This window comes from Streptomyces sp. NPDC092045, from assembly GCF_044756005.1.
In the GTDB taxonomy this organism is placed as follows: Bacteria; Actinomycetota; Actinomycetes; order Streptomycetales; family Streptomycetaceae; genus Streptomyces.
In genome coordinates, this window is sequence record NZ_JBIVSC010000001.1 from 855758 (window position 1) to 971100 (window position 115343).

78 protein-coding genes and 2 pseudogenes (2 of these 80 running past the window's edge) are annotated in these 115343 nt (G+C 74.2%); 47 read left to right on the forward strand and 33 right to left on the reverse strand.

What is annotated here, in order from left to right; translation table 11 throughout:
• The 3 genes from ACIQKA_RS03880 to ACIQKA_RS03890 all read left to right on the forward strand — a co-directional run.
• Window positions 1-1274, forward strand: partial view of an MFS transporter gene (locus tag ACIQKA_RS03880; RefSeq protein WP_402539870.1) — the 3' portion only. It extends 82 nt beyond the left edge of the window; only the last 1274 of its 1356 coding nucleotides appear in the window; its start codon lies off the left edge, out of view; the stop codon is at window positions 1272-1274.
• Window positions 1275-1281: 7 nt separating this feature from the next.
• The gene (locus ACIQKA_RS03885; RefSeq protein ID WP_402539872.1) at window positions 1282-2046 is read left to right on the forward strand and encodes a 4'-phosphopantetheinyl transferase family protein; all 765 of its coding nucleotides are present in this window, start codon (window positions 1282-1284) and stop codon (window positions 2044-2046) included.
• Between the two features lie 285 nt (window positions 2047-2331).
• A complete protein-coding gene (locus ACIQKA_RS03890; RefSeq protein ID WP_391093750.1) occupies window positions 2332-3951 on the forward strand; it encodes an alpha/beta fold hydrolase in 1620 nt (539 codons plus the stop codon).
• Between the two features lie 123 nt (window positions 3952-4074).
• On the opposite strand, the gene ACIQKA_RS03895 is transcribed toward ACIQKA_RS03890, so the two are convergent.
• On the reverse strand, window positions 4075-5727 hold the full coding sequence (locus tag ACIQKA_RS03895) for an FAD-dependent oxidoreductase (RefSeq protein WP_402539874.1): 1653 nt from the start codon (window positions 5725-5727) through the stop codon (window positions 4075-4077).
• 281 nt (window positions 5728-6008) lie between these two features.
• Here ACIQKA_RS03895 and ACIQKA_RS03900 point away from each other — a divergent pair, with 281 nt between their 5' ends.
• The 7 genes from ACIQKA_RS03900 to ACIQKA_RS03930 are packed head-to-tail and all read left to right on the forward strand — an operon-like array spanning window position 6009 to window position 11289.
• Complete coding sequence (locus ACIQKA_RS03900) at window positions 6009-7130, forward strand: SchA/CurD-like domain-containing protein (RefSeq protein ID WP_383153979.1); 1122 nt, start codon at window positions 6009-6011, stop codon at window positions 7128-7130.
• 53 nt (window positions 7131-7183) lie between these two features.
• Entirely contained in the window at window positions 7184-7654 is a 471-nt protein-coding gene (locus ACIQKA_RS03905) for a cupin domain-containing protein (RefSeq protein WP_391093747.1), read from the forward strand.
• Window positions 7651-8919 (forward strand): beta-ketoacyl-[acyl-carrier-protein] synthase family protein, encoded by a 1269-nt coding sequence (locus tag ACIQKA_RS03910; protein ID WP_383153975.1) that lies wholly within the window; start codon window positions 7651-7653, stop codon window positions 8917-8919. The genes ACIQKA_RS03905 and ACIQKA_RS03910 overlap by 4 nt, the downstream gene beginning before the upstream one ends.
• The gene (locus ACIQKA_RS03915) at window positions 8916-10163 is read left to right on the forward strand and encodes a ketosynthase chain-length factor (protein WP_383447076.1); all 1248 of its coding nucleotides are present in this window, start codon (window positions 8916-8918) and stop codon (window positions 10161-10163) included. The genes ACIQKA_RS03910 and ACIQKA_RS03915 overlap by 4 nt, the downstream gene beginning before the upstream one ends.
• Before the next feature lie 26 nt (window positions 10164-10189).
• Window positions 10190-10450, forward strand: coding sequence for an acyl carrier protein (locus ACIQKA_RS03920; protein ID WP_383153972.1), 261 nt, complete (start codon window positions 10190-10192; stop codon window positions 10448-10450).
• 1 nt (window position 10451) lies between these two features.
• Window positions 10452-10931 (forward strand): SRPBCC family protein, encoded by a 480-nt coding sequence (locus tag ACIQKA_RS03925; RefSeq protein WP_383153970.1) that lies wholly within the window; start codon window positions 10452-10454, stop codon window positions 10929-10931.
• Between the two features lie 22 nt (window positions 10932-10953).
• A complete protein-coding gene (locus ACIQKA_RS03930; protein WP_062757670.1) occupies window positions 10954-11289 on the forward strand; it encodes a TcmI family type II polyketide cyclase in 336 nt (111 codons plus the stop codon).
• Window positions 11290-11386: 97 nt separating this feature from the next.
• Here the strand turns inward: ACIQKA_RS03930 and ACIQKA_RS03935 are convergent, their stop codons facing one another.
• Window positions 11387-12433 (reverse strand): methyltransferase, encoded by a 1047-nt coding sequence (locus ACIQKA_RS03935; RefSeq protein ID WP_383153968.1) that lies wholly within the window; start codon window positions 12431-12433, stop codon window positions 11387-11389.
• A 47-nt stretch (window positions 12434-12480) separates the two neighbouring features.
• Window positions 12481-13557, reverse strand: coding sequence for a nitrous oxide reductase family maturation protein NosD (locus tag ACIQKA_RS03940; RefSeq protein WP_402539876.1), 1077 nt, complete (start codon window positions 13555-13557; stop codon window positions 12481-12483).
• Window positions 13558-14081: 524 nt separating this feature from the next.
• Between ACIQKA_RS03940 and ACIQKA_RS03945 the strand changes: the two genes are divergently transcribed.
• Both ACIQKA_RS03945 and ACIQKA_RS03950 read left to right on the forward strand, forming a co-directional pair.
• Entirely contained in the window at window positions 14082-14588 is a 507-nt protein-coding gene (locus tag ACIQKA_RS03945; protein ID WP_383447067.1) for a sortase, read from the forward strand.
• Between the two features lie 68 nt (window positions 14589-14656).
• Complete coding sequence (locus ACIQKA_RS03950; protein WP_402540244.1) at window positions 14657-15235, forward strand: class F sortase; 579 nt, start codon at window positions 14657-14659, stop codon at window positions 15233-15235.
• A gap of 36 nt (window positions 15236-15271) precedes the next feature.
• Here ACIQKA_RS03950 and ACIQKA_RS03955 read toward each other — a convergent pair whose 3' ends face one another.
• From ACIQKA_RS03955 to ACIQKA_RS03965, 3 genes are all read right to left on the reverse strand, one after another.
• Window positions 15272-15694 carry a UBP-type zinc finger domain-containing protein gene (locus tag ACIQKA_RS03955; protein ID WP_390106783.1) on the reverse strand — a complete coding sequence of 141 codons (423 nt, stop codon included), beginning with the start codon at window positions 15692-15694 and terminating at the stop codon, window positions 15272-15274.
• Entirely contained in the window at window positions 15691-16407 is a 717-nt protein-coding gene (locus ACIQKA_RS03960) for an SDR family NAD(P)-dependent oxidoreductase (RefSeq protein WP_391093741.1), read from the reverse strand. Before ACIQKA_RS03960 ends, ACIQKA_RS03955 begins: the two co-directional genes overlap by 4 nt.
• Window positions 16408-16527: 120 nt before the next feature.
• A complete protein-coding gene (locus ACIQKA_RS03965; protein WP_402539877.1) occupies window positions 16528-17598 on the reverse strand; it encodes a glycoside hydrolase family 43 protein in 1071 nt (356 codons plus the stop codon).
• Window positions 17599-17965: 367 nt separating this feature from the next.
• Between ACIQKA_RS03965 and ACIQKA_RS03970 the strand changes: the two are divergent.
• Window positions 17966-20299 (forward strand): annotated as a pseudogene (locus ACIQKA_RS03970) (AbfB domain-containing protein); the annotation flags it as partial.
• Between the two features lie 60 nt (window positions 20300-20359).
• Window positions 20360-20794 (forward strand): annotated as a pseudogene (locus tag ACIQKA_RS03975) (AbfB domain-containing protein); the annotation flags it as partial.
• 81 nt (window positions 20795-20875) lie between these two features.
• On the opposite strand, the gene ACIQKA_RS03980 reads toward ACIQKA_RS03975, so the two are convergent.
• Window positions 20876-24184 carry a LamG-like jellyroll fold domain-containing protein gene (locus tag ACIQKA_RS03980; RefSeq protein ID WP_391093740.1) on the reverse strand — a complete coding sequence of 1103 codons (3309 nt, stop codon included), beginning with the start codon at window positions 24182-24184 and terminating at the stop codon, window positions 20876-20878.
• 590 nt (window positions 24185-24774) lie between these two features.
• Here ACIQKA_RS03980 and ACIQKA_RS03985 point away from each other — a divergent pair.
• The 6 genes from ACIQKA_RS03985 to ACIQKA_RS04010 all read left to right on the forward strand — a co-directional run bounded on the left by ACIQKA_RS03985 (window position 24775) and on the right by ACIQKA_RS04010 (window position 32238).
• Window positions 24775-25878: an ABC transporter substrate-binding protein gene (locus tag ACIQKA_RS03985; protein ID WP_402539878.1), complete on the forward strand. Its 1104-nt coding sequence runs from the start codon at window positions 24775-24777 to the stop codon at window positions 25876-25878.
• A 349-nt stretch (window positions 25879-26227) separates the two neighbouring features.
• Window positions 26228-27958 (forward strand): sugar ABC transporter ATP-binding protein, encoded by a 1731-nt coding sequence (locus tag ACIQKA_RS03990; RefSeq protein ID WP_402539879.1) that lies wholly within the window; start codon window positions 26228-26230, stop codon window positions 27956-27958.
• Window positions 27955-28929, forward strand: coding sequence for an ABC transporter permease (locus ACIQKA_RS03995; protein ID WP_402539880.1), 975 nt, complete (start codon window positions 27955-27957; stop codon window positions 28927-28929). Before ACIQKA_RS03990 ends, ACIQKA_RS03995 begins: the two co-directional genes overlap by 4 nt.
• Window positions 28926-29957: an ABC transporter permease gene (locus ACIQKA_RS04000; protein ID WP_402539881.1), complete on the forward strand. Its 1032-nt coding sequence runs from the start codon at window positions 28926-28928 to the stop codon at window positions 29955-29957. Before ACIQKA_RS03995 ends, ACIQKA_RS04000 begins: the two co-directional genes overlap by 4 nt.
• Before the next feature lie 73 nt (window positions 29958-30030).
• Entirely contained in the window at window positions 30031-31080 is a 1050-nt protein-coding gene (locus ACIQKA_RS04005) for a substrate-binding domain-containing protein (RefSeq protein ID WP_391093737.1), read from the forward strand.
• A 72-nt stretch (window positions 31081-31152) separates the two neighbouring features.
• The gene (locus ACIQKA_RS04010) at window positions 31153-32238 is read left to right on the forward strand and encodes an aldose epimerase family protein (RefSeq protein ID WP_402539882.1); all 1086 of its coding nucleotides are present in this window, start codon (window positions 31153-31155) and stop codon (window positions 32236-32238) included.
• Between the two features lie 21 nt (window positions 32239-32259).
• Here the strand turns inward: ACIQKA_RS04010 and ACIQKA_RS04015 are convergent, their stop codons facing one another.
• Window positions 32260-33846: an MFS transporter gene (locus tag ACIQKA_RS04015; RefSeq protein ID WP_402539883.1), complete on the reverse strand. Its 1587-nt coding sequence runs from the start codon at window positions 33844-33846 to the stop codon at window positions 32260-32262.
• A gap of 65 nt (window positions 33847-33911) precedes the next feature.
• The gene (locus ACIQKA_RS04020) at window positions 33912-34058 is read right to left on the reverse strand and encodes a hypothetical protein (RefSeq protein ID WP_390106767.1); all 147 of its coding nucleotides are present in this window, start codon (window positions 34056-34058) and stop codon (window positions 33912-33914) included.
• Window positions 34059-34109: 51 nt separating this feature from the next.
• On the opposite strand from ACIQKA_RS04020, the gene ACIQKA_RS04025 reads away from it, so the two are divergent.
• Window positions 34110-34673 (forward strand): PadR family transcriptional regulator, encoded by a 564-nt coding sequence (locus ACIQKA_RS04025; RefSeq protein ID WP_386369749.1) that lies wholly within the window; start codon window positions 34110-34112, stop codon window positions 34671-34673.
• A gap of 75 nt (window positions 34674-34748) precedes the next feature.
• On the forward strand, window positions 34749-36473 hold the full coding sequence (locus ACIQKA_RS04030) for an acyl-CoA dehydrogenase family protein (RefSeq protein WP_391093731.1): 1725 nt from the start codon (window positions 34749-34751) through the stop codon (window positions 36471-36473).
• A gap of 81 nt (window positions 36474-36554) precedes the next feature.
• Here the strand turns inward: ACIQKA_RS04030 and ACIQKA_RS04035 are convergent, their stop codons facing one another.
• Window positions 36555-37766, reverse strand: coding sequence for a glycoside hydrolase family 64 protein (locus tag ACIQKA_RS04035; RefSeq protein ID WP_383153933.1), 1212 nt, complete (start codon window positions 37764-37766; stop codon window positions 36555-36557).
• Window positions 37767-38305: 539 nt separating this feature from the next.
• Here ACIQKA_RS04035 and ACIQKA_RS04040 point away from each other — a divergent pair.
• The 5 genes from ACIQKA_RS04040 to ACIQKA_RS04060 are packed head-to-tail and all read left to right on the forward strand — an operon-like array spanning window position 38306 to window position 42679.
• Window positions 38306-39862: an ATP-binding protein gene (locus tag ACIQKA_RS04040; RefSeq protein ID WP_383153931.1), complete on the forward strand. Its 1557-nt coding sequence runs from the start codon at window positions 38306-38308 to the stop codon at window positions 39860-39862.
• A gap of 1 nt (window position 39863) precedes the next feature.
• Window positions 39864-40271 (forward strand): roadblock/LC7 domain-containing protein, encoded by a 408-nt coding sequence (locus ACIQKA_RS04045; RefSeq protein WP_234352165.1) that lies wholly within the window; start codon window positions 39864-39866, stop codon window positions 40269-40271.
• Entirely contained in the window at window positions 40268-40624 is a 357-nt protein-coding gene (locus ACIQKA_RS04050) for a DUF742 domain-containing protein (RefSeq protein WP_383153928.1), read from the forward strand. The genes ACIQKA_RS04045 and ACIQKA_RS04050 overlap by 4 nt, the downstream gene beginning before the upstream one ends.
• Window positions 40605-41228, forward strand: a complete 624-nt coding sequence (locus ACIQKA_RS04055; RefSeq protein WP_383153926.1) for an ATP/GTP-binding protein — start codon at window positions 40605-40607, stop codon at window positions 41226-41228. The genes ACIQKA_RS04050 and ACIQKA_RS04055 overlap by 20 nt, the downstream gene beginning before the upstream one ends.
• Complete coding sequence (locus ACIQKA_RS04060) at window positions 41225-42679, forward strand: cytochrome P450 (RefSeq protein ID WP_402539887.1); 1455 nt, start codon at window positions 41225-41227, stop codon at window positions 42677-42679. The genes ACIQKA_RS04055 and ACIQKA_RS04060 overlap by 4 nt, the downstream gene beginning before the upstream one ends.
• A 53-nt stretch (window positions 42680-42732) precedes the next feature.
• On the opposite strand, the gene ACIQKA_RS04065 is transcribed toward ACIQKA_RS04060, so the two are convergent.
• The 3 genes from ACIQKA_RS04065 to ACIQKA_RS04075 form a co-directional block, all read right to left on the reverse strand.
• Entirely contained in the window at window positions 42733-43767 is a 1035-nt protein-coding gene (locus ACIQKA_RS04065; protein WP_383438239.1) for a hypothetical protein, read from the reverse strand.
• Between the two features lie 414 nt (window positions 43768-44181).
• Window positions 44182-44946, reverse strand: coding sequence for a UTRA domain-containing protein (locus ACIQKA_RS04070; protein ID WP_391093726.1), 765 nt, complete (start codon window positions 44944-44946; stop codon window positions 44182-44184).
• A 33-nt stretch (window positions 44947-44979) separates the two neighbouring features.
• Window positions 44980-45747 (reverse strand): GntR family transcriptional regulator, encoded by a 768-nt coding sequence (locus ACIQKA_RS04075; RefSeq protein ID WP_383153917.1) that lies wholly within the window; start codon window positions 45745-45747, stop codon window positions 44980-44982.
• Window positions 45748-46024: 277 nt separating this feature from the next.
• On the opposite strand from ACIQKA_RS04075, the gene ACIQKA_RS04080 reads away from it, so the two are divergent.
• The 7 genes from ACIQKA_RS04080 (at window position 46025) to ACIQKA_RS04110 (ending at window position 55889) form a co-directional block, all read left to right on the forward strand.
• Window positions 46025-47281 (forward strand): extracellular solute-binding protein, encoded by a 1257-nt coding sequence (locus ACIQKA_RS04080; RefSeq protein ID WP_402539889.1) that lies wholly within the window; start codon window positions 46025-46027, stop codon window positions 47279-47281.
• Window positions 47278-48177 (forward strand): carbohydrate ABC transporter permease, encoded by a 900-nt coding sequence (locus ACIQKA_RS04085; RefSeq protein ID WP_383153912.1) that lies wholly within the window; start codon window positions 47278-47280, stop codon window positions 48175-48177. Before ACIQKA_RS04080 ends, ACIQKA_RS04085 begins: the two co-directional genes overlap by 4 nt.
• Window positions 48174-49124, forward strand: coding sequence for a carbohydrate ABC transporter permease (locus tag ACIQKA_RS04090; RefSeq protein ID WP_383447379.1), 951 nt, complete (start codon window positions 48174-48176; stop codon window positions 49122-49124). Before ACIQKA_RS04085 ends, ACIQKA_RS04090 begins: the two co-directional genes overlap by 4 nt.
• Before the next feature lie 9 nt (window positions 49125-49133).
• Entirely contained in the window at window positions 49134-50633 is a 1500-nt protein-coding gene (locus ACIQKA_RS04095) for a beta-N-acetylhexosaminidase (RefSeq protein ID WP_402539891.1), read from the forward strand.
• A 22-nt stretch (window positions 50634-50655) separates the two neighbouring features.
• Window positions 50656-52083 (forward strand): cellulose binding domain-containing protein, encoded by a 1428-nt coding sequence (locus ACIQKA_RS04100; protein WP_402539893.1) that lies wholly within the window; start codon window positions 50656-50658, stop codon window positions 52081-52083.
• 178 nt (window positions 52084-52261) lie between these two features.
• Window positions 52262-53854 (forward strand): oleate hydratase, encoded by a 1593-nt coding sequence (locus ACIQKA_RS04105; protein WP_391093720.1) that lies wholly within the window; start codon window positions 52262-52264, stop codon window positions 53852-53854.
• A gap of 34 nt (window positions 53855-53888) precedes the next feature.
• A complete protein-coding gene (locus ACIQKA_RS04110; protein WP_383447370.1) occupies window positions 53889-55889 on the forward strand; it encodes a SpoIIE family protein phosphatase in 2001 nt (666 codons plus the stop codon).
• A gap of 234 nt (window positions 55890-56123) precedes the next feature.
• Here the strand turns inward: ACIQKA_RS04110 and ACIQKA_RS04115 are convergent, their stop codons facing one another.
• The gene (locus ACIQKA_RS04115) at window positions 56124-57854 is read right to left on the reverse strand and encodes a thiamine pyrophosphate-dependent enzyme (protein ID WP_383428999.1); all 1731 of its coding nucleotides are present in this window, start codon (window positions 57852-57854) and stop codon (window positions 56124-56126) included.
• 377 nt (window positions 57855-58231) lie between these two features.
• Between ACIQKA_RS04115 and ACIQKA_RS04120 the strand changes: the two genes are divergently transcribed.
• From ACIQKA_RS04120 to ACIQKA_RS04135, 4 genes are all read left to right on the forward strand, one after another.
• On the forward strand, window positions 58232-58951 hold the full coding sequence (locus tag ACIQKA_RS04120) for a GvpL/GvpF family gas vesicle protein (RefSeq protein ID WP_383429001.1): 720 nt from the start codon (window positions 58232-58234) through the stop codon (window positions 58949-58951).
• A gap of 4 nt (window positions 58952-58955) precedes the next feature.
• Window positions 58956-59360 carry a GvpL/GvpF family gas vesicle protein gene (locus ACIQKA_RS04125; RefSeq protein WP_391093718.1) on the forward strand — a complete coding sequence of 135 codons (405 nt, stop codon included), beginning with the start codon at window positions 58956-58958 and terminating at the stop codon, window positions 59358-59360.
• Between the two features lie 40 nt (window positions 59361-59400).
• Window positions 59401-59799, forward strand: coding sequence for a hypothetical protein (locus ACIQKA_RS04130; protein ID WP_383160225.1), 399 nt, complete (start codon window positions 59401-59403; stop codon window positions 59797-59799).
• A gap of 233 nt (window positions 59800-60032) precedes the next feature.
• Window positions 60033-60194, forward strand: a complete 162-nt coding sequence (locus ACIQKA_RS04135) for a DUF5670 family protein (RefSeq protein WP_053643868.1) — start codon at window positions 60033-60035, stop codon at window positions 60192-60194.
• A gap of 202 nt (window positions 60195-60396) precedes the next feature.
• Here the strand turns inward: ACIQKA_RS04135 and ACIQKA_RS04140 are convergent, their stop codons facing one another.
• Entirely contained in the window at window positions 60397-60624 is a 228-nt protein-coding gene (locus ACIQKA_RS04140; RefSeq protein ID WP_366372808.1) for a DUF5133 domain-containing protein, read from the reverse strand.
• A 330-nt stretch (window positions 60625-60954) separates the two neighbouring features.
• Between ACIQKA_RS04140 and ACIQKA_RS04145 the strand changes: the two genes are divergently transcribed.
• From ACIQKA_RS04145 to ACIQKA_RS04160, 4 genes are all read left to right on the forward strand, one after another.
• On the forward strand, window positions 60955-64974 hold the full coding sequence (locus ACIQKA_RS04145; protein ID WP_383153197.1) for a HAMP domain-containing protein: 4020 nt from the start codon (window positions 60955-60957) through the stop codon (window positions 64972-64974).
• An 89-nt stretch (window positions 64975-65063) separates the two neighbouring features.
• Window positions 65064-67619, forward strand: a complete 2556-nt coding sequence (locus ACIQKA_RS04150) for a SpoIIE family protein phosphatase (RefSeq protein WP_383429006.1) — start codon at window positions 65064-65066, stop codon at window positions 67617-67619.
• Between the two features lie 49 nt (window positions 67620-67668).
• A complete protein-coding gene (locus ACIQKA_RS04155) occupies window positions 67669-68037 on the forward strand; it encodes an STAS domain-containing protein (RefSeq protein WP_383153192.1) in 369 nt (122 codons plus the stop codon).
• 44 nt (window positions 68038-68081) lie between these two features.
• Entirely contained in the window at window positions 68082-69320 is a 1239-nt protein-coding gene (locus ACIQKA_RS04160; RefSeq protein WP_402539895.1) for a PP2C family protein-serine/threonine phosphatase, read from the forward strand.
• A 171-nt stretch (window positions 69321-69491) separates the two neighbouring features.
• On the opposite strand, the gene ACIQKA_RS04165 is transcribed toward ACIQKA_RS04160, so the two are convergent.
• Window positions 69492-70007: a MarR family transcriptional regulator gene (locus tag ACIQKA_RS04165; RefSeq protein WP_383153188.1), complete on the reverse strand. Its 516-nt coding sequence runs from the start codon at window positions 70005-70007 to the stop codon at window positions 69492-69494.
• 377 nt (window positions 70008-70384) lie between these two features.
• Here ACIQKA_RS04165 and ACIQKA_RS04170 point away from each other — a divergent pair, with 377 nt between their 5' ends.
• The 3 genes from ACIQKA_RS04170 to ACIQKA_RS04180 all read left to right on the forward strand — a co-directional run bounded on the left by ACIQKA_RS04170 (window position 70385) and on the right by ACIQKA_RS04180 (window position 72870).
• Entirely contained in the window at window positions 70385-71320 is a 936-nt protein-coding gene (locus ACIQKA_RS04170) for a PP2C family protein-serine/threonine phosphatase (protein ID WP_402539897.1), read from the forward strand.
• Between the two features lie 114 nt (window positions 71321-71434).
• A complete protein-coding gene (locus ACIQKA_RS04175; protein WP_383429010.1) occupies window positions 71435-71878 on the forward strand; it encodes an ATP-binding protein in 444 nt (147 codons plus the stop codon).
• Between the two features lie 149 nt (window positions 71879-72027).
• Entirely contained in the window at window positions 72028-72870 is an 843-nt protein-coding gene (locus tag ACIQKA_RS04180) for an RNA polymerase sigma factor SigF (RefSeq protein WP_366373019.1), read from the forward strand.
• Window positions 72871-72984: 114 nt separating this feature from the next.
• Here ACIQKA_RS04180 and ACIQKA_RS04185 read toward each other — a convergent pair whose 3' ends face one another.
• From ACIQKA_RS04185 to ACIQKA_RS04195, 3 genes are all read right to left on the reverse strand, one after another.
• Window positions 72985-73752 (reverse strand): dienelactone hydrolase family protein, encoded by a 768-nt coding sequence (locus ACIQKA_RS04185; protein WP_391093712.1) that lies wholly within the window; start codon window positions 73750-73752, stop codon window positions 72985-72987.
• Window positions 73753-74389: 637 nt separating this feature from the next.
• Window positions 74390-76006 (reverse strand): ADP-ribosyltransferase domain-containing protein, encoded by a 1617-nt coding sequence (locus tag ACIQKA_RS04190; protein WP_402539898.1) that lies wholly within the window; start codon window positions 76004-76006, stop codon window positions 74390-74392.
• Window positions 76007-76097: 91 nt separating this feature from the next.
• A complete protein-coding gene (locus ACIQKA_RS04195; protein WP_383429015.1) occupies window positions 76098-76766 on the reverse strand; it encodes a macro domain-containing protein in 669 nt (222 codons plus the stop codon).
• A 212-nt stretch (window positions 76767-76978) separates the two neighbouring features.
• On the opposite strand from ACIQKA_RS04195, the gene rph reads away from it, so the two are divergent.
• Entirely contained in the window at window positions 76979-79585 is a 2607-nt protein-coding gene (gene rph, locus ACIQKA_RS04200; protein ID WP_402539900.1) for a rifamycin-inactivating phosphotransferase, read from the forward strand.
• A gap of 13 nt (window positions 79586-79598) precedes the next feature.
• Here rph and ACIQKA_RS04205 read toward each other — a convergent pair whose 3' ends face one another.
• The 12 genes from ACIQKA_RS04205 to ACIQKA_RS04260 all read right to left on the reverse strand — a co-directional run bounded on the left by ACIQKA_RS04205 (window position 79599) and on the right by ACIQKA_RS04260 (window position 113649).
• Entirely contained in the window at window positions 79599-80792 is a 1194-nt protein-coding gene (locus ACIQKA_RS04205) for an MFS transporter (protein WP_402539902.1), read from the reverse strand.
• Between the two features lie 46 nt (window positions 80793-80838).
• Window positions 80839-82842: a sigma-70 family RNA polymerase sigma factor gene (locus tag ACIQKA_RS04210; protein ID WP_402539904.1), complete on the reverse strand. Its 2004-nt coding sequence runs from the start codon at window positions 82840-82842 to the stop codon at window positions 80839-80841.
• A gap of 431 nt (window positions 82843-83273) precedes the next feature.
• On the reverse strand, window positions 83274-83546 hold the full coding sequence (locus ACIQKA_RS04215) for a GlsB/YeaQ/YmgE family stress response membrane protein (RefSeq protein WP_383153170.1): 273 nt from the start codon (window positions 83544-83546) through the stop codon (window positions 83274-83276).
• A 126-nt stretch (window positions 83547-83672) separates the two neighbouring features.
• Complete coding sequence (locus ACIQKA_RS04220) at window positions 83673-85169, reverse strand: MFS transporter (RefSeq protein WP_383153169.1); 1497 nt, start codon at window positions 85167-85169, stop codon at window positions 83673-83675.
• Between the two features lie 547 nt (window positions 85170-85716).
• Window positions 85717-86340: an isochorismatase family protein gene (locus ACIQKA_RS04225; RefSeq protein ID WP_383429027.1), complete on the reverse strand. Its 624-nt coding sequence runs from the start codon at window positions 86338-86340 to the stop codon at window positions 85717-85719.
• A gap of 52 nt (window positions 86341-86392) precedes the next feature.
• Window positions 86393-88066 carry a (2,3-dihydroxybenzoyl)adenylate synthase gene (locus ACIQKA_RS04230; RefSeq protein WP_383429029.1) on the reverse strand — a complete coding sequence of 558 codons (1674 nt, stop codon included), beginning with the start codon at window positions 88064-88066 and terminating at the stop codon, window positions 86393-86395.
• Window positions 88063-89304: an isochorismate synthase DhbC gene (gene dhbC / locus ACIQKA_RS04235; protein ID WP_402539907.1), complete on the reverse strand. Its 1242-nt coding sequence runs from the start codon at window positions 89302-89304 to the stop codon at window positions 88063-88065. The genes ACIQKA_RS04230 and dhbC overlap by 4 nt, the downstream gene beginning before the upstream one ends.
• 74 nt (window positions 89305-89378) lie before the next feature.
• Entirely contained in the window at window positions 89379-90152 is a 774-nt protein-coding gene (locus ACIQKA_RS04240) for a 2,3-dihydro-2,3-dihydroxybenzoate dehydrogenase (RefSeq protein WP_402540245.1), read from the reverse strand.
• A gap of 198 nt (window positions 90153-90350) precedes the next feature.
• The gene (locus tag ACIQKA_RS04245) at window positions 90351-97598 is read right to left on the reverse strand and encodes an amino acid adenylation domain-containing protein (protein WP_402540246.1); all 7248 of its coding nucleotides are present in this window, start codon (window positions 97596-97598) and stop codon (window positions 90351-90353) included.
• 20 nt (window positions 97599-97618) lie between these two features.
• Window positions 97619-111871 (reverse strand): amino acid adenylation domain-containing protein, encoded by a 14253-nt coding sequence (locus tag ACIQKA_RS04250; RefSeq protein WP_402539908.1) that lies wholly within the window; start codon window positions 111869-111871, stop codon window positions 97619-97621.
• A gap of 160 nt (window positions 111872-112031) precedes the next feature.
• Window positions 112032-113393, reverse strand: coding sequence for an enterobactin transporter EntS (gene entS, locus ACIQKA_RS04255; protein ID WP_391093702.1), 1362 nt, complete (start codon window positions 113391-113393; stop codon window positions 112032-112034).
• The gene (locus ACIQKA_RS04260; RefSeq protein ID WP_383153158.1) at window positions 113380-113649 is read right to left on the reverse strand and encodes a phosphopantetheine-binding protein; all 270 of its coding nucleotides are present in this window, start codon (window positions 113647-113649) and stop codon (window positions 113380-113382) included. Before ACIQKA_RS04260 ends, entS begins: the two co-directional genes overlap by 14 nt.
• Window positions 113650-113785: 136 nt before the next feature.
• Here ACIQKA_RS04260 and ACIQKA_RS04265 point away from each other — a divergent pair, with 136 nt between their 5' ends.
• Window positions 113786-114292 carry a GNAT family N-acetyltransferase gene (locus ACIQKA_RS04265; RefSeq protein WP_391093700.1) on the forward strand — a complete coding sequence of 169 codons (507 nt, stop codon included), beginning with the start codon at window positions 113786-113788 and terminating at the stop codon, window positions 114290-114292.
• Between the two features lie 52 nt (window positions 114293-114344).
• On the opposite strand, the gene ACIQKA_RS04270 is transcribed toward ACIQKA_RS04265, so the two are convergent.
• Window positions 114345-114554 (reverse strand): MbtH family protein, encoded by a 210-nt coding sequence (locus tag ACIQKA_RS04270; protein ID WP_366372833.1) that lies wholly within the window; start codon window positions 114552-114554, stop codon window positions 114345-114347.
• A 204-nt stretch (window positions 114555-114758) separates the two neighbouring features.
• Window positions 114759-115343, reverse strand: partial view of an AraC family transcriptional regulator gene (locus tag ACIQKA_RS04275; RefSeq protein ID WP_402539910.1) — the 3' portion only. 162 nt of this gene lie beyond the right edge of the window; 585 of the gene's 747 nt are visible here — the last part of the coding sequence; its start codon lies beyond the right edge, outside the window — the gene reads right to left on this strand; its stop codon occupies window positions 114759-114761.

Below are 115343 nucleotides of genomic sequence, written 5' to 3' on the forward strand. Positions count from 1 at the left end.
TCGGCCAGGCCGCCGTCCAGGCGGGCAGCTTCGCCCTCCTGATCGCCATGAGCTGGACCGCCGTCCAGCTCGGCGGACGCGGCGCCGTCACGGCCGTCACCCTCGCCGCCACCCTCCCGCGCGCCCTGCTGCTCCTCTTCGGCGGCGCCCTCACCGACGTGCTCGGCCCGCGGGCCGTCCTGCTCCGCGCGACGAGCGTCCGCGTCGCCGTCCTCACGGCCGGGGCGCTCGTCACCGCCACCACCGAGAGCCTGTGGCCGCTGATCGCCATCGCCCTCGTCGACGGCACCCTGCTCGGGCTCACCGGACCGGCCTCCGGGGTCCTGCTGCCCCGCCTCGCCACCCAGGAGCAGCTCGGCCGCGCCAACTCCCTCTTCTCCATGGTGCTGCGCCTGGCCCCCATCGCCGGATCGCCGCTCGGGGCCTGGCTCGTCATCGCCGGCGGCCTGCCCGGCGCCGTCGCCGCGGCCGCGGTCGGCTGCGCCGTCTGGCTGGGCTGCGCCGCCCACGTCACCCACGGCATGGCCCGCCCCGAACGCATCCCGCAGGGCCCCTCCCTCCTGTCCCGGTCCGGCGACGGCTTCCGCCTCCTCGCCGCCCATCCGCGCCTGCGGTGGATGTTCGTCGCCTGCTTCTGCATGGACCTCGCGTTCCTGTGGCCGGCCGAGGTCGCCCTGCCCCTGCGCGCCGTCGAACGGGGCTGGGGCATCGGCGCCGTGGCCCTGGTCCTGGCCGCCTTCAGCGCCGGCGCGCTCGCGTCCGCCGCCCTCGGCGCGGCCCTCGCCCACCGCATCCCGGCCCACGCCAAGCTCGTGGTGACCGGAGCCGGTCTCGCGGCCGGCATGGCGGCCATGGCGCTCGTGCCCACCGCCCCCGTCCTCGCCGCCACGGCCGGCGCCGTCGGGCTCCTCTCCGGGCTCAACGGGCCCGCCCTCATCACCGCCTACCAGCAGGCCGTCCCCGAAGGGCGGATGGGCGCCGCCATGTCCACCTTCACGCTCTCCGGCATCGGCGCGGCGCCCCTCTCCCTGGCCGTCTTCACCCCCGTCTCGCTGCACCTCGGGGTGACCGGCACCTGGCTGCTCTGCGCGGGTCTCGCCCTCCTCTCCCCGATCGCCGCCGCCCTCGCCCTGCGCGGCGGCGGCAGCGGCGAGGGCGACGGCCACGGCAGCAGCGGCGCCGACAGCGACAGCGGGAAGGACACGGACCCGGTTGCTCCGCGCGCCGACGCCCGTGCCCGTACCGCACCGGAGTCCACCGTCACTTCCGTGTGAGGCAGACATGATCCAGCCGGTCCTTCCGCCCCCCGCCCCCGTCCTCCCCCCACCCGCCCCGCCTCCGGCGAGCGGCCCGCTGGTCCCCGCCGCGCTGCCGCTCCTCACCGCCGCCCTGCCCGTGCTCCCCGGCCTCCGCCCGGCGCGGCCCCAGCTCTGGCTGGTGGCCACCGAGGCGCACCGGGAGACCGTCGGCCAGTACGCCTCCCTCGTCCTGGACGGGACGGAGCTGGCCCGCGCCGAGGAGTTCCGCCGGCCGGGCGACCGGGCCACCTATCTGTGCGCCCACGCGGGGCTGCGCCGTCTGCTCGGCGCCCAGCTGGGGATCGCGCCCCGGGCCGTCTCGGTGGCCCGGGCGCCGTGCCCCTGCTGCGGCGAGCCGCACGGCCGTCCCGTACTGCCGGACGGGCGCCTGCACTTCTCGCTCTCCCACTGCGAGGGGCTGAGCCTGATCGCCCTCGCGTCCACGCCGGTCGGGGTGGACATCGAGCGGGTGCCGCCCCCGCACACGGTCGCGGAGGCGGGGGAGGTGCTCCACCCGGCGGAGTCGGCGGAGCTCGCCGCCCTCGCCCCGGCCCGCAGGCCCGACGCGTTCGCCCGGGTGTGGACCAGGAAGGAGGCCTATCTGAAGGGGCTCGGCGTCGGCCTGGGCGCGGATCCGTCGGCCGACTACGTGGGCTCGGGCCCGGTCCCGGCCGCGCCGGCCGGGTGGATCCTCGCCGACGTCCTCGTCCCGGACGGCCACCACGCCGCGGTGGCCCTGCGCCTGTGAGGTCCCGGGCCCGCGACGCTCCGGAGTCCGTGACGTCGCGGACCCGTGGCGTCCCAAGCCCGCGACGCTCCCGAGTCCATGACGTCCCGGGCCGCCGCTCCCTCCGCGCGGCGGCCCGGCGCGCGAGCGGCACACCGTGTTCTCCACCCCGGGAACCACGCGCCGCGCCGTGTCCTCCTCCTGAGGTCGGAGACAAGGGCGCCCGGACGGAGGATTCGCCCAACTCCCTTGTGAGCAAGGGTGCATGAGACCGATCCACCCACCTCCCCAAGGATCTGACCCACTGTGAGACACAGGCGAACAGCAACCCTCGTGGCCATGGGCGTCGCCGCGGCGCTCCTGCCCGCCCTCACGCCCGCCTCGGCCTCCGCCTCCGGGACCGCCCCGGAGCCCCGGGCGGCCGCCGCCGACCCCCTCGGGCAGTACACGCGGCAGAAGCCGCACTGGAAGCGCTGCGAGCCCGAGGGGCCGGCGCACTACGAGTGCGCCACGATCAAGGTGCCGCTCGACTACAGCCGTCCGAACGGCAGAAAGCTCGACGTCGAGATCTCCCGGACGAGGGCGACCAGCGCCCAGGACCGGCGCGGCGTCCTGCTCATCAACCCGGGCGGCCCCGGCAACATAGGGCTCGACATGCCGATCTACCTGGGACCCCAGCTCCCGGACGCCGTGAAGCAGCGGTACGACCTGATCGGCTTCGACCCCAGGGGCGTCGGACGGAGCTCCCCGGTGGGCTGCGGCCTGAACGACGACGAGCTGAACTGGCAGCGCCCCTACAAGGCCGCGACGTTCGACAAGGACGTCCGGTGGGCGCGGACCGTGGCCGAGAAGTGCCGGGCGGCGAACGGAGCCGTACTGCCGCACCTCAGCACCCGCAACACCGCGCGGGACATGGACGTGATCCGCGCCGTGCTCGGCGAGAAGAAGATCTCGTACCTCGGCTACTCCTACGGCACCTACCTGGGCGCCGTCTACACGCAGCTCTTCCCGCGGCGGACCGACCGGTTCGTCCTCGACAGCGCGGTCGACCCCGAGCGGATCTGGCGGGGCATGATCCAGGTGTGGGCGGAGGGCTCGGAGCCGGCGTTCACGCGGTGGACCGAGTGGACCGCCGCGAGGAACGCCACGTACGGGCTGGGCCGCACCCCGGCCGAGGTCCGCAGGACGTTCTGGGACCTGGTCGCCAGGGCGAACCGCACGCCCGTACCCGTCGACGGGGTGCTCGTGTCCGGTGACGACATCCGCTCCTGGCGGGCCATGTTCTTCTACGTGACGGAAGCCGCCGAGACGGTCGTCATGCTCAAGGAGGCCGCCGCCGGCAGGACCCCGGCGCCGGGCGCGTCGCCGTCGCGGCGCGGCCTGCCGACCGCGCCCGTACCGCCGTCCTTCGCCGGTGACGTCCCGGCCGACAACGGGGACGCGGCCTTCTGGTCCGTGGTGTGCGCCGACACCCGCGCCTGGCCGCGCGACCCGGAGCGGTACCGCCGCGACGCGATCCGCGACAAGGCGAGGTACCCGCTGTACGGCGACTTCGCGTCCCACATCAAGCCGTGCGCGTTCTGGGGGAGGGGCGCGGAGCCCGCGACGAGGATCGACAACACCGTCCGCGCGCTCGTCCTGCAGAACGAGTGGGACCCCCAGACGCCGCTGGTCAGCGGAGAGGGCATGCGCCGCGCCCTGAAGGGCTCCCGCATGGTCACGGTCCTCGACGGCCTCGGCCACGGCGTCTACGGCTCCGGGTCCTGCGCCGACGCGATCGGCACCGCCTACCTGGTGACGGGCGGGCTGCCGGCCGCGGACGTGTCCTGCCGGACCCCGGAGGGCCGGAAGACCGGGGCCCCGCGGCTCGCACCGCCGGCGCCCCGCGGGGTCCCGGGCCTTCCGGGCCGCTCGGACCGCTTCTGACCGGTCCGCGCCGGTCCTGACCGGTTCCGGCGCCGGCGGCACGGGTGGGGGAGCTCCCGTGCCGCCGACGACGAGGCCCCCTTCCCGCCCGGGGACACCGGGCGGGAAGGGGGCCTCCCGGGGTCACGCCAGGTCGAGGAGGGTCGCCAGGACCGTCCGCAGCTCCGCCTCGGGGTCCTCCACGGACCCCTCGGAGCGCCACGCCACGAACCCGTCGGGGCGGACGAGCACCGCCCCGCCCGCCGTGACGCCGTGCGGCTCCGCCCAGTCCGCGCCGGCCTCCGGGACCAGATCGGCGTCCGGCCCGTCACCGATCCGGTACGAGTCGAGCGGCACCGAGAGGCGTTCCGCGACCCGGGCCGCCGCGGAGTGCCACGCGTCCGTGCCGCCCGCCGAACTCAGCAGCACCGGGAACCGCTCGTACAGGTCGAGGGTGGAGATCCGCTCGCCGGCCCGGTCCAGCCACAGGTGCGGCGCCCGGGTCCCCGGCTCGCCCGCCAGGCGCAGCCCGTCGGGCACGACCGGCTGCGCCTCGTCGGCGCCCAGGACCGCGCCCCGCGGGTAGCGGTAGCCCAGGACCACGTTGAGGATGCCGCCCTTCCGGCCCGCCGGGCTGACGCCGGGGTCGGGCGCGTACCCCGGGTGGCTGTGCTCGACCGAGCGGGACGAGGCGCGGGCGCTGGTCGCCTCCGCGACCGGCCGGCGCTCCGCGTCGTAGGACGCGAGCAGGTCCGGTCCGGCCCAGCCGTCCAGGACGGCGGACAGCTTCCAGGCGAGGTTGTGCGCGTCCTGGATGCCGGTGTTGGAGCCGAACGCCCCGGTGGGCGGCATCTCGTGGGCCGAGTCGCCGGCCAGGAACACCCGCCCGTCCGCGTACCGCTCGGCGATCCGCTCGGCGGCGTGCCAGGGGGCCCGGCCGGTGATCTCCACGTCGAGGTCGGGCACGCCCACGGCCCGGCGGATGTGCTCCCGGCACCGCTCGTCGGTGAACTCCTCCAGGGTCTCGCCGCGCTCGGGGTGCCAGGGCGCGTGGAACACCCAGCGCTCCCGGTTGTCGACCGGCAGCAGCGCCCCGTCGGCCCCCGGGTCCGTCAGGTAGCAGACGATGAAGCGCCGGTCGCCGACGACCTCCGCGAGACCGCGGGAGACGAAGGTGACGCTCACGTTGTGGAACAGGTCGCCGGGTCCGCTCTGCCCGATGCCGAGCCGCTCGCGCACGGGGCTGCGCGGGCCGTCCGCCGCGACCAGGTACTCCGCGCGGATCGTGGTGTGCTCGCCGGTCTCCCGGCTCTTGACCCGCGCGGTCACTCCCTCGGCGTCCTGCTCGAAGGACATCAGCTCCGTCGCGTACCGCAGGTCCCCGCCCAGCTCGGCGGCGCCCTCCCGGAGGACGGGCTCCAGCTCGTTCTGGCTGCACAGGCACCACTCGGCCGGGCTGAAGCGGGCGAGGCCGCCGCCCGGGTCGATCTCCTTGAACAGCCAGTCGCCGGCGTCCCCGACCAGGCTCGGCGCCTGGAGGATGCCGTTGTTGCCCGCCAGGACCGACGCGGCGTCCCGGATGCGCGGACGCACTCCGGCGCCCCGGAAGAGCTCCATCGTGCGCACGTTGTTGCCGCGCCCGCGCGGATGCACCGAGGTGCCGGCGTGGCGCTCGACGAGCACGTGCGGCACGCCGAGACGGCCGAGGAACAACGACGCGGACAGTCCGACCAGAGAGCCGCCGACGATGAGGACGGACGTGTCGACGACCTCGCCGGACCCTTCGAATCGGTTCATCGAGTGCCTCCAGCGTCACCTGTGACGCGAGTCGGGGGTGGGATGGAGATCCATGCCCCCCGGAAACCGCTTCGCGCGTCCGGAGCACCCGAATGACGCGCGGTTCACTCATCCGCCCCGTGGGACTCGCGCGACTCACGGAGGCACGCCGACGATCGGCACATGACGACCCCTGCCCCCTCGGCACGGCGGTCCCCGCCCGGCTTCCCCGGAACAGGTCCCCGAGAAGGCCCCGAAGAAGCCACCGAAGGAAACTTTCGAAGAGAGAAGAGGTGCGCCGGATGACCGTTTCGGCACGTGTCTCGCAATCCGCGTTCGACGGCTCCAGGCTGCGCGTGATCCTGCTGCTCGACCTGTACGAAGGGGCCCAGCAGCAGTTCCTCGAAGCGTACGAGCTCATGCGCAAGCAGGTCGCCGCCGTCCCCGGACACATCAGCGACCAGCTCTGCCAGTCCATCGAGAACCCCTCGCAGTGGCTCATCACCAGCGAGTGGGAGAGCGCCCCGCCCTTCCTCGCCTGGGTCAACAGCGAGGACCACGTCGAGGTGGTCAAGCCGATGCACAGCTGCGTCCGGGACACCCGCTCGATGCGCTACAGCGTCCTGCGGGAGACCGGCGGCGGCCGCCCGCTCGCGGAGGACGCGGCGCCGGCGGCGCAGGTCGCGGCCCGCGAGGGCGACGGCGTGGCCCGCCACGCCCTCACCTTCACCGTCAAGCCGGGCTCGGAGTCGAAGGTGGCGGAGATCCTCTCCGGCTACGACTCGCCCCGCGCCCAGGTGGACGAGAACACCCGGCTGCGCCGCACCTCCCTCTTCATGCACGGCAACCGCGTCGTGCGGGCCGTGGAGGTCGAGGGCGACCTCCTGGCGGCCCTGCGCCACGTCGCCCGCCAGCCCGAGGTCCGCGCGGTCGAGGAGGCCCTCAACCCGTACCTGGAGCAGGACCGGGACCTCACCGACCCCGAGTCGGCCCGCGTCTTCTTCACCCGGGCCGCGCTCCCGGCCGTCCACCACGTGGTCGCCGACCGTCCCGCCCCGGCCGGCCTGCGGCGCCACGCGCTGTACTACCCGGCCCGGGAGGGCCGCGGGACGGACCTGGCCCGGCTGCTCGCCCACCAGGACGCCGCCGCGGCCGACGACCCGGCCGGCCCGGTGTACAGCAGCACCGTCTTCTACCGCGACGACATCGTGGTCCGCCTCGTCGACGTCACCGGCGACCTCGACCTCGACCCCCTCGCCTCCCTCGGCCTCAAGGGACCGGGGAAGGCCGAGGAGTTCGAAGCCCTCCTGGACGGCGCCGCGATCGGCGTCGAGGGCTCCCTGACGACGGACCGCAACATCAACCGGCTCCTGTCGCACGCCGACATGCTGCCCGTCACCGACCGCACCTCGGCGGACTCCTGACCGACGGCCGAGGCCCCGCCCGGACGTCACCGCCCCACCCGGAGGTACCCACCATGCCCCACCAGCAGCCCCTCATCGTGAGCCTGGACGAGACAGAGCCCAACCGCAGGCGCGGAGGTGACCTGCGGGCCATGCTCACGCCGGCCGCCGTGGGCTCCACCAGCGGCTTCATGGGCCTGGCCATCGTCCAGCCCGGCGAGCGCATCGGCGAGCACTACCACCCGTACTCCGAGGAGTTCGTGTACGTCGTCTCCGGCTCCCTCGAAGTGGACCTGGACGGCGAGACGTACGCGCTCCGGCCCGACCAGGGGCTCCTGGTCCCCATCGGCGTGCGGCACCGCTTCCGCAACGTCGGCGACCGGGAGGCCCGCATGGTCTTCCACCTGGGCCCGCTCGCCCCCCGGCCCAGCCTCGGCCACGTCGACACCGAGGTGACCGACGAGGCCGAGCTCGCCGCCGCCGGACCGCAGCTGAACGTGGGCGGCCCCGGCCAGGTCTCCGAACGCACCGGGGCCATCGAGTGAACCGGCGAGTGGCCGTCACCGGGATCGGCGTGGTCGCCCCGGGCGGCACCGGAGCGGCGGCGTTCTGGGACCTCCTCGCCGAAGGCCGCACCGCGACCCGCGGCATCACCCTGTTCGACCCGGCCGGCCTGCGCTCCCGCATCGCCGCCGAGTGCGACTTCGACCCGCTGGCGCACGGGCTCGACCCCGAGCTGAGCCTGCACGCGGACCGGTACATCCAGTTCGCGGCGGTCGCCGCCGGGGAGGCCGTCCGCGACTCCGGGCTCGACACCGCCGCGGAGGACCCGTGGCGGATCGGGGTCTCCCTGGGCAGCGCCGTCGGCGGCACCACCCGGCTCGAACACGACTACGTGCTGGTCAGCGCGGGCGGACAGCGGTGGGACGTGGACCACCGCGCCGCCGACCCGAAGCTGCACCTGGCGTTCTCGCCCAGCACGCTCGCCTCGTTCGTCGCCGAACGCTTCGGCGCCCGCGGCCCGGTCCAGACGGTCTCCACCGGCTGCACCTCCGGCCTCGACGCCGTCGGCTACGCCTTCCACACCGTCCAGGAGGGCCGGGCGGACGTCTGCATCGCCGGGGCGTCGGACTCGCCGATCTCGCCGATCACCATGGCCTGCTTCGACGCCATCAAGGCGACCTCGCCCGACAACGACGACCCCGAGCACGCCTCCAAGCCCTTCGACGACCGCCGCAACGGCTTCGTCATGGGCGAGGGCGCGGCGGTCCTCGTCCTGGAGGAGTACGAGCACGCCCGGGCGCGCGGCGCGCACATCTACTGCGAGATCGGCGGCTACGCCACCTACGGCAACGCGTACCACATGACCGGTCTCACCGGAGAGGGCCTGGAGATGTCCCGGGCCATCGACGGCACGCTCGACCAGGCCAGGATCGACCCCACGCTGATCGACTACGTCAACGCGCACGGCTCGGGCACCCGGCAGAACGACCGCCACGAGACCGCCGCCGTCAAGCGCTCCCTGGGCGCCCACGCCTACGACACCCCCATGAGCTCCATCAAGTCCATGGTGGGACATTCGCTCGGGGCGATCGGCGCGATAGAGGTGGCCGCCTGCGTCCTCGCCCTCAAGCACCAGGTGGTGCCCCCGACGGCGAACTACGAGGTCCCCGACCCCGAGTGCGACCTGGACTACGTGCCGCGCACCGCCCGCCCCCGGAAGCTCAGGAACGTGCTCTCGGTCGGCAGCGGCTTCGGCGGCTTCCAGTCCGCCGTGCTCCTCACGGAGCCGGCAGGGAGGACACGATGAGCACGGAGCAGCCCAAGCGCGCCGTCGTCACCGGCATCGGGGTGATCGCCCCCAACGGACTGAGCGCCGACACCTACTGGAAGTCCGTCCAGGAGGGCATCGGCGTCCTGGACCGCATCACCCGCGAGGGGTGCGAGCACCTGCCCCTCAAGGTCGCGGGCGAGGTCCGGTCCTTCGACGCCTCGACCCTCATCGAGGACCGCTTCCTCGTCCAGACCGACCGGTTCAGCCACTACGCCATGGCGGCGGCCTCGCTCGCCCTCGACGACGCCGGCCTCGGCCGGGACGCCGCCGAGGACCCCTTCTCCATCGGGGTGGTCACGGCGGCCGGGTCCGGCGGCGGCGAGTTCGGCCAGCGGGAGCTCCAGAAGCTGTGGGGGCAGGGCTCCAAGTTCGTTGGCCCGTACCAGTCCATCGCCTGGTTCTACGCCGCCAGCACCGGCCAGATCTCCATCCGGAGCGGCTTCAAGGGGCCGTGCGGCGTGGTCGCCAGCGACGAGGCCGGCGGCCTGGACGCCCTCGCCCACGCGGCCAGGGCCGTGCGGCGCGGGACGGGCACGATGGTCGTCGGCGCCGCCGAGGCCCCCCTCGCCCCGTACTCGATGGTGTGCCAGCTCGGCTATCCCGAGCTCAGCACCGTCGAGGAGCCCGACCGGGCCTACCGTCCCTTCACCTCCGGAGCCTCCGGCTTCGTGCCGGCGGAGGGCGGCGCCGTGCTCGTCGTGGAGGACGAGGACCGCGCCCGGAACCGGGGGACGGCCGTCCGGGCCGTCGTCGCCGGCCACGGCGCCACGTTCACCGGCGCCTCCCGCTGGGCCGAGTCCCGGGAGGGGCTCGCCCGCGCTATCCGGGTCGCCCTCGACGAGGCCGGCTGCGCCCCGGAGGAGATCGACGTCGTGTTCGCCGACGCCCTGGGCGTGCCGGAGGCGGACCGCGCCGAGGCGCTGGCGCTCGCCGACGCCCTGGGCGCGCACGCCGCCCGGGTGCCCGTCACGGCTCCCAAGACCGGGATCGGCCGCGCCTACTGCGGGGCCCCCGTCCTGGACGTCGCGGCCGCGGTGCTCGCGATGGAACACGGCCTGGTGCCCCCCACCCCGAACGTGTTCGACGTCTGCCACGACATCGACCTGGTGGTGTCCCGCGCCCGCCCCGCCGACCTGCGGACGGCCCTCGTCCTCAGCAGGGGCCTCATGGGGTCCAACGCCGCGCTGGTAGTGCGCCGCGGCGACGAGACCGCCCGGTAGGACCGGGCGGAAGAAGGAGAACACACATGAGCACCAACGAACTGACCTTCGAGGAGCTGGCCGCGCTGGTCAAGCAGTCGGCGGGCGTCACCGTCGCCCCCGAGGACCTCCGCAACGCCTCGGACGTCCCCTTCAGCGCCCTCGGCGTCGACTCGCTCGGCCTGCTCGGCATCGTCGGCGAGCTGGAGAACCGCCACGGCGTGGCACTGCCGCCCGACGCCGAGCGCAGCAAGACCCCGGCCGACTTCCTCGGCCTCGTCAACAGCACCCTCACCACCGGAGTCTGACGTGTCAGGACACACCGACAACAGCATCACCGTCGACGCCCCCCTCGACCTCGTCTGGGACATGACCAACGACCTCGAGAACTGGCCCGACCTCTTCAGCGAGTACGCCTCCGTCGAGGTGCTCTCCCGCGAGGGCGACACGACGACCTTCCGCCTGACCATGCACCCGGACGAGTCCGGCAAGGTCTGGAGCTGGGTCTCGGAGCGCACCCCCGACCGCGCGCGGCGGACCGTCACCGCCCGCCGCGTCGAGACCGGCCCCTTCGCCCACATGAACATCCGGTGGGAGTACGAGGAGACCCCGGCCGGCGTGCACATGCGCTGGGTGCAGGACTTCGCGATGAAGCCGGACGCCCCGGTCGACGACGACTGGATGACCGACAACATCAACCGCAACTCCCGCACCCAGATGGCCCTCATCCGGGACCGCATCGAGCAGGCCGCTCGCGAGCGCCGGCCCGCCCCGGTCCTCTCCGACTGAGCCGTCCCAGGAAGGACGCCCGATGCACCACGCCCTGATCGTCGCCCGCATGGCGCCCGGTTCGGCGCCGGCGATCGCCGACGTGTTCGCCGCCTCGGACAGCGGTGAACTGCCCCACCTGGTGGGCGTCTCCCGCCGCAGCCTCTTCCAGTTCGGCGACGACGTCTACCTGCACCTCATCGAGTCCGAGCGGGATCCGGCGCCCGCCATCGCGAAGCTGACCGGGCACCCCGAGTTCCGGGACGTCAGCGACCGCCTGGCGACGTACGTCAGCGCCTACCACCCGGAGACCTGGCGCAGCCCCAGGGACGCCATGGCGCAGTGCTTCTACCGCTGGGAGCGCGACCCCGCCTCCTGACCGGTCCCGAGGCACGGGAAACCCGAAGGCCGCCGGCCCCGCGAGAAGCGGAGCCGGCGGCCTCGGACTTTCCCCCGCTACGAGGGGGACGCCCCGGTCAGGCGGGAACGGTGCACTCGAAGGCGTGGAGGTAGGCGTTCACCGGGCGGACCTCGCCGACGGCAAGCCCCGCGTCCGTCAGCCGCTCCAGCATGCTCTCCCGCGTGTGCTTGGCGCCGCCGACGTTGAGGAGCAGCAGCAGGTCCATCGCCGTCGTGAACCGCATCGAGGGCGTGTCGTCCACCAGGTTCTCGATCACGACGACGCGGGCGCCGGGCCGGGCCGCCCGCCGGACGTTGGCCAGCGCCCTGCGGGTGCTGTCGTCGTCCCACTCCAGGATGTTCTTGAGGACGTACACGTCGGCCTCGACCGGGATGTCCTCGCGGCAGTCCCCGGCCACGACCCGGGCCCGGGGGGCGAGCGTCCCGCCCGCCCGCAGGCGCGGGTCGGCGTTCCCCACCACGCCCGGCAGGTCGAGCAGCGTGCCCTCCAGGGCGGGGTGCCGCTCCAGGAGGCTCGCCAGGACGTGCCCCTGGCCGCCGCCGATGTCCGCGACCGACGCCGCGCCCGACAGGTCGAGCAGGTCGGCCACGTCCTGCGCGGACTGCCGGCTCGACGTGGTCATGGCCCGGTTGAACACGTACGCGGACTCGGGCGCGTCCTCGTTGAGGTACGGGAAGAACTCCCTGCCGTACACGTCCTCGAAGACGCTGCCGCCGGTGCGCACCGCCTCGTCGAGCCTCGGCCAGACGTCCCACGTCCACGGCTCGGTGCACCACAGCGCGATGTACCGCAGGCTGTGCGGGTCGTCCTCGCGCAGCAGCCGGGACATCTCCGTGTGCGCGAAGGCGCCGTCGGGCCGCTCCGCGAAGATCCCCTGGCAGGCCAGGGCGCGCAGCAGCCGGCGCAGCGTCCGCGGCTCGGCCCGCACCGCCTCCGCCAGGTCCTCCACGCTCGCGGGCGTGTCCTGGAGGGCGTCCGCCACGCCGAGCCGGGCGGCGGCCCGCACGGCGGCGGCGCACGCCGCTCCGAAAACGAGCTCCCGCAGCCGCATGGGCGGCGGGGGAGCGGGGTCGACGGTCCTCACCGGGTCAACGGTCGTCATCTGTCGCCTTGCCTTCTCTGTCGTGCCGTGGGGGGAGGGGAGCGGGGTCAGCACATGCCCGCGGGCTCGGAGACCTCGCAGGTGTTGCCGCGGAAGGTGTTGCCCTTGCCGGTGTCGCGGTCGGCGAGGTCGGCCGTGCCGTTGCGGAGCACGACGTTGTCGCGGATCTCGTTGCGCTCGTTGAGGGCGCCCACGAAGCTCTTGAAGAGCACGATGCCGCCCGACAGCGGCGAGGTGCCCTTGTTGTCCTCGATCCGGTTGTCGGCCACCAGCGTCTCCTCGGCGCCGGTGAGGACGATCCCCGAGCCCTGGAGGAAGGGCAGGCGGGGGGTCTTGGGGCAGTACTTGTTGTTGGCGTGGATGTGGTTGCGGCGCAGGCTCATCGCTCCGGCGCGCGGGGTGGACTCGTCGCCGACGACGAAGACCGCGGCGCAGTTGCCGGTCGCCTCGTTGCGGTCGACGGTGACGTTCCGCAGCCGCCGCACGGTGAGGCCGATGCGGTTGCCGGACAGGCGGTTGTGGCTGATCAGCGTGCCCTTCGTGTCGACGGCCCCTTCCTCCGTGTCGGTGGTGTTGGACACGAAGAGGCCCGCGTCGCCGTTGTCCCGGGCGGTGTTGCCGGTCAGCACGGAGCGGACGGAGCGCTCCTGCGCGATGCCCCAGTTGCCGTTCTTCTCGGCGGTCACGCCCCGGACCGTCAGCCGGTCGGTGCGGGAGGCCCACAGGCCGTTCCGGGCGAAGTTCCGAAGCGTCAGGGAGCGCACGGTGACGTTCTCGACGGGGTGCCGGGCGGTGCCGGTCACGCAGATGCCGTGGCCGGCCTCGGCGCACGCCCCGGTGGCGGCCTTGCCGGGCACGACGACGGTCGGGAAGACCGTCGAGCCCCGCAGGGTCAGGTTCGACGTGGTGATGGTGACGCTCTCGCGGTAGGTGCCGGGGGCGAGCACGATGCTGTCCCCGGGCCGCGCGGCGTCCACGGCCTTCTGGATCGATTCGCCGGGCTCGACCCGGTGCACGGTCCGGGAGGCGGCGGAGGCCTCGGGGGCGAGGGGCGGAGCGGCGGCCACGCCCGTCGTCACGGCGGCCACGGCACACGCCACGAGGGCGATCTGTCGTCTTGTCATACGGCGAAGCTATGAGCGGGCCCACCGCCCCGCCACCGCTGATCACCCGGCCGGGCCGCCCGTCCCCCGAACGCCGCCCGCCCGGACGGGAACCACGTGATGCGCCGTCAGCACCCGGAACGCGTCCAGCCCGTCGGGCCGGACCTGCGGCGCCCGCCCCGCGGCCCGTCCGGCGGATCGGGGGCGGGCGGGCCCGGGGGAGTCCGACGGAACGGGGAGGAACGTGCCCCGGGGAGTCCGGCGGAACGGGGAGGAACGTGCCCCGGGGGGAGTCCGGCGGATCGTGGTCGGAGGCGCCCTAACCCGTTCGCCCCTCGGACACGGGCGTTTTCGGTACGGCGGTCCCACCGCCGTGACCTGCGGCGACGACGGCGCGGACGGCGGCCGGGCGGCCGACCGGGCGACATCCCCGGGCGCCGCTCGCGTTGCGATGACCAGCGGCGGGCCTTTCCCTCGTGCTCGGAGCACAGCACAGGAGCCGCGCGGAAGAGCCGGGCGGGAACCGCTCCGTCCGAGGAGAAAACATGCGTCTCGCCCGTACCGGTGCCACGGCCGTCCTGATCGTCGGCGCCCTGGTCCTTCCCGCCTCCACCGCCGTGGCCGCCGAGGGCGAGGCCGCCGCTTCGGGGGACGTCCGCGTCGCCCCGGGGACGGCGTCTCCCGGCAGCACCGTCACCGTCAGCACGACCGCCTGCGGCAAGGAGACCTACGGCAAGGGCGAGTCCGTGGCCGGCGGCAGGTTCCACCTGCTCCCGGGCGACCGGAAGGGCGTCCTGACGGGTGAGTTCCGGCTGCCGAAGGACGTCCCCTCCGGTACGGACACCGTGACGCTCAAGTGCCCGCCCCGGAAGAAGATGACCGCCACGTACCGGATCTCCGGCCGCCCGAACGGCGCCGTCGACGCCGGCTTCGGCGGGAGCGCGGGCAAGGAGAGCGAGTTCGGCCTCGGCTGGCTCCTGGTCGGCGCGGCCGTCGCGGGCGGAGCGTTCGGGATGCGCCGGCGCGCCGCGGGCGCGGGGAACCGGGCCTGACGCGGACCGGCGGCCCGCGCCCGCGGCACGTCCCGCTCCCGGTCTGGGCCGCGCTCGCCGGGGCGCTGCTGCTCCTCGACGCGACGGCCGGCCACGACGCCCCGCCGCCCGCCGCGCGGGCCCTCCCGCAGGAGGCGCGGGCCGCCGGGCCGGACGTCCCGGGCCGCTCCGGGGCCGTCGCCGAGCCGCTCCCCGCGTCCGATCCGGTACGGGTCCGGATCCCGCTCATTGGGGTCGACGCCCGGCTGATGCGCCTCGAACTGGACGCGGAGGGAAAGCTGGAGCCGCCCCCGCCGAACCTCCCGGCCTTCGCCGGCTGGTACGCCCGGGGCACCCCGCCCGGCTCGGCGGGGACGGCCGTCCTGACGGGCCATCTGGACACCCCCGCCGGCCCCGCCGTCTTCCACCGGCTCGGCGCCCTGACGCCGGGCGCCGGGATCGCGGTCGAGCGCGCGGACGGCAGCACGGCCCTCTTCACGGTCGACGCGGTGGAGGAGCACGCCAAGGACCGCTTCCCCGACGACAAGGTCTACGGCGGCTCCGGCGGTCCGGAGCTGCGGCTGATCACCTGCGGCGGCGACTGGTCCGGCGACACCGGCTACCGGGCCAACACGGTCGTCTACGCCACGCTGACCGGCGTGGGCTGAGCCCGCGCCGGCGCGTCCTTCCCGGGCGGAGGGCCCTCAGGGCCTTTCCGGCGGATCGTGGCCGGGGGCCGGGTTCCGGCGAGCCGTGTCCGGGGGCGCCGTCACCGGCACCAGGAACAGCTCGTCCGCGAAGCACCAGGCCCAGTCCTCGTCCGGGGCGAGGGACACGGCCACCGGGTGCCCGGTCGCGAGGTGGTGGGCGTGCGCGTGCGCCCCGGGGGAACTGTCGCAGCACCCCACGTGCCCGCAGGTCGCGCACCACCGCAGCCGCCGCCAGGCCCGGCCCCGCGCCGCGCACGCCGCGCACACGGCCCCCGGGGCGGGACCCGGTCCCGCCGGGGCGTCCAGGTGGGCGCAGCGGCGCGGCGCCGTGCGGCCCCCGTCGGGCGCCTCCCGCCAGGCCGGGGACGGGACGCCGGACTCGCCGCGACCGTCCCCGGCGGAGGGGTCCCCGGTCATCGTCCCGCGCCTTCCGCCGCCCCCGCCCGGCCCGCGCGCGGGGGTCCGCCGCTTCCGAGGCGTTCCAGGAGCGGGGCGACGAGGTGCGACTCCACCGCGTCGGCCGCCGCGGCGCCCGCGGGCAGGGGCGGAGGGGTGCCGACCACGGCGCGCTCGGCGAAGCCGTTGTCCAGGTGGGGCATGCGCACGTCCAGGACGGCCACCCCGGCGCGCCGCGACTCGCGGGCCGCGACGCCGAGCCACGCGGCGAGCGCGGACTTGGCCGCCGCGTAGTCGGCGGTGCCGGACGGCGGCCGGTCGACGACGACGCCGGTGACGGCGCAGACGGCGCTTCCCGGCGGCAGCACGCGCAGGGCCCCGCGGACCACCGCCATGGGGGCCAGGGCGTTCACCGCCACGAGGTGCTCGGCGGCGGCCTCGGGCATGTCCCGGGCGGCTCCGAAACCGGCCGTGCCCAGGGCGACCACGACGGCGTCGAGGCCGCCCAGGGCCTCGGCGGCCCAGGGGGCGAGCCCTTCGCAGGCGCTCAGGTCGTAGGCCTCGAAGACGCGGTGCGGGCGCCCGCCCAGGGCCTCCGACACCCCGGCGAGCCGCTTCCGGTCGCGGCCGGCCAGCGCCGCCGACGCGCCCAGGCGCGTCAGCCGCTGCGCGGCGAGTCCGCCGACGGTGCCGGTCGCCCCCACCACCAGGACGCGCTTCCCGTCGATGCGCATGCCGCCTCCTCGCCCCCGGACCGGTTCGTGGACCCCACCCGTGCTTCGGCGCGGGCGGGGACTCCGGATGCGGGGAGGTGCGAGGGGACCGCTCGGGGGAGCCGCGGCCCGGAGGGCCCGTCACTCGAAGAACTTCAGGCTCCAGCCGGTGTCCGTGTTCGCGCCGGGGACGTTCGCCCGCCGGTACGTGGTGCCGCCCCACCAGCAGAAGCCGCCCGTGTACCAGTAGCGGTTCTCCCAGGAGTACGGCGTCCCCTTCGGCACCGCGTGGAACATCAGCGGGAACGTCGGACCGGCCGGCGGGCTCGTGGCGATGTCGCCGTCGAGCAGGACGAAGCTGTGGTGGCCGGGGCCGTCGACGCGCAGCGTCGGGTCCCAGCCGGACATCATGGCGTCGCGGTGGGAGCCGAAGAGGCAGCCGTTCGACTTGTACCAGTCCCACACGTGCGTCGGGTCGCCGCCGGCCCGCAGCCGCAGGTCGGCCAGGCAGTACCGGTCGCTCCAGCTCCCGTTGGCGGAGTAGACGACGTGGAGCTGCCCGTTCGGGTCCTTGATCGCCTCGGGGGACTCGTTGACGTACGGGTTGCCGACGACCCGCTCCCAGGGCTCGCGCGGCTGCGAGATGACGTACCGCGCACCGGTCGGGGTGGTGGGGCCGCTCATCCGGGCGATGTAGAGGTTCTGCTCGACGTCGGTGTCCCCGGCCCATCCCGACCAGACGAACCAGCGCTGCCCGCTGAAGGTGAACAGGGTGCCGTCGATGGCCCACTTGTCGTCGGGCAGGGCGAGCCTCGTCTCCGCCGTGTACCCGCTGTCGGGGCTCGCGGAGCTGATCGCGTACATCCGGTGGGCGGCGCCCCGGCCGGCCGTGAAGTAGACGTGGTAGCGCCCGCCGTCGCGGACGATCTCCGGCGCCCACACCTCGCCGAGGTTCCGGGTGTCGGTCCAGATCCGGCGGGCCGGCGCGGTGGCGAGCCCGGCCGTCGACGGGGCCTGGCGCACGTCGATGCCGTTGCCGGTCGACTGCACCGCGACGTAGGTGCCGCCGACCCGCAGGACGCTCGGGTCGGCGGCCCTGCCCGGGGCCGCTCCCGCCTCGGCGGGAGCGGCCCCGGGCAGGGCCGCGACCAGGGCGAAGAGCAGGGACAGCGCCAGGACGAGTACGCCGGAGGGGCGTCGTGCACGCTTCATGGGGGCTCCCGGTGAGGCCGGCCGACACGGTTTACATCGATGTAATCCAGCGTCCGCAGCATCCCGGCCGAGAGTGAACATGTCAACATGGGGGCGTGTGCGCCTTGAGGTGGGTCGAGGGAAATTGTTTGTTTCCTTTCGATTGCTGGGTGATTCCGTCGAGAACTGTTTCCTGTTAGGTTCCTCCCCACCTCGTCCGCCGCCGAGGACCGGGGCGCTCCGTCCCTCGGGCCCGTCCGCCCCCGTTCCGCCGGACGGCCCTCGTTCGAGCCGCTCGTCAACTCCGCACGGAATCCCGCACGCCGACGGGCCGGACGGCCCCGGCGCGTGCCGGACTCCGGGCGCCGTCCTGCCCAGGAGGAACCCGATGCGACGCGTCGTCGCCTGCCTGGCGGCCCTGTTGACTATGGCCGGAGGCCTGCTCTTCACCGGAACCACCGCAGCCTCCGCCGCCGTCGTCCCCAAGACGCCGCCCCTGACCACCCCGTGGACCTCTCAGGTGTCCACCACCGCCCCCCTGCCCGAGTACCCGCGCCCCCAGATGACACGGCCCGACTGGCAGTCCCTGAACGGCGAGTGGGAGTTCCTCAACCCGCCCGCCGACGGCGCGGGCAACGTCGACCGCAACGCGGCCCCGCCGCTCGGCCAGACCCTGCCCGAGCGCATCCTCGTCCCGTACCCGGTGGAGTCCGCCCTCTCCGGGATCATGCGCAACGACAACCGCGACCTGATGTTCTACAAGCGCTCCTTCACCGTCCCCCAGAACTGGTCGGGCCGCCGGGTCCAGCTCCACTTCGGCGCCGTCGACCACGAGGCCACCGTCTGGGTCAACGGCACCCGCGTCACCAGCCACAAGGGCGGCTACGACCGCTTCGAGGCCGACATCACCCCGCAGCTGCGCGCCGGCTCCAACGAGCTGGTCGTCCGCGTCTACGACCCCACCGACGGGCGCGGCGAGAAGCAGCCGGTCGGCAAGCAGACCAACAACCCCAGCGGCATCTTCTATACGCCCACCTCCGGCATCTGGCAGTCCGTCTGGCTGGAGCCCACCCCCGTCTCGTCGGTCTACTCCGTCGACATCAGGCCCGACCTCGCCACCGGCACCGCGCGGGTCAGGGTCTTCACCCGCGGCGACGTCACCGGCCACACCGTCCGCGCCGAGGCCCTGAACGGCACCCGGGTGGTCGGCACCGCCACCGGCGGCTTCACCGAGTTCTCCGTCCCCGTCCCGAACGCCCGCCGCTGGTCGCCCGACGACCCCTTCCTGTACGACCTCAGGGTCACCCTCCTGGGCGCATCCGGCGCCGCCGTCGACACCGTCACCAGCTACTTCGGCATGCGCGAGATCGGCAAGAAGCTCGTCAACGGGGTCATGCGCCCCACCCTGAACGGCGAGTTCGTCTTCCAGATCGGCACCCTCGACCAGGGCTTCTGGCCCGACGGCCTCTACACCGCGCCCACCGACGCCGCCCTCGCCTCCGACCTCCAGAAGCACAAGGACCTGGGCTTCAACATGGTGCGCAAGCACATCAAGGTCGAGCCCGCCCGCTGGTACTACCACGCCGACCGGCTCGGACTCCTGGTGTGGCAGGACATCCCCTCCACCCAGGCCTTCGACGCCAACCGCACCCCGGCGCAGATCGCCCGGTTCGAGACCGAGGCCCGCGAGATCGTCGACGAGCACCGGTTCTCCCCGGCCGTCGTCGCCTACGTCCCGTTCAACGAGGGCTGGGGCGAGTGGAACCTCGACGACACCCGCCGGATCACCACCGACCTGGAGAACTACGACCCCGGCCGCCTGATGAACGCCCACAGCGGCTACAACTGCTGCGCCTCCAAGGGCGATCCGGGCACCGGCGACATCATCGACTGGCACGTCTACACCGGGCCCGACGCACCCCGGCCCTCGGCCACCCGGATCTCCGTCCTCGGCGAGTTCGGCGGCATCGGACTGCGCACCCCCGGCCACGAGTACAGCCCCGACGGGCAGTTCTTCGCCTACGAGCAGGTGTCGAGCGCCGCCCGGCTCAACGACCGGTACACCGGCATGGTCCGCGACGTGCAGTCGCTCATGACCACCAAGGGCGTCTCCGCCTACGTCTACACCGAGATCACCGACGTCGAGGGCGAGTACAACGGCCTGCTCACCTACGACCGGCGGATCCAGAAGGTCGACACCGCCGCCCTGCGTGCCGCCCACGGCACGCTGATCGCCGCCTCCCGCAACCTCAACGCGACACCGGGCCACACCCTCGGCCACGTGCGCTCCTTCCGGGTCACCACGCCCGGGTACACCGACCGCTACCTGCGGCACGCCGACTCCCTCGCCCGCACCGACGTGCTGACCGGCGCCTCCGCCGACGGGGCCCGCCAGGACGCCTCCTTCCGCACCGTCGCCGGACTCGCCGACCCGCGCTGCCACTCCTTCGAGTCGGTGAACCTGCCCGGGCGCTATCTGCGCCACTCCGCCAACCGCGTACGTCTCGACGGCAACACGGGCGGGTCGTTCGCGGCCGACGCCACCTGGTGCGCCCGCACCGGACTCGCGGCCGGCGGCACCTCGTACGAGTCGCTGAACTTCCCCGGCGCGTACCTGCGGCACTACGCCGACAACGTGTACCTCGCCCGCGGCGGCGGCCCCAACCCCTGGGACACGGCCTCCTCCTTCGCGGCGGACGCCACCTGGAACACGGGCGAGCCCGCCCTGTGGCGCAGCTCCGTCCTGCTGCCCACGGACGTGCGGCGCTCGCTGCGCGTCACCACCTGGGGCCACACCGACCGCTACCTGCGCCACGCCGACAGCCTGGCCCGGACCGAGGTCGTCAACGGGAACAGTGCCGCCCTGCTGAAGCAGGACGCCACGTTCACGGTGCGGCGCGGCCTCGCCGACTCGTCCTGCTACTCGTTCGAGGCGGTCAACTACCCGGGCCGCTTCCTGCGGCACGCCGACAGCCGGGTGGGCACCGCCGCCGACGACGGCACCGCGCTCCTCCGGCAGGACGCCACCTTCTGCGCCCGGCCGGGCGTCGGCGGGACCGGCGTCACCTTCGAGTCGCTGAACGTCCCCGGCGCGTACCTGCGCCACTTCGAGTCCGCGGTGTCCATCGCCTCGGGCGCCGGGAGCGGCGGCTTCGACCGCCCGCAGACGCTCACGGCCGACAGCAGTTGGACGCTCGAAGCCCCCTGGGCGCCCTGACGGGCCCCGACCGAAAGGGAAGCGGGTCCTTCCGGGCGTCACCGCCCGGAAGGACCCGCTCGCTCATGTGCCGATCACGGCTTACGGCTTCCCGGCCGCGTGCAGCGCGGTCACCTCCTCGGAGGAGAGCGCCCGGTCGAAGGCGCGCACCCGGTCGACCGAACCGTTCCAGAAGTCGACGTTCCCGCCGCCCCACCGGGCGCGCCCGACCGCGAGCGGACCGGTGCTCACGTCCGCCGGGCCCGGGACCGCCGTCGCCACGAGCGCGCCGTCCACGTACAGCCGGATCTCGTTCCTCGCCGCGTCCCGCACGCCCACCAGGTGGTACCAGCGGCTGAGCTCGGGCGTCGTCGCGTACCGGGCGCGGTGGCCGCCCGGGGTGCTGAAGGCGAAGGCGCCCTGCCCGTACTGGAGGTAGAAGGGGTTCTCCCGGCGCCGGCCGTCCTGGCTGACCACGGTCGCGTAGTTGCCCGGCAGGGCGTCGAGCGCGGCCCACGCGGACACGGTGTAGCTCGTGGTGGTGTCCACGACCGGGCCGTCGGTCCGGGCGAAGCCGCCCTTCCCGTCGAACCTCAGCGCGCTGCCGTCGACGCCCGGGCCCCACGCGGTGCCCCCGTTCAGGGTGAGCGGCCGGTTCTGCGGCCCGGAGTCCCGCGCGGTCGTGCCCGCGCCCTCGTCCAGGGACCAGGAGCCGCCGCCGGCGAGCGGGGCGCGCTGCCCGGCGGCCGCGCCCGCCGCGATCACCCTGCGGTTGATCTCGCGGACCCGCACCGGATCGACCTTGATCTCCCGGCGGTCGTACGTGTAGAGGCCGTTGAGCTCGTTCTCCAGGTCGGAGATCTGGGTGTAGACGGAGCCGGACAGCTCGGCGCCCGCGGCCTCCAGGTAGAACTTCTCGGTGTTCTCGACGTACGTGCGGGTCAGGGCCTCCTTGTCGGCGACGCCGCTGTAGATCACGGTCGGGGCGCCGGGCCACATGTGGCCGGGGGTGCGCAGGGTGAAGCCGCCGTGCTCGCCGTCCATCGCGATCCGGTGGTCCGGGTAGGGGGCGTCGGTGTTGTCGTAGTCGTGGTGGTCGAGGACGTCGCCCTTGCCGGAGTCGCCCTTGGAGTTGCAGCAGTTGACCCCGCTGTGGGCGTTGACGATCCGGGACGGGTCGGCCGCCTTCACGGCCTCGGCGATCCGGCCGGTCTCCTCCCGGTTCCACTCGCCCCAGCCCTCGTTGAAGACGATCCAGCCGATGACGGAGGGGGAGTCGTGGTGCTGGCGCATCATCTCGCGGCCCTGGTCGACGAAGGCCCGGTGGCCGGTGTCGTCGGTGAGGTTGCCGGAGACGAAGTCCTGCCAGACCAGGAGGCCGAGCCGGTCCGCGTGGTAGAACCAGCGCGGCGACTCCACCTTGATGTGCTTGCGCACGGCGTTGAAGCCGAGCTTCTTGTGGGCCTCCAGGTCGAAGGCGAGCGCCTCGTCGCTGGGCTGGGTGTGGAGGCCGTCCGGCCAGAAGCCCTGGTCGAGGGTGGCGAGGGAGAAGACCGGCTTGCCGTTGAGGACCAGCTTGGGGAAGCCGCCGACCTTCTCGACCGCGATCTTCCGCATGCCGAAGTAGCTGTCGATCCGGTCGGACGACCTGCCGTCCGTCAGCCGCACCTCCAGGTCGTAGAGGTACGGGTCGTCCGGGCTCCACAGCCGCTGGTTCGCCACCGGCAGCCGCAGCTCCGCACCGGCGGGGCCGGTGGTCCGGCCGACGACCCGGCCGCGGGTGTCGCGGGCCACGGCCTCCACGCGCGCGCCGGCCGAGGCGCGGGCCGACTCGACCTTCACGGCCAGGGTGCCGGTGTCGATGTCCGGGGTCGTGACGACGTCGTCGATGGAGACGGGGGCGACGGGCTCCATCCACACCGTCTGCCAGATGCCCGAGGACTGGGTGTAGAAGATGCCGCCCGGGTCGGTGGACTGCTTGCCCGTCGGCTGGTTGGGGCCGCCGGTGTCGGTGACCGCGACGACGATCTCCTGCGGGCCCCTGTCCTTGAGGGCGTCGGTGACGTCGGCGCTGAAGGCGGTGTAGCCGCCGGTGTGCTCGGCGACCCGCGTGCCGTTGACCCAGACGCGGGCCCGGTGGTCGACGGCGCCGAAGTGGAGCACCAGCCGGTCGCCCTTGCCGGCCTTGCCGACCTTCCAGTCCTTCGGCACGTCCACGAGGCGCCGGTAGACCATGTGGTCCTCGTGCCGTTCGATGCCGGAGAGCTGCGACTCGACCGGGAACGGGACGGTGATCCGCTCGTCCAGGTCCTTGCCGAAGACCGGCGTCTCGCCCGCCCCGGCCCCGGCGAACTGCCAGGGCCCGTTGAGGTTCTTCCACTTGCCGCGCACCTGCTGGGGGCGCGGGTACTCCGGCAGCGGGTTCCTCTCGTCCAGCCGGTCGCCCCACTCGGTGGTGAGCCGGTGGGCGGAGGCGTTGGCGGCCCAGCGCAGGATCCGGGGCACGGTCTCGGTGCCGTTCCTCAGCCCGCCGAGGCCGTCGTAGTCGACCCGTACGCGCTGGCCCTTCTGGATCGGCTCCGCGAGGTCGACGAGGACGCTGTTCCGGTCGCCCGGGGCGACGCGGACCCTCCTGACCGGCATCGGGGTGGTGTCGGCCTCGACGGTGAGGTGCTCCGCCACCTTCTCCAGGCCGCCGACCCGGTGGTCGAACCGCAGCCGCAGCCGGCGTCCGTCCGCCGGGACGGTCGGCTCCACCGGATAGACCTCGAAGCCGGCGGGCGGGGTGAACGCGGACTCCGGGACGAGCTGCTTGGGCAGCGTCGGCGTCGACCAGCGCAGGAACATGTTCGCGCCGCCGACGTCCTGGAACATCTCCAGGCGGAAGTCGTGCTTCTCGCCGGCCTTCAGGTGGACGGGCGCGCTGGTCTGCTCCCGGTCCCAGTCGGGCACCCAGTGGTCGATGACCGGCTCGCCGTCGACGAAGAGCCGGAAGCCGTTGTCCCCGATGCCGTGGAAGGTGTAGTCGCCGGTGACCGGGGCCTCGATCCGGCCGGTCCAGCGGGCGGTGGTGTGCTCGGACCGGCCGGTGAGCGACTGGAAGGTGCCGGTCAGGCCGGAGAAGTCGATCTGCGGGTCGAGGGAGACACCGCCGAGTTCGGCGAAGTCCCGGGCGCCGGGCGCCGACATGCCGAAGTACTCGCCCTTCAGACCGTGGACTTCGACGGCGGCGTCACGGGCGGACGGGGAGGGGACGGACGGGGCGGCGGGGGAGGAGGCGGACGCGGGGGCGGCCCCGGCCGGCTGCGCGGCCGAGGCGGTGGAGACCGGGGCGCCGACGGACAGCACCAGGGCCGCCGCGGTGAGCAGCGCCCCCATTCCGGTTCGGGGGCGGGTGTTTCGTCGTGTCATCGAGTCTTTCCTCGCGGAGAGGGGAATCGGAGCCGGGCCCGGGGGAGGCGTGACGCCGGAGGCACTCCGGTGGTGCCGCGCGTCCGTCTCGGGGCACGGGTGGTCCGGCCGGTCGCCGCGCGTTCGCGCCGACGGGCCGGGGACGACGGCGTACGACCGGTCCGCGCCCCGGCACGGGGGGTGCCGGCGAGAGCGGACGGCCGTCATTCCAACGTTGGAAAATCGTGTGCAGCGGAATGACAGCACGCGCCGCGGAGGCTGTCCAGACCTCGTGCGGGGGCCGCGCCGACGGTCCGTCACCCCCGGTGCCGTTACGGCCGCTTCGTTCCGGGGACGCGTTCCGGAAACGTCGTCCCGGCCCCTTGCCGTGCTCGCCGGGACGCGGTTATAACGTTGTAAAGCCGAAGCCGCCGATCTGGCGAACGGCTGCTCCGAGCTTTTGTCCTCCCAGCTCAGAGCCTTGATCCGGGTGGATCGAGGCTGTGCACCAACGGTCCGCCGGCCCATCGCGGCGGACCGGCTCCTCTTCCCGCCCCGCGCGACCGCACGCCACTCGGCGGTGCTGTCCCCCGCCAAGGAGTGTCCTCCCGATGACCCTTTCGCCGACCCTTCCGAAGAGAACCCGCACCCTCTCGGTCGCCTGCGCCGTCGTCGCCTCCGCCGCGCTCGCCCTCTCCGGCTGCGCCAAGTCGGAGACCGTGGACGACGCGGGCGGCGACAGCGGCCAGGGCGCCCAGACGGTCCAGACGCCGACCGCGTCCGCCGCCGCCGGAGGGGGCTGCACCCTCACCTCCTACGGCGCGCCGAAGCTCGACCTCAAGAACGCGATCGTCGGCTTCTCCCAGTCGGAGAAGGAGGCCAACCCCTTCCGCATCGCCGAGACGCGGTCCATCAAGGACGAGGCCGCCAGGATCGGCGTCAAGAAGCTCCTCACCACCAACGCGCAGTCCCAGCTGTCCAAGCAGATCAGCGACATCCAGGACATGCTCGCCCAGGGCGCCCAGTTCCTCATCGTCGCCCCGCTCAACTCCGACGGCCTGGAGCCCGCCCTCCGGGCCGCCGCCGCCAAGAAGGTCCCGGTCCTCACCGTCGACCGCAAGATCAACGCCACCGCCTGCAAGGACTACCTGGCCTTCCTCGGCTCGGACTTCGTCGAGCAGGGCAAGCGGGCCGCCGACGCGATGGTGAAGGCGACCGGCGGCAAGGGCAAGGTCGCGATCCTGCTCGGCTCCTCCGGAAACAGCGTCACCACCGACCGCACCAAGGGCTTCGTCGACCAGGTGAGGGCCACCGCCCCCGGCCTGGAGATCGTCGCCCAGCAGACCGGCGAGTTCGCCCGCGACAAGGGCCAGCAGGTCATGGAGCAGCTCATCCAGTCCAAGCCCGGCATCACGGCGGTCTACGCCGAGAACGACGAGATGGCCCTCGGCGCCGTCACCGCCCTCAGGGCGGCGGGCAAGACCCCCGGCAAGGACGTCAGGATCGTCTCCATCGACGGCACCCGCAACGCCGTCCAGGCCCTGGCCGCCGGCGAGTTGAACGCCGTCATCGAGTCCAACCCGCGCTTCGGCCCGCTGGCCTTCGCCACCGCGCAGAAGTTCTACGCCGGCGAGGGCGTCCCCGAGGACGTCATCATCGCGGACCGCTCCTACGACCCGGCCAACGCCAAGGAGTCCCTCGGCGGAGCGTACTGACCCGAGGCCGGTACGGACCCGAGGCCGGTACGGACGCGCCCCGGTACGGACGCACGGCCGGGTCGCCGTACGGCCGGCAAGGGCGCACGGCCCGGCACCGGCGTACGCCGGCGCGCACGCGCGGACCGGCACGAGCACGTCCTCCGGCACCGCCCCCCGAACCGTACGGGCCGGTGCCGTGGTTCCGGCGGGAACCGCGGCTCGGTCCGTACGCCCACCGGCCCGGGCCTCCCCGCCCGGCCGCGGGGCCCGCCCCGCCCCCCGGCCCCCGGCGGTCTCGCTCACCGCCCGCCCGGCGACGGGGGCGGCCCCACCCCCTCCCACGATCCCTCTCCGGAAGGCCACGTTCATGGCACCCCCCGAAACGCCGGCGCCCGCGCCGAGCGGCACCGCGCCGACGGTGCTGGAGGCCCGCGGCGTCGGGAAGCGCTTCCCCGGCGTGGTCGCCCTCGACGACGTCTCGTTCACCCTCCGCGCCGGCGAGACCCACGCCCTCGTCGGCGAGAACGGCGCCGGCAAGTCCACCCTCGTCAAGGTGCTCACCGGCGTGCACCGCCCGGACGGCGGCGAACTGCTCCTGTCCGGACGGCCGGTGCGGTTCGCCCGCCCCTCCGAGGCGCAGGAGGCCGGCATCTCCACCATCTACCAGGAGGTGAACCTGGTCCCGCTGATGAGCGTGGCCCGGAACGTCTTCCTCGGCCGCGAACCCAAGAACCGCCTCGGCCTCATCGACTTCGCCCGGATGCACGCCGAGGCCGCGGAGCTCCTCGGCGGCTTCGGCGTCGCCGTCGACCCCCGCCGGCCGCTGAACACCCTGGGCATCGGCACCCAGCAGATGGTCGCCCTCGCCCGGGCGGTCTCCGTCGAGGCCCGCGTCGTCGTCATGGACGAACCCACCTCCTCCCTGGAACCGCGCGAGGTCGAGACCCTCTTCCGCGTCATCGACGACCTGCGCCGGCGCGACATCGCCGTGCTGTACGTCAGCCACCGCATGGACGAGCTGTACCGGATCTGCGACCGGGTCACCGTCCTGCGCGACGGCCGGCACATCCACACCAGCCCGCTCGCCGGACTCGACCGCGTACGGCTCGTCTCCATGATGCTGGGCCGCGAGGTCTCCGAGGTGCGCCGGCACGGCGTGACGAGCTTCGGCGCCGAGGGCCACACCATCACCCGCGAACCCGTCCTGACCGCCACCGGACTGACCCGCCGCCACCAGCTGGACGGCGTCTCCCTCGACCTCCACCCCGGCGAGGTGCTCGGCCTCGGCGGCCTGCTCGGCTCCGGACGCAGCGAGACCGCCAGGGCGCTGGCCGGCGCCCTGCCCCTGGACGCGGGCGGGGTGAGCGTCGGCGGCACGCCGCTCGGCCGGCCCTCCTCCGCGAGCGCGATCCGCGCCGGGATCAGCCTGCTCCCCGAGGACCGCAAGGCCGAGGGCATCGTCCCCGGCCTGTCCGTCCGCGAGAACATCGTGCTCGCCGCCCTGCCCCGGCTCTCGCGCGCCGGCATCGTCTCGCGCGAACGGCAGGACCGGGTGGTCGACGTCTTCGTGAAGCGGCTGCGGATCAAGGCCTCCAGCCCCGAGCAGAAGGTCGGCGAACTCTCCGGCGGCAACCAGCAGAAGGTCCTCCTGGCCCGCTGGCTCTGCCTCGAACCGAAGGTCCTGCTGCTCGACGAACCCACCCGGGGCATCGACGTCGGGGCCAAGGCCGAGGTCCAGGCCCTCGTCGACGAACTCGCGCGGGAGGGCCTCGCCGTCCTCCTGATCTCCTCCGACATCGAGGAGCTCGTCGAGGGCGCCGACCGGATCGTCGTCCTCAGGAACGGCGCCGCCGCCGGCGAACTGGTCGGCGAGAACGTGTCGGAGGAGGCCCTGCTCGCGGCCCTCGCCGACCACGCGCCGCCCGCCGGGGGCCCCGGCCCCGTACCACCCGCCGAGGACACCGGCCGCACGCCGTCCGCCGGAACCCCCGGCCACGCGCCGCCCCCCGGAGAAGCCGGGCCCGGCCCCGTACCGCTCGTGAAGAACCCCGAACCCGCCGCACCGGGCGCCCCGGCCGCCGAGGAGGACCCCCGATGACCATCCAAGCCACCGCGGCGCCGGCCCGCGCCGCCGGGACCCGCCCGAACGCCGCCGCGTGGTTCCAGGAGTACGGCGTGTACGCCGCCGTGGCCGCGCTCCTGCTGTTCAACGCCCTCTTCACCGACCACTTCCTCACCGCCGACAACCTCCGCACCCAGCTCGTCCAGGTCGCCCCGATCGTCATCGTGGCCCTCGGCATGGCCCTGGTGATCGGCACCGAGGGCGTCGACCTGTCCGTGGGCTCCGCCATGGCCCTGGCCACGGCGCTGCTGCCGCTCTACCTCGGCTACGGACTCGTCCCCGCCCTGCTCGTCGCCCTCCTCGCGGGCGCCCTCGTCGGCGCGGTCAACGGCACCCTGGTTTCTGTGGTGGGGCTGCAACCCATCGTCGCGACCCTCGCCCTGTTCGTCGGCGGACGCGGCCTCGCGCTCGTGATGGCCGACGGGCAGCTCAAGCAGATCGTCAACCCCGACCTGCTCGCCCTCGGCACCGGCAGCCTCCTCGGCGTCCCCCTGGTCGTGGTCGTCGCCGGAACCCTCGCGCTCGCCGTCGCCCTCCTCGTCCACCGGACCACCTTCGGCCGCCAGGTCGTCGCCATCGGCGGCAACCGCGCCGCCGCCACCCTGGCCGGCCTGCCCGTGAAGCGCGTCCTGACCGGCGTCTACGTCCTGTGCGGGGTGCTCGCCGCCCTCGCCGGCGTCCTCGCCACCGCCCGCCTCACCGCGAGCGACCCGTCCTCGCTCGGCACCCTGATGGAACTCTCCGCCATCACCGCCGTCGTGGTCGGCGGAACCCCGCTCAGCGGCGGCTCCGTCCGCGTCCTCGGCACCGTCGCGGGCGCCCTGCTCATGCAGCTCCTGCGCGCCACCCTCGTCAAGCACGACCTGCCCGACTCCACCGCCCAGATCGCCCAGGCGGCCATCATCGTCGCCGCCGTCTACGTCGCACGGGAGCGCCGACCCCGATGAACCCCACCTCCTCCCTCACCGCGCCGGGGACGGGCGCCCCCGCGAAGACCGGGCACGCGGACGCCGGGACCTCCGGACCGGAGCGGCTCCTCTCCCTGGTCCGGCGCCAGGGCGTGCTCGCCGTCCTCCTCCTCGTCGTGCTGATCGCCTCCTTCGCGTACCCCACCTTCCCCACCCTCGACAACGCCCGCGGCGTCCTCGTCCAGGCCTCGTTCCTCGCGATCGTGGCCCTCGGCATGACCCTGGTGATCATCACCGGCGGCATCGACCTGTCCGTCGGCTCCGTCTTCGCCCTCGGCGGCGTCCTCGCCGCCTGGGCCTCGCAGTGGGGCCTGCTGCCGGCGCTCCTCGTCCCGCTGGTGGTCTGCGGCGCGATCGGCCTGCTCAACGGCCTGCTCATCGCCCGCGCCGGCATGGCGCCCTTCATCGTCACCCTCGCCTCCCTGCTGGGCGCGCGCGGACTGCTGCTCGCCCTCACCGACGAGGGCGCCACCACCCATCTGGTGCCCGGGGACTCGGCGTTCGCCGCACTCGGCCAGGGCGGCGTCCTCGGCTTCGGGTACCCGATCCTCGTCGCGCTCGCCCTGTTCGGCGCCGGCGGAGTCGTCCTCCAGCGCACCTCCTTCGGACAGACCCTCTTCGCCGTCGGCGGCAGCGGTGACGCGGCCACCCTCATGGGGCTGCCCGTCGCCCGCGCCAAGGCGACGGTGTACGTGCTCAGCGGCCTGCTCGCGGGATTCGCGGGGGCCCTCAACGCGGCCCGGCTCTCCTCCGGCGTCACCATCATCGGCACCGGCATGGAGCTCGACGCCATCGCCGCCGTCGTCATCGGCGGCACGCTCCTGGCCGGCGGCGCCGGATCGGTCAGCGGCACCCTGTGGGGCGTCCTGCTGCTCGCCGTCATCCAGAACCTCATCAACCAGATCGGCTCGCTGAACTCCTCGTACCAGTCGGTGGTCGGCGGAGGCTTCCTGATCCTGGTCGTCGTGGCGCAGCGGTACGTTTCACGGAGCAGAAGAACGCTCTGACGCCGGAGCCAACCCCACCCCGGACCATCCGGACCACCGGTCCGCCCGGTCAGAGCCGAACCAGAGGAGTTCCGTGGGCGTCAGCCTCAAGGACGTCGCGCAGCGGGCCGGCGTGTCGATCAAGACCGTGTCCAACGTGGTGAACAACTATCCCCACGTCACCCCGCAGATGCGCGCCAAGGTGCAGCGGGCCATCGACGAGCTCGGCTACCGTCCGAACCTCACCGCCCGGCACCTGCGCAAGGGCCGCACCGGCATCATCGCCTTCGCCGTGCCCGAGCTCGGCAACCCGTACTTCGCCGAGCTGGCGGGCGCCGTCATCGACGCCGCCGCCCAGCACGACTACACCGTGCTCGTCGACCACACCGCCGGGCTGCGCGAGCGGGAGCTCCTGGTCTGCCAGGAGTTCCGCTCCCACGTCATCGACGGCCTGATCCTGAGCCCCATCCACCTGGAGAACGACGACCTGCTCGCCCGGCAGGAGACCTCGCCGCTCGTGCTCCTCGGCGAGCGCGAGTACGAGGCGCCGTACGACCAGATCGCCATCGACAACGTGGCCGCCGCCCGCAGCGCGGTCCGGCACCTCCTCGACCTCGGCCGGCGGCGGATCGCCTTCCTCGGCTCCCGCACCGGCCGCGAGCGCCAGCCCGCCCACCTGCGCCTGCGCGGCTGGCGCGAGGAGCTCACCGCCGCGGGCGTCGAGCCCGACGAGGCCCTGGTCGTCGCCACCGACGGCTACGGGCGCGGCGACGGCGCCGCGGCCATGGCGGAGCTCCTCGGACGGGGCGCCCGTCCGGACGCCGTCTTCGCGTACAACGACCTGATCGCCCTCGGCGCGATGCGCACCCTCGCCGAACGCGGGCTGCGCGTCCCCGAGGACATCGCCGTGGTCGGCTTCGACGACATCGAGGAGAGCCGCTACGGCGCGATCGGCCTCACCACCGTCCGCCCGGACAAGCGGGCCATCGCCCGGCACGCCGTCGACCGGCTCGTCGAACGCCTCGCGGGCGGCACCGTCACCGAACCCCGCCGCATCAGACCCGGCTACCGGCTCGCGGTCCGCGAATCCACCGGCGGCGCCCACACGGTCGCCCCGGCCCCCGGGGGAGGGGACGCGGACTGACCCCGCCGGCCCCGTGCCCTCCCGTCCCCGCACCCCGATGCCCCGCCCGCCCGCCCGCCCCGAGGACTCCCCATGCCCCGACCCACCGTCCGTCACCGGCCGTTCGGCACCACCCCGGAAGGAGAGGACGTCGCGCTCTGGCGCCTCGCATCCCCCTCCGGCGCGCACGCGGAGATCCTCACCTACGGGGGCGTCCTGCACGCCCTCGGCGTCCCCGACACCACCGGCCGCACCGCGAACGTCGTCCTGTCGCTGCCCACGCTCGACCGGTACGCGGAGAAGAGCCCGTACCTCGGGGCGCTGATCGGCCGCTACGCCAACCGCATCGCCCACGGCCGCTTCGTGCTCGGCGGCGCCTTCCACGAGATCCCCGTCAACGACCGGGGCCACGCCCTGCACGGCGGCCCCCGGGGCTTCGACGCCCGGGTGTGGCGGGCGGAGCCCTTCACCGACGGCGACACGGCCGGGCTGCGGCTGAGCCTGCACAGCCCCGACGGCGACATGGGCTTCCCCGGCGCGCTCGACGTCACCGCCGTGTACGCGCTGGACGCCGCCGGGACCCTCGCCCTGGACTGCGCCGCCACCACGGACCGCGCGACGGTCGTCAACCTCAGCCACCACGCCTACTTCAACCTGGCGGCGGACGGCGGGGACGTCCTGGACCACACCCTCGGGGTGGACGGCGCCGGATACCTGCCCGTCGACCCCGACGGCATCCCCCTCGGCCCGGTCGCGGACGTCGCGGGAACCCCCTTCGACCTGACCTCCCCGCGCCGCCTCGGCGACGGCGTCCTGGCCGCCGGGGACGAGCAGGTCCGCCGCGCGGGCGGCTACGACCACTGCTGGGCGCTGTCCGGAGGGGAGGCGGGGGAGTCCGCCGTGCCGCGCCGGGCCGCGCGGCTCGCCGCCCCGGGCGGGACGCGCGCGATGGAGGTGTGGACGACCGCCCCCGGGCTCCAGGTCTACACCGCCAACCAGCTCGACGGCACGCTCACCGACCCCGAGGGCCGCCCGCTGCCCCGCCACGGCGCCGTGTGCCTGGAGCCCCAGCACTTCCCCGACGCGCCCAACCGCCCCGCGTACCCCAGCGCGGTGCTGGAGCCGGGGACCACGGGCCGGCGCCGCACCGAGTTCCGCTTCCCCGGAGCGGCCCGGTAGGGCCGGGAGGAAGGGCGGGCCTCAGTCCTCCGGGGGCTTCCCGGTGACCCGGGTCCCCGGGTGCGCGAGGGCGAAGAGGAAGGCCACGGCCAGCGCGATCGCCATGCCGTAGAAGACCCACTGGTTCGCCTCGGCGAAGTCCGTCCGGATCGCGTCGCCCGCGCCCCGGAGCGCCTCGGCGACCGGCCCGTCCCCGGTGGGCGCCCGGCCGTCCGGATGGCCGGTGACCGCCTCCGCGACCCTCCCGGCCGTCGCCTCCGCCTCGGCCGGCGGCAGACCGCGCTCGGTGAGCGTGTCGGTGATCCGGTCGGCGGAGACGTGCGCGAGGACGGTGCTGAAGACGGCCATGCCGAGGGCCGCCGCGTAGTTGCGGACGGTCTGGGTGATGCCGGTGACCTCGCCGTACGAGGCCCCGATGGAGCGGTTGACGGCGTCGGTGGAGGCGGGGGCGAGCAGGAATCCGATGCCGGCGCCCGCCATGGCCGCGTACGGCCACTGATCGTGCATCGACAGGTCGGTCAGCTTCTGGGCCCACAGGTAGAAGCCGGCCGCGCCGAGCGCGCAGCCGATCTTCATGGCCGGACGGGCGCCCCGTTTGTCGAGGATCTTGCCGCCCCACTGGGAGGCGAGGCCGAAGCCGGCGAAGAAGTACAGCAGGAACAGCGCGGCCTGGTTCGGCGAGGCGCTCAGCGACACCTGGGCGTACACCGAGGCGAAGAAGAACACCGGCACGAAGGCGAGCATCGCGAAGAACAGCACGAGGCTGTCGATGGTGAAGGCCCGGTCCCGGAAGACGTCGAAGTTGATCAGCGGCTGCGCGGTGCGCCGCTCGTAGGCGTAGAACAGCACCAGGACCACGGCGCCGCCGACGACGCAGGCCCAGGTCGCGACGCCGCTCCAACCCCAGGACGACGCCTGCTGGAAGCCCAGCACCCCGAGGCCCATGCCGACGGCGACCAGGACGGCGCCGACGACGTCGAGGCGTTCGCGGCGGCGGCTCTCGGGCACCCGGGCGAGCACGGTCAGCACGATCGCGACGATCGCGACCGGCACGTTCACCCAGAAGACCGCCCGCCAGGTCCAGGCGGTCAGCCAGCCGCCGAGCAGCGGGCCGATGGCGGTCAGGGCGCCGGAGAGCCCGAAGAACAGGGCGAGCGCCCGGCCGCGCCGCTCCACCGGGAAGACCGCGATGACCACGGCGAGCGCCGCCGGGAACATCAGCGCGGCCCCCAGGCCCTGCGTGGCGCGGAATATGATCAGCCAGGTCGGCGCGAAGTCCCCGGACGGCACGCAGCCGCAGAGCACCGACGAGACGACGAAGAGCAGCGTGCCCGTCAGCATGACCCTGCGGTGCCCGAAGATGTCCGAGAGCCGTCCGCCGAGCGCGAAGAACGCGGCGAGGGAGAGCAGATAGGCGTTGACGACCCACTGCATCCCGGAGGCGGAGAGGCCCAGCTCGGCCGTGATGTTCGGGGCGGCGATCGAGACGATCGTCTGGTCGATGAACGTCATCGACACCGCGAAGAGCATGGCCGCCAGCGCCAGCTTCTGGCGGGGCGCGCGCGAGGCGGCGGAACCCGCCCGCGCGGCCGTCGGGTTACCAGCCATACCTCGATGGTCGCCCCGGACCACCGGGCGCGCACGTGGAGTCCGGCGGGAGGACCGGGGCGCCGCTACCGCCCGTCCGTCCCCCAGCGCCACACCAGCGCGCCGCCCTCCGGGACGTCCTGCCGGCGGGCCGCCGCCGCGTCGAGCGGAGCGGTGGTCAGGGCGAGCCGTTCCGGGGAGAGGGACGGACGCGGAGGTGAGCCGCGTCTCACCGGCCCCGGACGGCCTTGCTATGCAACTCGTTGCATAGCAAGATCGGGGACATGGCGCTCGACCACGCGATCCTCGTGTCCCTGCTGGAGAAGCCCGGATCCGGCTACGAGCTGGCCCGGCGCTTCGAGCGGTCCATCGGATACTTCTGGACCGCCACCCACCAGCAGATCTACCGCGTGCTCAAGCGCATGGAGAGCGACGGCTGGATCGACGTCCGGGACGTGCCCCAGCAGGGCCGCCCGGACAAGAAGGAGTACTCCGTCGCCGGCCCCGGCCGCGACGCGCTCTCCGCGTGGCTGGGCGAGCCGATCGAGCCCGAGAGCGTGCGGCACGACCTCGCGGTGAAGATCCGGGGCGCCGCCTTCGACGACCCGGCCGCGCTGACCGGCGAGGTCGAGCGGCACCGGAAGGCGCACACGGACCGCCTCGCCCACTACCTCGCGGGCGAGACCCGCGACTTCGGGGAGCCGGGGCGGCCGGCCGACGGCCCGCCCGACGCCGAGCGGGAGCTCCAGCACGTCGTGCTGCGGGGCGGCATCGCGTACGAACGCATGATGATCGCCTGGCTCGACGACGTCCTCGCCACGCTCGCCCGCTTCGAGGCGGGGCGCTGACCCCGGGGCCGCGCCCCCTCCCGCACCACCCCTCACCACCACCACCCCTCCTCCCGAGCCGGAAAGGCGGACGTCATGGCCGACCCGCTGCTGTTCAACCCGCACACCTACGACCCGGCGCACTTCGACCCGGAGACCCGCCGGCTCCTGCGCGCCACCGTCGACTGGTTCGAGGCGCGCGGCAAGCGCCGGCTCATCGAGGACTACCGGACCCGCGCCTGGCTCGGCGACTTCCTCGCCTTCGCCGCCGAGGAGGGCCTCTTCGCCACCTTCCTCACCCCGTCCTCCGCCGCCGGCGAGGACGGGGGCGACAAGCGCTGGGACACCGCCCGCATCGCCGCCCTCAACGAGATCCTGGGCTTCTACGGCCTCGACTACTGGTACGCCTGGCAGGTCACCATCCTCGGCCTCGGCCCGGTCTGGCAGAGCGACAACGCCGCCGCCCGCGCCCGCGCCGCCGAACTCCTCTCCCGGGGCGAGGTGTTCGCCTTCGGCCTCTCGGAGAAGACCCACGGCGCCGACATCTACTCCACGGACATGCTGCTCACGCCCGACGGCGAGGGCGGCTTCCGCGCCACCGGCTCGAAGTACTACATCGGCAACGGCAACGCCGCCGGGCTCGTCTCCGTCTTCGGCCGCCGCACCGACGTCGAGGGCCCCGACGGCTACGTCTTCTTCGCCGCCGACAGCCGCCACGACGCGTACCACCTCGTCAAGAACGTCGTCGACTCCTCGAAGTACGTCAGCGAGTTCCGCCTTGAGGACTACCCGGTCGCCGCCGAGGACGTCCTGCACACCGGCCGCGCCGCCTTCGACGCCGCCCTCAACACGGTCAACGTCGGCAAGTTCAACCTGTGCACCGCCTCCATCGGCATCTGCGAGCACGCGATGTACGAGGCCGTCACCCACGCGCAGAACCGCATCCTGTACGGCCGTCCCGTCACCGCCTTCCCGCACGTGCGGCGCGAGCTGACCGACGCGTACGTCCGGCTGGTCGGCATGAAGCTGTTCAGCGACCGGGCCGTCGACTACTTCCGCACCGCCGGACCCGAGGACCGCCGCTACCTCCTCTTCAACCCGATGACGAAGATGAAGGTGACCACGGAGGGCGAGAAGGTCATCGACCTGATGTGGGACGTCATCGCCGCCAAGGGCTTCGAGAAGGACAACTACTTCGCCGAGGCGGCCGTGGAGATCCGCGGCCTGCCGAAGCTGGAGGGCACCGTCCACGTCAACCTGGCGCTGATCCTGAAGTTCCTGCGCAACCACCTCCTCGACCCGGTCGCGTACGAGCCCGTCCCGACCCGCCTGGACGCGGCCGACGACACGTTCCTCTTCCGCCAGGGCCCGGCCCGCGGCCTCGGCTCGGTCCGCTTCCACGACTGGCGCGCCGCCTACGACGCGTACGCCCACGTGGCCAACGTCGCCCGCTTCCGCGAACAGGCCGACGCGCTCTGCGAGTTCGTCCTCAAGGCCGCCCCCGACGAGGAGCAGAGCCGCGACCTCGACCTGCTGCTCGCCGTCGGCCAGCTCTTCGCGCTCGTCGTCCACGGACAGCTGGTCCTGGAGCAGGCCGCCCTCACCGGCCTCGACGAGGACGTGATCGACGAGCTGTTCGCCGTCCTCGTCCGCGACTTCTCCGCGCACGCCGTCGAACTGCACGGCAAGGACTCCGCGACCGAGCAGCAGCAGCTCTGGGCGCTCGGCGCCGTCCGCCGCCCCGTCGTCGACGAGGCGCGCTCGGGCCGCGTCTGGCAGCGCGTCGAGGCGCTTTCGGGCGCGTACGAGATGACGCCCTGACCTTCCCGCCCGTCACGCGGAAGCCCGCACGACCGACCTCCCCGGCCGGCGTGCGGGCTTCCGCCGTTCCCGGGGTACGGCCTAGTCGAACGGGTCGAGCGTCACGTACGCCTGCTGCGGGTTGCCGTCGTGCACCAGCGACTCGTGCGCGCCGACGTCGTCGAAGGCGAAGCCGTACGCCTTGCCGTCCGCCATCCGCTCGTGGATCGCGCGGGAGTAGTGGTTGGTCACCGCGTCCTTGTAGAAGCCGGCCGACGAGGAGTCCGGCTGGTTGGGGTTGGTGAGCAGGGTGGAGCGGTTGTACCCCGCGCAGAGCGTGCGGGAGATGGGGCCGCGCACCTGGTCGTTCGGGGCGTCCAGGTGCTTGTAGCAGCCGAAGACGCTGTCCGAGTCGGGCTTCTGGAAGGAGGTGACGACCTGGCCCGCCCCGTTGGTGAAGTTCATGACGTTGCCCGAGACCCGCCCGTAGTACTTCACGGAGGGCTGGTTCGCGAAGGGCGTCACGGTCAGGGTCGACGTGGAGTACTTGCTCCAGACCCGGTTGACGTAGTCGTTCATCGCCCCGGCCGGCAGTCCGCCGGCCTCGATGCCGTGGCCCGGCGCGAGCGCGCGCAGCACCGTGCCGTCGGAGCGGGTCTGCACCAGGCCGCCCCAGCCGCCCGGCTGGGCGCGCAGCGCGTCGAAGAAGCCCCGGTATCCGCCGGGCTTGAGGCGGCCCGTGTTCGCGACGGAGCCGTTGGGCCGCTTCACGCCGACCGCGTACGGCGCCGAGACCATGTCGACCTGGGTGCTGTTGAGCCAGAGGCCCGCGTCGTTGAGCGTGTACTCGGACCAGTTGAAGAGGATGTTCCTGTTGGGGTCGCTCGGGTTCTGGACCGCGGGCTGCACGAGGCCGCCCGTCGCCAGCTTGAAGTTCAGCTTCTGGCCGTAGCTGAAGTAGATCCGGCCCGAGAACTTCGGCAGCCGTATCGTCATCGACCGCCCGTTGGCCGGGCCCGCGATGGATGCGTCGGGAGCGGGGACGGGGACGGAGCCCCCGGCCGGCCAGGGGTGGAAGGTCCCGTTCGCGTCCGCCCAGCCCTGCCGGCCCGTCGAGAGCTCGGTGCCGAGGTTGTAGACGTACACCTGCTCCCCGCGACCGGAGTTGTTCGCGAAGGTGAGCGGGATGGTCGCGGGGACGGCGGCGTCGGCGGGGTCGGAGGAGACGGCGACGGTGACGCCGGTGCCGAGCAGCGCGGCGGCCGCCAGAAGAGGGACGAGTCGGACGCGCGTGCGCCTGTGACGTGCGGACACGTGGGGCTCCTCGGAGGTGGGGGGACTCCGTGTGGGGGGAATCCATGGGGGGATCGAGCTCGTGGAAGCACTCTTGAGAGCGCTCTCAAGGATGGGATCGTGGGATGGACCTGTCAATGCCCGCGGCGGATCCGGCGACTCCCGGCGGTGCGCCCCTCTCCGGGCTCCCGATGAGCGGGCGACAGAATTTGATCGGTTTATTGCATTTCAGGTACGGCCGTCCGTCGCTTTATGCGACCGGAATGACCGGTGGAGGTTGTCCTTTCGGCGAAGTCACACGGGGAACCCGAACTGACTATGCTCACCGGTGTGTTGCGACGTGCTCACAGCGAGTCATGAACGCCGTGAGCGCGTGGACGGAGCAAGGCTGCGAGGAAGAGCGCCCGCCGGCGCGATTCCCGGAGCGAACCCCCGGGTTTCCGCCCGTCGGGTTTTCGTCGGGGCACGCCTCCACGTGCCCGAATGAAGTCCGCCTCCGTTCCTTTCGGCGCACCACACCCCCACGGTCCGCTCATTCCAGACTTCTTAGGGACCCCCTGATGGTTCGTGCAGGTTCGATTTCCAGAGCCCGGCCGACTCCGGTCGTCCGGGAATGGCTCCTCCCCCCGGGAGTTCTGGCGGGAGCCTCCCTGATCGCACTCCTCCTCTCCCCTGCACAGATACGGACACCGGTCGCCTGGTGCGGTCTCGCCGCGGTCCTCCTGACGGTCCTCACCTCGGCCGGGACCGCGCGCCGGCTGCGGGCGGCGGAGGCGGCCCGCCACACGCGGGCGGCCGCCGAGGCGGCGAAGTACTACGAGCAGCGCGAGGCCGCCCTGCTCGGACGGCTCGCCGACCAGCGGGCCACCACCGTCTGGCTCGCCGAAGAGCTCCTGCCCGCGGCCGTCGCCCGCCTGAAGCGGGGCGACCCCGCCTCGGAGATCCTGCGCGCCGTCGACTTCGGCAGGCACCTCGACAAGGAGTTCGGCGAAGCGCTCAAGGGCGCCCTGCGGACCCTCCTGGAGGCCGTGGAGGCCGAGGAGCACACCCGCGACGCCTCCCAGCGGGCGCTCGTGGCGGTCGCCCGCCGCGTCCAGGCGATCGTGCACCAGCTCGCCAAGGACCTGCACGCCATGCAGATCCTCCACGGCAACGACATCGTGGTCTCCCGCGGCCTCCAGGACGTCGACCACCGCAACGCCCTGATCGGCCGCCTCGCGGCCAGCATCGCGGTCCTGGGCGACGCCCGCCCCGGACGCCAGTGGTCGAAGTCGATCCCGCTCTACGACATCCTGCGCGGAGCCATGTCGCGCATCGTGGACTACCCCCGCGTCAAGCTGCAGGCCGTGGCGGAGGTGGCCGTGGTCGGCCCCGGCGCCGAACCGCTGATGCACCTGCTCGCCGAACTCCTCGACAACGCGACGTCGTTCTCGCCGCCGCACGCCCCCGTGGAGGTCACCGCCAACGAGGTGCCCTCCGGCGTCGTCGTCGAGATCGAGGACCGGGGCGTCGGCCTCACCGAGGAGGTCCGGCAGCGCGTCGAGCGCGTCATGGCGCAGTCGCAGCGGACCATCCAGCTCGCCAGCCTGGGCGAGGTCACCCAGCTCGGCCTGCCCGTGGTCAGCCGCCTCGCCCGCGAGCACGGCTGCGAGGTCCACCTGCGCACCTCCGCCTACGGAGGCGTACGGGCCGTCGTGCTCGTCCCCCGGAACCTGATCACCACGATGCCCCGGCCCGCCGTGCGGCCCAACGACTTCGCCAAACGGCGCGCGGCCGGCCCGCACCGCACCCTGGGCGGCCCGACCCGGACCGCGCCGGCGCCCACGCCGACGCCTCCGCCCATGCCGTCGCCCGCCCTCGCCGCGGAGAGCGCGGAGAGCGCGGAAACCACGGAGACCGGCGGGATCAGGAGGGCCCCCAACGGCCTCCCGCAGCGGCGGCGCGAGTCGCCCGTCCCGATCCCGGTCGTGGTGACGGGCCCCACGCCCCCCGCCACGCCGGCCTCCTCCCGGCCCTCCCCCCAGCCGGGCCTGATGTGGGAGGCGTTCAACGGCGAGAAGAGAGCGGCCGCCGAACCCACCCCTTCCCCCAACGAGCCTTCAGATGAGGTCGAGTAACATGCAGCCACTGCCGAACATGGACTGGATGCTCACGGAGCTCGTCAGCAGCGTTCCGTTCGTGCGCCACGTGGTCGTCCTCTCGGCGGACGGCCTGAGCATCGGACAGGCGAACACGGCCCCCGACACCGCCGACGCCATCGCCGCCGCCTGCTCCGGCATCCAGAGCCTGGCCAGGGCCATCGCGCAGATGTTCCCGCACGGCGACGGCTCGACGCGGATGGTCGGCATCGAGGCCGACGGAGGGTACTTCTCCCTGATGGCGGCCGGCCCCGGCGCCTACCTCGCGGTCCTCGCCGACCAGGAGGTGGACGCCGGACTGCTCGGCGACCGCATGCGGACGCTGGTGGCCCGGATCGGCCAGCACATGACCAGCCCGCCCCGGCAGGACGTCAGGCAGGCGATGTGACATCGGAGAATCCGGGCCCCTGGAATGAAGGCAACCCCGTTCCGCTCTACGTCATCACCGGCGGCTCCGGTTCCTCGGCCAAGGGCTTCAACCTCGTCACCCTCATCGCGGCGCGGGCCGCGCCCGACCCCTCGATGCAGCCCGAGCAGGCGTCCATCCTCACCATGTGCGCCTACCCGCTCTCGGTGGCCGAGCTCTCGGCGTACCTCAGCCTTCCGTTCAGCGTCGTCACCGTCCTGCTCTCCAAACTCGTGGAGAACGAGCGCGTCGAGGCCATCGCGCCCGTGCCGGTGGCGGCCTATCCCGAACGCGGCCTACTGGAGGCGGTGATCCATGGACTACGCAAGCTCTGACACGCTCGTTCCCGGCCCGCGCGGCGCCGACATGCCGCTGCCGCACAGCGCCAGGGGCGTCAAGGTCGTCATCGTCGGCGGCTTCGGCGTCGGCAAGACCACCATGGTCGGGGCGGTGAGCGAGATCCCGCCCCTGACCACCGAGGAGACCATGACGCAGGCGGGCGTCGGGATCGACCACAACCCCGGCGCCGAGGGCAAGAACACCACGACCGTCGCGATGGACTTCGGACGGATCAGCATCAACCAGGAGCTGGTCCTCTACCTCTTCGGCACCCCCGGGCAGGAGCGCTTCTGGTTCCTGTGGAACGGCATCTTCGAAGGGGCGCTCGGCGCCGTGGTCCTCGTCGACACGCGCAGGATCGAGGTCTGCTTCGAGGTCATCACCCGCCTGGAGGACCGCCGCGTCCCCTTCGTCGTGGCCGTCAACACCTTCCAGGAGGCCCCGCAGTACCCCGTGGAGGAACTGCGCGCCGCCCTCGCCCTCGGCGACTCCGTGCCGCTCGTCGCCTGCGACGCACGGGACCGGGCGTCCTGCCGCGACGCCCTGCTCTCGCTGATGGACTACCTGCACACCCTCGTCGCCGCCCAGGAGACCGCATGACCTTCCCACCCGCCGAACACGCCACCGCGCAGGCGGGCCGGGTCCCGCCCCCCGGCTGCCCGGCCCACGCCGCCACCGGAGCCGGCGGAGCGACCCGGCTCTACGGCGAGGCGGCGGCCACGGACCCCATGGGCCTGTACGAGGAACTGCGGGCCGCCCACGGCCCGGTGGCGCCCGTCCTGCTCGACGGCGACGTGCGCGCCTGGCTCGTCCTGGGGTACCTGGAGAACCGCGACGTGGCCAGCCGCCCGACCCAGTTCTCCCGCGACCCCCGCGTCTGGCACGGCTGGCGGACCGGCGAGATCGACCCCGCCACCTCGCCGCTCATGCCGATGATCGGCTGGCGCCCCGACTGCGTCTGCGCGGACGGCGAGGAGCACCAGCGGCTGCGCGGCGCGCTCACCGCGGGCCTCAGCCAGTTCGACCACCGGGGGGTCCGCCGCCACATCATCCGCTTCGCCCACCAGGTGATCGACGGGTTCTGCGAGAAGGGCGAGGCGGAGCTCGTCGGGCAGTTCACCGAGCACCTGCCCATGCTCACCCTCATCCACCTCCTGGGCATGTCGGACGAGGAAGCGCCCGAACTCGTGCACGCCGCCCGGGACCTCTTCAAGGCCACCGAGACGTCGCTCGCCAGCAACGCCTTCGTCCTGGAGAGCCTCGAACGGCTCGTCACCGCCAAGCGCGCCCACCCGGGGCACGACATCGCCTCCGCCCTGATGGCCCACCCCGCCGGCCTCACCGACGAGGAGGTCAAGCACCACCTGCGCCTCATCCTGCTCGCCGGGTACGAGACGACCGCCAACCTGATGTCCAACGTCCTGCGGATGGTCCTCACCGACCCCCGGTTCCGCGGTTCGCTGGCCGGCGGCCAGATGACCCTGCCCGAGGCCGTGGAGCAGGTCCTGTGGGACGAGCCGCCGCTGATGGTGTGCCCGGGCCGCTGGGCCAACAGCGACACCACCCTCGGCGGACAGGAGATCAAGACGGGGGACATGCTGCTCCTCGGCCTGGCCGCCGGGAACGTCGACCGGGCGATCCGCCCGGACCCCGCGGCCCCCGTCCACCACAACCGGGCGCACCTGTCCTTCAGCGCCGGCACGCACGAGTGCCCCGGCCAGGACATCGGCCGCATCATCGCCGACGCCGGCATCGACATCCTGCTCACCCGGCTGCCCGACATCGCCCTCTCGGTCCCGGAGGAGAGCCTCACCTGGCGCTCCAGCACCTGGGCCCGGCACCTGACGGCGCTGCCCGTGGACTTCTCGCCGCGCGCTCCCCGGGTCGACGACGGCCCGGCCCCGCTGCCGGCCCCGCCCGTGCAGAGCGACGGGGTGCCGCCGGTGCCGCCGGTGCCGCCGATGCCGGTGGGCGGGCCCGGGGGCGCGCGCCGGCCCGAGGCCCGCGCCTCGTGGTGGACGCGCGTCAAGCGCCTGCTGCGCGGGCGGTAGGAGCGTCCTCCCGTGCGACGGGGGCGACGGCGGCGGGTCGGTCCCCGCCGCCGTCACCCCGGGAACGGGCCGTCCGGGGCGGAGGTGTAGCGGGGCGCGCCGGTGTACCAGGCGTGGATCCCGGAGAGGAACCCGCAGGCTCCCCGGAGCCACGCCTCCGCCTCGGCCCGCTCGTCCCGGTCCAGACCGGCCCGGCGCACGAGGAGCGGCATCTCGGTCCGCCTCAGGTGCTCGAAGTCCCGCAGCCGGGCGTTCACCAGGTTCAGGGCGGCGGGCACGGCGTCGTGCAGGGCGATGCCGAGGGACGTCCCGACGACCACGACCAGGTTGTTGACGTCGTTCTCCTCGTGGACCTCCCGCTCGTAGGAGGCGATGTCGTTCGCGAGCCCCATGAAGTCCATGAAGGCGTCGAGGAGGGCGCGGACGGTCCGGCTGTGCCGTATCTGCTCGGGTACGCGCGCGCCGGTCGCCAGCTCGACGGAGTAGGGGGCGGTGTGGGCGGCGAAGCTCTCCCGCCGGAACGGCGCGTAGTCGATCAGGTGGGGGACGCGGCCGGTGCGGCTGTTGGCCAGTTCCTCCACCCCCGCGTCGACGTACCTCGTCAGGGCCCGGTTGAAGTCGTGCCGCCAGTGCGCCAGCCCCGGCGGGAAGAGGTGCTGCTGCAGATCGGCGATGCCCCGCTCGACGGCGTTCGCCGGCTCCGGCAGCCGGGCGTCGGCCTCCGGCCGCAGGAAGGCGTGCAGCCGGGCGGTGAAGAGCCGCGCGCCGGGCAGGTCACCGGTCTGCTTGAAGGCGGCGGCGAAGTAGTCGTCCCAGGCCAGGGCCCAGATGTTGAACCGGTGGTTGAGCCGGAGGGCGGGCAGCGGGGCGTCGGGGAGGGTCCAGGCGGTCAGCTGGTCGACGGTCATGGCGTGGAACTTGTCCCGCGACCATATGGGCCGCTGGCCGGGCAGCTCCCCGCGCCCCTCCAGCATGCCCATCTCGCGCGCCCAGGTCTCGCTCTCCTCGTGCAGGTTCGGCAGGTACGGGTTCACCCGCAGCGGATGGGGCATCCACAGCTGCGGAGGCTCGACGGTGCGCACGGTCATGAGGACCGACCTCCTTCTCTTACGTGACGACAACCGCCCCCGGCCGCGAGGCCGGGCGGTGCCCGCCCCACAACCCTCCAAACCTGCCCGTCGTGAACGGCCGGCAATCACCCAACAGTTGCTGACCACCCATCAGAACAGGTTCGCCTCCGGAACGGAACGATCCTTCCCGTTCACATTCCGCGAACCGGGGGCGAAGCGGGCGCGTGCCCTCCCGCCTCGCGGGGCGTTCCCCGAGGTGACCGGGGCTCTCCCGCCCGCGCCGGAACACGGCGCCCCCCCGGGCGGCGGCCGGGAGCCGGTCCGGGCCGCGCCTGCGGACCCCGGCCCTCCGGCCGCCCCGCCCCCGCCGCCCTCCTCGTACGAAACGGGCCACCCCCTCGACCGAATCCGCCGCGTGCCGGCCCCCGCCGGTCACCCCACCGTCCCCCACCACGCCCCCGGCCGCCCCGTCCCCGGGACCGGGTGGTCGGGGAGGCGGGTGTCCAGGGCGAGGCGGGAGACGATGCGGTAGCGGTCACCGCGGTAGAGGGAGCGGACGTACTCGACGGGGCGGCCGGTGGTGTCGGAGGTGGTCCGGTCGAAGAGCAGGGCGGGGGAGAGGACCGGGACGTCCAGGAGGGCGGCCTCCTCCTCGCTCAGGACGGTCGGCTCGATGGACTGGACCGCGTGGGCCGTGCGGATGCCGCGCCGCTCGCGCAGATGGGCGTAGAAGCCGCCCTCCATGTCGGCGGCGGTGAGGCCGGGGACCAGGTCGGCGGGGACGTGCAGGTGCTCCAGGGCGATCGGGGCGCCGTCGACGTGCCGGAGGCGGGTCACGTGCACCAGCTCCGCCGCCGGGGACACCGCCAGCTTCCGGCCGATCCGGGCGCCGGCCCGCACCGTGCGCAGGTCGAGCACCGTGCTCGTCCAGTCGCCCCGGCTCCGGGGCGCGCCCGCCGACCGGTCCTCGGCGACCAGCTCCTGCGTGACCTTGTCGGGCGCGACGAACATCCCCCGCCCGTGCTCCCGCACCAGCAGGCCCGTCGCCACCAGCTCGTCGACGGCCGCGCGGAGCGTGGGCCGCGAGACGCCCAGGGCGGCGCAGAGGGTGCGCTCGGAGGGGATGGCGTCGCCGGGGCGGCGCCCGTCGATCACGGTCAGCAGGTGCTCCCGCACCCGTTCCCGCTTGAGCTCCATGCCCGCCCCTCCCGCCGTGCCGTCCGCCGCCGGTCAGTATGCATCCCCCTCGGTGGAGGAGGTCACGACGCCGTCGCGGGTGAAGTCGAGGCGGGAGACGATGCGGTACCGGTCGCCCCGGTAGACCGAGTGGACGTACTCGACGGGCCGCCCCTCCGCGTCCAGGGTGAGGCGCTCGATGAGGAGCGCGGGGGAGAGGACGGGCACGTCCAGGAGCGCGGCCTCGTCCTCGCTGACGACGGTCGGCTCGATCGACTGGGTCGCCTCCTTGACCCTGACCCGGTGGTGCTCCCGCAGGTGGTCGTAGAGGTCGCCCGCCTCCAGCTCCTCCGGGGTGAGCGCCGAGCCGACGAGGTCCGCCGGGATGTGCAGGTGCTCGATGGCCATGGGCGAACCGTCGACGAGGCGGAGCCGGGCGACGTAGAGCAGCTCGGCGGCGGGGGAGAGGCGCAGCCGGCGGCCGATGCGGGCCCCGGCCCGGACCGTGGCGGACTCCAGGACGGTGCTGGACCAGGTGCCCGAAGCGCGGGGCACGGCGAAGGCCGACTCGTCCGGGGCGAGTCGCTGCACGATCTTGGCGGGGGCGACGAACATGCCGCGGCCGTGCTCCCGGACGAGCGCGCCCGTGGCGACGAGCTCGTCGACGGCCGCGCGGAGGGTGGGCCGCGAGACGCCGAGAGCGGCGCAGAGGGTGCGCTCCGAGGGGATGGGATCGCCCGGCCCGCCCGCTTCGATCAGGCCGAGCAGGTGCTCCCGCACCCGTTCCCGCTTCAGCACTCCGCCGGACGAGCCGTCCTTCATCCCGCTCTCCCTGACACGCCGTTCTCCCCGACCGCTCGATGGGCCCGGCTGGTCCACCGGCCCCGCTGATCCATTCGCCCGACTGATCCGCCGACCCGACCGGCCGGCTGATCCTTACTGGTCAACTGGTAAGTCCGATGGTAACCCGGCGAGTTGGTCTGTCGTCGTGTGAACAGCGCATGTTTTCCGAGGGATTGACGGCCGGAACGGACCGTGCCACCTTCTGCTCACACACCTGACCACTTGACCAATTGGTCAACCACGCAGCGAGGTGCCCGTGCAGATCCGTCCCCTCAGCAGAGCCGTCGCCCTCGCGGCGGCCGTCGCGCTCGCCGCCACCGCCTGTGGCGGCTCCGACGACCCGAAGGCCTCCGGAGGGCCGGAGAAGGTGACCGTCTGGATCATGAAGGACAGCGTCACCGACGCCTTCCTCGACCGCTTCCGGGCCGGCTTCGAGGCGGAGCACCAGGGCATCGACCTCGACATCCAGATCCAGGAGTGGGACGGCATCGGCGAGAAGGTCACGGCCGCCCTCGCCAGCAAGGACGCCCCGGACGTCATCGAGGTCGGCAACACCCAGGTCGCCCAGTACGCGGCCAGCGGCGGCGTCCGCGACCTCAGCGACAAGGTCGCCGAACTGAACGGCGCCGACTGGCTCCCCGGCCTCGCCGAGCCCGGGAGGGTCGACGGCAGGCAGTACGGCATCCCCTGGTACGGGGCCAGCCGCGTCGTGATCTACCACAAGGACCTCTTCGCCGCGGCCGGCGTCACCCCGCCGAAGACCCAGGACGAATGGCTCGCCGCCACCGAGAAGCTCAACAGGGGCAAGGTCCAGGGCATCTACCTCCCCGGCCAGAACTGGTACACCCTCTCCGGCTTCGTCTGGGAGGCCGGCGGCGACCTCGCCGTCCGGGACGGCGACACCTGGAAGGGCGCGCTCGACACCCCGCAGGCCCTCGCCGGCATGGACTTCTACCGGAAGCTCCAGGCCCTCGGCAAGGGACCCAAGGACGCCGACGAGTCCAAGCCCCCGCAGGCCGAGGTCTTCGCCAAGGGCGACGTCGCCCAGATCGTCGCCGTCCCCGGCGGCGCGAAGATCGTCGAGGAGATCAACCCCGCCCTCAAGGGCAAGCTCGCCTTCTTCCCCCTCCCCGGCCGCACGGCCGACAGGCCCGGCGCCGTCTTCACCGGCGGCTCCGACTTCATCGTCCCCGAGGCCTCCACCCACCCCGACGCCGCCTACCGGGTGGTCAAGGCGCTGGCGGGCGAGAAGTGGCAGACGGACATGGCCCGGACGATGAGCTACGTCCCCAACCGCACCTCCCTCGCCCGGGTCGTCCAGGACGACGAGGGCACGGCCGTCATGGCCGCCGGCGCCGCACGGGGCCGGGCCACGCCCAACTCCCCCCAGTGGGCCGCCGTCGAGGCCGCCAACCCGGTCAAGCAGTACATGACCGCCGTGCTCACCGGCACCGACCCCGCCACCGCGGCGCGCACCGCGTCCGAGAGCATCACCAGGACCCTCGGCCCGTGAGACGCCCCCTCGGGCCGGCCCCGTGGCCCTACCTCCTCGTCGCCCCGACCGTCCTCGGCGGAGCGCTCCTCCTCGGCTACCCCCTCGTCCGCAACCTGCTGATCTCCTTCCAGGAGTACGGCATGGGGGAACTCATCCGCGGCGGCGCCGGGTTCGCGGGGCTCGACAACTACCGGACCGTCCTGGCCGACCCCGTGTTCTGGGAGGTCGTCCGGCGCACCCTCTGGTGGACCCTGGTCAACGTCGTCCTGATCATGGTGATCGCCACCCTGGTCGCCCTGATGATGCAGCGGCTCGGCCGCCGCATGCGGATCCTGGTCACCAGCGGGCTCGTCCTCGCCTGGGCCAGCCCGGTCATCGCCACCACGACCGTCTTCCAGTGGCTCTTCGCCTCCCGTCTCGGCGTGGTCAACTGGGTGCTCGTCCGGCTCGGGTTCGAGTCCTTCGAGGGCTACTCGTGGCTGGCCGACGGCCCCGCCGCCTTCACCGTCCTGGTCCTCCTCGTGGTCTGGCAGTCGGTCCCCTTCGCCGCCATCACCCTGCACTCGGCGCTCCTGACCGTCCCCGCCGAGCTGTACGAGTCGGCCCGGCTCGACGGGGCCGGCGCCGGGCGGATCTTCCGCTCGGTCACCCTGCCCCTGCTGCGGCCGATCTTCGGCCTGGTCCTCTGCCTCGAAGTCATCTGGGTCTTCCGCTGCTTCGCCCAGATCTGGGCCGTCACCAAGGGCGGCCCCGGCGAGGCGACGACCACCCTGCCCGTCTACGCCTACCGGGTGGCCCAGTCCCTGCACCGCTACGACCTCGGGGCGGCCGTCTCCACCCTCACCGTCCTCGTCCTCGTGGCCGTCCTGATCGCCTACTTCCGCCAACTGCTCCGACAGGAGGCCGACCGGTGACCCCCGCACACCCCGCCCCGGCGGAACACCGGCCGGCGACCCCCGCACGCCCCCGCCCCGGCGGGACGCCGAACGGCCGCCCCGCGCGCCCCGCCCCGGCGCGAAGCCGCCGGGCGGCCCCCCGCGCCCTGCGGCGGCTCCCCCTGAACACCGCCGCCGTGATCGTCTTCCTCCTGGCCGTCTTCCCGGTGTACTGGATGGTCCTCACCGCCTTCCGGCCCACCCGCGACATCCAGTCCGAGACCCCCGGCTTCCTGCCCGTCTCCGTCACCCTGGAGCACTTCGAGCACGCCGTCGCGGCGGACGGCTTCTGGACCTTCTGGGGCAACAGCCTGCTCGTGACCGCCGGTTGCGTCCTGCTCGCCCTCGTCGTGGCCCTCGCCGCCGCCTTCGCCGTCGCCCGGATGCGCTGGCGCGGCCGGCGCGCCTTCCTCCTCATGGTGTTCGTCGCCCAGATGGCGCCCTGGGAGGCGCTGCTCATCCCGATGTACGTCATCGCCCGGGACGCCGGCCTGCTCGACCGGCTGGTGACCCTCAGCCTGGTCTACTTCATGATCACCCTGCCCTTCACCGTCGTCACCCTCCGCTCCTTCCTCGCCTCCGTCCCGGCCGAACTGGAGGAGGCCGCGCAGGTCGACGGCTGCACCCGGGCCGCCGCCTTCCGCCGGGTCACCCTCCCGCTGCTCGCCCCCGGCCTCCTCGCGACCTCGCTCTTCGGATTCATCACCGCCTGGAACGAGTTCGCCTTCGCCAACATGCTCATCATCAAGAACCAGGACGACCGCACCCTGCCCGTCTGGCTCTCCTCCTTCTCCAACGTCTTCGGCACCGACTGGGGCGCCACCATGGCCGCCTCCACGCTCTTCGCCCTGCCCGTCCTCGTCCTCTTCCTGGTCCTGCAGGGCCGGGTCGCCGCCGGAATGACCGGCGGAGCCGTGAAGGGATAACGCACCGCGATGCCCCTGCCCCGCCTCGTCCCCGACCCCACCCACCTCTCGCCGCTGCCCGGCCGGTTCACCTTCGACGCCGCGACCGCCCTCAAGGTCACCCCCGGCGCCGAGGGCGCCGCCCAGCTGCTGCGCACCCTCCTCGGCCCGGCCACCGGCCTGCCGCTGCCCGCCCGCCCCGACGGCTCCGTCGTCCTCGCCCTCGACCCGGCCCTCACCGGCCTCGGCGAGGAGGGCTACGGCCTCACCGTCGGCACCGGGGGCGTCCTGCTCCGGGCCGCCCGCCCCGCGGGCCTCCTCGCCGGGGTCCAGACGCTCCGCCAGCTCCTGCCCGTCGACGCGCTCGCCGACGAGCCCGTCGCCGGCGTCGCCTGGACCGTCCCCTGCGTGCAGATCACCGACACCCCCCGCTTCCCCTGGCGCGGCTCCATGCTCGACGTCGCCCGCCGCTTCCGCCCCGTCTCCTACCTGCGCCGGTACGTCGACCTCCTCGCCCTCCACAAGCTCAACGTCCTCCACCTCCACCTCACCGACGACCAGGGCTGGCGCATGCCGGTCCCCGCCCTGCCCCGCCTCGCCGAGGTCGGCGGAGCGCCCCGCGGCGGCGCCTACACCCGCGCCGAACTCACCGGACTCGTCGCCTACGCGGCGGAGCGCGGGATCACCGTCGTGCCCGAGATCGAGATGCCCGGCCACGTCCGCGCCGCCCTCGCCGCCTATCCCGAGCTGGGCAACACCCCGGGCCGCTCCTACGACGTGTGGGACCGGTGGGGCGTGTGCGACACCATCCTCGGCGTCCACGACACGGCCCTCGACTTCTGCCGCACGGTCCTGGACGAGGTGACGGACGTCTTCCCCTCCCCGTACGTCCACATCGGCGGCGAGGAGTGCCCCACCACCGAGTGGCACACCTCCCCGGACGCGCTCCGGCGGGTCGCCGAGGAGGGCCTCCCCGGGCCCGACGCCCTGCACGGCTGGTTCATGGAGAAGATCGGGGACCACCTCCTGCGGGCCGGCCGCCGGCCGCTGAGCTGGACCGAGAACGGCGCCGACCTCCCGGAGTACTTCACCGTCATGCCCTGGCGCGACTCCGACCACGGCCGCACCGCCGTCCGCCGCGGCCACCGGGTCGTCATGGCCCCCCACCGCACCACCTACCTCGACTACCCCCAGTCCACCAGCCCCGCCGAACCGCCCGGCCAGGCCGGCGAGGTCGTCGACCTGCGGACCGTCCACGGCAACGACCCGGCCCCCGCCGACTGGAGCCCCGAGGAGGCCGCCCGGGTCCTCGGCTCCCAGGTCCAGCTGTGGACCGAGTACGTCCCCACCGCCGCGCACGCCGAGTACCTCACCTTCCCCCGGCTCTGCGCCCTCGCGGAGGTCGTCTGGACCGGCCGCCACGACTGGCCCGGCTTCCAGGAGCGCCTGCGCCACCACAGGACCCGGCTCGACGCCCTCGGGGTGCCGCGCCGTCTCTCCACCACCGCAACCCCCGTCCCCCGTCCCTGACACCTCCGAGGAGAGGAACCCCATGAGCGACCAGACCAGGACGCGCGCCCCGCGCCTCCGCGCCGCGCTCGCCGTCGCCGCGGTGACCGGGCTCGGCGCCACCGCCCTCACCGCCCTCCCGGCCGCCGCCGCCGGCGAGGCCGTCGCCGTCCAGTACCGCCAGAGCGCCACCGGGAGCGACCAGGTCGAGCCCTGGCTCAAGGTGGTCAACACCGGGACGACCGGCGTCCCGCTCAGCCAGGTCAAGGTGCGCTACTACTTCAAGGCCGACGCGGGAGCCTCGTACGCCTACGCCTGCTCCTGGGCCGTGAAGGGCTGCGCCAACATCACCGGCACCTTCGGCACCCTGGCCAACCCGACCGCGACCGCCGACCGCTACCTGGAGGTCGGCTTCACCGCCGGGGCCGGCACCCTCGCCCCCGGCGCGGACACCGGCGACATGCAGCTGCGCTTCCACCGCTCCAACTGGCAGCCGCTGAACCAGGGCGACGACTACTCCTTCGGCCCGGCGCAGACCGCGTACGCCAACTGGACCAAGGTCACCGCCACCGTCGGCGGCGTCCCCGTCTGGGGCACCGCCCCGGCGGGCAACGAACCCACCCCGACGCCCACGCCCACCGGCCCGACCACCCCGCCGCCCACCGGCGCCGCGCTCTTCGACGACTTCGACTACACCGGGCACGCCGACCCGGCGATCGGCAGCCACGGCTGGAGCGTCCGCTCCAACTCCGGCGGCCCCGGCGTGCCCGGCGCCACCTGGGCCCCCGAGAACGTCACCTTCGCCAAGGAGGGCACCAACTCGATCATGAACCTGCGGTCCTCCACCGCGGGGACCGGCGAGTCCACCCGGCACGCCGAGGTCCTGACGAAGGCGACGAAGTTCAAGAACGGCACCTACGCGGCCCGGGTCCGCTTCTCCGACGCCCCGGTCTCGGGCCCCGACGGCGACCGGGTCGTCCAGACCTTCTTCACCATCAACGACCTCAAGGCCCCGATGGCCGACGACTACGCCGAGTACGACTTCGAGTACCTGCCCAACGGCGGCTGGGGCGAGCCCGCCAACATCCTCTACACCACCTCGTGGGAGACCTACCGGCCCGACCCCTGGGAGGCCGTCAACCAGCACTCCGAGGTCCGGGCGAGCTACGCCGGCTGGCACGACCTCGTCCTGACCGTCGACGACGACAGCATCGTCTACCACGTCGACGGCCAGGAGTTCGGCCGGCACGACGCCCGCTACCTGCCCGAGCGCCCGATGTCGATCAACTTCAACCAGTGGCTGATCGACCTGGCCGGCCAGACCTCGACCACCCCGCGCTCCTACGACCAGAAGGTCGACTACGTCCTGCACGTCAAGGACCAGGTCCTGACCCCGGCCCAGGTGGCCGCCAAGGTCGCCGCCTACCGCTCGGCGGGCACCGCCTTCGAGGACACCGTCCCGGCGTCGTAGTCCGGCACGGACCCCGCCCCCGCTCCGCCGCACACGCGTGCGGCGGAGCGGGGACGCCCCTCACCCGTACGGCCCCTTCCGCCTCGCCCGGCCCACCGCCCCGGGCGAGGGTCGACACCAGGGCCGCGCCCGCCCACCGCCCGCGTCGCGTCCGTCCACCGAAACCGGAGGTCCGCCCGTGCCGGCATCGAAGCGCTCCAAGGTCCACCTGGTCGGCGGCGGCATCGCCTCGCTCTCCGCGGCCGTCCTCCTGGTCCGGGACGCGGGCGTGCCCGGCGAGAACGTGCGCGTCCTGGAACAGCTTCCGGTCGCGGGCGGCTCGCTGGACGGCGTCCCCGCCCCGACGCGCGAGCGCGGGCGGGTCACCCGGGGCGGCCCGATGTTCGACGACGAGCACTCCGTGTGCCTGTGGAACCTCCTGGAGACGATCCCCACCCTGGACGACCCGGCGGTCTCCGTACGGCAGGAGATGCGCGCCTTCGACACCGAGCGCCCCGCACACGCCAGGGCCCGCATCGTCAACGGCGACCGCACGATCGCCGACGCCTCGGAACTCGGCCTGGACGCCCGCGACCGCGCCGACATGACCCGGCTGCTCGCCCTGCCCGAGCGGCTGATCGGGGCCCGGCGCGTCGACGACTTCTTCCGGCCGCACTTCTTCACCACCCACTTCTGGTGCATGTGGAGCACGACCTTCGCCTTCCAGACCTGGCACTCCGCCGTCGAGCTCAAGCGCCACCTCCTCGCCTTCGTCCAGGAGTTCGCCCGCCTCCACACCCTGTCCGGCATCCGGCGCGGCAGGTACAACCAGTACGACTCCGTCGTCCGCCCGATCCAGGAGTGGCTCGCCGCCCGGGGCGTGCGCACCGACTTCGGGACCACCGTCACCGACGCCGACTTCTCCGGACCCGCCGCCCGCCGCCTCTCCCGCCTGCACCTCCGCCGGAACGGCGCCGAGGCCGGGACGATCGAGCTGGGCGAGGACGACTACGCCTTCCTGACCCTCGGCTCGGCGACCGCCGACACCACCTACGGCGACGGCACCACCGTTCCCGAACTGGTCCGCGACCGGCGGGACGGCTCCTGGCGCCTGTGGGAGTCGGTCGCCAGGAACGCCCCCGACTTCGGGCGCCCCCACGCCTTCTGCGGCAACATCGACGAGACCAGACGGGAGTCCTTCACCCTCACCACGACCGGCAGCCTCCTCCTGGACCGCATCCAGAAGTACACCGGCAACGTCCCCGGCGAGGGCGCCCTGACGACCTGGAAGGACTCCCGCTGGCTCCTCTCGGTCGCGGTGCCGCCCCAGCCCCACTTCCGCGACCAGGAGGAGGACACGTACACGCTGTGGGGGTACGGGCTGTTCGGCGACGTCCCCGGCGACCACGTGCCGAAGCCGATGGGCGACTGCACCGGCGCCGAGATCCTCGACGAGCTCCTCGGCCACCTCGGCTTCGACGACATCGCCGACGAGGTGCGGAGGACCACCCGGATCACCACCGTCCAGATGCCCTACGCCACCGCGCAGTTCCAGCGCCGGAACCCCTCCGACCGCCCCCTCGTCGTCCCGGACGGGGCCCGGAACTTCGCCTTCCTCGGCCAGTTCGTCGAGATCCCCGAGGACGCCGCCTCCACCGCCGAGTACGCGGTCCGCTCCGCCATGACCGCCGTCCACCACCACTTCGACGTCGACAGGGAGATCCCGCCGATGTACCACGGCCTCTCCGACCCCGACGTCGCCTGGACCGCGCTGCGCACCGCCCTGGCCTGACACGGCCGCCCGGCCCGACGAGGAGGAGGGACGCATGGACGCGGACTCCGGGAGGCACCCCGGCCCCGGCACCCCGAACCAGTGGGACGAGGCGGTCCTGGACGCCGTCTTCACCCAGTCGGACGTCGGCCTCCACGTCCTCGACACGGAGCTGCGCGTCGTCCGCGTCAACCCGGTCGCCGTCGGCGTCCGCGGCATCCCGGCCGAGCGGATCGTCGGCCTGCCCGCCACGGAGGCGTACGCCCCCCTCGGGGTGGACGTCGACGAGGAGATGCTGCGGGAGGTCCTCGCCACCGGCCGGCCGAGGCTCGACCACCTCGTCCGGGGGCACCCCTTCACCGACCCGCGCACCGAGTACGTCTTCTCCGTCGCCGCCCACCGCCTCCTCGACGCCGCGGGACGGGTCCTGGGCGTGGTCCTCACCACCACGGACGTCACCGAACGCGAACGGGCACGGGCCCGCCTCCGGCTGCTGCACGACGCCCACGAGCGGATCGGCTCCAGCCTGGACGTGGAGCGCACGGCCCGGGAACTGGTCGACGTCGCCGTGCCGCGGTTCGCCGACACGGTGGTGGTCGCCCTCACCGACGCCGTGCTGAGGGGCGGGGAGCCCGGCCTCCGCTCCCACGACCCGGCCCCCCTGCTGCGCTGCACCGCGACCGGCGGGACGGAGGCCGGCCCCCGCATCCCGACGGCCGGCGCCCTCCTGCTCCCCGGGATCTTCGGGAAGGTGCTGCCGACGGAACCCCGGCTGCTCCCGCCCGACCCGGGCGAACGGGCCGGCGGCACACGGCTCGTGGCCCCGCTGCTCGTCCGGGGACAGGTCTTCGGGGCCGTCGTCTTCCAGCGCGCGGAAGGGGCCGAACCGTACGGCGAGGACGACCTCGAACTGGCCGAGGGCATCGCCACCCGCACGGCGACCTGCCTGGAGAACGCCCTGCGGTTCACCCGCGAGCACATCGTCATGACGGCCCTCCAGAGCTGGCCGCTGCGGCAGGAGGAGGCCACCCAGAAGTCCGTCGACGTCGCCCGGCGCAACCAGCCCGACGGCAGCGGCGTCGGCTCCTGGTACGACGTCGTCCCCCTGCCGGGGGCCCGGGTGGCGCTCGTCGTCGGCCAGGTCGACCGGGCCGGGCTCAGCGCCGTCGCCACCATGAGCCGGCTGCGGACCGCCGTCTACAGCCTGACCACCCTCGACCTCGACCCGCACGAACTCCTCGCCCGCCTCCACGCCACGACCCTCCGGCTCGCCGGGGAGCAGGAGACCGGACCGGGGGGAGACGGGACGACGGCGAGCTGCACCGTCGCCGTCCACGACCCGGTCGACGGGCGGCTCGACATCGCGCGCGCCGGCACCTCGCTGTTCGCCGTCGTCCGCCCCGACGGATCGGTCGAGACCCGGCCGGTCGACGAGGGCCCGCTGCTCGGCGCAGAGGGACCGCCCTTCGCCTGCGCCTCCCTGGTCCTCCCCGAGGGCAGCACCCTCTGCATGGCACCCGGTGAGGGCGGCACGCGGACGGAGGACCTGGTGAACGCCCTCGCGCACCCGGGGCGCTCCCCGGAGGCGATGGCGGACGACGTCGCCCGGCTCCTCGCCCCCGACCGCGTCCTGCTCGTCGCCCGCACCCGGCACCTGTCGTCGGACGAACTGGCCGAGTGGACCGTCCCCTTCGACTTCTCCGCCGTCGGCATCGCGCGCGGGCACGTCGAGGAACAGCTCCGGAAGTGGAACCACCCCGTCGACCCGTTCACGGCCACGCTCGTCGTCAGCGAACTCGTCACCAACGCCATCCGCTACGGCACCGCCCCGGTCACCCTCCGCCTCCTCACCGACGCGGCCACGCTGATCTGCGAGATCACCGACGCCGGCCGGGCCGCCCCGTACCTGCGCCACGCCAAGGCCGTCGACGAGGGCGGCCGGGGGCTCCTCATCTGCGCCACCCTCGCGGAGAACTGGGGCGTGCGCCACACCACCGGGGGCAAGACGGTGTGGGCCGAGATCGGGGCGGACGGAGAGGACGCGGCGGCCGGCTGAGGAGAGAGGCCGGGCGCCACCGGGACGGACGGGGAACGTCTCGTACCGGCCCGGCCGCGGGACCTCGCGGTCGGCGGCCCAGGGACCTTCTCGGCCCGCCACCCGCCGCACCAGCCGCGGGAACCCCGCCGGAACGACCCGCCCCCGTCCCCGCCCGAGCCCCGCCCGGAGCCGGTGGCGGTCCACGGGGGGCCGGGGCCGGGAGGGCTGTGACCGGGGGGTGCTCCCGGGGCGTCAGTTCCCGCCGCTCGGCAGGTTCTCCTTGATCTTGGCGATGGCGAAGCCCCAGCCCTGGGCGACGGTCGGCTTGCCGGGGACGGCGACCTCCTCCGGGTTGGTCAGGACGTCGAGGAGCACCGGGCCCGGGGTGTCGAGGGCCCGGCGCACGGCGTCGTCCAGGTCCGCCGGGTCGGTGACGCGGATGCCGGTCAGGCCCACCGCCTCGGCGACGGCCGCGAAGTCGGGGTTGTCGAGGACGGTGCCGAACTCGGGGAGGCCCGCCTGCTCCTGTTCGAGCTTGACCATGCCGAGCCGGCGGTTGTCGAAGACGACCAGCTTGACCGGGAGCCGCTCGGACCGGAGCGTCATGAGGTCGCCCAGGAGCATGCTCAGACCGCCGTCGCCGCAGAACGCCACCACCTGGCGGTCGCGGTCCCAGAGCTGGGCGCCGAGGGCCTGCGGCATGGCGTTGGCCATGGAGCCCAGGTTGTAGGAGCCGAGCAGCCGGCGGGTGCCCCGCATGCGCACGAAGCGCGAGAGCCAGACGGTGGCCATGCCGGTGTCGGAGGTGAAGACCGCGTCCTCGGCCGCGTGCCGGTCCACGGCCGCGGCCAGCGCCTCGGGCCGGATCTCGTGGTCCCGGTTGTCGAACATCGCCCGCACCCGCCCCACCAGCCGCTTGTCGTGGTCCGGGTGGGCGAGGCCGGCCTGCTCCTCCTCCCACTTCAGGAACCGCTCGCGGGCGTCGTCGAGGTGCGCGCGGTCCCCGACCGGAGCGAGCAGCGGCAGCAGGCCCCGCAGCGTGGCCCCGACGTCCCCGGCGAGCCCGACGTCCACCGGGACGCGGCGGCCCAGGCGCTCCTCCCGCAGGTCGACCTGCACCACCCGGCAGTCCTCCGGGTACCAGTCGCGGTACGGGAAGTCGGTGCCGAGCATGAGCAGGGTGTCGCAGGAGTCCAGGGCGTGCGCGGCGGCCGGGTTGCCGATCAGGCCCGTCTGCCCGACCTCGTAGGGGTTGTCCGCCTCGAAGCCCTCCTTGGCCTTGAGGGTGAGCACCATCGGGGCCGAGAGGTGGTCGGCGAGGCGCAGCACCTCCTCCCGCGCGCCCTGCGCGCCGCGCCCCACCAGGAGGGTGACCCGGGAGCCCCCGCCGATCAGCTCGGCGGCCTCGGCCAGGGCCGGGTCGTCGGGGCGGGTCACGGCCGGCCGGGGGAGGGCGAACCGCACGGGACGGTCGTCCTCGACCTCCCGGTCCCCGAGGTCCCCCGGCACCGTGAGGACCGCCACGCCGCCGCGGGTCACGGCCGCCCGGACCGCCGACTCCAGGAGCCTCGGCATCTGCTCGGGCGAGGTGACGGTGGCCCGGTAGACGGCCACGTCCCGGAACAGCAGGTCGTTGTCCACCTCCTGGAAGTAGTCGCCGCCGACCTCGGACAGCGGGACCTGGCCGCAGATCGCGAGGACCGGGGCGCCGCTCTTGGCCGCGTCGTACAGCCCGTTGAGGAGGTGGACCGAGCCGGGCCCCACCGTCCCCATGCAGACGCCGAGGCGGCCCGAGAGCTGGGCCCGCGCCCCGGCGGCGAAGGCGGCGGCCTCCTCGTGCCGGCAGCCGACCCACTCGACGCCGTCCGTCGTGCGGATGGCGTCGGTGAGGGGGTTGAGGGCGTCGCCGACCACGCCGAAGACGTGGCCGACGTCGAGGTCGGCGAGGGCGTCGACGATCACCTGGGCGACGGTACGAGTCACGGGATGTCCTTTCACGGATGTGCGGGTGTGCGGGTGTGCCGGTGTTCGGGTGCGCCGGGGCCGCCGGTGTGCCGGGGCTCCGGTGCACGGGGTTCCCGTCCCGTCTGCCCGCGCGGGCGGAGCCGATGCGGGGGAACGTCCGGGAACGGGCCGTTCGCACCGGTCCGCGGCGAACGGGCGTGGAGTCGCGCCCGGCGGGCAGGCGGATTCGGAGCACCCGTCCGGAGCCCGAGGAGGCGCCCGTGGAGATCTCAGGCGCCGCCGCACCGACCCGGGGGGAGGGCCTGGACGTCCCGGCCCGCGAGGAGAAGAACACCGGCGGGAGCAGCGCCGGCGGTCCGCGCCGCCGCTCTTCCGCACCACCGGGAGGAGAAGGAATGAGTACGTACGTCTACGGCATCGCCCCCGCCGACCGGGAACTCCCCGACGCGATCGAGGGCATCGGCGACCCCCCGAGGCCCGTGCGCACCGTGCGCGGCGGCGACCTGGTGGCCCTGTGCAGCGACGCCACGACCGAGGTGAAGGCGGAGCGCCGGGACCTCCTCGCGCACCAGCACGTGGTGATCGAGGCCGCCAAGAACGGCCCGGTCCTGCCGCTGCGGTTCGGCCGGGTCTCCCCCGACGACGCCACGGTCGCCGCCGTCCTGGAGGAGCACCACGACCTCTACGCGGAACGCCTGAAGGCACTCGCCGGCAAGGACGAGTTCAACCTCAAGGTGCACCACGACGCGGAGGCGGTGCTCCACGCGGTGCTCACCGACGACCCCGACCTGATGGCCCGGCACGTCGCCGACCGCGCGTCGGGCGGCGCGGGCCACGAGGAGCGGAGCGTCTTCGACGAGCTGGTCGCACGGGCCGTCGCCGAACGCGAGCGGGCCGACGCCGCCCTCGTCGAGCGGACCCTCTCCGCCCACGCGGCGGCCACGGTGCACGGGCCGGGGGACACCGGCCACCTCGTCAACCTGTCGTTCCTCGTGGAGCGCGGGCGGCGGGACGAGTTCCTGGAGGCCGTGCGCGTCCTCCACCAGGAGCACGAGCACCTGCGGGAGCAGGTGGTGGGGCCCCTTCCCCCGTACAGCTTCGTCGAGGCGGGCTGATCCCGTGGGACCACTCACCGAAGAACCGCTGCTGTACGTGTACGCCGTCGTCCGGTCCGCCGACGTCGACGGGCAGCCCGCCGACCCGCCGCCGGACGTGACGCTCGGCGGCGGGCTCGCGACCGTCGCGCACCGGGGCCTCACCGCCGTCGTCGAGCCGGTCCCGGAGGCCGAGTTCGACGAGGCGCGCCTGGGCGCGCGGATGGAGGACCCGGACTGGCTCGCCGGAGTGGTCAGGGCCCACCACGGCGTCCTCGCGGCGGCGGGCCGGCGGACCGCCACCGTCCCGCTGCGGCTCGGGACCGTCCGCCGGGGCGAGCCGGGCGTGCGCCGCCTCCTCGAAGAAGAGGAGGAGGGGCTTTCGGAGGCCCTCGACCGGTCGGCCGAGAGCCGGCGGGAATTCCCGTGAGGAAGGGTTTGCTCCCGCCGGGTCCGGCTACACGAAGAACATGAGTGCATCGGAGAAGAGCAACGAAGGCCAGTACCGCTGGAACGGTTCGTCCACTGCTTCCGACGGCACCGGAAACGGCGGCGGCACGCTCCGCACCCGGACCGGGGCCGAGGCCCCGGCCGGGACGGCGGAGAAGGGTGCCGGGGAGACCGGGGAAGCGGTGGGCGGCATGCTGACTGCGCTTCCCGCGCCCCTCGCGGAGAAGACCCTCGCGGCCGTCCACGCCGTCCGGGGCACCGGCGGCCGCGCATGGACCGCCGTGCGCTCCCGCAAGGCGCTCAGCAGTGGTACCGCCGCCGTCGGCGCGGTCGCCCTCACCGGTGCGTACGTGCTGGGGCGCCGGACGGGGACGCGCTCGCGCGGCCCGCTCACCCGGCTCACCGGCGGTCGCATCTGACACCCGCCGAGGGGCGGTTTCGGAGCGCCGGAGCCGTCCCTCCCGCGGGGGCGGTGCTCTTCCCCGAAGACGCTCCCTTTCATTCTTTGTCGATATTTTTTATTTGTGCAGTATCCCGGACCCGTTCGACCGGCCACCGGAAAGAAAGAATTCCCTTCCCGCTCGTGCGGCGGGGATTTCCGGAGGATCGAGAAATCGGGCGCGGGGGTACGTGAAAATTCGGAGGTCGAAAAATGGTTCCTCTTCTGCTGGTTCTGCTGCTCGCGCTGATCCTCTTCGGTGCCGGTTTCGCGGTGAAGGCCCTCTGGTGGGTGGCCGTGATCGTCCTCGTCCTCTGGCTCCTCGGCTTCGTGGCCCGTCCGAAGGGCGGCTCGGGCCGCTGGTACCGCTGGTAACCGGCGCCCCGCCGACACCGACCGCGCCCGCCACCGACACCGGTGGCGGGCGCGGTCGTGCGCGCCGCCGGGCCGGAAACGGACCGTCCCCGAAAGGGTCCGCCCCGGAGGCGGGCGACCGCCCGGGAGCCGGGCCGCCCCCGGAAACGACGGAACCCGGCACGCCCCCGGGGAGGGGTCGTGCCGGGTCCGGCGTACGGGATCAGGCCATCAGCACCGAGTCGTCCTCGGGACGCGCGCCGGGCAGCCGGTGGCGGGCGGCGATCAGCGCCGTGTCCACGTCGCGCGTGCCCGTGGAGACGCACAGCGTGTACGCGATGTCGTCCATGCGCTGCCGCACCTCGGGGCTTCCGTTCTCCGCGTGCAGCAACCTCAGCGTCTCGTACTGCTCGATCAGGTTGCTCAACACCGCGGGATGGGCCATCAACACAGTGGGTCTCCCCTCGCCGTCAGGGCGCCGACCGCCCGGTTCGATGCGCCGCTTACCCGGGCCCCCGCGTTGTATGCGGCCGGAGCGGCGGAGTCCGCCGGCGAGGACTCGACACCTCCGGCACGGCCCGGGCCCCTTCGTACCGGCTCGTTCCGGCCGCTTGCCCGCCCACCGCCCTCCTCGTGACGATCACGGGGGAGTAGGGTCGTCGTTTATTGTCGTATGACAACGGTCGAGGTCGGAGTCGTACCGGGAGAACGGCGGTCCGACCTGCGGCCGCGGTCGTGTTCAGGACCGCTGTGGTGCCTGGCGAGCGAACGAGGATGAGGCATGTCTGAGACGACGATCGAGGGCTCCTCGGCCGCACGGCGGCCGGGACCGGCCGCCGTGGGAGAGGCGGAGCTGCGCCAGCTCCTGGCCGGGCTCACCGCCGTGCGCGACGGGGACTTCGGCACCCGGCTGCCCGACGAGGCGGGCGGTCTCATGGGCGAGATCTCCAGCGTCTTCAACGGCATGGTCGACCAGCTCTCCCTCTTCACCTCCGAGGTGACGCGCGTCGCCCGCGAGGTCGGCACGGAAGGCACCCTGGGCGGACAGGCCGAGGTCCCCGGCGTCTCCGGCACCTGGGCCGACCTCACCGACTCGGTCAACGCGATGGCCGGCAACCTCACCACCCAGGTCCGTGACATCGCTCACGTCGCCACCGCCGTCGCCAAGGGCGACCTCTCCCAGAAGATCGACGTCGACGCCCGCGGCGAGATCCTGGAGCTGAAGAACACCATCAACACGATGGTCGACCAACTCTCCTCCTTCGCCGACGAGGTCACCCGCATGGCCCGCGACGTCGGCACCGAGGGCATCCTCGGCGGCCAGGCGGACGTCAAGGGCGTCTCCGGCACCTGGCGCGACCTCACCGACTCCGTCAACTCCATGGCGGGCAACCTCACCGCCCAGGTGCGCTCCATCGCCCACGTCGCCACCGCCGTCGCCAACGGCGACCTCTCGAAGAAGGTGGACGTCGACGCCCAGGGCGAGATCCGGGAGCTGAAGAACACCATCAACACGATGGTCGACCAGCTCTCCGCGTTCGCCGACGAGGTGACCCGCGTCGCCCGCGAGGTGGGCACCGAGGGCAACCTGGGCGGCCAGGCCACCGTGCGGGGCGCCTCGGGCACCTGGAAGGACCTCACGGACAACGTCAACGTGATGGCGTCCAACCTCACCGGCCAGGTGCGCTCCATCGCCCAGGTCGCCACCGCCGTGGCCCGCGGCGACCTCTCCCGCCGGATCACCGTGGAGGCGAAGGGCGAGGTCGCCGCCCTCGCCGACACCATCAACACGATGGTCGACACCCTGTCGGCGTTCGCCGACGAGGTGACCCGCGTCGCCCGCGAGGTGGGCACCGAGGGCCGCCTCGGCGGCCAGGCCCGGGTGCCGAACGTGGCCGGCACCTGGAAGGACCTCACCGACAACGTCAACTCGATGGCGAACAACCTCACCGGTCAGGTCCGCAACATCGCCCAGGTCACCACCGCCGTCGCCAACGGCGACCTCTCCAAGAAGATCGACGTCGACGCCCAGGGCGAGATCCTGGAGCTGAAGACCACCATCAACACCATGGTCGACCAGCTGTCCTCCTTCGCCGCCGAGGTCACCCGCGTCGCCCGCGAGGTCGGCAGCGAGGGCCGCCTCGGCGGCCAGGCCGAGGTCGAGGGCGTCTCCGGCACCTGGAAGCGCCTCACCGAGAACGTCAACGAGCTGGCCGGGAACCTCACCCGCCAGGTGCGCGCCATCGCCGAGGTCGCGAGCGCGGTCGCCGAGGGCGACCTGACCCGCTCCATCACCGTCGACGCCTCCGGCGAGGTGGCCGAGCTCAAGGACAACATCAACGCGATGGTCGGCTCGCTGCGCGAGACCACCCGGGCCAACCAGGAGCAGGACTGGCTCAAGTCCAGCCTCGCCCGCATCTCCGAGCTGATGCAGGGCCACCGCGACCTCGCCGTCGTCGCCGAACTCGTCATGGACGAGCTGACCCCGCTGGTGGCCGCCCAGTACGGCGCGTTCTACCTCGCCGAGGACGGCGCGGAGGGCGTCGAGCTCAAGCTCGTCGGCTCCTACGGGCGCCCCGCCGACAGCCGCGAACGCTTCCGCCTCGGCGAGTCCCTCGTCGGGCAGGCCGCCCGCAGCCGCCGCACCATCGCCGCCGAGAACGTGCCCGGCGACTACGTGTACATCTCCTCCGGCCTCGGCCGCACCGCCGGGGGCAGCCTGATCGTGCTGCCGATCGTCGTCGAGGACCAGGTCCTGGGCGTCATCGAACTGGTCTCCTTCACCCCCTTCACCTCCGTGCACCGGGACTTCCTGGAGCAGCTCATGGAGACGGTGGGCGTCAACCTCAGCACGATCGTCGCCAACGTCCGCACCGACGAGCTCCTGGGGGAGTCCCAGCGCCTCGCCGACGAGCTGCGGGCGCGCTCCGAGGAGCTCCAGGTCCAGCAGGAGGAGCTCCAGCGCTCCAACGCCGAACTGGAGGAGAAGGCGGCCCTGCTCGTCTCGCAGAACCGCGACATCGAGGCCAAGAACCTGCAGATCGAGCAGGCCCGGCAGGAGCTGGAGGACCGCGCCCAGCAGCTCTCCCTCGCCTCCAAGTACAAGTCCGAGTTCCTGGCCAACATGAGCCACGAGCTGCGCACCCCGCTCAACAGCCTGCTGATCCTGGCCCAGCTCCTCGCCCAGAACCCGACCCGCAACCTCACGGCCAAGCAGGTCGAGTACGCCGGCATCATCCACTCCGCCGGCTCCGACCTGCTCCAGCTGATCAACGACATCCTCGACCTGTCCAAGGTCGAGGCCGGGAAGATGGACCTCAACCCGGAACGGGTGGCGCTGCGCCGCCTCCTCGACTACGTCGAGGCCACGTTCCGGCCGCTCACCACGCAGAAGAGCCTCGCCTTCACCGTCTCCACCGCCGCCGGCGTCCCCGTGGACCTCGTCACCGACGACTCCCGGCTGCGGCAGGTGCTGCGCAACCTGCTCTCCAACGCCGTCAAGTTCACCGAGCGCGGCAGCGTCGAGCTGCGGATCGAACCCGCCTCGGACGCCGAGCTGCCCCCCACGGTCCACCGCGGCGGCCCCGTCGTCGCCTTCCGGGTCAGGGACACCGGCATCGGCATCGCCGCCCAGCACCTGGACGCCATCTTCGGCGCCTTCCAGCAGGCGGACGGCACCACCAACCGCAAGTACGGCGGCACCGGACTCGGCCTGTCCATCAGCCGGGAGATCGCCTACCTGCTCGGCGGCGCCCTCACGGTCGCCAGCGAGCCCGGCGAGGGCAGCACCTTCACCCTCTACCTGCCCGTCGCCCGGGACGACTTCGAGGAGCAGTCCGCCCACACCCCGGTCCTCCGGCCCGAGGAGGACGAGGAGACCGCGCAGCTCCCCGCCGACGCCTCCGCCCTCCGCCCCGCCCTGCCCGCCGCCCCGCCGGCCCGGCAGATCCGGCGCCTCCTCGTGATCGAGGAGCGCCCGCGCGGACTGCTCTCGCTCGTCGCGGAGAACGCCGTCGTGGAGCTGGCCGCCGGCCGCGACCGCGCGGACCGCGAGGACATCGAGCTGATCACGGCCGTGGGCCCGAGGGAGGCCGCGACCGCCCTCGCCACCCAGCCGTTCCACTGCGTCGTGCTGGAGGTCGACATGGCCGACGGCGAGGCCCTGCACTTCCTGGACGCCATGGACGGCGACGAGGCGCTGCGCACCGTCCCCGTCCTCGCCCACAACAACCGCAGGCTCACCGCCGAGCACGAGCGGGCCCTCCAGACCCGGGCCCGCCGGCGCCCGCTGGAGCTGCTCTCCAGCCTCGACGAGCTGCGCGAGCGGATCGCCCTGCACCTGTCCGCCGACCAGCCGGGCGACGTCGTGCCCCTGGTGCGCGGCGAGCACCGGCCCCCGGCGCCGCAGGCCATCGACACCGCCCTGCACGGCCGCACGGTCCTCGTGGTCGACGACGACGCCCGCAACCTCTACGCCCTGAGCGGCATCCTGGAGCTGCACGGCATCAAGGTCCTGCACGCCGAGAACGGCCGCAAGGGCATCGAGGCGCTCGCCGCGCACCCCGACATCGACCTGGTCCTGATGGACGTCATGATGCCGGAGATGGACGGCTACACCGCCACCGCGAAGATCAGGCAGATGCCCGCCCACGCCGGGCTGCCCGTCATCGCGGTCACCGCCAAGGCGATGCCGGGGGACCGCGAGAAGAGCCTCGCCTCGGGCGCCAGCGACTACGTGACGAAGCCGGTCGACGCCGACGACCTCATCGCCTGCATCCGCCGGTGGCTGCACGACGGATAGTCCGCGGGCCCGCCGCATCCCCTCCCGCCCCTCCCTCCCTCCGTCCGCCCGCGGCCCCGGCCGCCGTCCCCCCCCGAGGAGTCCGCGTCATGAGTGCTCCCCACCGCCACGGCGGATACCCCGCCGTCGGTCCCCACGGGGACGGCGCTCCGACACCGGCCGAGCCCGCGCCCGTCCCCTCCCGGGAGGAGGCGGAGGCGCGGCCGTCGGACGACCGCTCGACCGTGGGCCGGCTGGCCGAGACGGTCGAACGGCTGCGCGGGGAGGTGCGCGCCGCGCACGCCGCGGCCGAGGGGCGCGCCCTGATCGAACTCGCCAAGGGCGTCATCGTCGAGCGGCTCGGCTGCGGCCCGGCCCAGGCCGCGAGACAGCTCGCCGAACTGGCCGGCCAGGCCGGTCTCTCCCAGCTGGAACTGGCCGCGGACATCATCAACCAGGCCGCCCACGACCGGGTCGCCGAGGTCGCCGACGACTTCGTCAGGACCGTACGGCGGCCGGACGGAGCCGGGACGGACGCCGGGACCGAGGGGACGGACGCCGGGACCGGCGGAACGGACGCGGGGACCGGCGGAACGGACGTCGGAGCCGACGGGTCGGTCGCCGGGGCCGACGGGTCGGTCGCCGTGCGCCTGCGCACGGCCGAGAGCGCCGCGCTCAACGCCGGGGACAGCCAGGCCGTCGCCGAGTCCCTCCTCGAACACGCCCTCGCGCCCCTGGGCGCCGTCGCCGTCGCCATCTGGATCACCGGCCCCGACGCCTCCCTGACCCTCTGCGGCCACGCGGGCTTCGGCGCCGACGAACCCGCCCGCTGGCGCTACGTGCCGCCCGGCGTGGCCACCGTGGCTCGGGAGGCCCTCACCGCCCGCCGGACCGTGCGGTTCCGCTCGCTCGCCACCGCCGGCATCCCCTCGATCGGCCACACCCGCCACCCCGACGGCGGCCGGGTGGCGGTGCCCGCCGGGACCGGCGGACGGATCCACGGCGTCCTGGAGATCTGCTGGCCCCGGCCGCTGGAGCCCCAGCCGCAGGCGGTGGAGCGCCAGATCGAGGCCCTGGCCGAGCTGTGCGCCCACACCCTGGAGACCCTCCCCCTCCAGCCGGTGCGGACCCGGGCGCTCTCGCCCGCGGCCGCCGGAGCGTCGGAGCTCGTGGAGCTCGCCGACGGCCTCTACGACCCGGCCCTGGTCCTGACCCCGCACCTGGACGGCGAGGGGCGCCTGCGGGACTTCCGCATCCGCCACGCCAACGAGCACTTCCAGGACCCGGCGGGCCGCTCGCGCGGCGCCGTCGACGGGGCCCTGCTCCTGGAGGCGTACCCCACCACGGCCGGCCAGAACGAGCTCTTCGAGCGAATCGAGCGCGTCTACGCCACCGGGGAGCCCTTCCGCGCCCGGCGGACCCGCCTCACCGCCCTCGTGGACCAGGTGCCGCTCGCGTCCGCCGCCGACCTCAGCATCAGCCGGCACGGCGACAGCGTGCTCCTCATCTGGCGCATCGAGGACGAGACCGCCCGGCTCGCCAGCCTGCTCCAGCACGCCCAGCGGCTCGGCCGCATCGGCGGCTTCGAGGAGGACGTCCTGACCGGGGAGATCACCTGGAACGGACAGCTCTTCGACCTCTTCGGACGGGACATGACCGAGGGGCCGGTCTCCCTGCGCGACCTCACCGCCCACGCCCACCCCGACGACGAGGTGGCCATCGGCCGCTTCCTCCAGGCCGTGCTGCACCAGCGGCGGGCGAGCTCGACGGCCTTCCGCATGCTCCGCGGGGACGGGGTGACCCGCCACATCCGGGTGATCGCCGAGCCCTCCCTCGACCTCGACGAGCGGCTCCTCGCCGTGCGGGGCGCCTACCAAGACATCTCCGCGCAGCACTGGACGGAGGTCGCGCTCGCGGCCACCCGCGACCAGCTCGCCGTGACCGAACAGGAGTCGGCGGAGCGCAACCGGCTGGCCCTCCAGCTCCAGCACGCCATCATGCCGCCGACCAAGGCCCCGCTCGACGCCCCGGGCCTCGACGTCGCCGTCCGCTACCGGCCCGCCGAGACCGAGTCCCTGGTCGGCGGCGACTGGTACGACGCCGTCGTCCTGCCGTCCAAGAAGATCCTGCTGTGCGTCGGCGACATCGCCGGCCACGGCATAGAGGCCGCCACCGGCATGGTCGTGCTGCGCAACGCCCTGCGCGGCCTCGCCGTGACCGGCGCGGGCCCCGGACAGCTCCTGTCCTGGCTGAACAACGTGGCCCACCACCTCACCGCCCAGGTCACGGCCACCGCCGTCTGCGGCGTCTTCGACCCCACGACCCGCACCCTGCGCTGGGCCAGGGCGGGACACCTCCCGCCCGTGCTCGTACGGGGTGACCGGGCCACCACGCTGCCGCTCCTCCAGGGGCTGCTGCTCGGGGCCCTCGCCGAGGCCGAGTACGAGGAGGCGGAGATCCAGCTGGAGGCCGACGACACCGTACTGATGTACACCGACGGCCTCGTCGAGCGACGGGACACCTCCGTGCACGACTCCCTGGACCAGCTGCTCGCCACCGCCGGAACGCCGGCCGACGGACTGGAACGGCGTCTCGACCTGCTGCTCACGCACAGCAAGTCCGACACCGACGACGACACGTGCCTGATCGGCGTGCGCGTCACCTGACCGTACGCCCCACCGACCATCACCCCACCCGTGGAAAGCAGGAAGAAGCATGCCCGAGCGCGAAGTGAACCTGGACGTCGAAGTGGAGATCCGCGACGCCGACACGGCGGTCCTGTCCGTGGGCGGCGAGCTCGACGTCGAGACGGCCACCATGCTCCACCACCACCTGGCCAACCAGTTCCTGCACGGCCGCCGCCACCTCGTCCTGGACCTCTCCGCCCTGGACTTCATGGACTCCTCCGGCCTGAACGTCCTGATCAGAGCCGGGCGGGACGCGCGGGAGTCCGGCGGAGACCTCCATCTCGCCGCGCCGACCCCGGCCGTGCGCCGCATCCTGGAAATCACGGGCCTGACCATGACGACGCCCCTGCACGCCGACGTGGCGGACGCGCTCGTCGCGGCCGGGCACGAGGGCTAGAGGGCCGCGCCGCGGACGGGGACGAGAAGGAGAAGCCGGAACACGTGGACGAGATCACCGGTGTCGAGCGGGCACTGCGCCGGGCCGCTCCGCACCTGCTGGTGGGCGTCGTGGAGGACGCCCTGCGCAGGCAGTGCGGAGCGCTGCGGGTGGAGCTCCGCCTCGCCGACTACGCGCTGCGGTCGCTCCAGCTCGTCGAACGCGTTCCCCAGGCGACCCCGCCGATCCTCATCCACGACAGCCCGCAGGGGCGCGCCTTCGGCGCCCAGGAGCCGTACATCACCCGTGACACCGAGGCCGTCTCCGTGCACCTGCCGGTCACCGTCCGGGGAGACCGGATGGGCGTCCTCACCGTCGTCCTGCCGCCGGGCGGCGACCTCGTGCCCCTGCTGCCCGAGCTGCTGCACGTCTGCGACGCGCTCGGCCACGAGATCCTGGTGGCCGAGCGCGACACGGACCTGTACGACCTCGCGCGGCGGGCCACCCGGCTGACGCTGGCGGCCGAGATGCAGTGGCAGCTCCTGCCGGGCCGTTCCTGCGTCCGCCCCGAGTTCGCCCTCGGCGCGCACCTGGAGCCCGCCTACGCGATCTTCGGGGACAACTACGACTGGTCGGCCTCCGCCGACCACCTGACCCTCACGGTCACCAACGGCATGGGGGAGGGCATAGAGGCCGCCCTCCTGTCGAACCTCGCCATCAACGCGCTCCGCAACGCCCGTCGCGCCGGCCTCGGCCTCGCCGACCAGGCGGCCCTGGCGGACCAGGCCGTGTACGCGCAGTACCGCGGCGAGGCCTTCGTCTCGGTGCTCCTGCTGCGCTTCGACCTCGCCACGGGCGGGGTGGAGGCCGTGGACGCCGGATCGCCGCGCCTGTGGCGGCTGCGGGACCGCTCCGTCGAGCCCGTCTCGTTCGAGCCCCAGCTGCCCCTGGGCATGTTCGAGGACACCGTCTACACGCCGCAGCGGCTCGTGGTGCGCCCGGGGGACCGGCTGCTCTTCGGCAGCGACGGGGTGTACGACGCGGCCTCCCCCGACGGGGAGAGCTACGGGGACCGGGCGCTGGCCCGCGCGCTCACCGCCACGAAGCTGCTGCCGTCCTCGCAGGTCCCGGGCGCGGTGCTGCGCGAACTCGCCGCTTACCACGGCGACGCCCCGCTGGAGGACGACGCGCTCGTCGTCTGCCTCGACTGGTACGGACGGCAGGAGGACGGATCCGACCGGGACCCCGGTCTCCTCGGTCCAGGTCTGCCCGCGGGCGGCCCGCCGACGGGCCCCGAGGCCTGACCCGCCCTTCGCGACCCCACCCGTACGCCCGGTGTCAACAGTTGCCGTGCGGCAACTGTATTCTTGGTGCAACACCTGGCTCGTGTCCGGGGTGGACGCGTCATGGGCGGGCAGAGGGTGACAAGTGGGACAGGGGCTACGTGAGCGGGCAGCGCGCGGAGCGCGCGGGGGTCAGGCGGACCGGACGTCTTTGAGCGGCGCGCCCCGGCGCACCGGGGGCGCCGACGGTCTCTCCTTGTCCAGCGCGTCCTGGAAGCCCGCCAGCCCGCGCAGCAGCGCCTTGCGGCTCGTCGGGGTCATGCCGGAGATGACCGCGAGCAGGGCCTCCTCCCGCTGGACCCGCAGATCGCGCAGGTACGCCTTGCCGCGGACGGTCAGGTGCAGTTCGAGCTGCCGGCGGCTGACCGGACTGGGCAGCCGCTGCACGAACCCCAGCGCCTCCAGACGGTCGCACATGCGGCTCACCGAGGGCGGCGCGGAACCGAGCAGTTCCCCCAGCGCGCGGAGGTTGATGCCCTCCTCGCGATCGAGGCTGTAGAGCACGCGGAGCTGGGACGCCGAGACCGGTGTCGACGACACCATGTCCCGGCCGCGCTCCCACAGCACCTCCAGAAGCTCGATGAGCTCCCGGGCGGCCTGTGCCGTCTCCTGCGGCTCCCGCGGGGACGGGGCGGGGTTCGTGTCCATGGCTATCGACACTCCTCAGGCGTCCGGGGCCGAAGGCGTCGGCCTCGCGACGCGCCGGTCATCTCCACATCTCTCCAGAAGGCGGTACGGGTTCGGTGGATCGACACGTGACAGTGGAACGCGCGCTGCGCGGGGCGCCGCCACACCGCCTCCTGGACTCCCTCCGTGTCGATCTGGCCCGGCGGTTCGCCGTGCTCTCCGCCGATCTCCTGCTCCTCGACTACGGGTACACGTCGCTGCGTCCCGTCGAGCCCGTACAGGCTCCGGACGGGATGCCGCACGTGGCCGTGGGGCCGGGGCCCGCAGGTCGCGCACTTTCCACACAGCAACCATATCTTTTCGGTGGTGACGGGCCCACGGCGACCGCTTGCCTTCCCGTGACGGTTCGCGGCGAGCGGTACGGCGTCCTCGTGGTCGTCCTCCCCGCGGACCTGGCCACTCCCGCGGTGACCGAGGAGCTCGCCGACATCGCCGAGACGCTGGGACACGCCCTGCGCGTCGCCGACCGCCACACCGACCTGTACCGCCGGACGCGCAGGGCCCACGCCCTCAGCGTCCCGGCGGAGATGCAGTGGGGCGTGCTCCCCGGGCGGGCGTGCACCGGCCCGGAATTCGACCTGCACGCCCACTGGGAGCCCTCCTACACCTCGGGCGGACACGTCTTCGACTGGTGCGCGACCGAGGACGAGCTCACCCTGGTCGTCGCCAACGGCACCGGGCCCGACACCTCGTCCGCCCTGCTCGGCAGCCTCGCCCTGAACGCCATCCGCAACGCCCGGCGCGCCGGACTCGACCTGGTCGGCCAGGCCAGCCTCACCGACCAGGCGCTCTACGGGCAGCACCGGGGCGAGCGGTCCCTCTCCGCCCTCCTGCTGAGCTTCGCCCGCGCCACCGGCGAGGTGCTGGTCGTCGACGCGGGCTCGCCCACGGTCTGGCGCGGCCGGGGCGCGTCGACCGAGCGGATCGAGCTGGAGCGCCAACTGCCCCTCGGCATGTTCGAGGACACCGTCTACACCACCCAGCGCCTCCGGGTCCTCCCCGGCGACCGGCTCGTCTTCGTCGCCTGCGACCGGGGCGAGGCCCCGCCGGACGGCGGTGACACGGACCTCGACCGTTCGGTGCGCCGCGCGATCGAGGGGGCCCGCCGCACGGCCTGCGCGGACGCCCCCCGCGCCGTCGTCCGGGCGCTGCGCGAGGAAGCCCCCGGCGGACTGCGGGACGACGTTCTCGTACTCTGTCTGGACTGGCACGGTCGCGAGCCCGCCGGGCCGCCCGCGGATCGCGAAGGACCTCCCGGCCCTTCCGCCGTGTGAGTGCGGTCGTGCGCGCGTTCTCGGAGGCGGACGGTGTGGAAATCGCAAAGGAGGGAAGGTGCGCGGGATGAGGTACGAAGCACGGCACCGAGCCGTGTGAGGGGAGGCAGGCCGATGACGGACGCGATCGCCACGGAGCGCGCGACACAGGAGCCCTTGCTGTACGCGAGCGTCGACTACGACGGGGCGGACGCCGACGACGGCATGGTCGCGTCCGCCCGCGACTTCACCGCCGACTTCCTCACCGCCTCACCGGCCGCGGGACGCCGGCCGGTCGCCCGCGAGCGCGTCGACCTCGCGCGCCTGGTGGTCAGCGAGCTGGTGACCAACGCCGTGCGCCACGCGCCCGGCCCCTGCCGCCTGCTGCTCGAACTGTTCGAGGACGCCCTGGAGATCTCGGTGTTCGACGGCCTGGAGTCCTCTCCCGTGCCCCGGGGCCACGACCCCGGCCGCATCGGCCAGCACGGCGTGGAGATCGTCGTCGCCGTCTGCGAGAGCGTCAGCGTCGAGCCGCACCCCTCGGGGAAGCGGGTCAGGGCCCGCCTCGCCCTCGTCTGACACCGCCCGGACGAGGGGTCCGCACACCTCGGAAAGAAATTTTCGAGAAGGTGTGCATGCTCCGTGAGAGCCGGGGTATGCGGGCGGTCCGGGGGAAAGACTGGTTGTCGACGAAAGAGGGGGTCATCGAAGTGCCGACCACAGTGCTGATGGAGACGAAGACCGGCGCCGAGAAGACCGCGGGGGGCCTTCCCGTACTCGAAGCCCCCGGCAAGGTGGCGCCGAAGGACGCGCGCGAGCTGTCGAAGGTGTTCTTCGACCGGATGGCGGTGCTGGAGGAGGGAACGCCCGAGTACCAGTACGCCCGCAACACGCTGATCGAGATGAACATGTCGCTCGTCCGCTACGCGGCCGGCCGCTTCCGGGCCCGCGGCGACGACATGGAGGACATCGTCCAGGTCGGCACCATCGGCCTCATCAAGGCCATCGACCGGTTCGACATCTCCCGCGAGGTGGAGTTCACCACCTTCGCCGTCCCCTGCATCGTCGGGGAGATCAAGAGGTTCTTCCGCGACACCTCCTGGGCCGTCCACGTTCCCCGCCGCCTCCAGGAGGCCCGCGTGGAGCTGGCCAAGGCGACGGAGGAGCTCAGCTCCCGCCTCGGCCGTTCGCCGAGCGTGGCGGAGCTCTCGGCCCTGATGAACCTCTCCGAGGACGAGGTCATCGAGGCGCGGATCGCCTCCAACGGCTACAACTCCACCTCGCTCGACGCCACCGTCGGCGGCGAGGGCGAGGAGGGCGGCGCCATGCTCGCCGACCTCATAGGAGAAGAGGACCCCGCACTCGAGCTCTTCGAGGACTTCCACGCCCTCGCCCCCCTCGTCGCCGAGCTCGGCGAGCGGGACCGGCTGCTGATCCACCTGCGGTTCGTGGAGGAGCTGACGCAGTCGGAGATCGGCAAGAGGCTCGGCATCTCCCAGATGCAGGTCTCCCGGCTGCTCTCCCGCAACCTGGCCCGTCTCCGCAAGGGCATGCTCGCCCCCATGGAGTGACGGCTCCCTCCCTCGCTTCCCCCCCATGGGAACCGAACGGCCTCACCGCCCCCCCTTCCGGTGAGGCCGTTCCCCTGTGCCGCCGCCCGGCCGGCACCGCCGTCCGGGCGGCCGTCAGGGGGCGGGTCGCTCCCGGCCCCGGTTCAGGGTGCGGTCGAGGAGGGGGAGCAGCCGGTCCCAGTGGCGCCGCAGGGAGGGCGCGTCGAAGGCGTCGGTGTCCGCCATGGCGAAGCCGTGGAGGGAACCGGGGTAGACCTCGCAGGTGTGCTCCACGCCCGCCTCCTTCAGGGCCCGGCCGAGCGCGTCGATCGTCCCGGGCGTCATGTCGTTCCCGGCGAGGCCGATGTGGACCTCGGCGGCGAGGGCCGGGGCGAGGAGGTGCGGACTGTCGGGCGCGTCGGTGACGAGGGGGCTGGGGTGGAACCCGGCGACCGCCGCCACCAGGTCGGGACGGGCCGCCGCGGTGCGCAGCGCCAGGACGGCCCCCAGGCAGTAGCCGATCGCGGCGACCGGTCCGTCCCCGACCTCGGGCCGGGCGGTGAGGAACCCGAGGTAGGCCTCGGCGTCCCGCAGGGCGCGCTCGGTGGTGTGCGTCTCGACGACGGGGAGCAGCTGCTCGAAGAGCGCGGGCCGGGTCTCCGCGTCGATGTGCGCGGGGAGTTCGACCACCGGGGCGGGGCCGTGCCGGTAGTGGAGATGGGGCACCAGCACGTAGTACCCGTGTCCGGCCAGCTCGCGGGCCAGTTCCTCCAGGACGGGCCGGCTGCCGAAGGCGTCCGTGTACAGCAGGACCCCGGGGTGCCGTCCGCCGCCGTCGGGGAAGGCGGCGAAGGCGTCGGCCCGGCCGTCCGGGGTGGGTATCAGCAGTGTCGTGAGGGGCAAGATCGTCCTTTCTCCGGCCTCCGACCCTACCCAACGGGCTCCCCGTCCGGCGGAGTTGGACGTTCCGCCGGAGGGCTTCACGGCGCGCCCGGGTTCACCGCGCCCCCGGTACCGGGCGGTGGCCCCTGTATCGGGTGAAGGGCCCGGCGCCCCGGCTCCCGCGCACTGTTGTGCCTTCCACGAGCCCGGACGAGATCGACCCCGGCCACGAGTGGCCCCTGCCTCCGCCCCGGACGTGGGACTGCGACGGGTGCGCCGGCCTCTGCCGAACCATGCGGAGCGTCGGCGGCCGGATCGCCGCACTCCGCCTCACCGGCGAGCGCGGCGTCGACGGGGACCCGTTCGACAGCACCGTCACCACCCGGATCGCCCTCGGCGCCCACCTCGCCGTCCGCCACCGCGGTCTCCTGCCCGACTGGGACACCGCCTGCGAGACCCGCGCCCGCCACCGGGAGCGGATCGCCCGCGAGCGGGACCCCGGCCCGCACCGGGACCTCGTCGTCCGCTGCGGCGGCGAGCACCTCGCCCGCCACGTCTACGCCCCGCCCCGCATCGTCGGACTGCTCCGAGCCGCACGGCTCCGGGATGGGCCGCCCCGAGGCGGCCCGCTCCGAGGCGGCCGGTCGGGAGCGGCCGGTCAGGACACCGGGCCCGGGCCCTCCAGCTCCGTCAGCCGCACCGTGTACAGGCCCCCGCGCTCGGCCTTCACCTCCGTCACCTCCAACCGCGTTCCCGGCGTGAGGATGTACTCCTCCTCGCCGGTGAACGCGGAGAACCGCCGGATCCCCACCGCCCTCGCCGGCGTCACCTCGAACAGGGTCCGCTTCCCCCGGTTCCCCAGGAACCCCCGGGCCACGGCCGGTTCGGACGTGCACGAGGACACGCCCCACCAGGTCACCGTCCGCCCCACCGGGTACTGCGACCGCAGGTCCAGCGCCACGCCCCGCCACAGGGGCTCCTTCCGCGCCGGCAGCTCCGCCACCGCCGAGAACAGCAGCCGCAGGTACGGCAGGTACGGCACCAGCCGCTCCCGGTCCGGGGACCGCAGCACGGCGTTGATCTCGCGGTAGAACGCCGACTCGCACGTGTACAGGTGGAGCGCCGAGATCGCGTCGGCCGACAGCCCGCCGGCGTCCTGCCCCGACGCGGCCCTGGCCTCCCCGAACAGGCTCGACCGCTCGACGTGCCGGTCCAGGTTCCGGAGCACCCGCGCCACCGGCTCGACGGCCTTCCGGAAGCCCATCAGCGGCGTGTCGAACACACCGGTGATCGGCGGCAGGACGAGACCCTCGTCCTTGACGCTCGTGAGCCGCTCCAGATAGAGCTGGTGCAGCTCCATCGTCGACGCGATGAACGCCCCCATCCGCTCCGCGACCCCACCGCCCTCCGGCCCGCCGGACCCCGCCGCCTCCCGGTCCCAGCCCTTCGCCGGAAGCCAGTCGACCGGCTCGGCGCCCACCGCCGCCAGGGCGTCGTTCACCCGGGCGAAGTGGTCGCCCTCGCAGAACACGTCCCCCTGCGCCGCCGGGTTCGCGTGGTCCAGGTGCCGGACCTCGACCCCCGGGTACTTCTTCTCCAGCCGCTGGACGACCCGCTTCAGGCTCCGGGCGTGCGCGCCCCACCAGGCGAACACCACGCCCCGGTCCTCCTCCGGGGCCTCCTGCTTGGCCCGGAGGATCTCCTCCACGATCTGCTCGGCCACGGGCCGCCAGAAGGCGGTGTGCCGGTCGGTCGGCACCGACCCGTCCGCGCTGGCCGTCAGGGACGCGTTGAGCAGCAGTACGCCCTGGGTCAGCATCGCCTGGAACCACTCCGGCGGCGGAACCGTGTCCTCCTTCTTCAGCAGGGCCCGGACGTCGGCGATCGGCGTCTTCTTGACGATGCCGTACTTCCACATCGCGGCGGCCTTGATGATGCAGCGGATGCTGACCACCCGGCCGAACCGGCTGTCCTTCCAGTCGTTGAAGGTGTTGTCGAACATCGCGATGCCGGTCGCGCTCTCCGCCCGCGGATACGGGTTCTGGCCGAAGGCGACCACCTTCCACTGGTGCGGCGGATGCGGCTTGAGGGCCTGGAACGTCAGCTCCCTCACCGGCACCACCTCCGGGCTCCGCCCCGGGCCGATGAAGTCGGCGGCGCCCGGCTGCGCCCCGATCACCGGGGCGAGCAGCGGCAGCCACGGCTCGCCGCCGCCGGTGAACAGCTCGGCCAGCTTCAGCGGATCGTCGGCGGCGGAGACGTCGGCATCGCTCATGGGGGCGGAACTCCCGGGGTTCGGTACGGAAGGGACGGGGGCGGCGGCGTGGGGGACCTGCGGGTCCTGCGAGGTCTGCGGCGTCCTCGGGTCAGCGGCGAAAGGAGGGCCGCCGCGGCACGTCGATCCGGACCCGCCGCGCGGACCCCGCTCCCCGGATGTCGTCGAGCTGCCCCAGTACCGCGGCCCTCAACTCGTCGTAGTCCGCGAACCCGTGGTCCTGGAACAGGGTGTAGCCCGTCCACATCAGATTGGCGCACACCTGCGCGGGCACCCGTCCCGTCTGCGCCCCCAGACCGACCAGCGCCACCGACCGGACGCTGCCGGGCTCCGCCCGGTTCTGCAGGTGCACCGCCTGGAAGGCGGCCGCGCACGCCAGGGCCACGTTCATGGTCTCGCCGACGTCCTGCGAGGACCGGCGCATGGTCGGCGTCGAGATCAGATAGCGGGGCACGGCGGCCCCGGACGGGACGCACACGGCGCTGCCCACCGGCAGGCTCCCCCCGAACCGCTCGCGGATCGCCCGCTGCACCCGCACCTGGATGCCGGCGCCGAGGTACCGCTTGACGACGGCGTCGACACCGCCGTCCATCCGGCCCCCGGCGTTGGTGGGGGACACCCACGCGTCGACGTCGGCGTCCAGGAGGGAGCCCCGCCGGATCTCGACCTCGGGCGTGTCCGCGAACGCGGACCGCCAGGCCGCCACCACCTCGGCGTTCACGTCGACCAGTACGACCCTCAACGCATGCCGGACACCCATGAGTCCGCCCCTCTCGCACAGCTTCTCGAACAACTCCGAAGCTATCGGGCCCCACTGACAACGTCGGTCGGCCCGGAGGGAGAACGGCGAAGGCGAGGAGATCGCTCTCCTCGCCCTGTTCAACGTATAGCGCACCGGGGGGCTTGCGGCAAGGCCCCCGTCGTGGCGCAGAATCGTCGGCCTCGGCCACGACCTGCGAAAAGAGGAGCGCGATGAACGCGCGGTACGTGTGGGACCTCCAGGAGATCGACGAGACGCGGATCGCGCTCGTCGGCGGCAAGGGCGCGCACCTGGGCGCGCTGTCGCGGCTCGACGGCGTCCGCGTACCGGCCGGGTTCTGCGTGACCACGGACGCCTTCCGGCGGGCCGTGGAGGGGACGCCGGCGCTCGACGGGCTGCTCGACCGGCTGTCCCTCCTGGACCCGGAGGACCGGGGCGACCGGGACGCGGTCCGCGCGGTCTGCGCGGAGATCCGGGGCGCCGTCGGGGCGACCGCCGTCCCGGACGACGTCGCGGAGGCGGTCACCGGCGCGCTGGCCCGGTTCGGCGAGCACGAGGCCTACGCCGTCCGCTCCAGCGCCACGGCGGAGGACCTGCCGACGGCCTCCTTCGCCGGCCAGCAGGACAGCCACCTGAACGTCGTGGGCCCGGAGGAGGTCCTCCGGCACGTCGTCCGCTGCTGGGCCTCGCTGTTCACCGAGCGGGCCGTCGTCTACCGCCACCGCAACGGCATCGACCACCGCACGGTCCGCATGGCCGTGGTCGTCCAGCGGATGGCCTTCCCCCGCGCGGCCGGCGTCCTGTTCACGGCCGACCCGGTCACGGGCGACCGGAGGACCGCCACGGTGGACGCCGGACTCGGGCTCGGCGAGGCCCTGGTCTCCGGCCTGGTGGACCCGGACGTCTTCACCGTGCGGGACGACCGGGTCGTCGCCGCGACGACCGCCGCCGAACGGCACGCCCTCCACGCCCCGCCCGGCGGCGGCACGCGGGAGGCGGAGGCCGACGCGGAGGAGCGGGAGCGGCCGGCGCTGACGCACGAGCAGGTCGTGCGGCTCGTGCGGCTCGGACGGCGGATCGAGGAGCGCTTCGGCCGCCCGCAGGACATCGAGTGGTGCCTGGTCGACGACGACTTCGTGATCGTCCAGAGCCGGCCGATCACCACGCTGTTCCCCGTTCCCGAGGCCGGCGACGGGGAGAACCACGTCTACGTCTCGGTCGGACACCAGCAGATGATGACCGACGCCATGAAGCCCCTGGGGTACTCCATGTGGCAGCTCACGGCCATGGTGCCGATGCACGAGGCCGGCGGGAGGCTGTTCGTCGACGTCACCCGGCGCCTGGCCACGCCCGCGAGCCGCGCCGCGCTCCTGGACCTCGTCGGGAGGGGCGACCCGCTGATCAGGGACGCCCTGGAGACCGTCCTCGACCGCGAGGGATTCGTCCCGTCCCTGCCGGACGAAACCCCCGCCGCGCCCGCGCCCGGGAGCGCGCCCGCCCCGGTCGAGACCGACCCGGCGATCGTCACCGGGCTGATCGGGCGCAGCCGGGCGTCCGTCGCCGCCCTGGAGCGCGACATCCGGACGAAGAGCGGGCCGGAGCTGTTCGCCTTCCTCCTCGAAGCCTTCGAGGAGCACAAGCGGGTCCTCGGCGATCCGCTGAGCTTCCGGGTGCTCACGGCGGGCATGGAGGCCACCTGGTGGCTCAACGACAAGCTCTTCGAGTGGCTGGGCGAGAAGAACGCGGCCGACGCGCTGACGCTGTCCGCCCCCGGCAACGTCACCTCGGAGATGGGCCTCGCCCTGCTCGACGTCGCCGACGCGATCCGCCCCCACCCGGAGGTCGTGGCCCTCCTGGAGGGCGCCGAGGACGACGGCTTCCTCGACGCGCTGCCGAAGCTCCCCGGCGGGACCGGCGCGCGCGACGCCCTGGAGGCCTACCTCGACCGGTACGGCATGCGCTGCGTCGGCGAGATCGACATCACCAGGCCGCGCTGGCGCGAGCGCCCCACCGCCCTCCTGCCCGCGCTCCTCGACAACGTCCGGAACTTCGGCCCCGGCGCCGCCGAACGGCGCTTCGAGCAGGGCCGGCGGACGGCCCTGGAGAAGGAGCGGGACGTCCTGACCCGGCTGCGGGCCCTGCCCGACGGGGAGCGGAAGGCCGACGAGACCAAGCGGATGATCGACCGGGTCCGGACCTTCGCCGGATACCGCGAGTATCCGAAGTACGGCATCGTCAGCCGCTACGCCGTCTACAAGCGGGCCCTGATGGAGGAGGCCGGGCGCCTCGCACGGGCCGGTGTCGTCGCCGAGCCGGAGGACGTCTTCCACCTCACGTTCCAGGAGTTCCACGAGGCCGTGCGCACGGGGCGGGTCGAGGAGGGGCTCGTCCGGCGGCGCGAGGAGGCGTTCCGGGCGTACCGCGCGCTCACCCCGCCCCGGGTGCTGACCTCGGACGGCGAGGCCCTCGACGGGTCCTACCGGCGGGACGACGTCCCGGACGGCGCCCTCGCCGGGCTGCCGGTCTCCGCCGGCACCGTCGAGGGCAGGGCCCGTGTCGTCCTCGACATGGAGGAGGCCGACCTCGAAGCGGGCGACATCCTGGTCACGGCCTTCACCGACCCGAGCTGGTCGCCCGTGTTCGTCGGCATCGCGGGCCTGGTCACGGAGGTCGGCGGCCTGATGACCCACGGGGCCGTGATCGCCCGGGAGTACGGCCTGCCGGCCGTCGTGGGCGTGGCCGGGGCCACCCGGCTGATCGAGGACGGGCGGCGGATCCGCGTGCACGGGACCGACGGGTACGTGGAGATCCTGCCGTGAGGCCTTCGCCGGCCTACCGGGTCCCCGGTCCCACCGGCCGCCGGAGCAGGTAGGCGGCGGCGCAGGCGACGAGCAGCAGCATGCAGCCGGTGAACACCAGGCCGGCCCGCTCCAGACCGAGCGGCCCGCTCAGGAGGCCGACGCCGATCACGGGGAGCGAGATCCCCGTGTACGCGACCAGGAACAGGGTCGAGATCACCGCCGCGCGCCGGTCCTCCGGCGCGGCCCCGGCGACGGCGGACAGGGCCGCGCGGAAGGTCAGGCCCTGTCCGGCGCCGCCGACGACGGCGGCCAGTATGACGAGCGCGAACAGCTCGGTGGCGAGCGCGCCCGCCAGGAGGGCGAGCCCCGCGAAGAGCACGGCGCAGCCCAGGGGCAGGGACCGGGGCACCCCGACGCGGCCGACGGCGAACTGCCCGGCGGTGGAGGAGAAGAAGGCCAGGGCCACGACCAGACCGGTCACGGCGTGGTTGTCCACGTGCAGGAAGCGCGCCAGGAAGGCGGGGCTGACCGAGGTGAACACCCCGAACAGGGCGAAGCCGACGAAGGAGGCGAGCGCCGCCGGCACGAACACCGGGCGGACCGGCGCGGGCAGGGCGGGCCACCGGGGCCGTACGGCGGACAGCGGCCGGACCTCCCGCACGGTCTCCGGCAGCCGCAGGACGACGGCGGCCGAAAGGACCGCCAGGGCGAGGTGCACGGCGAACGGGAGCAGCAGGGGCTCGGGGGCGTACTCCGCGAGCAGTCCCGCGAGCAGGGGGCCGCAGCCGAGGCCGCCCATGTTGGCGGCCGTCGCCACGAGCGTCGCCCGGGACGCGCCGCCCGGCGGCGCCAGGTCCATGACGTAGGCGGTGGCCGCGCCCGTGAACAGGCCCGCCGACAGACCCGAGAGCAGCCGGCCCGCGTACAGCCACCCCAGGCTGTCGGCGCACAGGAAGCAGACGGCGCTCGCCACCGCGAACCCGAGGCCCCACAGCAGCGTCGGGCGCCTGCCGACCGTGTCCGAGGCGTTGCCCGCCAGGAGCAGCACTCCGATGACCCCGAAGGCGTACACGGCGTACACCACGGTCACGGTCAGCTCGGAGAACCCGAACTCCTCCTGGTAGAGCGGGTAGAGCGGGGTCGGCAGCGTGGTGCCGGCCATTCCCACGACGAACACGGCCCCGCCGAGCAGGCACCGGAGCCACCCTTGACGATCACCCACCATGCCACCGACCGTAACCCCGCTGCCGGACCCGGTGCGGGACCCGGGGTCAGCGCGCGCCGAAGACCTGGGTCCAGTAGGGGCCGCCGTCACCCGTGTGCAGGCCGACGCCCAGCTCCTTGAACGAGCAGTTCAGTATGTTCGCGCGGTGGCCGGGGCTGTTCATCCAGGACTCCATCACCTGCTCCGCCGTCCGCTGGCCCATCGCGATGTTCTCGCCGTAGGTGGACCAGCCGTACCCGGTGGCCGTGACGCGCTCGCCGGGCCCGGCGCCGTCCGGGTTGGTGTGGTCGAAGAAGTCCCGCGCGGCCATGTCGTCGGAGTGGCCCTGGGCGGCCTTCGCCAGGAGCGGGTTCCCGGTGACGGCGCCGCAGCCCTCCTTGGCCCGCTCGGCGTTGACCAGGGCGATCACCTGCTCCTCGACGGAGCTGTGGCCGGAGTCCTGCTTCGTGGCCGTGGGACGGCTCGGGGTCGTCGGCTCCTTCGTGACGGGCGCCCGCGTGGGCCTGCGGGTCGGCTTGTCCGCGGCCGGCCGCGAGGTCTGCGGGGCGGCGGCCGTCGTGGTGGCCGGGGCCGACGCCGACGCGGTGGCCCCGGGCTTGGCGGAGACGGTCCTGCTGGGGCGGGGCGTGCCCGACGGGGTGGCCGTGGGCGTGACCGAGGCGGTGGCCGCCGTCGGTCCTCCGGCCGGGGCCGACGCGGGGACCGTGAGGTCCACGGTCGAGGCGCGCGGCGCGTCCAGGGCCGTCAGGTCGTCCTCGTCGGGACCGTTGACCAGGGTGAAGGCCCCTCCGGTGACGGCGGCCACCGCCATGCTCGCGGCGATGGCCACGCGCCGGCGTCCGCGCTGCTGCTGCTCCCGCCTGCGGCGGCGCGTGGCGCGGGCGCCGCGGGCACCGACGGCGGGGGAGGAGGGCGGTCCGGGCGTTCCCGCCGACTCGTGTCCGGCCGGTTCCGACGGCTCGTACGCGTACTCCGCCGACTCGTGGGAGTGCCCGGCCGGTTCGTGGGCGTGTCCGCCGGGCGGGGTCGTCCCGTGGCCGGTCGGCTCCGGCTGCCGGTGACCGCCCTGGTGTCCGGCCGCTTCCGGCTGCCCGTACGGGGCCTGCTCGTAGGAGGTCTGCTCGTAGGGGGTCTGCTCGTAGGAGGTCCGGCCGTACGGGGTCTGCCCGTACGAACCCTGTCCGTACGGCATCTGTCCGTACGGGGCCGGCTCGTACGCGGGGGTGCCGAGCGGGGCGGTCGCGGTGGCGAGGTCGAGGCCGGCCCGCTCGCGGAAGGCCGCGAGCAGCAGTCCGGCCGGAGGGACGAGGAGCAGTCCGGCGAGCAGGCCCTCGGCCGGGTAGAGGCCGTGGGAGAGGCCGGCGCAGTGGGCGCACGCGCGGGCGTGCCTGGCTATTCGCTTGCGCCAGAGCCCGGAGGGGCGCCCGTCCCATCCGCCGAGCTCGTACCGCAGGTCGGGGCAGAGCGGGTTCTCGGTGAGGGCCCGCACGACGACCCGGGCGGCGTCCAGCTGCGCCTTCATGCGCTGGACGCGCACCGCCGTGTGCTCGGGGGAGAGCTGGAGGGCCGAGGCCACCTCGTGGCGGGTCAGGTCGCCCGTGCACTCCAGCCACCACAGGGACAGCAGGGCCCTGTCGTCCGGCTCCAGCCAGCGGGTCGCCTCGGCGGTCTCGCGCCGCTGGCCCGACAGGTTCAGCCGGACCACGGTCAGGCCGACGAAGTCGGCGCCCGGCTGGGGCAGGTCGCGGGCGTCGTCGAGGCCGCCCGTGACGAAGGAGTTCTGCTGCCGGTGCCAGTGGCCCCGGACGACGTTCATCGCGATGGCCACCAGCCAGGACCTGAAGCTGTCCGGGGCGCGCAGGTCGCCGAGCCCGGCGAGCGCCCGCAGCATCGTCTCCTGCACGACGTCGTCCACGTCGTGGTGGCCGTTCATCGCCCGGCCCACGATGTTGTAGACCAGCGGCAGGTGGTGGGTGAGGAGGCGGTCCTGCGCCTGCGGATCCCCGCTCTGCGCGGCCCTGACCAGCTCCGTGAGCTGCCGTGTACTCATGCTCGAATCACCCTGCCTGTTCCGGTCGTCCTCGGGGGCCAACACATGGGAGACCGCCGGGGGCCGGGCCGATAACAGAAATCCCCCGGCTTTCCGGAAAAGATCCGGGAGGCGGGGGTCGGCCGAGCGCGTCCGGCGGGTTTTCGGGGCGTCAGTGGAACGCCGCGGCCCGCGGGCGCGCCGGTGGGGGTGACGGGCGGCACACGGACCTCCTCGGCGTGCGGGACGGAGCGCCCGGACGCGGTCGGCCCGGGCGGAAAGCGCGCCCCACGGTAGCGGACGGGCCGGGGGAGCGGACCTCCGGCCGCCGGACGCGCGTCGGCCCCGCCCTCGGGGGAGCCGGGGACGGGGCCGTGTGCGGGGCCCGGGGAGGGCCGTGCGCGCGTCGTGCGCGGAGCGTGCGGAGGGCCGGGTGACCTGGCCTCACGCCGTCACGCGCGGCGTCGCGAGCCGTTGGTGAAGAGGCGGTAGAGGAGGAGCAGGATCACCGAGCCGATGATGGCCGCGATCCAGGTCGACAGCTCGAAGAAGCCGTCGATGGAGTCGACCCCGAAGATCACCTTGCCGAGCCAGCCGCCGAGGAGGCCGCCCGCGATGCCGAGCAGCGTGGTGATGATGAACCCGCCCGGGTCGCGCCCGGGGGTCAGGGCCTTCGCGATGAGGCCCGCCAGCAGTCCGATGACGATCCAAGCGATGATTCCCATGGTGCCGTCTCCTTCGCGTGTGCCGTGCGGCCCGTTCCGTACTTATCGAACGCTTACATCGAACGTTTGCGCCGATTTCGGGGATCCAAACGTCCCCCGGGGACATCGGGTGCCGGGCACCGGACCTCAGGCGTCCGTGGAGGAGGCCGGCCGCGCCGTCGACAGGGGTTCCGCGATGTCCTCCAGGGAGCGGCGCTCGGCGTTGACCGCCAGGAAGGCGGCGACGAGGCCGGCGGCGCACATCAGCCCGGCCCCGATCTGGAAGGCGAGGACCGTGTCGCCGACGACGCCGGACGCGGTCAGGTCGGCGAAGAGCAGCGGGCCGCTGATGCCGCCGGCCGCCGTGCCGAGGGCGTAGAAGAAGGCGATGGCCATCGCGCGGGTCTCCATGGGGAAGATCTCGGAGACCGTCAGGTACGCGCTGGACGCGCCCGCCGACGCGAAGAACAGCACCACGCACCAGCAGGCCGTCATCGTCGTGGCCGTCAGCGAGCCGCGGTCGAAGAGCCAGGCCGTGCCGAACAGGAGGATGCCGGAGAGCAGGTACGTCGACGAGATCATGATCCGGCGGCCGACCGTGTCGAAGAGCTTGCCGAGCAGCAGCGGCCCCATGAAGTTGCCCGCGGCGATCACGGCGAAGTAGTAGCCGGTGCTGCCCGTGGGCACGTCGAAGAAGGTGATCAGGATGGTGCCGAAGCCGAACGTGATGGCGTTGTAGAGGAACGCCTGCCCGATGAAGAGCGAGAGCCCGAGGACCGCCCGGCGCGGGTAGGAGCGGAAGACCGTCTTGGCGATCAGGCCGAAGCCGATGCTCTTGCGCTGGTGGATGGTGATCTCGCGGTCCGGCGGGGGCAGCCGGACGCCCTTCTCCTTCTCGATCTCCTTCTCCACGGCGCCGACGAGTTCCTCCGCCTCGTCGCCCCGGCCGTGGATGAACTGCCACCGGGGACTCTCCGGGACGTGCCGGCGCACCAGGAGGATGACCAGGCCGAGGACGACGCCGAGGGCGAAGCTGAGCCGCCAGCCGAGGTCCTTCGGGAAGATGTCGGTGTCCAGCATCACGATGGACAGCAGGGAGCCGCCGATCGCGCCCAGCCAGTAGCTTCCGTTGATGATGAGGTCGACCCGGCCGCGGTAGTGCGACGGGATCAGCTCGTCGATGGCGGAGTTGATGGCCGCGTACTCGCCGCCGATGCCGAAGCCGGTGAGGAACCGGAAGAGGAAGAACCACCAGGACTCGAACGACAGCGCCGTCATCGCGGTCGCCGCCAGGTAGACGACCAGCGTCACCATGAAGAGGCGTTTGCGGCCGTAGCGGTCGGTCAGCCAGCCGAAGAACAGCGCGCCCGAGCAGGCGCCCGCCACGTACAGGGCCGCGGCGACGCCGGTGATCTGCGCGGCGGTGATGTCGAGGCCGCTGCCGTCCTCGGCGATGCGGCCGGCGACGTTGCCGACGATCGTGACCTCCAGGCCGTCCAGGATCCAGACGGTGCCGAGGCCGATCACGATCATCCAGTGCCACCGCGACCACGGCAGCCGGTCGAGGCGGGCGGGGACGGCCGTGGTGACCGTCGACGACCCTTCCGGGCCTGGTGAGGAGGCCCGGGACACTTCAGAAGCCATGGATGGTTCCCTCTCCGTCGCGTGACCCCCCGCAAGACCCCTTCCCCCGGGTGCCCGGAACCCGGTGGCCCATGCGGGTGAACGGAGCGCCGCGGTCGGGTGACGACGGAGAGTCGCGGGGCGCCGGGAGCCGGGCGGGGCGACGGACGGGAAGGCCGGAAGCGCCGTGGGCGGGAAGGCCGTGAGGGGTCACGGGCCGGAAGGCCGGGAGACCGGGAAGGACCAGCGGCGGGAAGGCCGTGAGGGGCCACGGGCCGGGAGGCCGGGAGGCCGGGAAGGCCCGCGGGCCGCCGCAGCCGGCGCACGGCCGTCCGAGGAGGACGAGCCGCCCGGGGGGCTCGCCCACGTGACGGCCCAGGACCAGCCGGAGCAGCACGTGGGCGACCCGGTGCCGGTCCGCGTCCGCCGGGAAGCGGAAGCGGGCGGCCCGGGCGCGCTCCTCGTCGTCCAGGACGGACGCGAGCGCGCGGGCCGGGCCCGCGGCCTCCGACACGCGGGCCGTCACCACTCCCGGATGGCCGGGGACCTCCTCGTGGCGCACGGCGGGTCAGAAGACCCGGTCGGTCGTCGTGACGACGGCGCAGCGGCCCGCCGCCCACTCCAGGGCCATCCGGTGCTCGCGCTCGGAGAAGTCGGCCACGGCGTCCGCGACGACGAAGGCCCGGATGTCGCTCATCCACGCGTCGCAGGCCGTCATGAGGACCCCGATGTGCGCGTACACGCCCGTGACCACGAGCTGGTCGCGGCCCTGCTCGCGCAGCAGCTCCAGGAGGTCGGTGCGGACGAAGGCGCTGTACTTCCACTTGGTGAGGCGGATGTCGCCGGGCTCGGGCGCGACGGCGTCCGCGATGGCCACGGCGTGCGGGTCGTCCGGGACGCCGGGGCCCCAGAAGTCCTGCTGGAGGCCGCGCTGCTCGGGCGTCTGCCCGCCGGGCTGGGCGGTGTAGACGACGGGCACGCCGAGCCGGGCGGCCTCCTCGCGGAGCCGGTTCAGATTGGCGAGCAGCGCGGTGAGCGGCTCCGCCTCCGCGTCGAACGGGGTGAGGAAGTGGTTCTGGAGGTCGTGCACGAGGAGCACGGCGCGGTCCGGGTCGACGGTCCAGTCCACCCGGTTGGCCGGCAGGTCGTCGGGGCGGGGCATCGGGTAGGGCGGGACGGCGGGGAGGCTCATGACGGTCCGTTTCGAGGAGGGTGGGGCGAAGGGGGGTGCGGGAGGCGGTCGGTCAGGCGCCCGCGCTCTCCGCGCGGAGGTCCTTCTTCGAGATCTTGCCGACGCCCGTCGTCGGGAAGGCGTCGACGAACACGATCCGGTCGGGGACCTTGTAGGCGGCGAGCCCGCGCTCCCGCACGAAGCGCTTGAGGACGAGCGCCTTGACCTCTTCCGCGCCCCGACGGCGGATCACGTACGCGCAGCTGCGCTCGCCGAGGTACGGGTCGGGCTCGGCCACCACGTTGGCGTCGTGCACCGACGGGTGGGCCAGGAGGTGGTTCTCGACCTCCTCGGCCGCGATCTTCTCGCCGCCCCGGTTGATCTGGTCCTTGGCGCGCCCCTCGACCACCAGGTGGCCGCTCGGGGTGAGCCGGACGAGGTCGCCGGTCCGGTAGAAGCCGTCCTCGGTGAACGCGCGGGCGTCGTGCTCCGGCGCGTTCCAGTAGCCGCGGATCGTGTACGGGCCCCGGGTCAGCAGATGGCCCGTCGTGCCGACCGGCAGGTCCTCGTCCTCGTCGTCGACGACCCTGATCTCGTCGTCGGGGGAGACGGGCCTGCCCTGGGTGGTGACGACCGTCTCCGGGTCGTCGTCGAGCCGGGTGTAGCAGACCAGGCCCTCGGCCATCCCGAAGACCTGCTGGAGGGCGCAGCCCAGGGCTGGCCGGACCCGGCGGGCCGCCTCGTCGGAGAGCTTCGCGCCGCCGACCAGGAGCACGTCGAGGGTGGAGAGGTCGTACGCGGAGCCGGGGGCGGCGTCGATCCAGGCGAGCGCGAGCGGCGGCACGAGGCCGGTGATGGTCACGCCCTCGTCCTGGACGAGCGGGAACGCCACGTCGGGGGCCGGCCGCGGGCACATGACGACCCGTCCGCCCGCGTACAGGGTGCCCAGCGAACCGGGCGAGGAGAGCGGGAAGTTGTGGGCGGCGGGCAGCGCGCACAGGTACACGCTGTCCTCGTCGAGCGCGCAGATCTCGGCGGAGCCGCGCAGCGAGTAGACGTAGTCGTCGTGCGTCCGGGGGATCAGCTTGGGCACGCCGGTGCTGCCGCCGGAGAGCTGGAGGAACGCCGTCTCGGAGGGGTCGCGGTCGGGCAGGTCGACGGGCTCGGCCGGGACGTCGGCCAGCGCCTCGAAGGCCCCGGCGTCCTCGCCGACGACGAACACGTGCCGCAGCTCGGGGGAGCGGGCGAGGACCGTGGTCGCCAGGGCGCGGTGGTCGAAGCCGCCGTGGACGCCGGGGATCACGTAGGCGACGGCCCCGGTGAAGGAGCAGAAGTAGGAGATCTCCGACTCGCGGTGCGCGGGCAGCGCGAAGACGGGCAGCGCGCCGAGGCGGAAGAGCGCGAAGACGACTTCGAGGAACTCGGCGACGTTGGGCAGCTGGACGACGACCTTGTCGCCGGCGCCGATCCCGCGTGCGGCGAGGCCGGCCGCGAGCCGGTCGGCGCGCAGGTCGAGTTCGGCGTAGGTCCAGGCGCGCCGGGCGCCGCCGGGGCCCGCGCGGTCGACGACGGCGACGCGGTCGGGGTGGGCCCCGGCCCGGGCGCGGAGCATCGTCCCGAAGGTGACGCCCTCCCACCAGCCGGCCGCCCGGTACCGCTCGGCGAACTCCGCCGGCCAGGTGGGGGCGGTGTACGGGGCGTCCCCGGACGGCTCGACGGCGGGCGCGGGACGGGTCGGTGCGGTCACAGCTCGGCTCCCACGGCGTGCAGGAAGGTGCGGAACTTCGCGGCGGTCTCGGCGGTCTCGTCCTCCGGCACGGACGCGGCGACGACGCCGGCGCCCGCGTACAGGCGCAGGGTCCGCTCCTCGGCCTCGGCGCAGCGGATGGTGACGACCCATTCGCCGTTGCCGTCCGCGTCGCCCCAGCCGACGACGCCGGTGAAGAAGCCGCGGTCGAAGGGCTCGGTCTCCCGGATGACCTCGCGGGCCAGCGGCGTCGGGGTGCCGCAGACCGCCGGGGTCGGGTGGAGCGAGGACGCGATCTCCAGGGCCGACACGTCGGGGTGGGCCAGGGTGCCGGTGACCGTGGTGGAGAGGTGCCACATGGCGGCGGTGCGGATCAGCGACGGCCGGGCGGGCACGTCGATGGAGGAGCAGTACGGGGCCATCGCCTGGTGCACGGCGTCGACGACGACCGCGTGCTCGTGCAGGTCCTTGGCGGACTCCAGGAGGGCCGCCGCGCGCCGCACGTCCTCGGCGAGGTCGTCGCTGCGGGGGGTGGAGCCGGCCAGCGGGTTGGAGACGAGCTGGTTGCCGCGCCGGGACACCAGGAGCTCGGGGCTGGCCCCGAGCAGGGTGCGGCCGGGGTGGGTGGGCAGCGCGAAGGTGTAGCCGCAGGGGTCGCGGCGGGCGAGCCGGCGGAGCATGGCGGCGATGTCCAACTCGTCGGGGCCGGTCACCTCCAGGGTGCGGGCGAGCACCACCTTGCTGAACTCGCCCTTCCACATGCGGTCGACGGCGGCGGCGACGCCCTTGGCGTACGTCTCCGGCTCCGGGTGCGGGCGGACCGTCCAGGCGCCGGCGCGGGGCGCGTCGGCGGGCAGCGCGACGAGCGGGTCGGAGGCGAGGGCCGGTCCGGTGCGGACCGTCTCGGGCACGACGAGCGCGGCCGGGGCGTCCTGGTCGAAGGGGATGGCGCCCATCACGACGGGGGCGGCGCGGCGTCCGGCGCGGGCCTCGGCGAGGGCGCCGGCCACCCGCTCGGCGATCGGGTCGGTGCCGTGCGGCACCTCGCTCAGCACGCCGTGGGCGAGCAGGGTCCGGGTGGGCGTGGCGAGGAAGCGGTCGCCGGCGCGGAAGGCGTCGAGCAGTCCGGTGGCGGCGCCGACGGCCGAGGAGGTGGGGCCGGCGGCGCGGACGGGCGCGGGGGAGGGTGGGGAGGCGGACGCGGGCGGGTGCGCGGCGACCTGGGGGACCGTCGACACGGGTGGGCTCCTTGGTTCGGTGAGGTGGGTGGGCGGCGCGGACTCCCGGGCCGGGGTCCGCGCCGCGCGGGCCGTCAGCGCAGGGTGGCGCCGCCGTCGACGTAGAGGTCCTGCATGGTGATGTGGCGGGCCCGGTCGGAGGCGAGGAAGACGACGGCCTCCGCGATGTCCTCCGGCTGGGCGATGCGGCGCAGGGGTATGCCGGTGCGGTGGGCGGCGAGATCGCCGTCGAGGACGCTGTCCGGGAGGGAGTCGCCGGCCCAGAGCGAGCGCTGCATCGGCGTGTCGGTGGAACCGGGACAGACGGCGTTGCAGCGCACGCCCCGGGCGGCCACCTCCAGGCCCAGACACTTGGTGAAGGCCACGGCCGCCGCCTTGGAGGCGGCGTACACGCTCATGTCCGCGCGGGGCACGCCCGCGGCGTTGGAGGCGACCGTCACCACGGAGCCGGAGCCCCGGGCGGCCATGCCGGCGACGACGGCGCGGGACAGGTGGAAGACCCCGGTCGTGTTGACCGCGAAGACGTCCGCCCAGTCGCGGTCCGTCGTCTCGACGGCCGGACCGGTCCGCAGCACCCCGGCGACGTTCACCAGGATGTCCACGGGGCCGAGTTCGCGCGAGACGCGCTCCACGGTCTCCGTCACGTCGTCCGCCGAGGTGACGTCGAGCCGGTACGGGAGGACCGGCCCGGAGGCCGGGTCCGCGCCGCTGTCCTCGGACAGCCGGGCGACGCTCCGCTCGAGCTCCCGCTCCGAGCGGTCGGTCGCCGCCACGGCGGCTCCGCGCGCGGAGAGGGCGCGCACCACCGCCTCGCCGATGCCCTGGGCGGCGCCGGTGACCAGCGCCACGCGACCCGTGAACTCGCCGCGCGGGCCGGCACCGTGGGGGCCGGTACCGCCGCCGGTGCCGTCCGGCGCGTCGCCGTCCGGCCCGTTTCCACCGGGTCCGGGTCTGCCGGGTCCGTTGATGTCCGTCACGATCTCTCCTCGTACTTAGGTAAGCCTATCCTAAGTTTCAGTGGTTGCCCATCGGTTCCCGGAGGCCGTTCAAAGGCGTTCGGGAACCGGAGCCTGCCGAACGGCCCCCGCCCGTACGGGAACCGGGCGCTTCCCGGCGGCGGCGCGCAGCGCCCCGTCCAGGAGCGGACCGATCTCCGCCAGGGCCTCGGGGGCCATCAGCTCGTCGTGGCCCCGGTCGAGGACGTGCTCGGTGAGCGCCCCCGACACGTGCGCCGGCCACACCGTGCCCGGCGCGTCCTCCGGCGCGGTCGTGCGGGAGGCCGTGAAGAACAGCACGTCGCCGTCGAAGTGACGGGTCGTGCTGCGCGAGAGCAGCCGCACACAGTGCACGTTGGTGTCCACGATCGCCCGCAGCAGCTCCTCGTCGAACCCGGCGAGCAGGCCCTGGCTGTCCCGGATCGCCGCGACGGCCTCCTCCCGCGTCACCCCGCCGCGCCCGGACTCCTCCGCGCCCAGGCCCGCCACCGAGAGCAGGAAGCCGTTCTCCTCCCGCTCCAGGCGCCCGCGCCAGTCCGGCCCCTCCAGGTACGACCAGTCGTCCCGCTCCGGCGGATAGGCGTCGAGCAGCGCCAGGAAGGCGACCTCCTCGCCCCGCTCCCGGAGCATCGACGCCAGCGTGTGCGCCACCGTCCCGCCGAAGGAGTAGCCCGCGAAGTGGTACGGACCCTCCGGCTGCACCTCCCGGATCGCCGTCAGGTACAGCTCGGCCAGCTCCGCCACGTCGGCCGCGTCCGGCAGCTCCCCGGCCAGACCCGGCGACTGCACGCCGTACAGCGGCCGGTCCGCGTCCAGGTGGCGCAGCAGGCCCGTGTACTGCCAGCTGAAACCGGACGCCGGGTGGAAGCAGAACAGCGGCTCCTTCGTGCCCCGTTCGCGCAGCGGCAGCAGCACCCGCAGCGCGTCCCGGCGCGAGTCCGACCCGATCCGGGCCGCCACGTCCGCGACCGTCGGCGCCGACATCACCGTGCCCACCCGCACCGGCACGCCCAGCTCGTCGCGGATGCGCCCCACGAGCCGCATCGCGAGCAGCGAGTGCCCGCCCAGCTCGAAGAAGTTGTCCTCCACGCCGACCCGCTCCAGACCGAGCACGTCCGCGAAGATCCCGCAGAGCAGCTCCTCGCGGGCGTCCTTCGGCGGCCGGCCGCCGCCCGCGTCCGCGAACACCGGGGCGGGCAGCGCGGCCCGGTCCACCTTGCCGTTCACCGTCAGCGGCAGCGCCGCCAGTTCGACGAACGCCGACGGCACCATGAACTCCGGCAGCGTCGCCGAGAGCAGGGCGCGCAGCTCCGCCGCCTCCGCCCCCGGGTCGGTGCGGACCGCGTCCGAGGCGGGCACGGTGTACGCCACGAGCCGCTTCACGCCGTTCGCCCCGGTGTGCACGACCACCGCGGCGGCGGCCACCCCGGGAGCGGCGGCGAGCGCCGACTCGATCTCGCCCGGCTCGATCCGGAAACCGCGGATCTTCACCTGGTGGTCGGCCCGGCCCAGGTAGTCGATCTGCCCGTCCTCGCGCCAGCGCACCAGGTCGCCCGTGCGGTACATCAGCGTGCCCGGCTCGCCGAACGGGTCGGCCACGAACCGCTCCGCCGTCAGCGCCGGCCGCGCGAAGTAGCCCCGGGCCAGACCCGCGCCCGCCAGGTACAGCTCGCCCGGCACCCCGCGCGGCACCGGCCGCAGCGCGCTGTCGAGCACATAGGCCCGGGTGTTGTGGATGGGCCGGCCCACGCAGGACGAGACGCCCATCTCCACGTCGGCGCCCAGCGCGTTGATCGTGTACTCGGTGGGCCCGTACAGGTTGTAGCCCATCGTGCCCTCGGTCTCCTCCAGGAGCGACCAGAGGGAGTCCGGCACGGCCTCGCCGCCGAGCAGGACCAGCGCCGGACGGTGCCGGTCCGCGTCGAGCAGGCCCGCGTCGACCAACTGCCGCCCGTACGACGGGGTGACGTTGACGACGTCGATGCCGACCCGGTCGTAGTGCGCCGTCAGGGCCGCCGGGTCGAGCCGCAGCTCCTCGCCGATGACGTGCACCTCGTGCCCGTCGACCAGCCAGAAGAACTCCTCCCACGACATGTCGAACGCGAACGACACCGTGTGCGCGACCCGCATCCGGCGCCCGCCCGCCAGCTTCACCGCCGGGTCGAAGATCCGCTCCCGATGGTTGAGCAGCATGTTGACCAGACCCGAGCCCGGCACGACCACGCCCTTGGGGCGACCGGTCGAACCCGAGGTGTAGATCAGGTACGCCGGGTGGCGGCCGTCGCGCGGCCCGGTCAGCTCCTCCTCCGCGACCGGACCGCCGGACAGCGCCGCCAGTTCGGCGACGACCGCCGGGTCGTCCAGGGCGAGCGGCGGCACGCCGTCCACCACCGGGACCCGGCCCCGCACGGCGTCCACGGTGACCAGGCAGACCGGCACCGCGTCCTCGACCATCGCGGCCAGGCGGTCCACCGGGTGGTCCAGGTCCAGCGGCAGGTACGCCGCCCCCGCCTTCAGGACCGCGAACAGTGCGACCACGAAGTCCGCCGAGCGCGGGAGCCCGAGGGCCACCGTCCGCTCGGGACCGGCCCCGCGCGCGATCAGCGCCCGCGCCAGGCGGTCGGCCCGCTCGTCCAGCTCCGCGTAGGTCAGCCGCTCGTCCTCGAAGACGAGCGCCGTGGCCTCCGGGGTCCGCGCCGCCTGCCGGGCGAACAGGTCCACGAGCGGCACGTCCGGCACGTCGTGTCCGGTGTCGTCGCCCAGCGCGAGGAGCGCGGCCCGCTCGGCGGACTCCAGGGTCCGCAGCCGGCCCACCGGCGTCGCCCCGCCCGCCGCGAACTGCTCCACGAGCAGCCGCAGCCGGCCCGCGAGCCGCTCGGCGGTCTCCCGGTCGTACAGGTCGGGCCGGTAGGCCAGGCTCAGTTCGAGCGAGCGCTCCGGGGTGACCGCCAGGGTCAGCGGGTAGTGCGTGCCGTCGACGCTGTGCGTCCAGCCGATCTGGTGCCGCTCCACCGCCTCCTCGCGCGCCGCGTCGTCCAGCGGCGTGTTCCGGAACACGTACAGCGTGTCGAAGAGCCGGCCGATCCCCGTGCCCTGCTGGATCGGGCCGAGCCCCAGGTAGTGGTGCGGCAGCAGGTCCGCGTGCTCGCCCTGCATCCGGACCAGCAGCTCCCGCAGCGTCTCCCAGGGACGCAGTGTCACCCGGAACGGCAGCGTGTTCATGAACATGCCGATCATCTGGTCGACGCCCGGCACGTCCGCCGGACGGCCCGAGACCGTCGCGCCGAACACCACGTCGTCCCGGCCGGTCATCCCGGACAGGGACAGCGCCCAGGCCGCCGAGAGGACCGTGTTCAGCGTGACGCCGGAGCCCCGCGCGAACGACCGCAGCCGGTCGCTGACCTCCTCGCCGAGCGCGATGTCCACCACCTCGGCGGTCACCGGCTGCCGCGTCGGATCGGCCGGCGCCACCAGGGTCGCCTGGTCCAGGCCCGACAGGTGCTCCCGCCAGGCGGCCCGCGCCGCCTCCCGGTCGGTGCCCGCGAGCCAGCGCAGGTACTCCCGGTACGGCGTGACCGGCGGCAGGATCTCCTCGCGCCCGCCCGCCCCGTACAGCGCGAACAGCTCCTCGAAGAACAGCGACTCCGACCAGCCGTCGGTGAGGACGTGGTGCTGCGTCACGCACAGCATCCAGCGGTCCTCGGCGAACTTGAGGAGCGTCACGCGCATCAGCGGCGGCGCCGACAGGTCGAACCGGGTCGCCGCGTCCGCCAGCGAGAACTCCCGCTGCGCCTCGTCCTGCGCGGCCCGGTCGAGCCCCGTCAGGTCGCGGACCTCCCACGGCAGCTCCCACGCGGCGGGGACCACCTGCACCGGGCCCGGCAGGCCCTCGTGCCAGAACGCGGACCGCAGGTTCGGGTGGCGGCGCAGCATCGCGTCGAACGCCGAGCGCAGCGCGGCCGTGTCCACGGCGTGCCGCAGCTCCACGAAGTTCTGCATCAGATAGACGTCGAGCGCCCGGTCGTCGTACTGCGCGTGGAAGTACAGGCCCTCCTGGAGCGGCGCCAGCGGCAGCACCTCCTCGGCGCCCGGGAACACCTGCTCCAGGACCTTCCGGCCGGCCTCGTCCAGGTCCACCAGCGGGGCGTCCGCGTCCGGCGCCGTCGTGGCCGCCGCCTTCTCCTCCGGCGTCCGGGCCGCGAGCGCGAGCGCCGCGACCGTCCGCCGCTCGAACACGTCGCGCGGGGAGAGCACCAGGCCCTCCTTGCGGGCCCGGGTCACCAGCTGGATGGAGACGATGCTGTCGCCGCCCAGGGCGAAGAAGTCGTCGTCCACGCCCACCGACGCGAGCCCCAGGACGTCGGTGAAGACCCGGCACAGGGCCTCCTCGCGCTCCCCGCCCGGCGCCCGCGACCCCTCGGAGCCGCCGAACACCGGAGCGGGCAGCGCCGCCCGGTCCAGCTTGCCGTTGACCGTGAACGGCAGCGCGTCCAGGACCACGACCGCCGCCGGGACCATGTGGTCGGGCAGGCCCGCGGCCAGCTCCTCGCGGACCGCCGCCGGGTCGACCGTGCCCGTCACGTAGCCGACGAGCCGCTTCACCCCCGGCGTGTCCTCGCGGACCACCACGGCCGCCGCGCCGACGCCGTCGACCGCCGCGAGTGCGGACTCGACCTCGCCCGGCTCGATCCGGAAGCCCCGGATCTTCACCTGGTCGTCGGCCCGGCCCAGGTACTCGATCTCGCCGTCGGCGCGCAGCCGCGCCAGGTCGCCCGTGCGGTACATCCGCGACCCCGGGGCGCCGTACGGGTCGGCCACGAACCGCTCGGCCGTCAGCGCGAACCGGCCCAGGTAGCCGCGCGCGATGCCGTGCCCCGCGAGGTACAGCTCGCCGGTCGCCCCGGCCGGCACCGGCCGCAGCGCCGCGTCGAGCAGGTACGCGCGCGTGTTGCCGATCGGCCGGCCCACCACCGGGGTGGCCGAGGCCGCCAGGTCCGCCGCGAGCGCGTCCACCGTGTACTCGGTCGGGCCGTACAGGTTCACCGACATCACGCCGGTCGCCGCCCGCACCGCCGACCACAGCGCCTCCGGCACCGCCTCGCCGCCGAGCAGCAGCAGCGCCGGACGGTGCGCGGCCGGGTCCAGGAGCCCCTGGTCGAGCAGGCCGAGCGCGTACGTCGGGGTGACGTCCATCGTCTCGATCCGGTGCTCCCGCACGTACGACACGACGAACTCGGCGTCCCGCCGGCCCGTCTCGTCCAGGACGTGCAGCTCGTGTCCGGCGACCAGCCAGAACAGCTGCTCCCAGGAGGTGTCGAAGCTGAACGACGCCGTGTGCAGCGCCCGCAGGCGCCGGCCGCCGGTCGCCTCGACCACCGGGCCGAACACGTCCGCGACGTGATGGGCGTACAGGTTGGACAGACCGCCGTGGGTCAGGACGACGCCCTTGGGGCGCCCGGTCGAGCCGGACGTGTAGATGACGTACGCCGGGTGCCCGTCCGCGACGGCCGGGGAGGCGAACTCCGCCGGGGCCGCGGCCAGGGCGGCGGCCGTCTCCGGCGCGTCCAGGACGAGCCGCTCCGGCCCGTCGCCGGCCTCCGGCAGCAGCTCCGGACCGCGCGCGGTGGTCACCACGCACACCGGACGCGCGTCGTCGACCATCAGACCGAGCCGCTCCGCCGGGTAGTCCAGGTCCAGCGGCAGGTACGCGCCGCCGGCCCGCAGGACGGCGAGGATCGCCACCACCGTCTCCGCCGAGCGCGGCACGGCCAGCGCCACCACCGACTCGGGGCCCACGCCCCGGCCGGCGAGCAGCGACGCGAGCCGCGCGGACCGCGCGTCGACCTCCGCGAAGGTGAGCGACTCCCCGCCGCACACCACCGCGACCTCGTCGGGGGTACGGGCCGCCCGCTCCGCGAACACGTCCGCGACCGTGCCCGCCGGCACGTCCCGCACCGTCCCCGGCCAGCTCCCGCGCACCCGCGCCGACTCGGCCTCCGGCAGCAGGGGCAGCGCCCCGACCGCCGTGCCCGGCTCGTCCGCGATCCGGTCCAGGACGTGGGCGAGGCGGTCCGCGATCAGACCCGCGCGCCGGTCGTCGAAGACGTCCGGGCGGTACTCCAGGCGCAGCAGGGCCCGCTCGTCCAGGGAGACCGCGAGGGTCAGCGGGTAGTGGGTGGCGTCCTCCGCCTCGACCCCGGTCACCCGCACCCCGGCGGCGACGGTCTCGCGCGCCGCCGGGTCCACCGGATAGTTCTCGATGACCACGAGGGTGTCGAACAGCTCGCCCGCGTCGCTCTGCTTGCGGATGAGCCGCAGCCCCAGGTGGTGGTGGGCCAGGAGGGCGTTCTGCTCGTCGCGGAAGCGGCGGAGCAGCCCCTCGACCGTCTCCTCGTTGCGGACCGAGAGCCGCACCGGCACGGTCGTGATGAACAGGCCGAGCATCGACTCGACACCGGGTATCTCGTCCGGACGGCCCGACACGGTCAGACCGAACAGCACGTCGCGACGGCCCGTCAGACCGCCGACGAGCAGGCCCCAGGCGCACTGGATCAGGGTGCTCGGCGTGGTGCCCAGACGGCGGGCCGCCGCCGTCAGACGGGCGGTGGCCCCCTCCGACAGCTCCAGGGACCGCACGCCCGGCCGCACCGGGGCGCGCGCCGGGTCGGGCTCCGCGACCAGCGTCGCCTCCTCCAGCCCGGCCAGCGCGTCGCGCCAGGCGGCCTCGGCGGCCGGCGCGTCCTGCTCCTTCAGCCACTTCAGATAGGCGCGGTACGGGCGCACCGGCGGCAGCCCCGAGGCGTCCCCGTCCGCCGCGTACAGGGCGAGCAGATCGCCCACGAGCAGCGGCATCGACCAGCCGTCGACCAGGATGTGGTGGACCGTGATCACCAGGCGGTGGTCGTCCTCGCCCACCCGGGCGAGGACCAGCCGGAGCAGCGGCGGCCGGTGCAGCTGGAAGCGGCGGGCCAGCTCGGCCCGGCGCAGCCCGGCGAGCCGGTCCTCCACCGACGGACCCGCGGCACCCGGAGCGCCGCCCTCCGTCAGGTCGACCCGGTCCAGGCCGAAGGGGACCTCCGCCGGCACGAACTGCACCGGCTGCGGCACCCCCTCGTGCCAGAAGCCGGCCCGCAGGTTCGGGTGCCGGCGCAGCAGCGCCGCGGCCGCCCGCTCCAGGCGGTCGGCGTCGACGGGGCCCCCGAGCCCCACCGACACCTGCACGGTGTACACGTCGGCCGCCCCGTCGTCGTAGACGGAGTGGAACAGCATGCCCTGCTGAAGGGGGGACAGCGGCAGCATGTCCTCGATACGAGCCTGCGTCACTGCTGGGCCCTCCACATTTCTTCGAGCATGGTGATCTGGTTCTGGTCGAGGTCGAGCAGGTCGAGGTCGGACGGGGTGTGCCCGGCGGTGACCCCGCCCGCGGCCCAGGCCGCGAGCGCGTCGAGGGCGGCCGTCCAGCCGTCCGCGAGCGCCGCGACCGTGTCCTGCGACAGGGCGTCGCCCGCCCACAGGAAGGAGGCGGCCAGCTCGGGGCCGTCCGGACCGTGCTCGACCTCCGCGTCCACCTGGAGGGGGTACGCGAGCGGGGCGTCCGGCTCCGGGCCGACGGCGAGCGCGTCGGCCTCCTCGGCCGGGCCCCACGCGGACTGCCGGGCGGCGGTCTGCCGGCCCAGGTAGTTCCACAGGATCTCCGGGCGGTCCTCCGGGTCGAACAGACCGGCGGTGGCGGCGTTGGCGTACCGCAGCAGCCCGGCGCCGACGCCGCCGTCCGGGACCCCGCGGATCCGCTCCTTGATCTCCTTCAGGGCCGCCCCGGCGTCCTGCGTCCCGCCCACGACCGCACGCGCGTCGTAGGAGTCCGCCGTGAGCCGCAGCGGGTACACGCCGGTCAGCCAGCCGACCGTACGGGTCAGGTCGGCGCCCGGGACGAGGTCCTGCTCCCGGCCGTGGCCCTCCAGCTCCACGGTCAGGCCGTTCGCGGGCCTCCCGTGCCGGGCCGCCCAGTCGCCCGCGGCGAGCGCGAGCGCGGTGAGCAGCGTGTCGTTGACCGTGCCGTGGAAGGCCTGCGGCACGGCGGTCAGGAGGGGCTCGGTGCGCTCGGCGGAGAGCCGCACGGTGAGCCGCCGCGCGGTCGCCACCGTGTCCCGCGCCGGGTCGAGGGCACGGTCCGTCAGGAGCCGCCCGCCGGTCGCGGACTCGGCGAGCCACCGGTCCAGCTCGGCGGCCCGGCGCGCGCTCTGCGCCTCGGCGAGCAGCCCCGCCGTCCAGGTGCGCAGCGCCGTCGGCACGGCGTCGAGAACGGCCGCCCGCCCCTCCGCCGCCGCCTCGCAGGCGGCCCGCAGGTCCGGCAGCAGGATCTGCCACGACACCTCGTCCACCACCAGGTGGTGGGCGACGAGCAGCAGCCTGCCCGGCTCGCCGGGACCGGCGTCGAAGCGCACGGCCCGCACGGTCCGCCCGGACTCCGGGTCCAGTTCGTCCGCCGCCCGGTCCGACTCGCGGGAGACCAGCTCCCGCAGGGCCCCGGCGTCGAGCCCGGCCGCGTCCACCGCCCGCAGCACCGAGGCCGCCTTCAGCGAACCGACCGGGGAGACCTCGGCGCTCCACACCCCGGGCCGCGCCACGGTCAGCACCTGCCGCAGGCCGTCGTGCCGGTCCAGGACCGCCTGGAGCGCGGTCTCCAGGTCCGCGTGCCGCACCCCGGCGGGCAGCAGCACCAGCCGGGCCTGGCAGAACCGGCGGTACGCGCCGCCGCGCCCCGCGAACCAGTGCGCCACCGGCGGCAGGACCAGCGGACCCGTCGCCTGCTCGGCCGGACGCTCCGGCGCCCTGCCCGCCGGGGCGGCGGGCGCGGCGACGGCGGCCAGACCGGCCGGCGTCGGGTGCTGGAACACCTGGCGGGCCGTCACCGTGAACCCGGCCTTGCGGGCCTGGCTGACGTACCGGATGGAGACGATGCTGTCGCCGCCCAGCTCGAAGAAGTTGTCGTCGGGACCCACGGCGGGCAGCCCCAGGACCTCGGCCATCAGCCGCGCGAGCAGCTCGGCCGGCGTCTCCGACGCGGCGGCCGGGGCCGCCGGAGCGGTCGTCGCCGTCGCCCGGCGGGGCTCCGGCGGCACCGGAAGGGCGCGCCGGTCCAGCTTGCCGTTCGGGGAGAGCGGCACGGACGGGATCTCCAGGACCACGGCCGGGACCATGTACTCGGGGAGCCGCGTCGCCGCGTGCGCCCGCAGCGCGTCCGGGTCCAGCGGCCCGTCGCCCGCCGGGACGGCGTAGGCGACCAGCCTGCGCACGCCGGGCCGGTCCTCGCGGACCACCGAGACGGCACGGGCCACCCCGGGGGCCCCGGAGAGCACCGCGTCGATCTCGCCGAGTTCGATGCGCAGGCCGCGCAGCTTGACCTGGTCGTCGGTGCGGCCGAGGTATTGGATCCGGCCGTCGTCGTGGCGGACGACGAGGTCGCCCGTGCGGTACATGCGGGAGCCGGCCGGGCCGTACGGGTCCGCGACGAATCGTTCCGCCGTCAGGTCGGGGCGGGAGAGGTAGCCGCGAGCGAGCTGGATGCCCGCGAGGTGGAGCTCGCCGGGGACGCCGACAGGGACCGGCCGCAGTCGGTGGTCGAGGACGTGGGCGCGGGTGTTCCAGACGGGGGAGCCGATGGAGGCCGAGGCCGTGGTGGCGCCGGGGAGGGCGGTGGCGGCGGTGACGTCGACGGCGGCCTCGGTGGGGCCGTAGAGGTTCTCCAGGGCGACCGTCCGGTCCCCGGCGGAGGCGTGGAACCGGTCCACGAGGTCCGTCGGCAGGGCCTCGCCGCTGCACACCACGAGCCGCAGGCCCGGGCAGTCCACGACCTCCACCCCCGCGACGAACGCGTCCAACATCGACGGCACGAAGTGCAGCACGCTGACCCGCCGTTCGCGGATCACCTCGGCCAGGTACTCCGGGTCCTTGTGCCCGTCCGGCCGGGCGACGACGAGCGGCGCGCCCTGGGCGAGCGGCCAGAACAGTTCCCAGACGGAGACGTCGAACGTGGTCGGGGTCTTCTGGAGGACCCGGTCGGCGGGCGTGAGCCCGTACGCGCCCTGCATCCACTGGAGGCGGTTGACGACGGCCTCGTGCTCGACCATGACGCCCTTGGGGCGTCCGGTGGAGCCGGAGGTGAAGATGACGTACGCCGGGTGGCGGGGAAGCAGCGGGGCCGAGCGGTCCGCGTCCGTCACCGCGTGCGCGTCCGCACCGGCCCACTCCGCCGCCACGGCGGCCGAGTCGAGCACGATCCGCTCCGCGGCGAGCTCCGCCGGAAGGTCCGGCGCCGAGGCCGTGTCGGTGAGGACGGCGACCGGCCGGGCCGTCTCGCACATGTGGGTGAGGCGGTCGGCGGGCAGGGTGAGGTCGAGGGGGAGGTAGGCGCCGCCGGCGCGGACGACGGCGTGGATGGCGACGAGGAGGTCGAGCGAGCGGGGCAGGGCCACGGCGACGACCGACTCGGGGCCCACGCCCCGGCCGATGAGGAGCCGGGCGAGGCGGTTGACGCGTGCGTCGAACCCGGTGCGGGACAGCTCCTCGTCCTCGAAGACCAGGGCCGGGCCCTCGGCCTTCGCCGCGCCCGCCGCCACCAGGTCCGCGAGCGTCCGGGGGCCGTCCACGACACGGCCGGTCGCGTTCCACCCCTCCAGGGCGTGCCGCTCCTCCCCGTCCATCAGGTCCAGGGAGGAGACCGGGGCGCCCGGGTCGGCAGCCACGGCGTCCAGGAGCCGGACGAGCCGCTCCACGAGCCGCTCGGCGCCCGGCCGGCCGAAGAGGTCGGTCGCGTACCGCAGACCGCCCTCGATCCGCCCGTCGTCCTCCGAGCCGCCGAACGCGAACTCCAGGTCGACCTTCGACCCGCCGATCTCCACCGGCAGTTCACGGGCCGCGACCCCGAAGAGCGAGGACACCCCGGTGGACACCGAGTGGTAGGTCACCATCGCCTGGAACAGCGGGTTGCGGGCCTGGGAGCGGGCCGCGCCCACCGCCTCCGCCACCGCTTCGAGCGGCAGGTCGGCGTGCGCGAAGCCCGCGAGCCCGGCGTCCCGCACCCGGTCGACCAGCTCGGCGAACGTCGGCTCGCCCGACACGTCCGCGCGCAGCACGAGCGTGTTCAGGAAGAAGCCCACGAGCCCGTCGAGCTGCTCGTCGCCGCGCCCGGAGACCGGGGCGCCGAGGGCGATGTCGTCCCCGGCGCCGAGCCGGTGGAGCAGGGCCGCGACGGCCGCGTGCACCACCATGAACATCGTCGCGCCGGAGTCGCGGGCGATCCGGGCGAGGCCGGCGCCCGTCGCGGCGGAGACGTCGAACGGGACCACGTCGCCGCCGTGCGTCGGCGTCGCCGGACGCGGGGTGTCGGTGAACAGCCCCAGCTCCTCCGGAACCCCGGCCAGCGCCTCCCGCCAGTACGCGGCCTGGCGCGCCGCCGTCGACTCCGACTCCGCCGGGTCGCCGAGGAGTTCGCGCTGCCAGAGGGCGTAGTCGGCGTACTGGACGGGGAGTTCGGGGAACTCCGGGGCCCGGCCGGCGGCGCGGGCGGTGTAGGCGGTGTCCAGGTCGGTCAGGAGCGGTCCGGTGGACCACTCGTCGGTCGCGATGTGGTGCAGCAGCACGACCAGCACGTGCGCGTGCTCCTCGTCGGACGCGCTGAGCAGCGTCACCCGCACCGGGACCTCCCGGGCCAGGTCGAAGACGTACCGGGAGGCGGCCTCCGCCTCGGCGGCCAGCTCCTCGGAGCGGACGCGGCGCACCGCGAACGGCACCCGCGCCTCGCCCGGGGCCAGGATGCGCTGGTACGGCTCGCCGTCGGCCTCCGCGAACACGGTCCGCAGCACCTCCTGCCGCGCCACCACGTCCTCCACGGCGGCCCGCACGGCCTGCGCGTCCACGGGTCCGTCGAGACGGACCGCGAAGGGCACGTTGTACGCGGTCCCCGGACCCCGCACCCTGTCGAAGAGCCACAGGCGCCGCTGGGCGTACGAGAGCGGCAGCCGCTCGGGCCGTGCGGCGCGGACGAGGGCGGGCCGCTCGGAGGCGGTCCGCTCCGCGAGCCGGGCCGCGAGCGCCGCGACCGTCCGCGCCTCGAACACGTCCCGCACCGAGCACTCCACGCCGAGCGCGGACCGCATCCGGCTCGCCGCGCGGGCCGCGAGCAGGGAGTGGCCGCCGAGGTCGAAGAAATCGTCCTCGACCCCGGCCGTCTCCAGGCCGAGCACGGCCGCGACGATCCCGAGCAGGATCTCCTCGCGCGCGTCCCTCGGCGCCCGCGAGGGCCCGGCGACGGCGTCCGGCGGCACGGGCAGGGCGCGCCGGTCCAGCTTGCCGTTGGGGGAGAGGGGAACGGCCGGGATCTCCAGGAACACGTGCGGGACCATGTACTCCGGCAGGCGGGAGGCCGCGTGGGCGCGCACCGCGTCCACGGGGACCGGCCCGTCGCCGGCGCCGACGACGTACCCCACGAGCCGCTGCACGCCGGGCCGGTCCTCGCGGACCAGCGTCACCGCGTGCGCCACGCCGGGGGCCCCGGAGAGCACCGCGTCGATCTCGCCGAGTTCGATGCGCAGGCCGCGCAGCTTGACCTGGTCGTCGGTGCGGCCGAGGTATTGGATCCGGCCGTCGTCGTGGCGGACGACGAGGTCGCCCGTGCGGTACATGCGGGAGCCGGCCGGGCCGTACGGGTCCGCGACGAATCGTTCCGCCGTCAGGTCGGGGCGGGAGAGGTAGCCGCGGGCGAGCTGGACGCCGGCGAGGTGGAGCTCGCCGGGGACGCCGACAGGGACCGGCTGGAGGCGGTGGTCGAGGACGTGGGCGCGGGTGTTCCAGACGGGGGAGCCGATGGAGGCCGAGGCCGTGGTGGCGCCCGGGAGGGCGGTGGCGGCGGTGACGTCGACGGCGGCCTCGGTGGGGCCGTAGAGGTTCTCCAGCGCGACCGTCCGGTCCCCGGCGGAGGCGTGGAACCGGTCCACCAGACCGGTGGGCAGGGCCTCGCCGCTGCACACGACCAGGCGCAGGCCCGGGCAGTCCGCCACGTCCACCGAGTCCAGGAACGCCTGGAGCATCGACGGCACGAAGTGCAGCACGCTGACCCGCTGCCCACGGATCAGCTCCGCGAGGTACTCGGGGTCCCGGTGCCCCTCGGGCCGGGCGACGACGAGCGGCACGCCTTGGGCGAGCGGCCAGAACAGCTCCCAGACGGAGACGTCGAACGTGGTCGGGGTCTTCTGGAGGACCCGGTCGGCCTGGGTCAGCCGGTACGTCCCCTCCATCCAGGCCAGGCGGTTGACGACGGCCTCGTGCTCGACCATGACGCCCTTCGGGCGTCCGGTGGAGCCGGAGGTGAAGATGACGTACGCCGGGTGGCGGGGAAGCAGCGGGGCCGAGCGGTCCGCGTCCGTGACCTCGCCGTCGGCCAGGCCGTCCAGCTCCGCGCGCACCTCGGGCGCGTCCAGGACCACCGGCTCGGCCTCCACGCCGTCCGGCAGCGCGCCGAGCGACGGAAGGTCGGTCAGGACGCACACCGGACGCGCGGTGTCCGTCATGTGGGTGAGGCGGTCGGCGGGCAGGGTGAGGTCGAGCGGCAGGTAGGCACCACCCGCGCGGACGACGGCGTGGATGGCGACGAGGAGGTCGAGCGAGCGGGGCAGGGCGACGGCGACGACCGACTCGGGGCCCACGCCCCGGCCGATGAGCAGCCGGGCGAGGCGGTTGACGCGTGCGTCGAACCCGGTGCGGGACAGCTCCTCGTCCTCGAAGACCAGGGCCGGGCCCTCGGACTTCGCCGCGCCCGCCGCCACCAGGTCCGCGAGCGTCCGGGGGCCGTCCACGACGCGGTCGGTCGCGTTCCACCCCTCCAGGACCCGCCGTCGCTCGTCCTCGTCCATCAGCGCGGCCGAGGACACGGGCGCGTCGGGCGCGGTCGCCACGGCGTCCAGGAGCCGGACGAGCCGCTCCGTCAGCCGCTCGGCGCCCGCCCGCTCGAACAGGTCGGTCGCGTACCGCACGCCGCAGGTCATGCCGGCGCCCTCCGCGCGCCGGAACAGGATCTCCAGGTCGAACTTGGCCGCGCCGCCCCGCACCGGGAACTCCCCGGCGTCCGTGCCGAGCAGCCGGGACAGGTCCGGGCCGCCGCCCTCGTACGCCACCATCGTCTGGAACAGCGGGTGGCGGGCGAGCGAGCGGACCGGCGCGACCGCCTCCACGACGGCGTCGAAGGGCAGGTCGGCGTGGTCGAGGACCGCGAGGCCGGCCGTACGGGCGCGGTCGAGCAGTTCGGTGAAGGACGGGTCGCCGGACAGGTCGGTGCGCAGGACGGCGGTGTTGACGAAGAAGCCCACGAGCCCGTCGAGGGCGCTGTCGCCGCGTCCCGCGACCGGGGTGCCGAGGGGGATGTCGTCCCCGGCGCCGAGCCGGTGGAGCAGGGCCGCGACGGCCGCGTGCACCACCATGAACATCGTCGCGCCGGAGCCCGCCGCCAGCCGGTCGAGACGGGCCACGAGGCCGGCCGGGAGCTCGGCCGTGACGGTGTCGCCCCGATGGGTCGGGACGGCCGGCCGGGGCCGGTCGGCGGGCAGCGCCAGCTCCTCCGGCAGCCCCGCCAGGGCGTCGCGCCAGAAGGCGGACCGGCGGGCGGCCAGGGAGGAGTCGTCCGCCGGGTCGCCGAGGAGTTCGCGCTGCCAGAGGGCGTAGTCGGCGTACTGGACGGGGAGTTCGGGGAACTCCGGGGCCCGGCCGGCGAGGCGGGCGGTGTAGGCGGTGTCCAGGTCGGTCAGGAGCGGTCCGGTGGACCACTCGTCGGTCGCGATGTGGTGCAGCAGCACGACCAGCACGTGCTCGCCGCCGGGCGCGCCGAACAGCGTGACGCGCAGCGGGAGTTCGTCCTCCAGGCCCAGGGGCTCCGCGATCGCCGCCTCCACCGCGTCCGCGAGCGCCTCCGGGGCCGCCTCGCGTACCGCGAACGGCACCTCGGCCTCGCCCGGGGTCAGGATGCGCTGGTACGGCTCGCCGTCGGCCTCCGCGAACACGGTCCGCAGCACCTCGTGCCGCGCCACCAGGTCCCCGAACGCGGCGCGCAGGGCGTCGGCGTCGGGCCGCTCCCGCAGCCGCAGGGCCAGCGGGACGGTGTACGTGGAGCTCGCGCCGTCCATGTCGTACTGGAACCACAGGCGCCGCTGGGCGTACGAGAGCGGCAGCCGCTCGGGCCGTGCGGCGGGGGCGAGGGCGGGCCGCTCGGAGGCGGTCCGCTCCGCGAGCCGGGCCGCGAGCGCCGCGACCGTCCGCGCCTCGAACACGTCCCGCACCGAGCAGGCCCGGCCCGCCGCCCGCACCCGGGCCACCAGGCGCGTCGCGAGCAGGGAGTGGCCGCCGAGCGCGAAGAAGTCGTCCTCGGCGCCGACCGGCGCCAGGCCCAGGACCTCGGCGAACGCCTCCGCGAGGCGCTCCTCCGCCTCGCCGCGCGGGGCGCGGGACGGCGCGGCGGCCGTCACGGCGGGCGCGGGCAGGGCGGTCCGGTCCAGCTTGCCGTTGACGTTCACCGGCAGGACGTCCAGGGCGACGACCGCCGCCGGGACCATGTACTCGGGCAGGCGTCCGGCGACCTCGCGGCGCACCGCGTCCGGGTCGGCGCCGCCGGTCGTGTACGCCACCAGGCGCGGCACGCCCGGGACGTCCTCGCGGACCAGGACGGCCGCCGAGGCCACGCCCGCGCAGGCCGTCAGCCCGGCCTCGACCTCACCGGGTTCGACGCGGAAGCCGCGGATCTTGACCTGGTCGTCGGCGCGGCCCAGGAACTCGATCAGGCCGTCGGCGCGGCGGCGCGCCAGGTCGCCGGTGCGGTACATGCGGGAGCCGGCCGGGCCGTACGGGTCGGCCACGAACCGCTCGGCGGTGAGCACGGAACGGCCCAGGTAGCCGCGGGCGTTCTGGACGCCCGCGAGGTACAGCTCGCCGGGCACGCCGGGCGGCACCGGCCGCAGCCGGGCGTCCAGGACGTGCGCCCGGGTGTTGTCGAGCGGGCGGCCCACCACGGGGGTCGCGCAGTCGGTGACCCGGGCGACCAGGGCGTCCACCGTGAACTCGGTGGGACCGTAGTAGTTGACCGTCTCCACGCCGGGGACCGCGCGCAGCTCCGTCCAGAGGGCGGGCGGCACGGCCTCGCCGCCGAGGAGGAACAGCGGCGGGCGGTGGTCGCCCGCGAGCAGGCCCGCGTCGAGCAGGTGGCGGCCGTACGAGGGGGTGACGTCGAGCGCGTCGATCCGCGCCTCCCGCACGTGGGCGACGACGGCGTCCGCGTCGCGGCGCCCGTACTCGTCGAGGACGTGCAGCTCGTGGCCCGCGATCAGCCACAGCAGCTGCTCCCACGAGGAGTCGAAGGAGAACGAGGCGGTGTGCAGGGCCCGCACGCGCCGCCCGAGCCGCTCCGCGACCGGGCGGTAGAGCCGCCGCTCGTGGTCCCGGTACAGGTTCGTCAGACCGGCGTGGTGCAGGCCGACGCCCTTGGGGCGTCCGGTGGAGCCGGAGGTGTAGATGACGTACGCCAGGTCGTCCGGGCGCGGCGCGCGGGGCGCCGGGCCCTCGGCGGCCGCCAGCCGGTCCCGTACCGCCGGGTCGTCCAGGACGAGCCGGGCCGCGCCGTTCGCGTCCGGGACCCGGCCGTCCACGGCCCGGGTGGTGACGACGCAGACGGGCGTGGCGTCGTCCAGCATGTGCGTCAGGCGCTCCTCCGGGTGGTCCAGGTCGAGCGGCAGGTAGGCGCCGCCGGCGGTGAGGACGGCGAAGGCGGCGACGACGGACTCGGCCGAGCGGGGCACGGCGAGCGCCACGACGGCGTCCGGGCCGACGCCCTCCTCGGCGAGCAGCGACGCGAGCCGGGCGACCCGGTCGTCGAGCTCGGCGAAGGTGAGGCTCAGGTCGCCGCAGACCAGGGCGGTCGCGTCCGGGGCCTCCCGGACGCGCTCGGCCAGGATCTCCACGACGGTGGCGCCGGAGTGGTCCACGGCGGTGTCGTTCCAGCGCTCCAGGAGCTCCCGCTCCTCCTCGGAGCGCAGCTCGTACGCGGAGACCGGGGTCTCCGGGGACGCGACGGCCTGCTCCAGGAGGCGCAGGAGGCGGGCGGCGAGCGCGTCGGCCGTGGCCCGGTCGAACAGGGCGGACGAGTAGAAGACCTCCAGGTCCAGTGCGTCGCCGTGGGCGCCGTCGGAGAAGGTGACGTCGAGGTCGAACTTGGTGACGCCCGGGTCGGTGCGGTCCACGGCCGCGTCCAGGCCGAACAGGGCGCGCACGTCCTGGGTGACGGTGCTGTGCGACACCATGGTCTGGAAGAGCGGGTGCCGGGTGAGGGACCGCTCGGGGTTGACCGCCTCCACGACCGCGTCGAACGGCAGGTCGGCGTGGTCGAGCGCGGCCAGGTCGGTGCCGCGCACCCGCTCCAGGAGGGCGGCGAAGGCCGGGTCGCCGGACAGGTCGGCGCGCAGCACCACCGTGTTCACGAAGAAGCCGACGAGACCGTCCAGGGCCGGGTCGGAGCGGCCGGCGACCGGGCTGCCGAGGGGGATGTCGTCGCCCGCGCCGAGCCGGTGGAGCAGGGCGGCGACGGCCGCGTGGACGACCATGAAGACGCTGGTGCCGGACTCGCGGGCCAGGCGGCGGATGCCGGAGGCGAGGGCGGCGGGCACCTCGTGGTGCACCGTGCCGCCCGCGTTGTCGGGCTCGGCGGGCCGGGGCCGGTCGGCGGGCGGGGTCGCCTCGGCCGGGAGGCCGGCCAGCGCCTCGCGCCAGTACGCGGCCTGCCGGGCGGCGGGGGACTCCGGGTCCGCCGGGTCGCCCAGGGCCTCGCGCTGCCAGAGCGCGAAGTCGGCGTACTGCACCGGCAGCGGGGCGAACGCGGGCGCCTCGCCCCGGAGCCGGGCCGCGTAGGCGTGTTCGAGGCCGTTCAGGAACGGGCCCATCGACCACTCGTCGCCGGCGATGTGGTGGAGCAGCACCACCAGGGCGTCGGCGCCGCGCTCGGCGTCGCGGACCAGGGTGACCCGCACCGGGGCCTCCGCCGACAGGTCGAAGAGGTGGCCGAGGGCCGCGTCCACGGCCGCGTCGACGCGGTCCGCGGAGGTCTCCTCCACGCGCAGCCGCACCCCGGCGTCGGCCGGGGCCAGGATCCGCTGGTACGGCTCGCCGTCGTGCTCGGCGAAGACCGTGCGCAGCGTCTCGTGCCGGGCCACCACGTCCCCGAGGGCCGCGTCCAGGGCCGCCGGGTCCAGGAGCGCGCCGAACCGGGCCACGAACGGGATGTTGTACGTGGCGCTGGGGCCTTCGAGCTGGTGCAGGAACCAGAGCCGGCGCTGCGCGTCGGACAGCGGAAGCGTCCCGGGCCGCTCCCCGGCGGTGAGCGCGGGACGGGCGCCCGACGCGGTGCGGGCGGCGAGCCGCTCGGCCAGGACCGCGGGCGTACGGGCCTCGAACACGTCCCGCACGCCGCAGTCGGCGCCGAGCGCGGTGCGCAGCCGGGCGGCGACGCGGGCGGCGAGCAGCGAGTGCCCGCCGAGGTCGAAGAAGTCGTCGTCGGGGCCGGCCGAGGCCAGTTCCAGGACGTCCGCGTACGCCCCGGCGACGATCTCCTCGCGGGCGTCGCGGGGCGTCCGGCCGGCGGTCGCGGCGGACCCGGCCAGGTCGGGCGCGGGCAGCGACCGCCGGTCCACCTTGCCGTTGGCGGTGAGCGGGAAGGCGTCCAGGACGACCACGGCCGACGGCATCATGTGGGCGGGAAGGCGCTCGCCCACCGCCGCGCGCAGCCCGGCCGCGTCCGGGGCGGAGCCGCCCGCGCCGGTGACGTAGCCGACCAGGAGCGGGGAGCCGGGTATGTCCTCGCGGACCACGACCACGGCCCGGTCCACCTCCGGACGGTCCGTCAGGGCGGTCTCGATCTCGCCCGGTTCGATGCGGAAGCCGCGCACCTTCACCTGGTCGTCCGCGCGGCCCAGGAAGTCGATGACGCCGTCGGGTCGGCGGCGCACCAGGTCGCCGGTGCGGTACATGCGGGAGCCGGCCGGGCCGTACGGGTCGGCCACGAACCGCTCGGAGGTGAGCGCCGGGCGGCCGAGGTAGCCGCGCGCGAGCTGGTCGCCCGACAGGTACAGCTCGCCGGGGCGGCCGTGCGGGACGGGGCGGAGCGCCGAGTCGAGGACGTGCGCGCGGGTGTTCCAGAACGGCAGGCCGATGTCCGGGGTGCCGGTGTGCTCGGGGGAGAGGACGGAGGAGGTGGCCCAGACGGTCACCTCGGTCGGCCCGTACACGTTGGTGACCGAGGCGGCCGTGCGGGCGAGGCGCTCGGCGAGGGCGGCGGGCAGCGCCTCGCCGCCGACGAGGACCCGGGTGCGGGCGAGGGCGCGCGGGGCGCCCTCCTCCAGGAGGGCGTGCCACAGCGACGGCGTCGCCTGCATCACGGTCGGCCGGTGGGCCTCGACCAGGGCGGCGAGCGCCGCCGGGTCGCGGACGGTGTCGCGGCCCGCGAGGACGACCGCCGCACCGCTGATCAGCGGGACGTGGATCTCCAGGGCGGCGATGTCGAAGGAGACCGTGGTGACGGCGACGAGCCCGTCGCCGGGCTCCATGGCCAGCTCGTGGGCCTGCATGCGCAGGAAGTTGGCGAGGGCGGAGTGCGGGATCACCACGCCCTTGGGGCGTCCGGTGGAGCCGGAGGTGTGGATGACGTACGCCGGGTGGTCGCCGTCCGGGGCCGGAAGCGGCCCGGCGGGCTCGTCGGCCAGGTCCGCGAGCGCGGACAGCGCGTCGGGGGAGTCCAGGACGAGGGTCTCGGTGCCGGGCACGTCGGGGGCGTCGGGCGCGGCGGCCAGGGTGGTGAGGACGCACACCGGGCGCGCGTCCTCGACCATGAACTCCAGTCGCTCGGCCGGGTATTCGAGGTCGAGCGGCAGATAGGCGCCGCCCGCTCTGAGCACGGCGAGCAGGGCGACGATCAGCTCGGCGCCGCGGGGCAGGGCGATGCCGACGAACCGCTCGGGTCCGACGCCGCGCGCGGCGAGCAGGCGGGCCAGCCGGTCGACGCGGGCGTCGAGCTCCGCGTACGTGAGCTCCTCGGCGCCCGCGACGAGCGCGACGGCCTCGGGGTGCTCGCGCACCCGCGCGGCGAAGGCCTCGACGACGGTGCCGGGCGCGATCGCGCGGGCGGTCGCGGCGGCCTGCTCGGCGAGGGTCTCCAGGAGCGCGCCGTCGAGGAGGTCGGGGCGGCCCACCGGGGTGCCGGGGCCGGCGGTCACGGCCTCGGTGAGGAAGTGGACGAACTCGGCGCAGCGGGCGTTCAGGCCCTCGGCGTCGTAGGCGTGCGGGTTGGCGTCGAGTTCGAAGGAGATCCGGCCGGTGGCGGTGTCGTGGCGGACGGCCAGGGTGAGGTCGTCGACCGGTCCGGCGGCCACGTTGTGCACGGTGCCGGGGGCGCCGGCGAAGTCGAGGGCGTTGTCGAAGGCCTTGACGTTGACCATCGGGCCCAGCGGGCCCCGGTCGCGGCCGACGAGGCCGAGGTCGCGGCGGATGTCCTCGGCGCGGTAGCGCTGGTGGCGGCGCAGGTCGCGGACGCCGGCGGCGACCTCGGCGACCAGCTCGGCCAGGGGGAGGTCCGGGCGGACCGCGACCCGCAGCGGCAGCACGTTGACCACCATCGCCGGGACGGAGAGGGAGGCCGAGCCCAGGCGGGCCATGGCGGGCAGCGAGAGCAGGACGTCCCGCTCGCCGGTCGAGCGGTGCAGGAAGGCGGCGAAGGCGGCCGTCACGGCGTCCGCCCAGGTGGCCTTCGCGGCGCGGGCGAGCGCGAGCACCCCGGCGGTGGCCCCGGGGCCGAGCGCGGCCGAGGCGCGCAGGAAGCCGGGGGCGGCCGGGAAGGAGGCGCCGGCCAGCGGCTCGTGGTCGCCGCGGTCCGCGAGCCGGTCCAGCCAGTACGCGCGGTCGGCGGCGTACTGCTCGCCGTCCCGGTGGGCGGCCTCCTCGTCGACGACGGCGGACAGCGGGCCGAACGGCGAGGGGGCGGGCTCCTCGCCGTTCGCGAGCGCCGTGTAGACCTCGGCGGTGCGGCGGGACAGGAGCGAGAAGCCGTAGGCGTCGAGCGCGATGTGGTGGACGCGCTGGTACCAGAGCGTGCGGTCCGGGGCGACCCGGTGCAGGGCGAAGCCGAACAGCGGGGCGGTGGCCGGGTCGGCGGGCGCGGCCATGTCGGCGCGCATCGCGGCGAGCGCGGCGGCCTCCGGGTCCGGGGCGCCGAGATGGTCCACGACCTCGACGACGGGCCCGCTCGGAGGCGCGTCGGCGAGGAGCTGGGCGGGCTGCCCGTTCTCGTCCTCCTCGAAGCGGACGGTGAGGGCCTCGCACTCCCCGACGACCCGGAGCAGGGCCGTCGCGAAGAGTCCGGTGTCGAGCGCGCCGTCGACGGCGACGTACTGCCCGACGTTGTAGACCGGGGAGTCGGGGTCGAGCCGCTGGCCGTACCAGACTCCGGTCTGGGCCCCGGTCAGGGCGAGGCGTCGCAGGGCACGCTCGGTCATGGATCTTGCTCCAGGGGTCACCCGCGGCGGCTCGGGGCCTGCCGCGGGACGGGACGGAGAGGGGGAGGAGGGGGAGGGGGGGGGGGGGGGGGGGGGGGGGCGGGGGGGGGGGGGGGGGCGGCGGCCCCCCCCCCCCCCCCCCCCCCCCGCCCGGTCGGTGTCAGCCGGTGGCCGGCGGGGCGTCCCCGGCGGGGGCGGGCTTCGCGAGGGAAGGGGCCGCGCCGACGGGGGCCGGGGCGGCGTCGCCGGGCGGGCCGTCGTCCTCGTGCTCCTCCTCGCGGGGGAGGGTGGCCCTGCGCAGGCCGGGGACGGTGACGGCCACGACCACGGCGGCCGCCGCACAGACCACGCCGTTCACGACGGCGGCGCCGGCCGGGCTGAACCACTTGGCCACCAGGGCGACTTCGACGTCTCCGACGACGTCGCCGGTGGTGCCCTGGGCGGTGAGGACGCTGACCATGCGGCCGCGCAGCCGGTCCGGGGTGTTGTGCTGGACGAGGGCGTACTCGAGGATCTCGTACACCGTGCCGGCGGCGCCGCCCACGGCCAGCATCGCGAAGGCGACGGCGGCGCTGCCGCCGAGACCGAAGCCGATGATGGCCAGGCCGCCGACGAGGGCGGCGGTGAGCAGCAGGCGTCCGGGGCGGGCGGCGCGGGTGATCCAGCCGCTGGTGGCGGAGACGAGGATCGCGCCGACGGCCGGGGCGGTGTACAGCAGGCCGAGCATGACGTCGCCGCCGCCGAACCGCTTGTCGACCATCTCGGGGAAGAGGACCACCGGCATGTTGAACAGCGCGTTGATCCCGCCGAGGGCGAGCAGGCCGCCGACGACGCGGTTGCGCACCGCGTACCGGAAGGCGGCGAGCGGCGAGCCCGAGTCCTCGGCGTCGTCGTCCTCGTCGTCCTCGTCGTCCTCGACCGGGGGCAGCGGCCGCAGCCTGAGCAGCAGCAGGGTGGTGATGCCGGTGGTGACGGCGGTGAACGCGAAGACCGGTGCGGGGCCGGCCAGGGCGAGCAGCACGCCGCCGAGGAAGGGGGCGGCGACCGAGCCGATCTCACCGGTCAGGGAGATCAGGGCGCCGGCGGCGGGGAGCTGGTCGGGGCGGACCAGGGTGGGGGCGACGGCCATCAGGGCGGTGACGCTCACCCCGGTGGCGAGTCCGTCCCACGCGACGCACAGGTAGACCGCCCAGAGGTCGGGTTCGGGCGTGAAGGCGTTGACCGCGAGGCCGGCGAAGGCGAGGGCGGCGGAGGCGCGGGCCCACAGGATCAGCTTCCGCCGGTCCATGCGGTCGGCCGCCCAGCCGCCCCAGAGGGAGCCCACCAGGACGGTGACGCTCATGATCATGCTGGAGACGGCGACGCCGAAGGTGGATCCCGTCAGGTCGTAGACCTGCTTGGAGAGTGCCACCATCGCCATGCCGAGACCGAAGAGGGAGACGATCCGGGCGATGAAGATGGCCCGGAAGTCCCGGCTGGTCCGCAGCGGGGTGATGTCGACCAGGAAGTCACCGGCTCGCACGGGACGCTCCCGACGGCTGTCCGAGGAGGGCGGCCCAGTCGCGGAGGGTGGGACGCTCGGCGAGTTCGACGAAACCGACCTCGGCGCCGTCGGCCCGCCACGTCTCGACCAGGGCCATCAGCCGGATCGAGTCGAGGCCCTGGTCGAGCAGGCTCTCGTCCGGGTCGACCTCCTCGGCCTCGACGTAGAGCACGTCGGCGACGTCGCGTGCGAGCCGCTCCAGGGCGAAGGTCTGCTGTCCGGCCGTGTCGGCCATGGTCTGGGTCCTCTTCCCGTCCGGTGGATCAAGATTAGTTAGGTAAGGCTTACCTAAGTCACTATCGTGGAGTCAAACGGGCGTGCGCCACCGCGGAGGTCTGTTGAAATGTCAGTGACCAGAGAGCGAGAAGACGTTGAGCACAGCCCCGCCCTGCCCGGAGCTCCCGCCGGCCCCCGCCGCCGTCGTCGTCCGGACCGCCGGGAGCGGCGATGCCGGCGCCGTCCGCCGGCTGTCCCGGCCGTTCGTGCGCGAGGGCGCCCTGCGCGACCGGACGGCCGCCGAACTGGCCCTCGCCGCGACGGACTTCCTGGTCGTGGAGGACGGGCGCGGAGAACTGGCGGGATGCGTGGGGCTCCGTGCCCGCACCGACGCGCGGGGCCGGCCGGCAGCCGTGCTCTACAACTTCTGCGTGGCGCCCGGACATCAGGGGCGGGGCGTCGGCTCCGCGCTCCTCGACGCGGCCCTGGCGGAGGCCGGTGCGCGGGGGGCGGCCCGGGTGTTCACGGCGACCACCGGAAGCGGACTGCTGTTCCTGCGGTACGGGTTCGCCGTCGGCGGCGACGAGGAGGCGCCGCCCGTGTGGCGCGCCTCGCTGGACCCCGCGCGCGGTTCCCGGGTCCTGGTCCGCGCCCTCGGGTGACGCGGCCGGGCGGGACGCCTCCCGGCCGGGGGCCGGCCGGGAGGCGGTGGCGTCAGGAGCGGGCGGCCAGGCTCGCCGGGCGCAGGTCCGTCCAGTGCTCCTCGGTGTACGCGGCGCAGCCCTGCCGGGAGTCCTCGCCGTGCACCACGGTCCAGCCGTCCGGCACCTCGGCGAAGGCCGGCCAGAGCGAGTGCTGGTTCTCGGAGTTGACGAGCACGTAGTAGCGGGCGTCGTCGTCCTCGAAGGGGTTGGTCGCGGTCATGGGTCTCTCCTCGCGCCGGTGCGGCCCCGCGTGCGACCGCCCGGCGGGGCGGAGGCACGGAGGGCCGTTGGTTCGGATCGGTGGGGCGCCCGGGAAGCGGGCGTTTAGGTAAGGCTTACCTAAAATCACCTAGAGGTCTGTGACTGTCAAGTCACTCCCCGGGGGCCCCGCCGGTGCCGCGGAGGCCGGTCGGCCCGCCTCCCCTCACCCCGCCGAACGCCCCGCGCACTCCTTGCTCCAGGCGCCCGGAGTGCGCCCGAAGTGCCGCCGGAACGCCAGTATGTAGCCGTTCGTGCTCGTGAATCCGACCTTCGCGGCGACCGCGCCGACCTGGTGTCCCTGGCTCAGCAGTTCCAGCGAGTGGTTGAGGCGCACCCGGGTCCGCCACTCGGAGAAGGGCAGTCCGGTCTCGGAGCGGAAGGCCCGGCGCAGGCTGGTGGAGCTGACGTAGAGGCTCTCGGCCCACTCCGTCGCCGTGCGCTGGTCGTCGGGCCTGCGCAGCAGGGTGCCGGCGACGGCGAGGGCGGCCTCGCTGGTCGGGCGGGGCAGGGGGAGCCGTACCTCCCTGCGGGTCCGGACGCAGGTCAGCGCGGCGAACATCGCCGCGTCGCCGGCCTCGGTATCCGCCCCGCGGGTCCGGGCGAGCAGGCGCCGCCGGGTCGTGTCGTCGATCCGGATCGCGGTGGTCCGGGCGTGCGGGAGCAGGTGCGCGGCGGGGTCGAAGGCCTCCGCCACCACCAGGGACTCGGGATCGAAGCGGGCGCTGTGCGGGGTCCCGGCCGGGAGCCA

Excerpts from the sequence above, each read along its gene's own strand:
- ACIQKA_RS03965 (WP_402539877.1), bottom strand. The coding sequence starts at position 17,598 with ATGAAGCGTGCACGACGCCCCTCCGGCGTACTCGTCCTGGCGCTGTCC.
- ACIQKA_RS03905 (WP_391093747.1), top strand. The coding sequence starts at position 7,184 with ATGCCCCACCAGCAGCCCCTCATCGTGAGCCTGGACGAGACAGAGCCC.
- ACIQKA_RS03915 (WP_383447076.1), top strand. The coding sequence starts at position 8,916 with ATGAGCACGGAGCAGCCCAAGCGCGCCGTCGTCACCGGCATCGGGGTG.
- ACIQKA_RS04040 (WP_383153931.1), top strand. The coding sequence starts at position 38,306 with ATGGTTCGTGCAGGTTCGATTTCCAGAGCCCGGCCGACTCCGGTCGTC.
- ACIQKA_RS03990 (WP_402539879.1), top strand. The coding sequence starts at position 26,228 with ATGGCACCCCCCGAAACGCCGGCGCCCGCGCCGAGCGGCACCGCGCCG.
- ACIQKA_RS04150 (WP_383429006.1), top strand. The coding sequence starts at position 65,064 with ATGAGTGCTCCCCACCGCCACGGCGGATACCCCGCCGTCGGTCCCCAC.
- ACIQKA_RS03945 (WP_383447067.1), top strand. The coding sequence starts at position 14,082 with ATGCGTCTCGCCCGTACCGGTGCCACGGCCGTCCTGATCGTCGGCGCC.
- ACIQKA_RS04250 (WP_402539908.1), bottom strand. The coding sequence starts at position 111,871 with ATGACCGAGCGTGCCCTGCGACGCCTCGCCCTGACCGGGGCCCAGACC.
- ACIQKA_RS04225 (WP_383429027.1), bottom strand. The coding sequence starts at position 86,340 with ATGAGCCTCCCCGCCGTCCCGCCCTACCCGATGCCCCGCCCCGACGAC.
- ACIQKA_RS04095 (WP_402539891.1), top strand. The coding sequence starts at position 49,134 with ATGCCCCTGCCCCGCCTCGTCCCCGACCCCACCCACCTCTCGCCGCTG.
- ACIQKA_RS04065 (WP_383438239.1), bottom strand. The coding sequence starts at position 43,767 with ATGACCGTGCGCACCGTCGAGCCTCCGCAGCTGTGGATGCCCCATCCG.
- ACIQKA_RS04070 (WP_391093726.1), bottom strand. The coding sequence starts at position 44,946 with ATGGAGCTCAAGCGGGAACGGGTGCGGGAGCACCTGCTGACCGTGATC.
- ACIQKA_RS04015 (WP_402539883.1), bottom strand. The coding sequence starts at position 33,846 with ATGGCTGGTAACCCGACGGCCGCGCGGGCGGGTTCCGCCGCCTCGCGC.
- ACIQKA_RS04000 (WP_402539881.1), top strand. The coding sequence starts at position 28,926 with ATGAACCCCACCTCCTCCCTCACCGCGCCGGGGACGGGCGCCCCCGCG.
- ACIQKA_RS04060 (WP_402539887.1), top strand. The coding sequence starts at position 41,225 with ATGACCTTCCCACCCGCCGAACACGCCACCGCGCAGGCGGGCCGGGTC.
- ACIQKA_RS04110 (WP_383447370.1), top strand. The coding sequence starts at position 53,889 with ATGGACGCGGACTCCGGGAGGCACCCCGGCCCCGGCACCCCGAACCAG.
- ACIQKA_RS04245 (WP_402540246.1), bottom strand. The coding sequence starts at position 97,598 with ATGCTGCCGCTGTCCCCCCTTCAGCAGGGCATGCTGTTCCACTCCGTC.
- ACIQKA_RS04220 (WP_383153169.1), bottom strand. The coding sequence starts at position 85,169 with ATGGCTTCTGAAGTGTCCCGGGCCTCCTCACCAGGCCCGGAAGGGTCG.
- ACIQKA_RS03900 (WP_383153979.1), top strand. The coding sequence starts at position 6,009 with ATGACCGTTTCGGCACGTGTCTCGCAATCCGCGTTCGACGGCTCCAGG.
- rph (WP_402539900.1), top strand. The coding sequence starts at position 76,979 with ATGAACGCGCGGTACGTGTGGGACCTCCAGGAGATCGACGAGACGCGG.
- ACIQKA_RS03935 (WP_383153968.1), bottom strand. The coding sequence starts at position 12,433 with ATGACGACCGTTGACCCGGTGAGGACCGTCGACCCCGCTCCCCCGCCG.
- ACIQKA_RS03995 (WP_402539880.1), top strand. The coding sequence starts at position 27,955 with ATGACCATCCAAGCCACCGCGGCGCCGGCCCGCGCCGCCGGGACCCGC.
- ACIQKA_RS03955 (WP_390106783.1), bottom strand. The coding sequence starts at position 15,694 with ATGACCGGGGACCCCTCCGCCGGGGACGGTCGCGGCGAGTCCGGCGTC.
- ACIQKA_RS04135 (WP_053643868.1), top strand. The coding sequence starts at position 60,033 with ATGGTTCCTCTTCTGCTGGTTCTGCTGCTCGCGCTGATCCTCTTCGGT.
- ACIQKA_RS04180 (WP_366373019.1), top strand. The coding sequence starts at position 72,028 with ATGGAGACGAAGACCGGCGCCGAGAAGACCGCGGGGGGCCTTCCCGTA.
- ACIQKA_RS03885 (WP_402539872.1), top strand. The coding sequence starts at position 1,282 with ATGATCCAGCCGGTCCTTCCGCCCCCCGCCCCCGTCCTCCCCCCACCC.
- ACIQKA_RS04155 (WP_383153192.1), top strand. The coding sequence starts at position 67,669 with ATGCCCGAGCGCGAAGTGAACCTGGACGTCGAAGTGGAGATCCGCGAC.
- ACIQKA_RS03985 (WP_402539878.1), top strand. The coding sequence starts at position 24,775 with ATGACCCTTTCGCCGACCCTTCCGAAGAGAACCCGCACCCTCTCGGTC.
- ACIQKA_RS04075 (WP_383153917.1), bottom strand. The coding sequence starts at position 45,747 with ATGAAGGACGGCTCGTCCGGCGGAGTGCTGAAGCGGGAACGGGTGCGG.
- ACIQKA_RS04055 (WP_383153926.1), top strand. The coding sequence starts at position 40,605 with ATGGACTACGCAAGCTCTGACACGCTCGTTCCCGGCCCGCGCGGCGCC.
- ACIQKA_RS04010 (WP_402539882.1), top strand. The coding sequence starts at position 31,153 with ATGCCCCGACCCACCGTCCGTCACCGGCCGTTCGGCACCACCCCGGAA.
- ACIQKA_RS03960 (WP_391093741.1), bottom strand. The coding sequence starts at position 16,407 with ATGCGCATCGACGGGAAGCGCGTCCTGGTGGTGGGGGCGACCGGCACC.
- ACIQKA_RS04045 (WP_234352165.1), top strand. The coding sequence starts at position 39,864 with ATGCAGCCACTGCCGAACATGGACTGGATGCTCACGGAGCTCGTCAGC.
- ACIQKA_RS04145 (WP_383153197.1), top strand. The coding sequence starts at position 60,955 with ATGTCTGAGACGACGATCGAGGGCTCCTCGGCCGCACGGCGGCCGGGA.
- ACIQKA_RS04260 (WP_383153158.1), bottom strand. The coding sequence starts at position 113,649 with ATGGCCGACACGGCCGGACAGCAGACCTTCGCCCTGGAGCGGCTCGCA.
- ACIQKA_RS04215 (WP_383153170.1), bottom strand. The coding sequence starts at position 83,546 with ATGGGAATCATCGCTTGGATCGTCATCGGACTGCTGGCGGGCCTCATC.
- ACIQKA_RS04130 (WP_383160225.1), top strand. The coding sequence starts at position 59,401 with ATGAGTGCATCGGAGAAGAGCAACGAAGGCCAGTACCGCTGGAACGGT.
- ACIQKA_RS04195 (WP_383429015.1), bottom strand. The coding sequence starts at position 76,766 with ATGGGTGTCCGGCATGCGTTGAGGGTCGTACTGGTCGACGTGAACGCC.
- ACIQKA_RS04210 (WP_402539904.1), bottom strand. The coding sequence starts at position 82,842 with ATGAGTACACGGCAGCTCACGGAGCTGGTCAGGGCCGCGCAGAGCGGG.
- ACIQKA_RS04025 (WP_386369749.1), top strand. The coding sequence starts at position 34,110 with ATGGCGCTCGACCACGCGATCCTCGTGTCCCTGCTGGAGAAGCCCGGA.
- ACIQKA_RS03930 (WP_062757670.1), top strand. The coding sequence starts at position 10,954 with ATGCACCACGCCCTGATCGTCGCCCGCATGGCGCCCGGTTCGGCGCCG.
- ACIQKA_RS04120 (WP_383429001.1), top strand. The coding sequence starts at position 58,232 with ATGAGTACGTACGTCTACGGCATCGCCCCCGCCGACCGGGAACTCCCC.
- ACIQKA_RS04175 (WP_383429010.1), top strand. The coding sequence starts at position 71,435 with ATGACGGACGCGATCGCCACGGAGCGCGCGACACAGGAGCCCTTGCTG.
- ACIQKA_RS03980 (WP_391093740.1), bottom strand. The coding sequence starts at position 24,184 with ATGACACGACGAAACACCCGCCCCCGAACCGGAATGGGGGCGCTGCTC.
- ACIQKA_RS04205 (WP_402539902.1), bottom strand. The coding sequence starts at position 80,792 with ATGGTGGGTGATCGTCAAGGGTGGCTCCGGTGCCTGCTCGGCGGGGCC.
- ACIQKA_RS04190 (WP_402539898.1), bottom strand. The coding sequence starts at position 76,006 with ATGAGCGATGCCGACGTCTCCGCCGCCGACGATCCGCTGAAGCTGGCC.
- ACIQKA_RS04100 (WP_402539893.1), top strand. The coding sequence starts at position 50,656 with ATGAGCGACCAGACCAGGACGCGCGCCCCGCGCCTCCGCGCCGCGCTC.
- ACIQKA_RS03920 (WP_383153972.1), top strand. The coding sequence starts at position 10,190 with ATGAGCACCAACGAACTGACCTTCGAGGAGCTGGCCGCGCTGGTCAAG.
- ACIQKA_RS03895 (WP_402539874.1), bottom strand. The coding sequence starts at position 5,727 with ATGAACCGATTCGAAGGGTCCGGCGAGGTCGTCGACACGTCCGTCCTC.
- ACIQKA_RS04165 (WP_383153188.1), bottom strand. The coding sequence starts at position 70,007 with ATGGACACGAACCCCGCCCCGTCCCCGCGGGAGCCGCAGGAGACGGCA.
- ACIQKA_RS04270 (WP_366372833.1), bottom strand. The coding sequence starts at position 114,554 with ATGACCGCGACCAACCCCTTCGAGGACGACGACGCCCGCTACTACGTG.
- ACIQKA_RS03940 (WP_402539876.1), bottom strand. The coding sequence starts at position 13,557 with ATGACAAGACGACAGATCGCCCTCGTGGCGTGTGCCGTGGCCGCCGTG.
- ACIQKA_RS04030 (WP_391093731.1), top strand. The coding sequence starts at position 34,749 with ATGGCCGACCCGCTGCTGTTCAACCCGCACACCTACGACCCGGCGCAC.